At 70.1% G+C, this 114,941-nt stretch carries 96 protein-coding genes, 3 rRNA genes and 2 pseudogenes; 66 read left to right on the top strand and 35 right to left on the bottom strand.

Annotation, left to right across the window (positions count from 1 at the left end; translation table 11 throughout):
• Positions 1 to 122 precede the first annotated feature (122 nt).
• On the top strand, positions 123 to 1,910 hold the full coding sequence (locus OG524_RS15995) for a BACON domain-containing protein (protein WP_405810745.1): 1,788 nt from the start codon (positions 123 to 125) through the stop codon (positions 1,908 to 1,910).
• A gap of 148 nt (positions 1,911 to 2,058) precedes the next feature.
• On the opposite strand, the gene OG524_RS15990 is transcribed toward OG524_RS15995, so the two are convergent.
• On the bottom strand, positions 2,059 to 2,901 hold the full coding sequence (locus OG524_RS15990; RefSeq protein ID WP_405390148.1) for a hypothetical protein: 843 nt from the start codon (positions 2,899 to 2,901) through the stop codon (positions 2,059 to 2,061).
• A gap of 40 nt (positions 2,902 to 2,941) precedes the next feature.
• Here OG524_RS15990 and OG524_RS15985 point away from each other — a divergent pair, with 40 nt between their 5' ends.
• From OG524_RS15985 to ilvD, 4 genes are all read left to right on the top strand, one after another.
• A complete protein-coding gene (locus OG524_RS15985) occupies positions 2,942 to 3,889 on the top strand; it encodes a Ppx/GppA family phosphatase (RefSeq protein WP_405390149.1) in 948 nt (315 codons plus the stop codon).
• 149 nt (positions 3,890 to 4,038) lie between these two features.
• A complete protein-coding gene (locus tag OG524_RS15980) occupies positions 4,039 to 4,863 on the top strand; it encodes a sugar phosphate isomerase/epimerase family protein (RefSeq protein ID WP_405810742.1) in 825 nt (274 codons plus the stop codon).
• On the top strand, positions 4,860 to 5,510 hold the full coding sequence (locus tag OG524_RS15975) for a TetR family transcriptional regulator (protein WP_405810740.1): 651 nt from the start codon (positions 4,860 to 4,862) through the stop codon (positions 5,508 to 5,510). Before OG524_RS15980 ends, OG524_RS15975 begins: the two co-directional genes overlap by 4 nt.
• Positions 5,511 to 5,671: 161 nt before the next feature.
• On the top strand, positions 5,672 to 7,522 hold the full coding sequence (gene ilvD, locus OG524_RS15970; protein WP_405810738.1) for a dihydroxy-acid dehydratase: 1,851 nt from the start codon (positions 5,672 to 5,674) through the stop codon (positions 7,520 to 7,522).
• Between the two features lie 37 nt (positions 7,523 to 7,559).
• Here ilvD and OG524_RS15965 read toward each other — a convergent pair whose 3' ends face one another.
• Positions 7,560 to 9,716: a protein kinase domain-containing protein gene (locus OG524_RS15965; RefSeq protein ID WP_405812465.1), complete on the bottom strand. Its 2,157-nt coding sequence runs from the start codon at positions 9,714 to 9,716 to the stop codon at positions 7,560 to 7,562.
• 123 nt (positions 9,717 to 9,839) lie between these two features.
• Here OG524_RS15965 and OG524_RS15960 point away from each other — a divergent pair, with 123 nt between their 5' ends.
• The 5 genes from OG524_RS15960 (at position 9,840) to proC (ending at position 13,855) form a co-directional block, all read left to right on the top strand.
• A complete protein-coding gene (locus OG524_RS15960) occupies positions 9,840 to 10,166 on the top strand; it encodes an SH3 domain-containing protein (RefSeq protein WP_405390153.1) in 327 nt (108 codons plus the stop codon).
• Between the two features lie 33 nt (positions 10,167 to 10,199).
• A complete protein-coding gene (locus OG524_RS15955; RefSeq protein WP_405810736.1) occupies positions 10,200 to 10,748 on the top strand; it encodes a hypothetical protein in 549 nt (182 codons plus the stop codon).
• Positions 10,749 to 11,432: 684 nt separating this feature from the next.
• Complete coding sequence (locus tag OG524_RS15950) at positions 11,433 to 12,218, top strand: ABC transporter ATP-binding protein (RefSeq protein ID WP_405390155.1); 786 nt, start codon at positions 11,433 to 11,435, stop codon at positions 12,216 to 12,218.
• Positions 12,215 to 12,988, top strand: coding sequence for an ABC transporter permease (locus OG524_RS15945; protein WP_405810734.1), 774 nt, complete (start codon positions 12,215 to 12,217; stop codon positions 12,986 to 12,988). Before OG524_RS15950 ends, OG524_RS15945 begins: the two co-directional genes overlap by 4 nt.
• 15 nt (positions 12,989 to 13,003) lie before the next feature.
• Complete coding sequence (gene proC, locus OG524_RS15940) at positions 13,004 to 13,855, top strand: pyrroline-5-carboxylate reductase (protein WP_405390157.1); 852 nt, start codon at positions 13,004 to 13,006, stop codon at positions 13,853 to 13,855.
• 13 nt (positions 13,856 to 13,868) lie between these two features.
• Here the strand turns inward: proC and OG524_RS15935 are convergent, their stop codons facing one another.
• Positions 13,869 to 14,459, bottom strand: a complete 591-nt coding sequence (locus OG524_RS15935) for a cysteine hydrolase family protein (protein ID WP_405390158.1) — start codon at positions 14,457 to 14,459, stop codon at positions 13,869 to 13,871.
• A gap of 74 nt (positions 14,460 to 14,533) precedes the next feature.
• Here OG524_RS15935 and OG524_RS15930 point away from each other — a divergent pair, with 74 nt between their 5' ends.
• The 12 genes from OG524_RS15930 to OG524_RS15875 all read left to right on the top strand — a co-directional run bounded on the left by OG524_RS15930 (position 14,534) and on the right by OG524_RS15875 (position 28,226).
• Entirely contained in the window at positions 14,534 to 15,529 is a 996-nt protein-coding gene (locus OG524_RS15930) for a GlxA family transcriptional regulator (protein WP_405390159.1), read from the top strand.
• Between the two features lie 646 nt (positions 15,530 to 16,175).
• Positions 16,176 to 17,701: ribosomal RNA gene (locus OG524_RS15925) — 16S ribosomal RNA — on the top strand.
• Between the two features lie 299 nt (positions 17,702 to 18,000).
• A 23S ribosomal RNA gene (locus OG524_RS15920) occupies positions 18,001 to 21,126 on the top strand.
• 79 nt (positions 21,127 to 21,205) lie between these two features.
• Positions 21,206 to 21,322 (top strand): 5S ribosomal RNA (rrf, locus tag OG524_RS15915).
• Together the 16S, 23S and 5S rRNA genes form the textbook arrangement of a ribosomal RNA operon.
• Before the next feature lie 72 nt (positions 21,323 to 21,394).
• Positions 21,395 to 22,042 carry an HAD family hydrolase gene (locus tag OG524_RS15910; protein WP_405390160.1) on the top strand — a complete coding sequence of 216 codons (648 nt, stop codon included), beginning with the start codon at positions 21,395 to 21,397 and terminating at the stop codon, positions 22,040 to 22,042.
• A 42-nt stretch (positions 22,043 to 22,084) separates the two neighbouring features.
• A complete protein-coding gene (locus tag OG524_RS15905; RefSeq protein ID WP_405390161.1) occupies positions 22,085 to 23,305 on the top strand; it encodes an MFS transporter in 1,221 nt (406 codons plus the stop codon).
• Entirely contained in the window at positions 23,274 to 24,446 is a 1,173-nt protein-coding gene (locus OG524_RS15900) for an acetoin utilization protein AcuC (protein WP_405810730.1), read from the top strand. Before OG524_RS15905 ends, OG524_RS15900 begins: the two co-directional genes overlap by 32 nt.
• A 75-nt stretch (positions 24,447 to 24,521) precedes the next feature.
• Positions 24,522 to 25,337 (top strand): phosphatase, encoded by an 816-nt coding sequence (locus OG524_RS15895; RefSeq protein WP_405390163.1) that lies wholly within the window; start codon positions 24,522 to 24,524, stop codon positions 25,335 to 25,337.
• 128 nt (positions 25,338 to 25,465) lie between these two features.
• A complete protein-coding gene (locus OG524_RS15890) occupies positions 25,466 to 25,678 on the top strand; it encodes a helix-turn-helix domain-containing protein (protein WP_014046653.1) in 213 nt (70 codons plus the stop codon).
• A 111-nt stretch (positions 25,679 to 25,789) separates the two neighbouring features.
• Positions 25,790 to 25,888, top strand: a complete 99-nt coding sequence (locus tag OG524_RS15885) for a 30S ribosomal protein bS22 (RefSeq protein WP_003948845.1) — start codon at positions 25,790 to 25,792, stop codon at positions 25,886 to 25,888.
• A 189-nt stretch (positions 25,889 to 26,077) separates the two neighbouring features.
• A complete protein-coding gene (locus OG524_RS15880) occupies positions 26,078 to 27,160 on the top strand; it encodes an NAD-dependent epimerase/dehydratase family protein (RefSeq protein ID WP_405810728.1) in 1,083 nt (360 codons plus the stop codon).
• A 16-nt stretch (positions 27,161 to 27,176) separates the two neighbouring features.
• Complete coding sequence (locus OG524_RS15875) at positions 27,177 to 28,226, top strand: lysophospholipid acyltransferase family protein (RefSeq protein WP_405390165.1); 1,050 nt, start codon at positions 27,177 to 27,179, stop codon at positions 28,224 to 28,226.
• Between the two features lie 73 nt (positions 28,227 to 28,299).
• Here OG524_RS15875 and OG524_RS15870 read toward each other — a convergent pair whose 3' ends face one another.
• The 3 genes from OG524_RS15870 to OG524_RS15860 form a co-directional block, all read right to left on the bottom strand.
• Entirely contained in the window at positions 28,300 to 29,496 is a 1,197-nt protein-coding gene (locus tag OG524_RS15870) for a DUF5667 domain-containing protein (protein ID WP_405810726.1), read from the bottom strand.
• Positions 29,497 to 29,725: 229 nt separating this feature from the next.
• Positions 29,726 to 30,502, bottom strand: a complete 777-nt coding sequence (locus OG524_RS15865; protein WP_405390167.1) for an ECF subfamily RNA polymerase sigma factor, BldN family — start codon at positions 30,500 to 30,502, stop codon at positions 29,726 to 29,728.
• Between the two features lie 458 nt (positions 30,503 to 30,960).
• Positions 30,961 to 31,923 (bottom strand): HAD family hydrolase, encoded by a 963-nt coding sequence (locus tag OG524_RS15860; protein WP_405390168.1) that lies wholly within the window; start codon positions 31,921 to 31,923, stop codon positions 30,961 to 30,963.
• 116 nt (positions 31,924 to 32,039) lie between these two features.
• Between OG524_RS15860 and OG524_RS15855 the strand changes: the two genes are divergently transcribed.
• The 7 genes from OG524_RS15855 to OG524_RS15825 all read left to right on the top strand — a co-directional run bounded on the left by OG524_RS15855 (position 32,040) and on the right by OG524_RS15825 (position 40,053).
• A complete protein-coding gene (locus OG524_RS15855; protein ID WP_405390169.1) occupies positions 32,040 to 32,315 on the top strand; it encodes a glutaredoxin family protein in 276 nt (91 codons plus the stop codon).
• 285 nt (positions 32,316 to 32,600) lie between these two features.
• Positions 32,601 to 33,386 (top strand): redox-sensing transcriptional repressor Rex, encoded by a 786-nt coding sequence (locus tag OG524_RS15850; RefSeq protein WP_384500246.1) that lies wholly within the window; start codon positions 32,601 to 32,603, stop codon positions 33,384 to 33,386.
• Complete coding sequence (locus tag OG524_RS15845; RefSeq protein WP_405390170.1) at positions 33,383 to 34,867, top strand: glutamyl-tRNA reductase; 1,485 nt, start codon at positions 33,383 to 33,385, stop codon at positions 34,865 to 34,867. Before OG524_RS15850 ends, OG524_RS15845 begins: the two co-directional genes overlap by 4 nt.
• Positions 34,864 to 35,850, top strand: coding sequence for a hydroxymethylbilane synthase (hemC, locus tag OG524_RS15840; RefSeq protein ID WP_405390171.1), 987 nt, complete (start codon positions 34,864 to 34,866; stop codon positions 35,848 to 35,850). Before OG524_RS15845 ends, hemC begins: the two co-directional genes overlap by 4 nt.
• Entirely contained in the window at positions 35,847 to 37,514 is a 1,668-nt protein-coding gene (locus OG524_RS15835) for a uroporphyrinogen-III synthase (protein WP_405390172.1), read from the top strand. The genes hemC and OG524_RS15835 overlap by 4 nt, the downstream gene beginning before the upstream one ends.
• A gap of 117 nt (positions 37,515 to 37,631) precedes the next feature.
• Positions 37,632 to 38,627, top strand: a complete 996-nt coding sequence (gene hemB / locus OG524_RS15830; protein ID WP_405390173.1) for a porphobilinogen synthase — start codon at positions 37,632 to 37,634, stop codon at positions 38,625 to 38,627.
• A 112-nt stretch (positions 38,628 to 38,739) separates the two neighbouring features.
• A complete protein-coding gene (locus tag OG524_RS15825; protein ID WP_405390174.1) occupies positions 38,740 to 40,053 on the top strand; it encodes a hypothetical protein in 1,314 nt (437 codons plus the stop codon).
• Between the two features lie 36 nt (positions 40,054 to 40,089).
• On the opposite strand, the gene OG524_RS15820 is transcribed toward OG524_RS15825, so the two are convergent.
• The 3 genes from OG524_RS15820 to OG524_RS15810 form a co-directional block, all read right to left on the bottom strand.
• Complete coding sequence (locus tag OG524_RS15820; protein ID WP_405390175.1) at positions 40,090 to 40,323, bottom strand: hypothetical protein; 234 nt, start codon at positions 40,321 to 40,323, stop codon at positions 40,090 to 40,092.
• A 171-nt stretch (positions 40,324 to 40,494) separates the two neighbouring features.
• Positions 40,495 to 41,250 (bottom strand): DUF4253 domain-containing protein, encoded by a 756-nt coding sequence (locus OG524_RS15815; RefSeq protein ID WP_405390176.1) that lies wholly within the window; start codon positions 41,248 to 41,250, stop codon positions 40,495 to 40,497.
• 123 nt (positions 41,251 to 41,373) lie between these two features.
• Positions 41,374 to 42,078: a DUF4232 domain-containing protein gene (locus OG524_RS15810; protein ID WP_405390177.1), complete on the bottom strand. Its 705-nt coding sequence runs from the start codon at positions 42,076 to 42,078 to the stop codon at positions 41,374 to 41,376.
• 402 nt (positions 42,079 to 42,480) lie between these two features.
• Between OG524_RS15810 and OG524_RS15805 the strand changes: the two genes are divergently transcribed.
• Together OG524_RS15805 and OG524_RS15800 are read left to right on the top strand one after the other, a co-directional pair.
• Positions 42,481 to 43,830: a helix-turn-helix domain-containing protein gene (locus OG524_RS15805; protein ID WP_405810720.1), complete on the top strand. Its 1,350-nt coding sequence runs from the start codon at positions 42,481 to 42,483 to the stop codon at positions 43,828 to 43,830.
• Positions 43,831 to 43,976: 146 nt separating this feature from the next.
• Positions 43,977 to 44,395 (top strand): annotated as a pseudogene (locus OG524_RS15800) (hypothetical protein); the annotation flags it as partial.
• 80 nt (positions 44,396 to 44,475) lie between these two features.
• Here OG524_RS15800 and argS read toward each other — a convergent pair.
• Positions 44,476 to 46,248 carry an arginine--tRNA ligase gene (argS, locus tag OG524_RS15795; RefSeq protein ID WP_405390179.1) on the bottom strand — a complete coding sequence of 591 codons (1,773 nt, stop codon included), beginning with the start codon at positions 46,246 to 46,248 and terminating at the stop codon, positions 44,476 to 44,478.
• A 132-nt stretch (positions 46,249 to 46,380) separates the two neighbouring features.
• Between argS and lysS the strand changes: the two genes are divergently transcribed.
• On the top strand, positions 46,381 to 48,141 hold the full coding sequence (lysS, locus tag OG524_RS15790; RefSeq protein WP_405393178.1) for a lysine--tRNA ligase: 1,761 nt from the start codon (positions 46,381 to 46,383) through the stop codon (positions 48,139 to 48,141).
• 61 nt (positions 48,142 to 48,202) lie between these two features.
• Here the strand turns inward: lysS and OG524_RS15785 are convergent, their stop codons facing one another.
• The 3 genes from OG524_RS15785 to OG524_RS15775 form a co-directional block, all read right to left on the bottom strand.
• Entirely contained in the window at positions 48,203 to 49,666 is a 1,464-nt protein-coding gene (locus OG524_RS15785; protein ID WP_405390180.1) for a DUF2637 domain-containing protein, read from the bottom strand.
• 257 nt (positions 49,667 to 49,923) lie between these two features.
• Complete coding sequence (locus tag OG524_RS15780) at positions 49,924 to 50,745, bottom strand: DUF3558 domain-containing protein (protein ID WP_405390181.1); 822 nt, start codon at positions 50,743 to 50,745, stop codon at positions 49,924 to 49,926.
• Between the two features lie 254 nt (positions 50,746 to 50,999).
• Positions 51,000 to 51,806, bottom strand: coding sequence for a DUF3558 domain-containing protein (locus tag OG524_RS15775; RefSeq protein ID WP_405390182.1), 807 nt, complete (start codon positions 51,804 to 51,806; stop codon positions 51,000 to 51,002).
• 170 nt (positions 51,807 to 51,976) lie between these two features.
• Here OG524_RS15775 and OG524_RS15770 point away from each other — a divergent pair, with 170 nt between their 5' ends.
• Positions 51,977 to 53,170: an RtcB family protein gene (locus OG524_RS15770; protein ID WP_405390183.1), complete on the top strand. Its 1,194-nt coding sequence runs from the start codon at positions 51,977 to 51,979 to the stop codon at positions 53,168 to 53,170.
• Between the two features lie 68 nt (positions 53,171 to 53,238).
• Here the strand turns inward: OG524_RS15770 and OG524_RS15765 are convergent, their stop codons facing one another.
• Both OG524_RS15765 and OG524_RS15760 read right to left on the bottom strand, forming a co-directional pair.
• Complete coding sequence (locus OG524_RS15765) at positions 53,239 to 53,997, bottom strand: SDR family NAD(P)-dependent oxidoreductase (protein WP_405390184.1); 759 nt, start codon at positions 53,995 to 53,997, stop codon at positions 53,239 to 53,241.
• Positions 53,998 to 54,068: 71 nt separating this feature from the next.
• A pseudogene (locus OG524_RS15760) lies at positions 54,069 to 54,304 on the bottom strand (YnfA family protein); the annotation flags it as partial.
• A gap of 122 nt (positions 54,305 to 54,426) precedes the next feature.
• Here OG524_RS15760 and OG524_RS15755 point away from each other — a divergent pair.
• Positions 54,427 to 54,897 (top strand): hypothetical protein, encoded by a 471-nt coding sequence (locus OG524_RS15755; protein WP_405810716.1) that lies wholly within the window; start codon positions 54,427 to 54,429, stop codon positions 54,895 to 54,897.
• 19 nt (positions 54,898 to 54,916) lie between these two features.
• Here OG524_RS15755 and OG524_RS15750 read toward each other — a convergent pair whose 3' ends face one another.
• Both OG524_RS15750 and OG524_RS15745 read right to left on the bottom strand, forming a co-directional pair.
• The gene (locus OG524_RS15750; RefSeq protein WP_405390187.1) at positions 54,917 to 55,666 is read right to left on the bottom strand and encodes a Mut7-C RNAse domain-containing protein; all 750 of its coding nucleotides are present in this window, start codon (positions 55,664 to 55,666) and stop codon (positions 54,917 to 54,919) included.
• Positions 55,667 to 56,136: 470 nt separating this feature from the next.
• The gene (locus tag OG524_RS15745; RefSeq protein WP_405393179.1) at positions 56,137 to 56,532 is read right to left on the bottom strand and encodes a MerR family transcriptional regulator; all 396 of its coding nucleotides are present in this window, start codon (positions 56,530 to 56,532) and stop codon (positions 56,137 to 56,139) included.
• A 341-nt stretch (positions 56,533 to 56,873) separates the two neighbouring features.
• Here OG524_RS15745 and OG524_RS15740 point away from each other — a divergent pair, with 341 nt between their 5' ends.
• Positions 56,874 to 58,376: a SulP family inorganic anion transporter gene (locus OG524_RS15740; RefSeq protein ID WP_405390188.1), complete on the top strand. Its 1,503-nt coding sequence runs from the start codon at positions 56,874 to 56,876 to the stop codon at positions 58,374 to 58,376.
• Between the two features lie 191 nt (positions 58,377 to 58,567).
• Here the strand turns inward: OG524_RS15740 and OG524_RS15735 are convergent, their stop codons facing one another.
• Both OG524_RS15735 and OG524_RS15730 read right to left on the bottom strand, forming a co-directional pair.
• Positions 58,568 to 59,434 (bottom strand): GyrI-like domain-containing protein, encoded by an 867-nt coding sequence (locus OG524_RS15735; RefSeq protein ID WP_405810713.1) that lies wholly within the window; start codon positions 59,432 to 59,434, stop codon positions 58,568 to 58,570.
• 267 nt (positions 59,435 to 59,701) lie between these two features.
• Complete coding sequence (locus OG524_RS15730) at positions 59,702 to 60,286, bottom strand: hypothetical protein (RefSeq protein ID WP_405390190.1); 585 nt, start codon at positions 60,284 to 60,286, stop codon at positions 59,702 to 59,704.
• A gap of 295 nt (positions 60,287 to 60,581) precedes the next feature.
• On the opposite strand from OG524_RS15730, the gene hemL reads away from it, so the two are divergent.
• From hemL to ccsB, 7 genes are all read left to right on the top strand, one after another.
• A complete protein-coding gene (gene hemL / locus OG524_RS15725; RefSeq protein WP_405810711.1) occupies positions 60,582 to 61,889 on the top strand; it encodes a glutamate-1-semialdehyde 2,1-aminomutase in 1,308 nt (435 codons plus the stop codon).
• A complete protein-coding gene (locus tag OG524_RS15720; RefSeq protein WP_405390192.1) occupies positions 61,886 to 62,584 on the top strand; it encodes a histidine phosphatase family protein in 699 nt (232 codons plus the stop codon). Before hemL ends, OG524_RS15720 begins: the two co-directional genes overlap by 4 nt.
• Before the next feature lie 182 nt (positions 62,585 to 62,766).
• Complete coding sequence (locus OG524_RS15715) at positions 62,767 to 64,032, top strand: hypothetical protein (protein ID WP_405390193.1); 1,266 nt, start codon at positions 62,767 to 62,769, stop codon at positions 64,030 to 64,032.
• 67 nt (positions 64,033 to 64,099) lie between these two features.
• Positions 64,100 to 64,705 carry a TlpA family protein disulfide reductase gene (locus OG524_RS15710; protein ID WP_405810708.1) on the top strand — a complete coding sequence of 202 codons (606 nt, stop codon included), beginning with the start codon at positions 64,100 to 64,102 and terminating at the stop codon, positions 64,703 to 64,705.
• A 46-nt stretch (positions 64,706 to 64,751) separates the two neighbouring features.
• Positions 64,752 to 65,474, top strand: coding sequence for a cytochrome c biogenesis CcdA family protein (locus OG524_RS15705; protein ID WP_405393180.1), 723 nt, complete (start codon positions 64,752 to 64,754; stop codon positions 65,472 to 65,474).
• 4 nt (positions 65,475 to 65,478) lie between these two features.
• Positions 65,479 to 67,185 carry a cytochrome c biogenesis protein ResB gene (locus OG524_RS15700; RefSeq protein ID WP_405390195.1) on the top strand — a complete coding sequence of 569 codons (1,707 nt, stop codon included), beginning with the start codon at positions 65,479 to 65,481 and terminating at the stop codon, positions 67,183 to 67,185.
• A complete protein-coding gene (gene ccsB / locus OG524_RS15695) occupies positions 67,182 to 68,258 on the top strand; it encodes a c-type cytochrome biogenesis protein CcsB (RefSeq protein WP_405390197.1) in 1,077 nt (358 codons plus the stop codon). The genes OG524_RS15700 and ccsB overlap by 4 nt, the downstream gene beginning before the upstream one ends.
• A 51-nt stretch (positions 68,259 to 68,309) precedes the next feature.
• On the opposite strand, the gene OG524_RS15690 is transcribed toward ccsB, so the two are convergent.
• From OG524_RS15690 to OG524_RS15680, 3 genes are read right to left on the bottom strand one after another with little or no spacing between them, the layout of a single operon-like run.
• The gene (locus OG524_RS15690) at positions 68,310 to 68,798 is read right to left on the bottom strand and encodes a nucleoside deaminase (RefSeq protein ID WP_405390198.1); all 489 of its coding nucleotides are present in this window, start codon (positions 68,796 to 68,798) and stop codon (positions 68,310 to 68,312) included.
• Positions 68,795 to 70,168, bottom strand: coding sequence for an aldehyde dehydrogenase family protein (locus OG524_RS15685; protein WP_405390200.1), 1,374 nt, complete (start codon positions 70,166 to 70,168; stop codon positions 68,795 to 68,797). Before OG524_RS15685 ends, OG524_RS15690 begins: the two co-directional genes overlap by 4 nt.
• 11 nt (positions 70,169 to 70,179) lie before the next feature.
• Positions 70,180 to 70,875, bottom strand: coding sequence for a type 1 glutamine amidotransferase domain-containing protein (locus OG524_RS15680; protein WP_405390201.1), 696 nt, complete (start codon positions 70,873 to 70,875; stop codon positions 70,180 to 70,182).
• A 170-nt stretch (positions 70,876 to 71,045) separates the two neighbouring features.
• Between OG524_RS15680 and OG524_RS15675 the strand changes: the two genes are divergently transcribed.
• Positions 71,046 to 71,486 (top strand): MarR family winged helix-turn-helix transcriptional regulator, encoded by a 441-nt coding sequence (locus OG524_RS15675; RefSeq protein ID WP_405390202.1) that lies wholly within the window; start codon positions 71,046 to 71,048, stop codon positions 71,484 to 71,486.
• Between the two features lie 124 nt (positions 71,487 to 71,610).
• Here the strand turns inward: OG524_RS15675 and OG524_RS15670 are convergent, their stop codons facing one another.
• Positions 71,611 to 72,045 carry a PLD nuclease N-terminal domain-containing protein gene (locus OG524_RS15670; RefSeq protein WP_405390203.1) on the bottom strand — a complete coding sequence of 145 codons (435 nt, stop codon included), beginning with the start codon at positions 72,043 to 72,045 and terminating at the stop codon, positions 71,611 to 71,613.
• A gap of 410 nt (positions 72,046 to 72,455) precedes the next feature.
• Between OG524_RS15670 and OG524_RS15665 the strand changes: the two genes are divergently transcribed.
• Both OG524_RS15665 and mqnP read left to right on the top strand, forming a co-directional pair.
• Positions 72,456 to 73,913, top strand: coding sequence for a menaquinone biosynthesis decarboxylase (locus OG524_RS15665; protein ID WP_405390204.1), 1,458 nt, complete (start codon positions 72,456 to 72,458; stop codon positions 73,911 to 73,913).
• A complete protein-coding gene (gene mqnP / locus OG524_RS15660; RefSeq protein WP_405390205.1) occupies positions 73,910 to 74,821 on the top strand; it encodes a menaquinone biosynthesis prenyltransferase MqnP in 912 nt (303 codons plus the stop codon). The genes OG524_RS15665 and mqnP overlap by 4 nt, the downstream gene beginning before the upstream one ends.
• A gap of 142 nt (positions 74,822 to 74,963) precedes the next feature.
• Here the strand turns inward: mqnP and OG524_RS15655 are convergent, their stop codons facing one another.
• Positions 74,964 to 75,506 (bottom strand): rhomboid family intramembrane serine protease, encoded by a 543-nt coding sequence (locus OG524_RS15655; protein WP_405393181.1) that lies wholly within the window; start codon positions 75,504 to 75,506, stop codon positions 74,964 to 74,966.
• Between the two features lie 170 nt (positions 75,507 to 75,676).
• On the opposite strand from OG524_RS15655, the gene OG524_RS15650 reads away from it, so the two are divergent.
• The gene (locus OG524_RS15650; protein ID WP_405390206.1) at positions 75,677 to 76,351 is read left to right on the top strand and encodes a UbiX family flavin prenyltransferase; all 675 of its coding nucleotides are present in this window, start codon (positions 75,677 to 75,679) and stop codon (positions 76,349 to 76,351) included.
• 16 nt (positions 76,352 to 76,367) lie between these two features.
• Here OG524_RS15650 and OG524_RS15645 read toward each other — a convergent pair whose 3' ends face one another.
• Positions 76,368 to 76,514 (bottom strand): hypothetical protein, encoded by a 147-nt coding sequence (locus tag OG524_RS15645; RefSeq protein ID WP_384500314.1) that lies wholly within the window; start codon positions 76,512 to 76,514, stop codon positions 76,368 to 76,370.
• A 122-nt stretch (positions 76,515 to 76,636) separates the two neighbouring features.
• On the opposite strand from OG524_RS15645, the gene OG524_RS15640 reads away from it, so the two are divergent.
• The 6 genes from OG524_RS15640 (at position 76,637) to OG524_RS15615 (ending at position 81,461) form a co-directional block, all read left to right on the top strand.
• Positions 76,637 to 77,092, top strand: coding sequence for an Lrp/AsnC family transcriptional regulator (locus OG524_RS15640; RefSeq protein ID WP_405390207.1), 456 nt, complete (start codon positions 76,637 to 76,639; stop codon positions 77,090 to 77,092).
• A 52-nt stretch (positions 77,093 to 77,144) separates the two neighbouring features.
• Positions 77,145 to 78,308 carry an aminofutalosine synthase MqnE gene (mqnE, locus tag OG524_RS15635; protein ID WP_405393182.1) on the top strand — a complete coding sequence of 388 codons (1,164 nt, stop codon included), beginning with the start codon at positions 77,145 to 77,147 and terminating at the stop codon, positions 78,306 to 78,308.
• A gap of 112 nt (positions 78,309 to 78,420) precedes the next feature.
• Positions 78,421 to 78,996 (top strand): GNAT family N-acetyltransferase, encoded by a 576-nt coding sequence (locus tag OG524_RS15630; RefSeq protein WP_405390208.1) that lies wholly within the window; start codon positions 78,421 to 78,423, stop codon positions 78,994 to 78,996.
• A gap of 101 nt (positions 78,997 to 79,097) precedes the next feature.
• On the top strand, positions 79,098 to 79,394 hold the full coding sequence (locus OG524_RS15625) for a DUF4229 domain-containing protein (protein WP_384500320.1): 297 nt from the start codon (positions 79,098 to 79,100) through the stop codon (positions 79,392 to 79,394).
• A gap of 415 nt (positions 79,395 to 79,809) precedes the next feature.
• Complete coding sequence (locus tag OG524_RS15620) at positions 79,810 to 81,171, top strand: dicarboxylate/amino acid:cation symporter (protein ID WP_405810702.1); 1,362 nt, start codon at positions 79,810 to 79,812, stop codon at positions 81,169 to 81,171.
• Between the two features lie 89 nt (positions 81,172 to 81,260).
• Entirely contained in the window at positions 81,261 to 81,461 is a 201-nt protein-coding gene (locus tag OG524_RS15615) for a hypothetical protein (RefSeq protein ID WP_405810701.1), read from the top strand.
• A gap of 29 nt (positions 81,462 to 81,490) precedes the next feature.
• On the opposite strand, the gene OG524_RS15610 is transcribed toward OG524_RS15615, so the two are convergent.
• The gene (locus OG524_RS15610; RefSeq protein ID WP_405390211.1) at positions 81,491 to 82,693 is read right to left on the bottom strand and encodes an alpha/beta hydrolase family protein; all 1,203 of its coding nucleotides are present in this window, start codon (positions 82,691 to 82,693) and stop codon (positions 81,491 to 81,493) included.
• Positions 82,694 to 82,906: 213 nt separating this feature from the next.
• Here OG524_RS15610 and OG524_RS15605 point away from each other — a divergent pair, with 213 nt between their 5' ends.
• Positions 82,907 to 83,551: a TetR/AcrR family transcriptional regulator gene (locus tag OG524_RS15605; RefSeq protein ID WP_405390212.1), complete on the top strand. Its 645-nt coding sequence runs from the start codon at positions 82,907 to 82,909 to the stop codon at positions 83,549 to 83,551.
• A 12-nt stretch (positions 83,552 to 83,563) separates the two neighbouring features.
• Here OG524_RS15605 and OG524_RS15600 read toward each other — a convergent pair whose 3' ends face one another.
• Both OG524_RS15600 and OG524_RS15595 read right to left on the bottom strand, forming a co-directional pair.
• Positions 83,564 to 84,430: a MaoC family dehydratase gene (locus OG524_RS15600; RefSeq protein WP_405810698.1), complete on the bottom strand. Its 867-nt coding sequence runs from the start codon at positions 84,428 to 84,430 to the stop codon at positions 83,564 to 83,566.
• Between the two features lie 4 nt (positions 84,431 to 84,434).
• Complete coding sequence (locus OG524_RS15595) at positions 84,435 to 85,754, bottom strand: 3-oxoacyl-ACP reductase (protein ID WP_405390214.1); 1,320 nt, start codon at positions 85,752 to 85,754, stop codon at positions 84,435 to 84,437.
• A 75-nt stretch (positions 85,755 to 85,829) separates the two neighbouring features.
• Between OG524_RS15595 and OG524_RS15590 the strand changes: the two genes are divergently transcribed.
• The 3 genes from OG524_RS15590 to OG524_RS15580 all read left to right on the top strand — a co-directional run bounded on the left by OG524_RS15590 (position 85,830) and on the right by OG524_RS15580 (position 90,118).
• A complete protein-coding gene (locus tag OG524_RS15590; protein WP_405812464.1) occupies positions 85,830 to 87,107 on the top strand; it encodes an acetyl-CoA C-acetyltransferase in 1,278 nt (425 codons plus the stop codon).
• A gap of 111 nt (positions 87,108 to 87,218) precedes the next feature.
• Entirely contained in the window at positions 87,219 to 89,147 is a 1,929-nt protein-coding gene (locus OG524_RS15585; RefSeq protein WP_405390215.1) for an AMP-dependent synthetase/ligase, read from the top strand.
• A gap of 152 nt (positions 89,148 to 89,299) precedes the next feature.
• Positions 89,300 to 90,118 carry a M23 family metallopeptidase gene (locus tag OG524_RS15580; RefSeq protein ID WP_405390216.1) on the top strand — a complete coding sequence of 273 codons (819 nt, stop codon included), beginning with the start codon at positions 89,300 to 89,302 and terminating at the stop codon, positions 90,116 to 90,118.
• 52 nt (positions 90,119 to 90,170) lie between these two features.
• Here the strand turns inward: OG524_RS15580 and OG524_RS15575 are convergent, their stop codons facing one another.
• A complete protein-coding gene (locus tag OG524_RS15575; RefSeq protein ID WP_405390218.1) occupies positions 90,171 to 90,902 on the bottom strand; it encodes a siderophore-interacting protein in 732 nt (243 codons plus the stop codon).
• A 76-nt stretch (positions 90,903 to 90,978) separates the two neighbouring features.
• Positions 90,979 to 92,505, bottom strand: coding sequence for a CehA/McbA family metallohydrolase (locus tag OG524_RS15570; protein WP_405390219.1), 1,527 nt, complete (start codon positions 92,503 to 92,505; stop codon positions 90,979 to 90,981).
• A 201-nt stretch (positions 92,506 to 92,706) separates the two neighbouring features.
• Here OG524_RS15570 and OG524_RS15565 point away from each other — a divergent pair, with 201 nt between their 5' ends.
• Both OG524_RS15565 and OG524_RS15560 read left to right on the top strand, forming a co-directional pair.
• Positions 92,707 to 93,552, top strand: a complete 846-nt coding sequence (locus OG524_RS15565; protein WP_405390221.1) for a TIGR03619 family F420-dependent LLM class oxidoreductase — start codon at positions 92,707 to 92,709, stop codon at positions 93,550 to 93,552.
• A 154-nt stretch (positions 93,553 to 93,706) separates the two neighbouring features.
• Entirely contained in the window at positions 93,707 to 95,191 is a 1,485-nt protein-coding gene (locus OG524_RS15560) for a peptidoglycan D,D-transpeptidase FtsI family protein (RefSeq protein ID WP_405390223.1), read from the top strand.
• A gap of 174 nt (positions 95,192 to 95,365) precedes the next feature.
• On the opposite strand, the gene OG524_RS15555 is transcribed toward OG524_RS15560, so the two are convergent.
• Entirely contained in the window at positions 95,366 to 96,049 is a 684-nt protein-coding gene (locus tag OG524_RS15555) for an HAD family hydrolase (RefSeq protein WP_405393184.1), read from the bottom strand.
• A 120-nt stretch (positions 96,050 to 96,169) separates the two neighbouring features.
• On the opposite strand from OG524_RS15555, the gene OG524_RS15550 reads away from it, so the two are divergent.
• The 4 genes from OG524_RS15550 to OG524_RS15535 all read left to right on the top strand — a co-directional run bounded on the left by OG524_RS15550 (position 96,170) and on the right by OG524_RS15535 (position 102,629).
• Positions 96,170 to 98,752 carry a bifunctional FO biosynthesis protein CofGH gene (locus OG524_RS15550; protein WP_405390224.1) on the top strand — a complete coding sequence of 861 codons (2,583 nt, stop codon included), beginning with the start codon at positions 96,170 to 96,172 and terminating at the stop codon, positions 98,750 to 98,752.
• A 265-nt stretch (positions 98,753 to 99,017) separates the two neighbouring features.
• Positions 99,018 to 100,730, top strand: a complete 1,713-nt coding sequence (locus OG524_RS15545; protein ID WP_405810694.1) for a PHP domain-containing protein — start codon at positions 99,018 to 99,020, stop codon at positions 100,728 to 100,730.
• The gene (locus tag OG524_RS15540) at positions 100,727 to 101,221 is read left to right on the top strand and encodes a hypothetical protein (RefSeq protein WP_405390226.1); all 495 of its coding nucleotides are present in this window, start codon (positions 100,727 to 100,729) and stop codon (positions 101,219 to 101,221) included. Before OG524_RS15545 ends, OG524_RS15540 begins: the two co-directional genes overlap by 4 nt.
• A gap of 292 nt (positions 101,222 to 101,513) precedes the next feature.
• Positions 101,514 to 102,629 (top strand): ADP-ribosylglycohydrolase family protein, encoded by a 1,116-nt coding sequence (locus OG524_RS15535; protein WP_405390227.1) that lies wholly within the window; start codon positions 101,514 to 101,516, stop codon positions 102,627 to 102,629.
• Positions 102,630 to 102,698: 69 nt separating this feature from the next.
• On the opposite strand, the gene OG524_RS15530 is transcribed toward OG524_RS15535, so the two are convergent.
• Positions 102,699 to 104,282, bottom strand: coding sequence for a sodium:solute symporter family protein (locus OG524_RS15530; protein ID WP_405390228.1), 1,584 nt, complete (start codon positions 104,280 to 104,282; stop codon positions 102,699 to 102,701).
• A 464-nt stretch (positions 104,283 to 104,746) separates the two neighbouring features.
• Here OG524_RS15530 and OG524_RS15525 point away from each other — a divergent pair, with 464 nt between their 5' ends.
• Together OG524_RS15525 and OG524_RS15520 are read left to right on the top strand one after the other, a co-directional pair.
• The gene (locus tag OG524_RS15525) at positions 104,747 to 105,160 is read left to right on the top strand and encodes a hypothetical protein (RefSeq protein ID WP_405390229.1); all 414 of its coding nucleotides are present in this window, start codon (positions 104,747 to 104,749) and stop codon (positions 105,158 to 105,160) included.
• A complete protein-coding gene (locus tag OG524_RS15520; protein WP_405810691.1) occupies positions 105,157 to 107,520 on the top strand; it encodes a tetratricopeptide repeat protein in 2,364 nt (787 codons plus the stop codon). The genes OG524_RS15525 and OG524_RS15520 overlap by 4 nt, the downstream gene beginning before the upstream one ends.
• Positions 107,521 to 107,611: 91 nt before the next feature.
• Here OG524_RS15520 and OG524_RS15515 read toward each other — a convergent pair whose 3' ends face one another.
• The 3 genes from OG524_RS15515 to OG524_RS15505 form a co-directional block, all read right to left on the bottom strand.
• Positions 107,612 to 107,908 (bottom strand): DUF397 domain-containing protein, encoded by a 297-nt coding sequence (locus tag OG524_RS15515; protein ID WP_405390231.1) that lies wholly within the window; start codon positions 107,906 to 107,908, stop codon positions 107,612 to 107,614.
• Positions 107,909 to 108,023: 115 nt separating this feature from the next.
• Positions 108,024 to 108,881 carry a helix-turn-helix domain-containing protein gene (locus OG524_RS15510; RefSeq protein WP_405390233.1) on the bottom strand — a complete coding sequence of 286 codons (858 nt, stop codon included), beginning with the start codon at positions 108,879 to 108,881 and terminating at the stop codon, positions 108,024 to 108,026.
• A 240-nt stretch (positions 108,882 to 109,121) separates the two neighbouring features.
• Positions 109,122 to 109,841 carry a GPP34 family phosphoprotein gene (locus tag OG524_RS15505; RefSeq protein ID WP_405390235.1) on the bottom strand — a complete coding sequence of 240 codons (720 nt, stop codon included), beginning with the start codon at positions 109,839 to 109,841 and terminating at the stop codon, positions 109,122 to 109,124.
• A gap of 164 nt (positions 109,842 to 110,005) precedes the next feature.
• Here OG524_RS15505 and OG524_RS15500 point away from each other — a divergent pair, with 164 nt between their 5' ends.
• Positions 110,006 to 112,735, top strand: coding sequence for a D-alanyl-D-alanine carboxypeptidase (locus tag OG524_RS15500; RefSeq protein WP_405810688.1), 2,730 nt, complete (start codon positions 110,006 to 110,008; stop codon positions 112,733 to 112,735).
• A 226-nt stretch (positions 112,736 to 112,961) separates the two neighbouring features.
• Positions 112,962 to 114,785: an MFS transporter gene (locus OG524_RS15495; RefSeq protein ID WP_405390237.1), complete on the top strand. Its 1,824-nt coding sequence runs from the start codon at positions 112,962 to 112,964 to the stop codon at positions 114,783 to 114,785.
• The last annotated feature ends 156 nt before the right edge of the window (positions 114,786 to 114,941 follow it).

The raw sequence follows: 114,941 nt of genomic DNA, 5'->3' as shown, positions 1-114,941 counted from the left end.
GATGCGTGAGAACGATGGAATTACAGGTTCCTTGTCCTCTTTCGGGGGATACCTTCACCCGTAAGGATTAAATGTGGGAAAGGGTCACCAGGGGTGTGTGTTCGTCTGCCTACGGTCGCCACGTGACGAGCAGCAGGCTGGAGACTCCCCTACACACCACCGGCGCACACCGGGCGCACCGCCGAGCGCCCCGTCCGTCGGCGCAGCGACCGGCGGCACGTTACGAGCCGTACCTCGACGGCCTGTTCACCTACTGCCTCTCCGTCCTGTGCGACCACGAGGCGGCCGCCGAGGCGCTCGGCTCGGTCCTCGCGATCGCGGAACGGCAGGACGGCCGGTGCCCCACGGCCGAGGAGGAACGTAAATCCTGGCTGTACGCCCTGGCCAGGTGGGCCTGTCTGCGCGCACTCACGGAACAGCGGCGGGGCCGCCAGGCGCACCGCCGGACGACCGTCCCGCCGCCCCCTTCCGCGCCGGCCCCCGTCTCCGGTTCCCGCGGCACCCCGGAGGAGGCACTCGTCCCGGATCCCGCCGAGTCCCCGGCGGCCGAGGCGCGCCGGCGCGAACTCGCGCAGCTGGCCTGGCCGGAGGCCGCGGGCACCACCCCCGAGCAGCGGGAAGCGCTGGAGCTCTCCGTACGCCACCGGCTCACCCCGCGCGCCGTCGCCGCCGTCCTCGGCCTCGAACCGGGCACCGCCCGGGAACTCCTGGCCGCGGCGGCCTGCGAGGTGGAGCGCACCCGCGCCGCCCTCGCCGTCGTCGAGTCGGGCAACTGTCCCACCGTCGCCCGGCTCACCGGCACCCACCAGGTGCTGATCTCCGTGGCCCTGCGCCGGGAGCTCGTGCGCCACGTCGACGACTGCCCCCGCTGCCGCCGTGCCGCGGAGCGGGCCGGGGCCACCGGGCCGTGGCCCGGCGCGGGCGTCACCCCGGTCGCCGTACTGCCGGTGGTCGAGGCGCCGCGCCCCTCGGTGCACGTCGCCCTGGCCCATGCCAGACGGTCCCGGGCGGGCGCCCCGCGCTTCGGCCGGACCGGCTTCCCGCTGGACCCGAAGGACCATGCCGCGCGCCGGGACCGGCTGCGCGCACGGGTGGTGACGACGACGGTCGTGGCCACCGTCGTCGCCGCCCCCGTGATCGCCCTGTGGGCCGCCTACCGGGGCGCGCCGCTGACCGGTGAGGGCCGGGACGGCTCCTCCGTCACGGCGACGGAGGTGGAGGAGGAGTCCGGGCTCGCCGGAGACCCGAACGGCCCCTACGAGAACGCGGGCAACGCCCGCCCCGACCGGGACGGCCGCTTCACGGACGCCGCGCGGAGACCGGACGTCTCGGCCGAGGTCGTCAGTGCCGGGGGCGGCCCGCACGCCTCCGACGCGATCCGGATCGTGGCCCGCTCGTCCGGCGGCCGTACGACGATCACGCTGACGGCGCGTGGCGAAGCCGCCGCCTGGTCGGCCCGGGTGAACGCGCCCTGGCTGCATCTCAGCCGTTCGTCCGGCACGCTCGCCGCCGGACGGAGCGTCACCGTCCAGGTGCTCGTGAACGAGGCGGCCGAACCGGACGGCCCCTGGAGCGCGCGGGTCCTGTTCGCCCCGTCGGGCTCGGCGGTCGCGATCACCGGGTACGGCGCCGCGGCCCCGCCGTCCGCAGGCCCGGATCCCGTGCCGGAGCCGTCGTCGGGCTCCCCCGGCCCTTCGCCGTCCTCCCCGCCCCCGTCGCCCGACCCGACCCCGGATCCCACGCCGGACCCGACGCCCTCCACGCCGGACCCGACGCCCTCCCCGACGGACCCGTCGGGCTCGCCCGATCCCACGCCGTCGCCGACCGAGGGGTCCCCGACGCCCGCGCCGTCCGATCCGACGGAGGGGCCGGGCGAACCGTCGCCGGAGTCCTCGGCTGACGCACGGTGAAACGGCGGCCCGGCGCACGGCGGAACGTTTGTCCACCACGCGCCGGGCCGCCGACACGGGGGGCCGCAGTCACACCGGCCGCCTTCGCAGCAGGCCGCCGTCACTCCTCGCGGCTGTCACTCCACGCCGCTGTCGTGACCGGCCGGGATCAGGACGTCGGATCGGCCGGGTGCGGTGCCATCGGCAGCAGCGACGCCAGCCGCTGCTCGCACAGCTCGACCAGCCGGTCGTACGCCTCCTTGCCCATCAGCTCGGTGAGCTCGGGGCGGTAGGTCACGTAGACCGGGTCCCCGGCCCCGTGCGCGGAAGTCGCCGACGTACACCACCAGTGCAGGTCGTGACCGCCCGGACCCCAGCCCCGGCGGTCGTACTCCCCGATCGAGACCTGGAGCACGCGCGTGTCGTCGGGGCGGTCGATCCAGTCGTACGTACGCCGGACCGGCAGCTGCCAGCACACGTCGGGCTTCGTCTCCAGCGGCTCCTTGCCCTCCCGCAGGGCCAGGATGTGCAGCGAGCAGCCGGCGCCGCCCTCGAAGCCGGGACGGTTCTGGAAGATGCAGGAGCCCTCCCAGCGCCGCGTCTGGCGTTCGCCGTCCTCGTCGACGCCGACCCAGCCCGTCTTCGTGCCGACGTCGTGGAACTGCCACAGGTCCGGGGTGAGGCGTGCGACGTGCCCCGCCACCCGCTTCTCGTCGTCCTTGTCGGAGAAGTGCGCACCCAGGGTGCAGCACCCGTCGTCCGCACGGCCCGCCTGGATGCCCTGGCAGCCGCTGCCGAAGATGCAGGTCCACCTGGACGTGAGCCACGTCAGATCGCAGCGGAAGACCTGCTCGTCGTCGGCGGGGTCGGGGAATTCGACCCAGGCCCGCGCGAAGTCGAGCCCCTTCTCGTCGGGCCGCTCGGGCCCCTTTGATTCCGGCTGCTGCATCTCCTGCTTCGTTTTCTGCTTCTTCGTGACTTTGTCCGGCTTCGCCTTTTTCGTCTTTGGCACGCGCCAAGAGTAAGTCCGCAGCGGCAGTAGCGTTCCGGGTATGAGACTCGGAGTCCTCGACGTGGGGTCGAACACGGTTCATCTGCTGGTGGTCGACGCGCATCCCGGCGCCTGTCCGCTGCCCGCGCACTCGCACAAGGCGGAGCTTCGGCTGGCCGAACTCCTCGACCCGGAAGGGGCGATCGGCCCCGCGGGGGTCGACCGCCTCGTGTCGACGATCACCGACGCGCTCCGGGCCGCCGAGGACAAGGGCTGCGAGGACGTGCTGGCCTTCGCCACCTCCGCCGTGCGCGAGGCGACCAACGCGGACGAGGTGCTGTCCCGTGTACGGGACGAGACGGGCGTCGCCCTCGCCGTCCTCAGCGGCGAGGAGGAGGCCCGGCTCACCTTCCTGGCCGCCCGCCGCTGGTTCGGCTGGTCGGCGGGGAAGCTGCTGGTCCTGGACATCGGCGGCGGGTCGCTGGAGGTCGGATACGGGCTGGACGAGGAACCGGACGCCGCCGTGTCGCTGCCGCTCGGTGCCGGGCGCCTCACCGCGAGCTGGCTGCCCGGTGACACGGCGGACCCCACGGCCGTACGGGCGCTGCGCCGCCACGTCCGCGCCTGCATCGCCCGGACCGTCGGCGACTTCACCCGGCTCGGGCCGCCCGACCACGTCGTCGGGACCTCCAAGACCTTCAAGCAGCTCGCCAGGATCGCGGGCGCCCCGCGCTCCGCCGAAGGCCTGTACGTGCAGCGTGTCCTCACCCGTAAGGCCCTGGAGGAGTGGGTGCCGAAGCTGTCGGTGATGACCGTCGGGCAGCGGGGGGACCTGCCGGGGGTCACCGAGGGGCGCGCCGCGCAGCTCCTCGCGGGGGCGCTGGTCGCCGAGGCGGCGATGGACCTGTTCGGGGTCGAGGAGCTGGAGATCTGCCCCTGGGCACTGCGCGAGGGAGTCATCCTGCGCCGCCTGGACCATCTCCCGGCGCAGCAGTCCGCCCTCACCTGACCGCTCCCGGCGGGACGGCGGGCTCACCACCCGACGGCTTCCGGCGGGACGGCCGGCCCTCACCTGACCGCCGTGCCGCCCGCCATGGCCCTTCTCACTTTCAGCCGGGGTCCCTCGGCGACGCGTACCACTGCCCGTACCCTGTCCACGTGGCAGATCCAGTGGTGCGCATCCCGGATGCGAAGGTCGCCCTGTCGACGGCCTCCGTCTATCCGGAGTCGACGGCGACGGCCTTCGAGATCGCCGCACGCCTGGGTTACGACGGCGTCGAGGTCATGGTCTGGACCGACCCCGTCAGTCAGGACATCGAGGCGCTGAAGCGGCTTTCGGACTATCACGGGGTGCCGATCCTCGCCGTGCACGCACCGTGTCTGCTGATCACGCAGCGGGTCTGGTCCACCGACCCGTGGGTGAAGCTCCAGCGGGCCAGGGCGGCGGCGGAGAAACTCGGCGCGTCGACCGTGGTCGTCCACCCGCCGTTCCGTTGGCAGCGCAACTACGCGCGTGACTTCGTCACCGGAATCTGGCGCATGGCGGACGAGACCGACGTGCGCTTCGCCGTCGAGAACATGTACCCCTGGCGCTACCGGGACCGCGAGATGCTCGCGTACGCCCCCGACTGGGACGTCACCCGGCACGACTACCGGCACTTCACCGTGGACCTCTCGCACACCGCGACCGCGCGCACCGACAGCATGGCGATGGTGGACCGGATGGGCGACCGGCTCGCCCACGTCCACCTCGCCGACGGCAAGGGCTCCAACAAGGACGAGCACCTGGTGCCGGGCCGGGGCGACCAGCCCTGCGCGGAGCTGCTGGAGCGGCTGGCCCGTACGGCGTTCGACGGCCATGTGGTCATCGAGGTCAACACGCGCCGCGCCATGTCATCGGCCGAACGCGAGGCCGACCTCGCGGAGGCACTCGCCTTCACCCGGCTCCACCTGGCGTCCTCGGCACAGGCCCCCCGCTCATGACGTCCGACGGCCCGGAGGGCCGGGCCCCGCGGCGCCGGGGGCGCCCCTCCCGCGCGGAGAAGAGCACCGGCCCCGACGCCAGGACCCGGATCCTCGCGGCGGCCCGTGCGGAATTCGCCGGGCGCGGCTACGACAAGACGTCGATCCGCGGCATCGCCAAGGAGGCCGGCGTCGACGCGGCCCTGGTCCATCACTACTTCGGTACGAAGGACGAGATGTTCGCGGCGGCCGTCGAGGTCTCCTTCGAGCCCGCGCTCGTCATCCCGGAGATCCTCGGCGGCCCCGCCGAGGACATGGGGGAGCGGCTGGCCCGCTACTTCATCGGCGTGTGGGAGAACCCGGCCACCCGGGCGCCCCTGGTCGCGATCCTGCGCTCCGCTCTCACCCACGAGGCGGCGGCGAAGGTGCTGCGCGGTTTCGTGCTGCGGCGGCTGCTGGAGCGGATCGCGGCGGACCTGGACGTGCCCGACCCGACGTTCCGCGCCGAGCTGGCGGCCTCGCACATGATCGGGATCGCGATCCTCCGGTACGTGATCCAGGCGGAGCCCCTGGCGTCGGCGGACCCGGAGAAGATCATCGCCATGGTGGCCCCGACGCTCCAGCGGTACCTCACGGAGAAGGACGTCCCGGAGGCCCGGCCGCTCTGAGGCCCGGCCGCTCCGAGGCCCGAGCCCGCCGTGGCCCGGCCGCTCCGAGGCCGGGGCCCGGGACACTGGGCATCGTGTCCCGAAATCCGGACACATTGTCCAGATCCTGGAGCGAGGCGTACGCTCGGAGACAGTCTTTTCTGTCGAAGGAGCGAGCGACGATGCCCCAGCTGAGGTCCCGCACTGTCACCCACGGCCGCAACATGGCGGGCGCCCGCGCCCTTATGCGCGCGTCCGGCGTAGCCAGTGAGGACATCGGTAAGCCGATCATCGCGGTAGCCAACTCCTTCACCGAGTTCGTCCCGGGCCACACCCACCTCGCCCCGGTCGGCCGGATCGTCTCCGAGGCGATCAAGGCGGCGGGCGCGGTGCCCCGCGAGTTCAACACGATCGCGGTGGACGACGGCATCGCGATGGGCCACGGCGGCATGCTCTACAGCCTGCCCTCCCGCGACCTCATCGCGGACAGCGTCGAGTACATGGTCGAGGCCCACTGCGCCGACGCCCTGATCTGCATCTCCAACTGCGACAAGATCACCCCCGGCATGCTGATGGCGGCACTCCGCCTCAACATCCCCACGATCTTCGTCTCCGGCGGCCCGATGGAGGCCGGCAAGGCCACTCTCGTCGACGGCACGGTCCGCAGCCTCGACCTGGTCGACGCGATCTCCGACGCGGTGAACGACAAGATCTCGGACGAGGACATCCTCCGTATCGAGGAGAACGCCTGTCCGACCTGTGGCAGTTGCTCCGGCATGTTCACCGCCAACTCGATGAACTGTCTCGCCGAGGCGATCGGCCTGGCCCTGCCCGGCAACGGCTCGGTCCTCGCCACGCACACCGCCCGCAAGGCGCTGTACGAGGACGCCGGCCGCACGATCGTCGAGATCACCGAGCGCTACTACGAGCAGGACGACGAGACGGTCCTCCCCCGGAACATCGCCTCGCGGGCCGCCTTCGAGAACGCCATGGCCCTGGACATCGCCATGGGCGGCTCCACCAACACGATCCTGCACCTGCTGGCCGCCGCCCAGGAGGCCGAGCTCGACTTCGGCCTCCCGGAGATGGACGCGATCTCACGCCGCGTCCCCTGCCTCTCGAAGGTCGCGCCGAACGTCGCGCCCGGCGGCACGTACTACATGGAGGACATCCACCGGGCCGGCGGCATCCCCGCCATCCTCGGTGAGCTCTACCGTGGCGGCCTCCTCAACGAGGACGTCCACTCCGTCCACTCCGACTCCCTCGCGGACTGGCTGAAGTCCTGGGACGTGCGGGGCGGCTCCCCGTCCCCCGACGCGATCGAGCTGTGGCACGCGGCCCCCGGCTGCGTCCGCTCCGCGACCGCCTTCTCGCAGTCCGAGCGCTGGGACACCCTCGACCTCGACGCCGAGGGCGGCTGCATCCGCTCGGTGGAGCACGCGTACTCCAAGGACGGCGGCCTCGCGGTCCTCAAGGGCAACCTCGCGGTCGACGGCTGCGTCGTCAAGACGGCCGGTGTGGACGAATCGATCTGGACCTTCGAGGGCCCGGCCGTGGTCTGCGAGTCGCAGGACGACGCGGTGGACAAGATCCTCCGTAAGGAGATCACGCACGGCGACGTCGTCGTGATCCGCTACGAGGGCCCGCGCGGCGGCCCCGGCATGCAGGAGATGCTCTACCCGACGTCGTTCCTGAAGGGCCGCGGCCTCGGCAAGAGCTGTGCCCTCGTCACCGACGGCCGTTTCTCCGGCGGTACGTCGGGCCTGTCGATCGGCCACGCGTCTCCGGAAGCGGCGTCCGGCGGCACGATCGCGCTGGTCGAGGACGGTGACCGGATCCGGATCGACATCCCGAACCGTTCGATCGAGCTCCTCGTCCCCGACGCCGAGCTCGCCGCCCGCCGCGAGGCGCTGAACGGCGTGTACGCGCCGAAGAACCGCGACCGCAAGGTCTCGGCGGCCCTGCGCGCCTACGCCGCGATGGCGACGAGCGCGGACCGCGGCGCGGTCCGCGACGTCTCCAAGCTCGGCTGACACCCCGACGGTCCCGTCCGGCCCCGTCCCTGGTCACTCACCAGCGGGCGGGGTCGTCCGCGTCCACGGCGAAGACGGACCCGTCCGGGGCCGTTCCGACGACGCTCCGGCCGAGGACCACGGGAGCGGGCAGGGCGGAGGCGTGGCTGAGCTTCCCCGCCTTCAGCCGCGGACGCGTCTGGCCGAGCAGCGTCCCGTTCTCCGTGTCGACGGCCAGCAGCCGCCCGTCGGCCGCCGAGAAGTACAGGCGGTTCCCCGCCCCGAGGACCGGCGCGGAGGTCAGGCCCACGGCCGTCTCCAGCCGCCAGCGTTCGGCCTTCGCGGCGCCCGGACGGACATCGACGGCCAGCAGCGCACCACCGCGTTCCAGCAGGTAGGCGGTGCCCGAGGCCACCACGACCTCCGGCCCGTTCATCCGGAAGGGCAGCCGTAGGGGCGTCGCGCTCCGCAGCACCGGGTCGTAGCGGACCAGCCCGGTGGTCTGGGCGTTCGCGTCCATCGAGGTCAGCAGGAGCGCCCCGCCGGCGGTTCCGGCCGGGGTGAGTATCCCGTCCAGCCGGCGCTGCCATGCCGTGCCGCCGGTCCGGGCCGCGACCGCCGTGACGAGGGTGGTGGTCCCGTTCGCGGAGTGCTCGAAGGCGTAGGCGAGCCCCGTCCCGCCGTCGTACAGCGCGTAGCCGGGCTGCCGGTGACCGGGGACGGCGTGCCGCCAGCGCGACGTACCGGTCTCCGCGTCGAGCCCCTGCGCGGTGCCGTCCCGCCCGACCATCAGCAGCGTTTCACCTGCGGGGAAGGGGACGTCCAGATACGCGGTGAGGCTTCTCTTCCACAGCGGTGCGGCCCGGCCCGGGGCGTACGCCCGGAGCGTGCCGCCCGGCTCGGCGGTGTGCACCCTGCCGTCGGGCGTCGCCCCCAACTCGGGGGCCTCCGGCGAGGTGTCCGGGTGCGACCAGACCACCCGGCCGTCCGACGGATCCAGCCGTGCCGTGCCGAACCCGGCCGCCACGCAGTACAGCGCCGTACCTCCCGGGGCGCACGACGGCGTCGAACCATTCGGCGACCGCAGTGCCGTCTGCCAGGGGCCGAAGGCCGCCCGCGGCTCCTTCTTGCCGACGGGGCCCGGATCCGGTGCCCCGGAGCCGGCGAAGGCCCCGGCCGCCCACACACATCCGGCGACCAGCGCGAGGACCGCCGCGGCGACCGCGAGCCGGCGCACCGTACGCCGCCGGCCGCCCCCGGTCCCGGACGGCAGCCCGTCCGCCACCCGCACGTGCGTCGTCCCGTCCGCCGCGTCGCCGGCCACCGAGGGCTCGACGACAGCCGACGCGACCGGCCGCCGCTGCGCCGGGATGAACGCGGTCGCCTCGTACGACGGTGGGTGCAGCGCCGCCATGATCTCGTCCGGGGTGGGACGTGCCGCCGGGTCCTTCGCCAGGCAGCGCGCGACCAGCGGCGCGAGCCCCTCGGGCACCCCGGTCAGATCGGCCTCGTCGTGCACCACCTGGTAGGCCACGATGTACGGGCTGTCCGAGTCGAAGGGCCCCCGGCCGGTCGCCGCGTGGACCAGCACCGCGCCCAGCGCGAAGACGTCCGCGGCGGGCCCGACCTCCCGGGGCCGCTGGAACTGCTCCGGTGCCATGTAGGGCGGCGAGCCGATCAGCTTGCCCGTCTCGGTGCGCAGATCGCTGTCGTACGGCCGGGATATCCCGAAGTCGATGACCTTGGGCCCGGAGTCGGGAAGCAGCACGTTGCTCGGCTTGAGATCCCGGTGGATGACACCGGCCCGGTGGATGTCCCGCAGCGCCTCTGCGAGGCCGGCCGTCAGCCTGCGCAGCTCGGCGGGGCTCATCGGCCCGTTCCGCTTCACCTGCGCGGACAGCGTCGGACCGGGCACGTACAGGGTGGCCATCCAAGGCAGCGCTGCGGTCGGATCGGCGTCCACGACCGGTGCGGTGAACGCGCCGCTGACCCGCCGGGCAGCCGCCACCTCCTGCCGGAAACGCGCCCTGAACTCAGGGTCCGCCGCATGCTGACGGTGCACCACCTTGACCGCGAGCTGCAGCCCGGAGGGCGACCGGGCCAGGTGCACCACACCCATGCCGCCCGCTCCGAGACATGCCTCCAGCCGGTACTGCCCTGCGTACTCAGGATGCTCCGCTTCCGGATGTGATCCGGTCCCTCGCAGCGGCGGCATCGCCCACCCCCGTGTGTTCGTGCGCAAGCGCGACGCACGGAGCCTAGTCGATGGTGCGTGCGAGGAGCGTGGGGCTTGTTAGCCTGCGCGTCGTACGCATCGCTTTCAACGGGGGAGGCCCACATGGGCGTTGGAGAGAACACCGCCACGACGGACGGCACGGCGGCGGAGGACCAGGGGGTGACGGCACTCGCGGCGGACGTCGCCCTGTATCCGATCGCTCCCGGATACCGCGTCAACGTCCGCAAGGGACCGGGCACGAAGTACGGGATCGTCCGGACGCTGCCGTACGGGATGAGCGTCCCGGTCTACTGCCAGAAGCCGGGGGAGTGGATCGCCGGTCCTTACGGCACGTCGAACCTCTGGGACAACATCGCCAGCGGTGAGTTCGTGTCCGACGCCTATGTCCACACGGGCAGTGACGGGTACATCGCCCCGCGCTGCGACTGACCCGTACGGTGCCCGCCCGGGGATAATCGATTCGTGAGCGAGAACAGCGAATCATCCGGCACGTCCCTCGGCAGCACATCGCCCGGCGGCACCGCGCCGGGGCCGCAGCCCGAACCCCTCCGTTTCTTCGGTACGACCTGGGTCGACCACGACGGGGGCTACGGGCTGCGGCGCGCCGGGGTCAGCGTCGGCTCGCTCGCGGCGGCCGTGGCCGCGTGCCTGGTGTTCCGCTTCGCCTACCAGGGCCTGGAGATCGCCGAGGTCGGCAGCCTCGTCGGCATGCTCGTCGTGCTGATGTTCGCGATCTGCAGCGCCATCGCGTTCCGCAGGACATGGGAGGGGTTTCGCCGCCGGCCCTCGGATCCGTCCCGCGAGGACAGCCTGCGGGGCCTGAAGTCGATCGGCTTCATCGGTTCGCTCCTCGCCTACTTCTTCCGCTCCCTGATCGAGGCGCCGGGCGAGAAGCTGCGGCGCACGGAGTACGAGGCCGCCCTCGCCCGGTACGTGAAGCGCCGCTCGACCCGCACCGGCAACCCGGCGGCCCGCAAGGGCGGCAAGGGGAAGCGCCCCGGGCGCAGATAGCACCGCCGCAGGTCGGCACGGTACCGGCTCCCTGAGCCTGCCGTGCCGACCGTGCCTGCCGTGCCGACCGTGCCTGCCGTGCCGACCGTGCCTGCCGTGCCGACCGTGCCTGCCGTGCCGACCGTGCCTGCCGTGCCGACCGTGCCTGCCGTGCCGACCGTGCCTGCCGTGCCGACCGTGCCTGCCGTGCCGACCGTGCCTGCCGTGCCGACCGTGCCTGCCGTGCCGACCCGCGCCGACCGCGCCTCCTGTGCCTCGGCCGCCCGGTGCGGCGTACGCGTGGTCGGTGTGCCGCAGCCCGGCCGGCTCCAGGCCCACCCACCGGTCGTACGGCGGGACGCCCAGGGCGTCCAGCGGCTCTGGCAGGCGCAGGACCGTGGCGTTGCCCGCCACCCGTACCCACTGGCCTCCGCCACCTCCACTCCCAGCACCACGGCCGCACGGCGATGTCCGAACGGGAGTGAGCCCGTACCCCGGCGTGCACGAGCACGCCCGTCGGCGCCGCCACCGGAATCACTCCGCGCTTCGTCGGCAGGGTGGCGACCGACAGCAGCCGTACCCCGTGCGGGACGGGCCCGCCGCCTTGGTCCTGGCCCCCGTTGTCCATTCCGCTCACGCCCCGGGCCGGGCGCGGAATCACCGATCCCTTGACGAGGGACCTCCGGCAGGATCAATATTCATCACATGATGAATTCCCAAGGCGCTCCACCGGCAAGGGCCGTCGAGGCCCGCGCCCTCACCGTCGTACGCGGCGACCGCACCGTCCTGCACGGCCTCGACCTCACCGTCGGGACGGGCAGGATCACCGGCCTGCTCGGCCCCTCCGGCTGCGGCAAGTCCACGCTCATGCGGGCCGTCGTCGGCACCCAGGCCAAGGTCGGCGGAACCCTCGACGTCCTCGGCCTCCCCGCGGGCCACCCGGCCCTGCGCCCCCGCGTCGGCTACGTCACCCAGGCCCCGTCGGTCTACTCCGACCTCACCGTCCGCCAGAACCTCGACTACTTCGCGGCCGTGCTCCGGCCAGGCCGCGCCCACCGCGAGGAGCGGGGGGACACCGTCACCCGCGCCATCCAGGACGTCGACCTCGCGGGCCGCGCCGACGCCCTCGCCGGAAACCTCTCCGGCGGCCAGCTCAGCCGCGTCTCGCTCGCCGTCGCCCTGCTCGGCACACCGGAACTCCTCGTACTCGACGAGCCGACCGTCGGTCTCGACCCCGTCCTGCGCCGTGACCTGTGGAACCTCTTCCACACTCTCGCCGCCGAGCGAGGCACCACGATCCTCGTCTCCTCCCACGTCATGGACGAGGCCGAGCGCTGCCACCAGTTGCTGCTCATGCGCGAAGGAGTCGTCCTCGCGGCCGACACCCCCGATGCCCTGCGCACCCGCACCGGATCGGCCACCGTCGAGGAGGCCTTCCTCCACCTCGTCGACGAGGCAGCCGCCACCAGCCGCCGGGAGGCGACCCGATGAACACCGCAGCCACCACGCCGGCCCCACGCCCCTTGAGCCCCGCCCGCACCATGGGCACCGCTGCCCGTGTCCTGCGCCAGCTCCGCCACGACCCCCGCACCATCGCGCTGCTGCTGGTCGTCCCGGTCCTGATGATCACGCTCCTGCGCTACGTGTTCGACGCCGACCCACGGACCTTCGACGCCATCGGCGCCTCACTGCTCGGCATCTTCCCGCTGATCACGATGTTCCTGGTGACCTCGATCGCCACTCTCCGCGAACGCACCTCGGGCACCCTCGAACGCCTGCTCGCCATGCCTCTCGGCAAGGGCGACCTGATCGCCGGGTACGCGCTCGCCTTCGGCACCGTCGCGGTCGCCCAGTCCGTCCTGGCCACCGCACTCTCCGTATGGGTGCTCGGCCTGGACGTCGTCGGATCACCCTGGCTGCTGCTCCTGGTCGCCCTGCTCGACGCTCTGCTCGGCACGGCACTCGGACTGTTCGTCTCGGCCTTCGCCGCCTCCGAATTCCAGGCGGTGCAGTTCATGCCGGCCGTGATCTTCCCGCAACTGCTGCTGTGCGGACTGTTCACCCCGCGCGACCAGATGCACCCCGTCCTCGAAGCCGTCTCCAACGTCATGCCGATGTCGTACGCCGTCGACGGGATGAACCAGGTCCTCACCCACACGGACATCACCGCCGACTTCTACCGCGACATCCTGATCGTCGCGGGCTGCGCCCTGCTCGTCCTCTGCCTCGGCGCCGCCACCCTCCGCCGCCGCACCACCTGACGGCGCGGTGCGAGGATGGCGCCAACGACGCGTACCGCCACCCGGAGGGTGAACCGCATGACCCAGACAGTCGCAGTCCTCGGTACAGGAAAGATCGGCGAGGCCCTGCTCAGCGGCATGATCCGGGCCGGCTGGCGCGCCCAGGACCTGCTCGTGACGACCCGCCGTTCCGAACGCGCCGAGGAGCTCCGCACCCGCTACGGCGTCGAGTCCGTCACCAACGCCGAGGCGGCCAGGAGCGCGGACATCCTCATCCTCGCGGTCAAGCCCCAGGACATGGGCAAGCTCCTCGACGAACTCGCTCCGCACGTCACCGCCGACCGGCTCGTCATCAGCGCCGCCGCCGGCATCCCGACCGCGTTCATCGAGGAGCGCCTCGCCGAGGGCACCCCCGTCGTCCGCGTCATGCCGAACACGCCCGTCGTCGTGGACGAGGGAATGTCCGTCATCTCCGCGGGCAGCCACGCCACCCCCGAACACCTCGGTCACGCCGAGACGATCTTCGGCGGCGTCGGCAAGACCCTCCGCGTCCCGGAGTCGCAGCAGGACGCGGCCACCGCGCTCTCCGGCTCCGGGCCCGCGTACTTCTACTTCCTCGTCGAGGCCATGACGGACGCGGGCATCCTGCTCGGCCTGCCCCGCGCCCAGGCCCACGACCTGATCGTCCAGGCCGCCATCGGCGCGGCGATCATGCTCCGGGACAGCGGCGAACACCCCGTCAAGCTCCGCGAGGCCGTCACCAGCCCGGCCGGCACGACCATCAGCGCCATCCGCGAGCTGGAGAACCACGGCGTACGCGCCGCGCTCATCGCCGCCCTCGAAGCGGCCCGCGACCGCAGCCGCGAGCTGGCCTCCGGCAACGGCTGACCGTCCCGCCGTCTCACCGCCGCTCCACCGCGGCGACCAGCTCCGCACTGCGCACCACGCTCGCGAACCCACCGCCGTGCAACGTCACGGCGGTGGCCCGCGCCACTTCGTCCGCGCTCAGCCGCCAGCCCCACGGGCCCTCCTGGTCGAAGGTGTACGTCGCGTCGAACGCGAAGAACACCTCGTACCCGAGATTCCCGCCCATGCGCGCCGTCGTCTCCGCGCACATATTGGTCTGGATCCCGGCCACCACGATCTGCCGTACACCGGCCTCCTTGAGCCAGGCGTCCAGATCGGGCGTTCCGTAGAAGGCGGAGTTCACCGACTTCGTCAGGAACAGCTCCGGGCCGCGGCCCTTTCCGCGCCGCTCCTCGACGTACTCCTTGAAGCCGTTCCCCGAATATCCCGCACGCAGGGGTGAATCCGGCTTGAGCGAGTCGTGCCGGACGAATACGACGGGCCGGCCGCCCGCCTGCCAGGCGTCGATGAGCCCGGCGATGTTCCGATCGGCGTCCGCGTTGTTCCGCGGCCCCCAGTAGGCGTCCTCCTCGAATCCCTGCTGTACGTCCACGACGACCAGTGCTGCGTTCTCCGCGATCTCCATGCCCCTCAGCCTCCCTCCCGGGACGGCTGTGTCCCATAGGCCGGAAAGTCATCGACCGATGCTTTACTGCCACCATGACCGTGTCGCCGCACAGCAGCCCGTCCCGCATAGCCCTGGTCGCGTTCCCCGGGGTCCGCGCGTTCGACGTCTCGGTCATCACGGAGGTCTGGGGAGTGGATCGCACCGACCGGGACGTCCCCGCCTTCGACCTGCGGCGCACCGCCGCCGATCCCGCACCCATTCCGCTTCGCGGCGGACTGTCACTCACCCCGGACCGCACACTCGCCTGGCTGTCACGCGCCGACCTCATCGTGGTCCCGGGCCTCGACGACCATCTGACGCCCGCCCCGGAACCGGTACTCGAAGCCCTACGCCGCGCCCACCGCCGCGGTACTCCGCTCGCCGCGCTCTGCGGGGGCGCCTTCACCCTGGCCCAGGCGGGACTCCTGGACGGCCGCCGCGCCGTCACCCACTGGAATCTCACCGAGCTCCTCAGCACCCACCATCCCCGGGTGACCGTGGTGCCCGACGCCCTCTTCCTCCAGGACGACAACATCTGGACCTCGGCGGGTACGGCGGCCGGCATCGATCTCTGCCTCCACCTCGTGCGTACGGCGCACGGCGCGGAGACGGCGGCGACGATCGCCCGCTCGATGGTGACGGCTCCGTTCCGTACCGGGACCCAGGCCCAGTTCATCGAGCACCCCACCCCGCAGTCCGACCGGGATGCGGACACCCTCGCGGCGGTACGCGCCCACGCGCTGGCCCATCTGGCGGAACCGCACACGGTGGCCGGCCTCGCCGCCCGCGCGGGCATGTCGGCGCGGACCTTCGCACGCCATTTCCAGGCCACCACGGGGACGACGCCACTGCGCTGGCTGATCGCCCGGCGCATCGCCGCAGCCCAGAAGCTCCTGGAGCGGACCGACCTGCCCCTCCCGGAGGTAGCCCGGCGCACGGGCTTCGGCAGCGAGATCACCATGCGCCAGCACTTCGCCGCACACCTCGCTACCAGCCCGCGCGACTACCGGCTGGCGTTCCACGACGCAGGCGGGCAGGCCGGAGGTTGACAGCGCCCGCACGCGTCCGTAGTGTGCTCCGAGTTGTCCGACGTGAGTGCCGATCTCGGTCGGTCCCCGGACAGCCATTCCGCAGTAACCACTCGAAACGCGCGACATCGGTCGCATGTTTTTCTGTGCGCATGTGCGAAATGAGGAATCAGCGTTCGAAGGACCCCGATTAGCGTCGGGGCTGGGGATTCCGCTAAAGTCTCACTCGTCGGAACGGCCCAACAACCGGGAAGACGAACCCCCGCTGACTGGGAATCAGGCCCGAAAGGATCTGATAGAGTCGGACTCGCCGGAAAGGGAAACGTGAAAGCGAAGAACTGGAAAGCGAAACCCGCTTCGACCGGGAATCGGACAGGAAAGAGTCTGATAGAGTCGGAAACGCAAGAACGAAGGGAAGCGCCCGGAGGGCCCCGGTGAAACGGGACCGAAGGAAGCGTCCGTTCCTTGAGAACTCAACAGCGTGCCAAAAGTCAACGCCAGATATGTTGATACCCCGGCCTGCTTCGGCAGGTTGGTGGTTCCTTTGAAAAGTCCTGCCGGTCCTTCGGGTCTGGTAGGCAACAACAGTGAGGACGCTGTGAACGACCGGTCTTATTCCGACCTGGTCGTTCCGCTCTCGTGTTGTGATCCCGATTACGGGAAAACATTCACGGAGAGTTTGATCCTGGCTCAGGACGAACGCTGGCGGCGTGCTTAACACATGCAAGTCGAACGATGAAGCCTTTCGGGGTGGATTAGTGGCGAACGGGTGAGTAACACGTGGGCAATCTGCCCTTCACTCTGGGACAAGCCCTGGAAACGGGGTCTAATACCGGATAACACTCTGTCCCTCATGGGGTGGAGTTAAAAGCTCCGGCGGTGAAGGATGAGCCCGCGGCCTATCAGCTTGTTGGTGGGGTAATGGCCTACCAAGGCGACGACGGGTAGCCGGCCTGAGAGGGCGACCGGCCACACTGGGACTGAGACACGGCCCAGACTCCTACGGGAGGCAGCAGTGGGGAATATTGCACAATGGGCGAAAGCCTGATGCAGCGACGCCGCGTGAGGGATGACGGCCTTCGGGTTGTAAACCTCTTTCAGCAGGGAAGAAGCGAAAGTGACGGTACCTGCAGAAGAAGCGCCGGCTAACTACGTGCCAGCAGCCGCGGTAATACGTAGGGCGCAAGCGTTGTCCGGAATTATTGGGCGTAAAGAGCTCGTAGGCGGCTTGTCGCGTCGGATGTGAAAGCTCGGGGCTTAACCCCGAGTCTGCATTCGATACGGGCTAGCTAGAGTGTGGTAGGGGAGATCGGAATTCCTGGTGTAGCGGTGAAATGCGCAGATATCAGGAGGAACACCGGTGGCGAAGGCGGATCTCTGGGCCATTACTGACGCTGAGGAGCGAAAGCGTGGGGAGCGAACAGGATTAGATACCCTGGTAGTCCACGCCGTAAACGTTGGGAACTAGGTGTTGGCGACATTCCACGTCGTCGGTGCCGCAGCTAACGCATTAAGTTCCCCGCCTGGGGAGTACGGCCGCAAGGCTAAAACTCAAAGGAATTGACGGGGGCCCGCACAAGCAGCGGAGCATGTGGCTTAATTCGACGCAACGCGAAGAACCTTACCAAGGCTTGACATATACCGGAAAGCATCAGAGATGGTGCCCCCCTTGTGGTCGGTATACAGGTGGTGCATGGCTGTCGTCAGCTCGTGTCGTGAGATGTTGGGTTAAGTCCCGCAACGAGCGCAACCCTTGTTCTGTGTTGCCAGCATGCCCTTCGGGGTGATGGGGACTCACAGGAGACTGCCGGGGTCAACTCGGAGGAAGGTGGGGACGACGTCAAGTCATCATGCCCCTTATGTCTTGGGCTGCACACGTGCTACAATGGCCGGTACAATGAGCTGCGATGCCGCGAGGCGGAGCGAATCTCAAAAAGCCGGTCTCAGTTCGGATTGGGGTCTGCAACTCGACCCCATGAAGTCGGAGTTGCTAGTAATCGCAGATCAGCATTGCTGCGGTGAATACGTTCCCGGGCCTTGTACACACCGCCCGTCACGTCACGAAAGTCGGTAACACCCGAAGCCGGTGGCCCAACCCCTTGTGGGAGGGAGCTGTCGAAGGTGGGACTGGCGATTGGGACGAAGTCGTAACAAGGTAGCCGTACCGGAAGGTGCGGCTGGATCACCTCCTTTCTAAGGAGCATCTAGATTCCGCAAGGAGTCCAGAGACCATTACGTCGGCAAATGTTCGACGGTGGTTGCTCATGGGTGGAACGTTGACTATTCGGCACGACAGGTTGTTTTCGTGAGTACTGCTTCGGCGTGGAAAGTGAAGGGGATCGGTCGGGTCGGGCACGCTGTTGGGTATCTGAAGGTGCGGGCTTTTTTAGTCTGGATCTTCGGTTGCCGGCCCCAGTGCACTCACCTGTAAGGGTGGGGTGATGGGTGGCTGGTCGTTGTTTGAGAACTGCACAGTGGACGCGAGCATCTGTGGCCAAGTTTTTAAGGGCGCACGGTGGATGCCTTGGCACCAGGAACCGATGAAGGACGTGGGAGGCCACGATAGTCCCCGGGGAGCTGTCAACCAAGCTTTGATCCGGGGGTTTCCGAATGGGGAAACCCGGCAGTCGTCATGGGCTGTCACCCGCTGCTGAACACATAGGCAGTGTGGAGGGAACGCGGGGAAGTGAAACATCTCAGTACCCGCAGGAAGAGAAAACAACCGTGATTCCGGGAGTAGTGGCGAGCGAAACTGGATGAGGCCAAACCGTATGTGTGTGATACCCGGCAGGGGTTGCGCATACGGGGTTGTGGGATCTCTCTTTCATAGTCTGCCGGCTGTGAGACGAGTCAGAAACCGTTGGTGTAGGCGAAGGACATGCGAAAGGTCCGGCGTAGAGGGTAAGACCCCCGTAGCTGAAACATCAACGGCTCGTTTGAGAGACACCCAAGTAGCACGGGGCCCGAGAAATCCCGTGTGAATCTGGCGGGACCACCCGCTAAGCCTAAATATTCCCTGGTGACCGATAGCGGATAGTACCGTGAGGGAATGGTGAAAAGTACCGCGGGAGCGGAGTGAAATAGTACCTGAAACCGTGTGCCTACAAGCCGTGGGAGCGTCGCTGTATGTGCTTGCATATGCAGTCGTGACTGCGTGCCTTTTGAAGAATGAGCCTGCGAGTTAGCGGTGTGTAGCGAGGTTAACCCGTGTGGGGAAGCCGTAGCGAAAGCGAGTCCGAATAGGGCGATTGAGTTGCACGCTCTAGACCCGAAGCGGAGTGATCTAGCCATGGGCAGGTTGAAGCGGAGGTAAGACTTCGTGGAGGACCGAACCCACCAGGGTTGAAAACCTGGGGGATGACCTGTGGTTAGGGGTGAAAGGCCAATCAAACTCCGTGATAGCTGGTTCTCCCCGAAATGCATTTAGGTGCAGCGTCGTGTGTTTCTTGCCGGAGGTAGAGCACTGGATAGGCGATGGGCCCTACCGGGTTACTGACCTTAGCCAAACTCCGAATGCCGGTAAGTGAGAGCACGGCAGTGAGACTGTGGGGGATAAGCTCCATGGTCGAGAGGGAAACAGCCCAGAGCATCGACTAAGGCCCCTAAGCGTACGCTAAGTGGGAAAGGATGTGGAGTCGCAGAGACAACCAGGAGGTTGGCTTAGAAGCAGCCACCCTTGAAAGAGTGCGTAATAGCTCACTGGTCAAGTGATTCCGCGCCGACAATGTAGCGGGGCTCAAGCGTACCGCCGAAGTCGTGTCATTCATACACATATCCCCAACGGGAGTATGGATGGGTAGGGGAGCGTCGTGTGCCGGGTGAAGCAGCCGCGGAAGCGAGTTGTGGACGGTTCACGAGTGAGAATGCAGGCATGAGTAGCGATACACACGTGAGAAACGTGTGCGCCGATTGACTAAGGGTTCCTGGGTCAAGCTGATCTGCCCAGGGTAAGTCGGGACCTAAGGCGAGGCCGACAGGCGTAGTCGATGGACAACCGGTTGATATTCCGGTACCCGCTTTGAAACGCCCAATACTGAATCAGGCGATGCTAAGTCCGTGAAGCCGGCCCGATCTCTTCGGAGTTGAGGGTAGTGGTGGAGCCGATGAACCAGACTTGTATTAGGTAAGCGATGGGGTGACGCAGGAAGGTAGTCCAGCCCGGGCGGTGGTAGTTCCCGGGGTAAGGGTGTAGGCCGTGTGGTAGGTAAATCCGTCACACGTTAAGGCTGAGACCTGATGCCGAGCCGATTGTGGTGAAGTGGATGATCCTATGCTGTCGAGAAAAGCCTCTAGCGAGTTTCATGGCGGCCCGTACCCTAAACCGACTCAGGTAGTCAGGTAGAGAATACCGAGGCGTTCGGGTGAACTATGGTTAAGGAACTCGGCAAAATGCCCCCGTAACTTCGGGAGAAGGGGGGCCATCACTGGTGATTGGATTTACTCCATGAGCTGGGGGTGGCCGCAGAGACCAGCGAGAAGCGACTGTTTACTAAAAACACAGGTCCGTGCGAAGCCGTAAGGCGATGTATACGGACTGACGCCTGCCCGGTGCTGGAACGTTAAGGGGACCGGTTAGTGCACTTTCGGGTGTGCGAAGCTGAGAACTTAAGCGCCAGTAAACGGCGGTGGTAACTATAACCATCCTAAGGTAGCGAAATTCCTTGTCGGGTAAGTTCCGACCTGCACGAATGGCGTAACGACTTCTCGACTGTCTCAACCATAGGCCCGGTGAAATTGCACTACGAGTAAAGATGCTCGTTTCGCGCAGCAGGACGGAAAGACCCCGGGACCTTTACTATAGTTTGATATTGGTGTTCGGTTCGGCTTGTGTAGGATAGGTGGGAGACTTTGAAGCGGCCACGCCAGTGGTTGTGGAGTCGTCGTTGAAATACCACTCTGGTCGTGCTGGATGTCTAACCTGGGTCCGTGATCCGGATCAGGGACAGTGTCTGATGGGTAGTTTAACTGGGGCGGTTGCCTCCTAAAGAGTAACGGAGGCGCCCAAAGGTTCCCTCAGCCTGGTTGGCAATCAGGTGTTGAGTGTAAGTGCACAAGGGAGCTTGACTGTGAGACCGACGGGTCGAGCAGGGACGAAAGTCGGGACTAGTGATCCGGCAGTGGCTTGTGGAAGCGCTGTCGCTCAACGGATAAAAGGTACCCCGGGGATAACAGGCTGATCTTCCCCAAGAGTCCATATCGACGGGATGGTTTGGCACCTCGATGTCGGCTCGTCGCATCCTGGGGCTGGAGTCGGTCCCAAGGGTTGGGCTGTTCGCCCATTAAAGCGGTACGCGAGCTGGGTTTAGAACGTCGTGAGACAGTTCGGTCCCTATCCGCTGTGCGCGTAGGAATATTGAGAAGGGCTGTCCCTAGTACGAGAGGACCGGGACGGACGAACCTCTGGTGTGCCAGTTGTCCTGCCAAGGGCATGGCTGGTTGGCTACGTTCGGAAAGGATAACCGCTGAAAGCATCTAAGCGGGAAGCCTGCTTCGAGATGAGTATTCCCACCACCTTGAGTGGTTAAGGCTCCCAGTAGACGACTGGGTTGATAGGCCAGATGTGGAAGCCCGGTAACGGGTGGAGCTGACTGGTACTAATAGGCCGAGGGCTTGTCCTCAGTTGCTCGCGTCCACTGTGTTAGTTCTGAAATAACGAACGGCTGTGTTTATGTCCGGTGTTGGTTAATTTCATAGTGTTTCGGTGGTCATTGCGTTAGGGAAACGCCCGGTTACATTCCGAACCCGGAAGCTAAGCCTTTCAGCGCCGATGGTACTGCAGGGGGGACCCTGTGGGAGAGTAGGACGCCGCCGAACAATTATTCCGGGAAAGCCCCGTGCCCTTGTGGCACGGGGCTTTTCTGCGTTCTGAGCGTCTAGGGTCGGACCATGCGCTACGAACTGGTCATCTTCGACAACGATGGTGTGCTCGTCGACAGTGAGCCGATCTCCAACACCGTCCTCGCCGGCTACCTCACCGAGCTCGGCCACCCCACCTCGTACGAGGAGTCCCTCCGCGACTACATGGGGGCAGCCGTCCACCGCATCCACGACCTCGTGGAGGAGCGGACCGGCCAGAAACTCCCCGCGGACTTCGACGAGGAGCTCCACCGGCGGACCCTCACAGCGTTCCAGCAGGAGCAACTGGCCGCGGTGGAAGGGGTGGACGAGCTGCTGGGCGAGCTCGTCGCCGACGGGATCGCGTACTGCGTGGCCTCGTCCGGAAGCCACCAGAAGATCGCGGCCGGGCACCGGAACACCGGGCTCGACCAGTGGTTCGAGGAGGAATGGATCTTCAGCTCCGAGGACGTCGGGCGGGGAAAGCCGGCCCCGGACCTGTTCCTCCACGCCGCCGAACGGATGGGCGTCGCCCCCGAACGGTGTGTCGTCATCGAGGACAGCCCGCTCGGCGTCGAAGCGGCCCGCGCCGCCGGGATGGACGTGTACGGATTCACCTCGATGATGCCGGCGGACCGGCTCACCGGCGTCACCGGGCACTTCTCCGACATGTCGCAGCTCCCCAAACTGCTGGCCTGATCGATCTACCCAGGGGTAGCTCCTGGCTCTACGCTCGCGGCCATGACGGATGCGCGGTTGCGGTACGGCAGAGCCTCACTGGCCCTCAGCTTCCTGGTGCAAGGGGTGACCTTCGCCCTGCTCGTGACGCGCATCCCCGCCATTCAGGACCGGTACGGGATATCCGACGGGCTGCTGCCCGCCTTCCTGGCCGCTGTGCCTGTCCTGGCGGGGGTCGCCAGTGTGGCCACCGAGAAGGTGGTCGCGCGGGTGCGGCCCGGGACGGTGCTCCGGTGGGCGCAGCCCGTAGTGCTGCTGGCGCTGCTCGGTGTCGGCGCGGGCAGCGAGGTGTGGCAGGTCGCTCTCGCGCTCGGTGCCTTCGGCCTGGGCGTCGGTGCGCTGGACGCCTCCATGAACATGATGGGCGTCAGCCTGCAGCGGGCCTACGGCCGCAGCATCATGCTCGGGTTCCACGCCGCGTTCAGCCTGGGCGGTATCGCCGGGGCGTCGCTGGCCTGGGCGGGAGCGCACTGGGACCTGTCGCTGTTCGTGTCCTATCTGCCGGTCGTGGCCGTCCTGCTGCCCGTGGCCCTCGTCGGGAGCCGGTGGTACGCGGACGGGAGGACCGGGGCCGGTGCGACGGCGAAGGCCGGCGGGGAAGGCACGGCGCCCGGCACCGGTGCGTCCGTGCCGTTCAAGCTGCTGATGCCGCTCTGCCTGGTGATGGCGTTCGCCTATATAGGGGACTCGACGGTCTCGAACTGGAGCGCGAAGTATCTGCAGGACGTGCTGGGCGGGTCGGAGCAGCTGGCGACCGTTCCGTACAACGTCTACATGGTGACCACCCTGCTGGGGCGGGCCGTCGGGGACCTCGGGGTGCGGAGGTTCGGGGCGGTGGCCGTCGTGCGGGGCGGGAGTGTGCTGGCCGCGGCTGGCTTCGGGGTGGTGGCCGCGGCGCCGGGGGCCTGGTGGGGGATGCTCGGGTTCACCCTGCTGGGGCTGGGGCTCTGTGTGATCGTGCCGCAGACGTTCGCCGCCGCCGGCCGGATGTTCCCCGGGGCGAGCGATGTGGCCGTGGCCCGGCTGAACGTCTTCAACTACGTGGGGTTCCTCGTCGGGTCGCCGCTCGTGGGGGCGCTCGGGGACGCCTGGAGCTACCGGGGCGCGATGCTCGTCCCGATGGTGCTTGTTCTTGCGACGCTGGTGTGCGCCCGGTCGTTCGGCCCGGAGCCCGCCCGATACGGTGTCGGGCATGAGCGGGCGCGCGCGGCTGATGTGGGATGACGCAGTAACGGGATACGACTTCGGAGCCAGTCATCCCATGGACCCGGTCAGGCTTGCCCTGACGATGGGGCTGGTGCGGGCCTTCGGGCTCGACGGGGCGGTGGACGTACGGTCGGCGAAGGCCGCCGGGCAGTCCACGCTGCGGCTGGTGCACCGGGAGGACTACGTGGCGGCCGTAAGGGCCGCGTCCGCGGACCCCCGGGCCGCCGACCAGGCGTACGGCATCGGGACCGTCGACGATCCCGCGTTCGCCGGCATGCACGAGGCGTCCGCGCTCATCGCGGGGCTGTCCGTGGGGGCCGCCGAGGCCGTGTGGCGCGGGGAGGCCGCGCACGCCGTGAACTTCACCGGCGGGCTGCACCACGCGATGCCCGGAGGCGCCGCCGGCTTCTGCGTCTACAACGACCCGGCGCTCGCCATCGCCCGGCTCCTGGAGCTGGGGGCCGAGCGCGTCGCGTACGTCGATGTGGACGTGCACCACGGGGACGGGGTGCAGGCGGCGTTCTGGGAGGACCCACGGGTGCTGACCGTGTCGCTGCACGAGCATCCGCGCACCCTGTTCCCGCAGACCGGATGGCCCGAGGAGACCGGTGCCGGTGCCGGCGAGGGCAGTGCGGTGAACGTGGCGCTGCCGGCCGGTACGGGGGACGCGGGGTGGCTGCGGGCGTTCCACGCCGTGGTCCCGGAGCTCCTGGCCGACTTCCGGCCGCAGGTGCTGGTCACGCAGCACGGGGCCGATACCCACTTCGAGGACCCGCTGGCCCATCTCGCTGTGTCGCTGGACGCGCAGCGGGCGGTCATGGCGTCGTGCCACGAGCTCGCCCACGAGTACGTGGAGGGCGGTCGGTGGGTGGCGCTGGGCGGCGGCGGTTACGCGGTGGTCGACGTGGTGCCGCGCTCCTGGACTCATCTGGTGGGGATCGCGGCCCACGCACCGGTGGCCCCGGAGTCGGTGGTCCCGTCGTCGTGGCGGGACGAGGTCTACGCCCGGACACGGCAGTTGGGCCCGGCACGGATGACGGACGGACGTACGCCGTCGTGGAAGTCGTGGGAGGGCGGGTACGACCCGGCGGACCGGCTGGACCAGGCGGTGCTGGCGGCCAGGCGGGCGGCGTTCCCGCTGCGGGGGCTGCTGGCCTGAGCGAGGGTTACGCCAACGGTGGGCGAAATCCGGGTTCCGGTCCCAGGACGGTCCCGGTGCGGGAGCATCGGGAGGGTGTTGAGCACCGGAGCGCTGCGCGCTCATCTGCTGGCGGCCCGGCTGGCCGGACCCGTGGCCACACCGCGGGAGACCAGCCTGCGGAGTTACCGGCTCTTCGCCGCGAGAGATCCGCGCGTGCTGCTGGGCCTCGACCCCGAACAGCCCTGGGGGGAGCGTGATCTGCTGCGCCTGATGGCTGACAAATGCGGGGTGTCGGACGATCCTGGTCATGTGTCAGGTCCGGATGTGATCGATCCGGAGCGAACCCTGGCAGGTCTGTGCGCGTTCGCGGAACGCCTCGCGGGTGCCGCCGAAAGAAGGGCTCCGGTTCTGTTCGGGACCGGTCATCCGCATCGGCTGCTCGGGTTCTACGCCGGGCTGGCAGACGCCATGTCGGCGGCCGGGTGCGCGGTGCTCACCCCCGCGCAGGGCCGATGTGTCGACATAACGACCCGGTTCGGCGTACGTACGTACCATCTCGACTACGTACGACGGGTCGCGCTGGTGCGCGAACCGGGCGTGCGGGCTCCCGGGAGTGAGCCCGGCGCGCACACCCACTCGCCGCTGCCGGTTCGGGCTGTTCTGGAGGGGGCCGCAGAGGCCGGAGGGGTGCTGCCGGAGCTGGTGATCGGGGACCACGGATGGGTCTGCGGGGCAGGTCAGCTGGGCATCGAGGCCATCGGCCTGGCCGACACGGACGATCCCGCGCTGTTCGTGGGCGAGGCCGAGGGGCTGGTGTCCGTCGCCGTTCCGCTTGATGACGCGGTGCGGTCCGATCACTACCGGCCGCTTACTCGGTATGTACTCAATCGGGCGTGTCTGTCACAGTAGGCGGCCGATCGTCTCACCTCTTCCCCACTCGCATCACCCGCCCCTAATCTGGGGAGTGAGCGCACAACGACGAAGAGTCACCGGAGGGGAAGCCGGTGCGCGTCTCGTGCGGAAGGTACAGGTGGGTCATGGCTGCTGGCAGCGAGAGGCCTCTCAACGAGGTCAAATTTCTGACCGTGGCGGAAGTCGCCTCGGTCATGAGGGTGTCGAAGATGACCGTGTACCGCTTGGTGCACAGTGGTCATCTGCCGGCGATCAGGGTGGGAAGGTCCTTCCGGGTCCCGGAGCAAGCGGTTCACGAGTATCTCCGCGAGTCCTTCGTGGGGGTGGAGTCGGCCTGACGTTTGCCCTCGGATTACGCCCCTCACCCAGTGGCGGGTAGGCTAGGCCGACGTAGGTCGTGTGGGCCCAGACGCCCCGCACCAGTGAAGAAGAAGTGAGCGAGGGTAGTCGTGGGCTCTGTCATTAAGAAGCGGCGCAAGCGGATGGCCAAGAAGAAGCACCGCAAGCTGCTCAAGCGCACGCGCGTTCAGCGTCGCAACAAGAAGTAGGCGAACGCAGTTCGTGCATCCGAAGCCCTCCCGCCAGACCCGGCGGGAGGGCTTCGGTGTGTCCGGCTTCGCCCTTTCCGGCCATCGGTTCGGTAAAGCACGCCATGGGGTCATCACAGGGCAACATCCAGGGACTACGGTGACGGCCAGGGGAAGACCCCGCTCGACGAACGACGGAAGGCGCTGATCTTGGGAAAGATCGTGCTCGTCACAGGCGCGGCCCGGCAGCTCGGCGGTCGCTTCGTGCGCCGCGTCCAGCGCGATCCCGGTGTCGACCGGGTGATCGCCGTCGACGCGGTCGCGCCCGCCCACCAGCTGGGGGACGCCGTCTTCGTGCCGGCGGACATCAGGCAGCCCGCGATCGCCAGGGTCCTCGCCGAGCACTCCGTCGACACGGTCGTCCACCTGGACGTCTCCGGCAAGGCGCTCGGCGCCGGCGGCCGGACGACGGTCAAGGAGACCAACGTCATCGGCACGATGCAACTGCTCGGCGCCTGCCAGAAGTCCCCGACCGTCCAGCGGCTCGTGATCAAGTCCAGTACGAGCGTGTACGGCTCCGCGCCCCGCGACCCCGCGGTCTTCACCGAGACGACCCCGCCCAAGTCCCTGCCCAGCGGCGGCTTCGCCAAGGACGCGGTGGAGGTCGAGGGGTACGTACGCGGCTTCGCGCGCCGCAGGCCGGACGTGGCCGTGTGCGTGCTGCGGTTCGCGAACATCCTGGGCCCGGAGCCCGATTCGCCGCTCGCCGACTACCTGTCCCTGCCGGTCCTGCCGACGGTCTTCGGCTACGACCCCAGACTGCAGTTCGTCCACGAGGACGACGTCGTCGACGTCCTGGAGATCGCCGCCAGGGAACCGCGGCGAGGCACGCTGAACAGCGGCACCTTCAACATCGCGGGAGACGGCGTCCTGCTGCTCTCGCAGTGCTCGCGGAGGCTGGGCCGGCCGACCGTCCCGGTGCTGCTGCCCGCCGTCACCTGGGTGGGCTCGGCCCTCCGTACGATCGGCATGACCGACTTCTCGCCGGAACAGATCCGGCTGCTCACCCACGGCAGGGTCGTCTCGACCGTGCAGATGCGCGAGACACTGGGATTCCGGCCGCAGTTCACCACGGCCGAGACCTTCGAGGAGTTCGTGAAGGCGAGAGGGCCGGGGCTGCTGCCGCCGGAGACCGTGAGCCGGGCGATCGGCCGGGTGGCGGAACTGCCGCTCGCCGGGGGCCCCGGCCGTGGCCGGACCGGTACGACACATACGACTGACGGCGCCAGGTAGAGGAGCGCGACCGACGATGGCGGACGCCAAGGTGATCCCGTTCGACGACGACCGTCCGCGCTCCGGCGCGGCGCGGCGCAGAGGCGTGCTGCCGGGCGGCGGCCGGGGCCAGGTGCCCGCAGCGGCCGGCAAGGCGCCCGTGAGCGCCCTCCCGGGCGGGCAGGTGCCCCTGGAGGCGGCCCAGGAGGCCACGCCGCCCCAGGAGCCGCAGGAGGATTCCGGGGGCGGTGGCTGGGACCGGAGGATCGCGGGCGGGCTCGCGTTCCTGCGGCGCCGGGTCACGGGCGACTACGACGTCGACGAGTTCGGCTACGACAAGGAGCTGACCGACCAGGTCCTCATGTCGCTGCTGCGCCCGCTCGCGGACAAGTACTTCCGGGTCGAGGTGAAGGGCATCGAGAACATCCCGTCCGACGGCGGGGCGCTCATCGTCGCCAACCACTCCGGGACCCTCCCGCTCGACGGGCTGATGCTCCAGGTCGCGGTGCACGACAACCACCCGGCCGAGCGCCATCTGCGGCTGCTCGCGGCCGATCTGGTCTTCATGCTCCCGGTGGTCAACGAGCTGGCCAGGAAGGCCGGACACACACTGGCGTGCGCCGAGGACGCCGAGCGGCTGTTGCAGCGCGGCGAGGTCGTCGGCGTGATGCCGGAGGGCTTCAAGGGCATCGGCAAGCCGTTCGGCGAGCGGTACAAACTGCAGCGCTTCGGGCGGGGCGGGTTCGTGTCGACGGCGCTGCGGGCCGGGGTGCCGATCGTGCCGTGCTCGATCGTGGGCGCCGAGGAGATCTACCCGATGATCGGCAACTCGAAGACACTGGCGCGGGTCCTGGGCATCCCGTACTTCCCGATCACGCCGACGTTCCCGTGGCTGGGCCCGCTGGGCGCGGTGCCGCTCCCGACGAAGTGGACCATCCAGTTCGGGGAGCCGATCCCGACGGACGGGTACCCGCCGGAGGCGGCGGAGGACCCGATGCTGATGTTCAACCTGACGGACCAGGTGCGGGAGCAGATCCAGCACACGCTGTACAAGCTGCTGGTGCAGCGCCGGTCGGTCTTCTTCTGACCCTCTGAGCCCCGATCAGGCACGTGAAGAGGGGGCCGTCCGAACACGACGGCCCCCTCTTCACGTGCTTCGGCTACGGCTCCACGTCCTCGCTGTCGATGCCGAGGCCGGGAAGCAGCCCGGGAAGCAGCGGAGGCAGGGTCACGTCCGGCGCCGGGGACACGCCCGGGGTGCCGCCGCCCGGGGCGGACGGCGTGGTGCCGTTCGTCGGGAGGCCGTCCAGCAGGCCGTCCGTACCGCCGCCGAGGAGGCCGTCGGCCGTGCTGCTGGACGATGACGGCTCCGGCGAGGTGCTGTCGTCCGGGCCGGAGCCCGGAGCCTGCGACGCCGAGGGCGCCGCCTCGTCCGTACCGGAAGGGCCGTTGTCCTCGTGGGCGGAGCGGGACCGCTTCGCGTCCCCGCCGGTGCCCGGGGTGCGGGGGAACAGGGACTGCAGCGGGGCGACCTCCTGGTCCATGGCGTCGAAGACGGAACTGACCTTGTCACCGATGTCGGTCAGCTGGACGGGCAGCCGGTCCCGCAGGCTGCTCCAGCTCGCGCGGTGCGAGCGCGAGAAGGAGTCCAGAGTCCGGATCGGCCCCAGGGAGCCGTCCCGCTGATAGGCGGCGTGGAGCAGGCGGTGGCCCTCGGTGGCGTCGTGCGTCATGCCGTTGAGTGCGCGCCTGACCTCGCCGAGCGACTCGTGGTCGAGCTCGCCGGCGCGGTCCCGCTCCATCAGGCGACGGGCCTCGCTGAGCCGGGTCGACGCCTGGTCGAGGTAGACCTCGCCCCGGTCGGCATCGCCGTCGGCCATGCCGAGGTTGATGTCCTCCATGCCGCGCTTGAGCCCGTACAGGGAATCACCCGGCAGGGCGTCGGAACTGGCAGCGGCCACTCCGCCGAAGGCTCCCGCGGCCACACCGACCGTGAGTCCGCCCGCGGTGAGGCCCTTCGCCCAGCGGGAGCGTGGGCGCAATTTCCGGAGCGGGGAGGCCCGGTGGGCCCCCTTGCTCCGTTGTTCGGGCACCGTAGGGCCCGTGGACACACCGCCTTCGGCGAACAGGGTCTCCATGGCCGCGACGAGCTGCGCTCGTTGCACCACTTTGACCTCGGGATCCAATTGCGGCCTCGGTAGCTCACCGAGGCCGTTCGCCAGGGCCAACAGCGTTCCGTGGTCGGCCTGTTCGGCCGGTTCCTCGGGCTGTACGGCCGCCGCACCCTGGGGCGACTGCTCCTCCAGGGCCTGGGCGAAGGCGTTCGCCCGCCGGTGTGCCGAAACGTTTGCGATCACTGGCGGCACCTCCTCTCGTCATGACGGTCGACTCCCCTGAGGGTCCGGAAGGTTGCCCACCGGACGCGTTTCCACACGATCGAGCGAGTGTGAATGCGGTCAGGTGGGGCGACAGGGGGCCTGCATCCGGCACAACGAGTGGCGCGGCAGTTGGGTTACGGACGACCGATGATCCGACAGTGTGTCACGAACACGTCACGAACGGTGACATCGGTGGGCGGTGGGGGCGTCAGCGGGCGTCGTCGGGCAGGAGCCGGGCGAGCGTCCGGACGGCGCGGTACTGCAAGGTCTTGATCGCGCCCTCGTTCTTGCCCATGACGCGGGCGGTCTCGGCGACCGAGAGGCCCTGCAGGAATCTCAGGGTGACGCACTCCTGCTGTTGTGGATTGAGCCGGCGCACGGCCTGGAGGAGCGCGGCGTTGGAGAGGGACTCCAGGACGGAGTCCTCGGGACTGCGCGCGACCTCGTTGGCGTCGAGCATCTCGCCGGTGGTCACTTCCAGTCGGAAGCGACTGGACTTGAAGTGGTCGGCGACCAGATTCCGGGCGATGGTGACCAGCCAGGCGCCGAAGTCGCGGCCCTGCCAGGTGAAGGTGGAGATGCGGCGGAGCGCACGGAGGAAGGTCTCGCTGGTGAGGTCCTCCGCTGTCGCCTTCCCTCCCACGCGGTAGTAGATGTACCGGTACACGGTGTCGCTGTACTGGTCGTACAGGCGGCCGAAGGCCTCGGCCTCACCGGCTTGTGCGCGCTCGACGAGATCCATCATGCGCGCGCTGTCGCTGTCGGCTGTCGGCCGGCGAACGGCTGACGTGGTCGTGGCGCTGCGGCTGCTGCGTCTTCCGACCGCCGCGCCGCGTTCGGCCAGCGCATAGCAAGGGCCGGCAGGTACAGGGGTGGCAAATGCGGGTACGGCGTACGCGGTGGGGACGAAGCCGCGCAAGTGGTCGAGGACCGTTGCGCGCAGCGTAGCCAGGCCCGAGGTGTCAACCCCGACGTGTGGGTACACGGGACTCCCAGAGGCAGAGCTTCCATCACGTGCAGTTCGAAGACCGTCACTCGTGGTAGCGGGTAACGGGTTCCTGATGCGTCTGAGGAGAATAACGCTTCGTACAGGCGGTGCTACACCCAGTTGCTCAAATCACCGATTACGTCGCTTCCATAACCTCTAAGTGACGGTTCGGGTGGCATATCGTGATCGTTTATTGATCGAATTACTTCGTGATCTGCCTGCAGGGGCGACGGGTTGTGCTCGCCGGTACGCAACGCGACTGGCCGGAGCGATGGGTGGCCGCGGCGGCCGGGCCGTCCCGATCGGCGGTACGTCCTCGGGCGTGGCCCGGGAGGTGTCCGGCCCCTCCGGGCTGGGGGCGTACGGGCCGGAGCGGGTGGTGGACGCGCGCGTCGGGCGGCACGGCACACGGCTGCCCGACGCGCCGGGGAGGCCCGTGCGGGGTCGCCGCGGGGTCAGCGGCGGCGGCGGTGGAGGGCGACCGCCGCGGCGGTGCCGCCGGCCAGAGCCCCGACTCCGGCCGCGGCCGGGATGCCGACCTTGGCCGCCTTGCGGCCGGTGCGGTAGTCGCGCAGCCGCCAGTCCAGGGCGCGGGCGTGCTTGCGCAGCTTGGTGTCCGGGTTGATCGCGTACGGGTGGCCGACCAGGGACAGCATCGGGATGTCGTTGTGCGAGTCGCTGTACGCCGCGCAGCGCTCCAGGTCGAGGCCCTCCGCCGCCGCCAGCGCGCGTACCGCCTCGGCCTTCGCCGGGCCGTGCAGGGGTTCGCCGACCAGGCGGCCGGTGTAGACGCCGTCGACCGACTCGGCGACCGTGCCCAGCGCGCCGGTCAGGCCCAGGCGTCGGGCGATGATCGTGGCGGTCTCCACCGGTGCGGCGGTGACCAGCCAGACCTTCTGGCCCGCGTCGAGGTGGGCCTGCGCCAGGGCGCGGGTGCCGGGCCAGATGCGGTCGGCCATGTACTCGTCGTAGATCTCCTCGCCGATGGACATCAGCTCGGAGACACGGTGGCCCTTGACGATGGACAGAGCGCTGTCGCGGGCGTCCTGCATGTGTTCGGGATCCTCGACACCGGCCAGCCGGAACCACGCCTGCTGCCAGGCGAACCGGGTCAGCTCGCGGCGCTGGAAGAACTTCCGCTTGTACAGGCCCCGGCCGAAGTGGAAGATCGCGGCGCCCTGCATCACGGTGTTGTCGAGGTCGAAGAAGGCGGCGGCCCGGTCGTCCCCCGCCACGGGGAACGCGGGCTCCCCGGCCTCCTCGGCCGCGGTCAGCAGCTCCGCGGCGTCGGCGGGAAGAGAGGACTCGTCGGCGGGAAGCGCCGACTTCCGCGCGGCCTCGGCGGCGGCCTCGCCTGCCAGCACGCTCCGTGCTGTCGCGGGGCGCCTACGGGGTGTGAGCCATCCAGGAGCGGCCATGCCGTAACCATAGCGATTCTGTTCGGCCGTTCCCGACCGGGCGGGATGCGTCGGTGTGAACTCTCCGGGACCGGCGTGTTAATCGGGTGACTCCGCGAGAGGCGCAGAATGAGGGTATGAGTGCCTTGCTGCGTCGTGCGAAGAAGAAGCCCGCCGACCGGGTGGTGACCCTCGTGGGGAAGCCCGGCTGCCACCTGTGCGACGACGCCAGGCAGGTGGTGCGCGCGGTCTGCGAGGAGGCCGGCGCGTCCTGGGTGGAGAAGGACATCACGCGGGACGAGGAGCTGTACAAGGAGTACTGGGAGCAGATCCCGGTGGTCCTGATCGATGACGAACAGCACACGTTCTGGCGGGTGGACCCGGCGAGGCTGCGTACGGCTCTGGGTACGTGAGGGGGCTTACTTGGTGAAACCCGGTTAACATCGTGGGCGTTTTGAGTGGTCTCGGGGGCGTGGACATGAGGAGAGTGTGCCGCTGTGCCCCTTTCGGGCCTGCAACGGGCCTATGCGGTCCCGGGTTCCGGGATCCCGCATGGAATATGCGTGACCCCGGTCACTTTGACCAGACAAAACGGACACTATCTTTGTGCACGCGTTCACAAAGACATAGCCTGCTGTCGACGGGGCGGTCCTTGGACATACGGCCGCCTGCAGCCCCGCTCATCCCGCAGGAGCACCGTGGCAACTGGCCGAACTCACCGACCGGCGACCCGTAGCCGAGGAATTCCCGAGGCCACCGTCGCCCGGCTTCCGCTGTATCTACGCGCACTGACGGCGCTCTCCGAGCGTTCGGTTCCCACGGTCTCCTCCGAGGAACTCGCCGCCGCGGCGGGGGTCAACTCCGCGAAGCTGCGCAAGGACTTCAGCTACCTGGGTTCCTACGGCACGCGTGGTGTCGGGTACGACGTCGAATATCTCGTCTACCAGATCTCCCGCGAACTCGGCCTCACCCAGGACTGGCCGGTCGCCATCGTCGGCATCGGTAACCTCGGCGCCGCGCTCGCCAACTACGGCGGCTTCGCCTCCCGTGGTTTCCGGGTCGCCGCCCTGATCGACGCGGACCCCGCCATGGCGGGTACGCCCGTCGCCGGGATCGCCGTCCAGCACACCGACGACCTGGACCGGATCATCAGCGACAACGGTGTGTCCATCGGCGTCATCACCACCCCGCCCGGAGCGGCCCAGCAGGTCTGCGACCGGCTCGTGGCCGCCGGTGTGACCTCCATCCTGAACTTCGCCCCGACGGTGCTCTCCGTGCCCGACGGTGTGGACGTGCGCAAGGTCGACCTCTCCATCGAGCTCCAGATCCTCGCCTTCCACGAGCAGCGCAAGGCCGGCGAGGAAGCCGCAGCCGACGGCACCGCGGTCGAGGACCCCGACGAGGACCAGGCGCCGCCCATGCGCGCCACCCCCGTGAACCGGAAGGGACCCGACGGGGACATGCCCGCCGTGATGCCGGCATGAGCCTCCTGGTCGTAGGACTGAGCCACCGCAGCGCCCCCGTCTCCGTGCTGGAGCGGGCGTCGCTGGCGCCCGAGACCCAGACGAAGCTGCTGCAGGACACCCTCGCCGCGGAACCCGCGACCGAGGGCGCCGTGCTGGCCACCTGCAACCGCATCGAGCTGTACGCGGACGTGGACAAGTTCCACGCGGGTGTCGCCGAGCTCTCCACGCTGCTCGCGCAGCACAGCGGGGTCGGCCTGGACGAGCTCACCCCCTATCTCTACGTGCACTACGAGGACCGCGCCGTCCACCACCTCTTCTCGGTGGCCTGTGGACTGGACTCGATGGTCGTGGGCGAGGGCCAGATCCTCGGCCAGATCAAGGACGCGCTCGCGCTGGGGCAGGACCTGCATACCGCCGGACGCCTGCTGAACGACCTCTTCCAGCAGTCCCTGCGGGTCGGCAAGCGCGCCCACAGCGAGACCGGGATCGACCGGGCCGGGCAGTCGCTCGTCACCTTCGGCCTCGAGCAGCTCGCCGACGGCACCGAGGTCACCGGGTGGGCCGCGGGCAAGCGTGCCCTGGTGATCGGCGCGGGCTCGATGTCCTCGCTCGCCGCCGCCACGCTGGCCCGTGCCGGGGTCGCCGAGATCGTCGTCGCCAACCGGACCCGGGCCCGTGCCGACCGGCTCGCCGAGATCCTCGGCCAGGGCGGCCAGGTCACGGCCCGCGCGGTGGACATGGCCGCCGTGGCGGACGAACTGACACGTGCAGACGTCGTCGTCTCCTGTACCGGCGCCACCGGGCTCGTCCTTACCGCGGAGGCCGTCGCCGAGGCGCTCGGCGTCGACTTCGACATCGCGGAGAAGCCGTCCACGGCTCCCGCCGCCGCGTCCGACCCGCTGGACCAGCACGCCGCGTGGGTGGAGAACGGTTCCGCCACCGCGGCCTCGCAGGCAGCGGTGCGCGTGCCCGCGCAGGCCCGCTCCCGTGGCCCCGCCCGGCTCCACCTGCTCGACCTCGCCATGCCCCGCGACATCGACGGAGCGGCCCACCGCATCGACGGTGTGCGCCTCGTCGACATCGAGTCGCTGGCCGAGGCGTCCGCGGACGCCCCGATGGCCGCCGATGTGGACCAGGTGCGCACCCTCGTCGCGGACGAGGTCGCCGCCTTCGGCGCCGCCCAGCGTGCCGCCCACATCACGCCGACCGTCGTCGCCCTGCGCACCATGGCCGCCGATGTGGTGGCCGGCGAGATCGCGCGGCTCGACGGACGCCTCCCCGACCTGGACGAGAAACAGCGCGCCGAGATCACGCAGACCGTGCGCCGCGTCGTCGACAAGCTCCTGCACGCGCCCACCGTGCGGGTCAAGCAGCTCGCCAGCGAGCCCGGCGGCGCCGGGTACGCGGACGCGCTGCGGGAACTCTTCGACCTCGACCCGCAGACGGTGGCCGCCGTCTCCCGGGCAGACCTGAACGACCCGAATAGAGGGCGGTCATGACCGACAACTCACCCCTGGGCGGGGAGACCACGAAGCCGCTCAGGCTCGGCACCCGGCGCAGCAAGCTGGCCATGGCGCAGTCCGGCATGGTCGCCGACGCGGTCCGTGAGGTGACCGGGCGCGCCGTCGAGCTCGTCGAGATCACCACGTACGGGGACGTCTCCCGGGAGCAGCTCTCACAGATCGGCGGGACCGGCGTGTTCGTCGCCGCGCTGCGCGAGGCGCTGCTGAGCGGCGAGGTGGACTTCGCGGTCCACTCGCTCAAGGACCTTCCGACCGCACAGCCGGAGGGCCTCGTCCTGGCCGCCGTACCGGAGCGCGAGGACCCGCGCGACGTACTGGTGGCCCGGGACGGGCTGACCTTCGAACAGCTTCCGTCCGGCGCCCGTATAGGCACCGGTTCGGCGCGCCGCATGGCGCAGCTCAACTCGTACGCCCGGTCGCACGGACTCGACATGGAGACCGTGCCGATCCGGGGCAACGTCGATACCCGTATCGGTTTCGTACGGAGCGGCGAGCTGGACGCGGTGGTACTCGCCGCCGCCGGGCTCAGCCGTCTTGGCCGGACCGGTGAAGTGACCGATTTCCTGTCGGTCGACACCGTCCTGCCTGCTCCCGGCCAGGGAGCACTGGCGATCGAGTGCGCTGCGACCAGCGCCGACCTCGCCGCAGCTCTCGCCGAGCTCGACGACCCGTACACCCGGGTCGCCGTGACCGCCGAGCGCGCCCTGCTCGCCGCTCTGGAGGCCGGCTGCTCCGCACCTGTGGGTGCGCTGGCCGACCTCCTGGCCGACGGTCAGACTGTCAACGAACTGCGCCTGCGCGGTGTCGTCGGTTCCACCGACGGCACTTCCCTGGTGCAGCTGTCCATCACCGGTCCCGTTCCCACGTCGCACGACGACGCGGTGGCCCTCGGACGCGAGCTCGCGTCCGAGATGCTCGCCAAGGGTGCGGCCGGTCTTATGGGGGAGCGAGCACTTTGAGCCCCACCGGCCCCGTCGTATCCGACTTCCCTGTCCTGTCCTCAGGGCACGTCACCTTCCTCGGCGCCGGTCCCGGCGACCCGGGACTGCTGACTCTGCGCGCTGTCGAGGCGCTCGCGAGCGCGGACGTTCTTGTGGCCGAGCCCGACGTTCTCGACGTCGTCCGCTGCCATGCGCGGGCAGGGGTAAGCACGCCTGAGATGACGGTTGTTGACGTGTCGTCAACAGCCGCCGGAGTACCCGTTCTCAGGGACGCCGCCAATCTTGTCATGGAGGCAGCGAAGGGTGGCAGGCGGGTGGTCCGTGCCGTCACGGGGGACCCCGGTCTGGACGGCGACACGGGCGCGGAGATGCTCGCCTGCGCCGCCGCCGGTGTGCCCTTCGAAGTAGTCCCCGGCATCGCGAACGCCGTCGGTGTACCGGCGTACGCCGGTGTGCCGCTGCGTGACGCGCAGGGCGCCGATGTGCGCTTCGTCGACGCGCGTACCGCCTCGGACCGCTGCTGGGCGGAGGTCGGCGCGAGCGACGCGACGGCCGTCGTGTCCACGTCGCTCGACTCGGTGGCCGCGGCCGCCGGGGAGCTGGTCTCGGCGGGCCGCAAGCCCGACACCCCGCTGACGGTGACGATCGCGGGTACGACGACGCGCCAGCGCACCTGGACGGCGACCCTCGGGACGATCGCCCAGGTCCTGAAGCAGGCCAAGGTCCTCCCGTCGCCGGACGGGCACCGGTCCGTCATAGCCGTGGTCGGGGAGCGCAGCTCTGCCGCCCAGCGTGACCAGCTGTCGTGGTTCGAGTCCAAGCCGCTGTTCGGCTGGAAGGTGCTCGTGCCGCGTACGAAGGAGCAGGCGGCGTCGCTCTCCGACCAGCTGCGTTCCTACGGTGCGGTGCCGCACGAGGTCCCGACGATCGCCGTCGAGCCGCCGCGGACGCCCCAGCAGATGGAGCGGGCGGTCAAGGGCCTGGTCACGGGCCGGTACGAGTGGATCGCCTTCACCTCGGTGAACGCGGTCAAGGCCGTGCGGGAGAAGTTCGAGGAGTACGGGCTCGACGCCCGTGCCTTCGCCGGGATCAAGGTCGCGGCCGTCGGTGAGCAGACGGCCGCCGCGCTGATCGACTTCGGTGTGAAGCCGGATCTCGTGCCGTCCGGTGAGCAGTCCGCCGCCGGTCTGCTGGAGGACTGGCCGCCGTACGACCCGGTCTTCGACCCGATCGACCGGGTGTTCCTGCCGCGTGCGGACATCGCCACGGAGACCCTGGTGGCCGGGCTCATCGAGCTCGGCTGGGAGGTCGACGACGTCACCGCGTACCGCACGGTCCGCGCCTCGCCGCCGCCCGCCGACACCCGTGAGGCGATCAAGGGCGGCGGTTTCGACGCGGTGCTCTTCACCTCGTCCTCGACCGTCCGCAACCTGGTCGGTATCGCGGGCAAGCCGCACAACGTCACGGTGATCGCGTGTATCGGTCCCGCCACGGCGAAGACCGCCGAGGAGCACGGCCTGCGGGTCGACGTCCTGTCCCCCGAGCCGTCGGTCCACAAGCTGGCCCAGGCGCTGGCGGACTTCGGCGCGCAGCGCCGGGACGCGGCGAAGGAGGCCGGTGACCCGGTGACCCGGCCGAGCGAGCGGCGTCCGGGTGCGAGACGGCGCCGGTCGACGACCTGACGGTCGGTACGGATGTGTGGGGCCCGGCCGCTTCTTCGTGAAGCGGCCGGGCCCCGCTTCCTTTTTCCGGCCCGGGTGTCGGTAAATCGGTGATGTGTGCGGGTCTAGTCTCGAAGGATGACTGTGTACGGAAACTTCCCCGGCTCGCGGCCCCGGCGGCTGCGGACGACGCCCGTCATGCGGCGCATGGTCGCCGAGACGCGGCTCGACCCCGCGAATCTGGTCCTGCCCGCGTTCGTGCGTGAGGGCATCGACGCCCCGGTCGCCATCTCGGCGATGCCCGGTGTGCAGCAGCACACCCTGGACACCCTGCGGAAGGCCGCGGTCGACGCGGTCGCGGCCGGGGTCTCCGGGATCATGCTCTTCGGTGTCCCGTCGGACGAGAAGAAGGACGCCCGGGGCACGGCGGGCACCGACCCGGACGGCATCCTCCAGGTCGCGCTGCGGGCGGTACGGGAGGAGGTGGGCGACGACCTCGTGATCATGTCCGACCTGTGCCTGGACGAGTACACCGACCACGGCCACTGCGGGGTGCTGACCGAGGACGGCCGCGTCGACAACGACGCCACGCTGGAGCGGTACGCCGAGATGGCCCAGGTGCAGGCCGACGCGGGCGCCCATGCGGTGGGCCCCAGCGGCATGATGGACGGCCAGGTCGGGGTGATCCGCGACGCGCTGGACCAGGCCGGGCACGAGGACGTGTCGATCCTCGCGTACACCGCGAAGTACTCCTCCGCGTTCTACGGTCCGTTCCGTGAGGCGGTGGGCTCCTCGCTCAGGGGCGACCGCAAGACGTACCAGCAGGACCCGGCGAACATCCGCGAGTCGATGCGTGAACTGGCGCTCGACCTGGAGGAGGGCGCCGACATGGTCATGGTCAAGCCCGCCGGACCGTACCTGGACATCCTGGCCAAGGTCGCCGCGTCGGTGGACGTGCCGGTCGCGGCGTACCAGATCAGCGGTGAGTACGCGATGATCGAGGCCGCCGCGGAGAAGGGCTGGATCGACCGGGACGCGGCGATCCTGGAGAGTCTGACGGGCATCCGGCGGGCCGGAGCGCAGATCATCCTGACGTACTGGGCGACGGAGGTCGCGCGGCGGCTGGGGCGCTGAGGCCCTGACGACCGTACCGGCCGCGTCGGACGGGCACCCCTCCTGTCCCGCGGCCGGCCACCGGTGATCAATTCGATTGAACGCGGCCCCGCTTGCGGCGAAGATCGTCCGCATGTTCTCACGCAGGAATCGCCGTTCCCCGTCCCCCGAACTGTCCGCGGCCTGGGACCGTCTCGGCGAAGGTGACGTCCCGGGCGCGCTGCGGGAGCTGCGGGCGGTTCCGGAGGCTCCGCGCGCACAGGTCGCGGCCGTCGTCGCCCGGGCCGCGGAGGCGGCGGGGTTCGACGACCTGAGGAAGGCCGCCGAGGCGTTGGCCGCACACCCCGACCGGGTGCGGCCGCTCTACGACTACGGCTACGCCTGTGTGGAGCGAGGGGTGTCCTACCTGGCGATACCCGCCCTGCGTGAGGCGGTGCGCCTGCAGCCGGGTTCCGCGGGGGTGCTGCGCGAGCTGGTTTCCGCGTACGAGGGCGAGGGGCGCCACCGGGAGGCCGCCGATGCCCTGCTGGGACACGAGGACGGTCTCGCCGACTGGCCCGACCGCTACCTCCTCGTCCACAACGCCGTCCTGGCGGGAGACCTGGAACTGGCCCGCCGTCATCACACCGGCCTGACCGCCCCCGACCCCACATGGCTGGGGGCACGGGACCGGCAGAACCGGGTCCTGGAACGGGCGTCGAGCGCCGGGCGGGTGAGCCCACTGGACCACCTCGATCTGCGGGGCTGGCAGTACGTCATGGGCGGCACCCTGCTGGGTACGCTCTCCCCGCACGGCTTCGACGCCGGGATGACCGGCCGGTACGCCTGGTTCCAGGACTCCCACGACCAGTGCCTGCAGGGACTGTCGCGGCTCCGGGCGGTGCTGGAGGCCACCGGGGCGCACCCGCGTTCGGTGTCCCTCCTGCCGGACCGGGGGAGCCGGATCCTGGGCCTGGCCGCCGCAGAGGTGCTGGGCCTCCCCTCGGTGCCCTTCGACGCCGACCGCGAGGACACCGTCGTGATCGCCTACGACCTGGACGACACCGCGCGCACCGCTCAGGGTCCCGAACTGCTCGGGCAGCTCCTGCGCCGGGTGCCGGGCCAGGTGCTGCACGAGCACGCGAGCTGCTGGACCGACCCGCCGGTCGTCGCCGCCGACAGCGTCACGCTGCTCCACCAGTCGGTCGTGCCCCCGTGGGGCGAGATCCTCCGGCAGGGCGCCGACGGCGGCATGGAGCGCGGGGCGGCCGACGAGCGGCCGGAGGCGGAGATCGCCGCGGACATCATGGGCGCCGACCCGGTACCGGACGAGGGGGACGGGCAGTCGCCCGCCGACCCCCTCGACGTGCTCACGGACTTCGCCTCGGCGGTACGCGGCACCTGGCTCCGGGGCGACCGGGCCCGGCTGCGTTCCCCGGGGCCGGTGGCGAGTTCGCGTTTCCTCTGAGGGGCCGGGCGGTCGAAGCGCCCTGACCCGCCCCGCTCAGGGCCGGTCGACGAGGCCCATGAACGCGACGGACGCGCACAGCACGAAACCGGGCGCGGCCCACGCGAGCAACAGACGGGCCGGGTCCCGCCGTTGACGCCACGGCAGCACCCAGCTCGCCACCAGCACGACCAGTGACAGCAGCAGGCCGACGCAGAGGACGCCCCAGCCCGCTTCGAACGAGTCGGTGGAGCGGTCGGCGGCGGCACCGTTGCAGGAGTCGCAGGCCATGGGGGAGAGCGCACCGAAGAACAGGGCCGCGCCCGCTGCCGGGAAGGGTGACGAGCGTCGAGAGCAGCGGTGCGATCCAGGCGTGCGGGCTACGGGAATCGAGCAGGGCAAGTCGTCGGGCATGTGTACGAGTCAACCGGGGTGGCCGGCCGGGCACATGAGCGCTCCTGCTCAGTCCCACCAGAACGACCACGTCTCCTGACCCAGGAGGTGCTTCTCCGCATAGACGTCCAGGCCGTCCCCGGGGGCCGCGTGGATGTTGTCCGGGCAGAACGCGAAGTGCTCGGCGGCCAGGGCCCGCGCCTCCGCCAGGGTGGTGGGAGGCCGTCCCACGGACACAGTCAGGGTGTCGAAGCCGAGCGCCACGACCCGGATGTCGAAGCGGTCCTCCCAGGAGCGCAGCACCGTACAGAGCCGGGCCACGTCGTTCTCGTAGTTGAGCGGGCCCGACCAGCCGATCGCCGCCGGGATGTCCGCGCTGCGCCGGGCGGGCACGAGCGCCGTCCGCGCGCCCTCCGTGAGCTGGTCGGCTATCTCCGCGGCGAGCTCGTCCGGGGTCTCGGACGAGCTCGCGGACGGGGTGGGCGCCAGGCCGGGCCACTCGGCCGCGTCCTCCAGCTCGTCGGGGGCGTAGTCCCCCCAGTACTCGGCGAGGACGTCCTCCGCGTCGTGGTCACCCGGATACGAGGTCTCGCCCGGGTTGAGGTCCCACTCCTCGGGCCACTGGTCACGCCGCCCGCCGTCCACCAGCACCGGGAGCAGGCCGAGCGGCCGCCCGGTCGCCCGCAGCCGGGCCCAGTCTCCCGGCTGCGCCGGCTCGTCGGCGTACCAGAGCAGAGGCTCGTGCCACGGCTCATCGTTAGTGGTGTCCACCAACGTGCCCGGCGGAAGGTCCAACAGCGGCAGGGGATTAGGAAGCGCAACCATGCCCCCGACTCTAGAACCCCCCACTGACACACACCCCCCTGATCGTGAGTGTGAGGCAAGGGACGGGAATGCGGGCGATATGCCCGAATTCCCTGTCCCTTGCCTCACATTGAACGGTGGGTGTCAGTACGTGAGGGCGTCGGTCATGTCCGTCTGCCAGTAGGTGACCGTGAGGGTGCTGTCCACGTAGACGGGCTTGGTGAGCGGGACGGTCGTCGACGGGCCGCTGGAGCCGGAGCCTTCGCGGCCCTGGAAGCTGACGGTCAGGTCCTTGGTGGAGTAGCCGTTCGTGCCGCTGCCGTCGGCGGAGGAGGTCATGACGGCGGCGTAGGCGGACTGGCCGGGGTTGAGGGTGACGACGGCCTGCGGCTTGCTCTCCTCGAAGACCTGGGGGGCCGACTGCGCCTCGCCGAACTTGAGGAACGGGTAGGAGTAGGCGTTGCACGCCCTGGAGCCGGAGTTGGTCACGGTGAGCAGCATGTGGTTGACGGGCCGGGGCACGGCCGTGAGCGTCACCTTGGTGTTCCCGCCGTCGCACGCGAGGGTGACGGGGCCGTTGTCGGTGCCGGTGTCCTTCGGCTTCTGCGCGGCGGGCTCGGCGGTCGAACCCGAGCCCGGAGCGGAGCCCTTGGGGTCCTTCCCCTGGCCGTCCGTGGGTGCCTTCGTGCTGTCCGCCGGCTGCTCGGACGGGGCGGCGGGTGCCGGGGTGGAGGCGCCCGCAGCCGCCGAGCCGTCCTCCTGGCAGGCGGTCAGGGTGAGCGCGGTCAGGAGGGCGGCGGTGCCGAGGACGGAAGTGCGGGCGACGCGGCGGAAGTGACGGTTACGCATGAGGTGGTTCTCCCCGTTCGGAAAGGCGTTCAGAAGGTCTTCGGAAGATCAGTCGTGCTCGGGGCGCCGCGTTGGCGCGCCGGGTGGTGCTCGGTGTACTGGACAATGACGAGTGGTCAGAGGTGACACAGGAGGGTGATGAAGGTCGCCGTGGAAGCGATCAGCACTCCTGTGGCGACGGCGTCCGTGAGGCTCAGTTCGAAGCGGGTACGCACTGCGTCTCCCGAGGTGGACGAAGGCTGCGTTCAGCGGTGTGTCCACATCTTGTGCGGCGGCGGATTCCGGTGGCAACGGCTGCCGGGTGACACGGGACGCCGGAACGGTTGAATGCCCCCTGACCTGGGGAAACATGCCCTCCCTGGAACGCTTTCCCGGGATGGATCAAAGGGAGGAACGGTCGGGGTGGGTACGGAGATCCAGGACTTCGCGGCAGAGCTCAGTGGGCTCAAGGAGCGTTCCGGGCTGAGTTACGGAGTGCTTGCCCGGAAGCTGCACATGAGTACGTCGACCGTCCACCGGTACTGCAACGGCGACGCGGTTCCGCACGACTACGCGCCCGTCGAGCGCTTCGCCCGGGTGTGCGGGGCGTCGGCGGACGAGTTGGTCGGGCTGCACCGGAAGTGGATCCTCGCCGACGAGGCGAAGCGGCGGGGGGCGCGGAAGCCTGAGGTGACCGTCGCGGCGGATCCCGGGCGATCGGTTCCGGCGGGGGACGGGGCCCCGGAACCCCAGCCGGAGCCCCGGACGACTCCGGAGCCGGAGCCGGGAGGCGCGGACGTTACGCCGCTTGAGGTGGCCGGTCCTACCGCCGGTGGGCTCGCTGCCCCGCGGCGGCCCTCCCGGCGGTTGCGCGTCCTGCTCGCCGCGGCGGCCGTCGTCGCGCTCACCGTGCCCGGCGCCCTGGCCGTCCGTGGCCTCACGGACGACGACGGGTCCGGCGGCGGACGTGCCGACGCGGCCACCGGAACGGCCGCGTCGAGCGTGAGCCCGAGTCCTCGCCCGAGCAGCGGCAGCCCATCCGCGAAGCCGAGCCGGTCGGCCTCCCCGTCGGCCGGCGGCAGCGCCACCGCCGAGCCCTCCGCCACCGCGGGCGCACCGGCACGGCAGGGCGGCGGGGCGGACGACCGGGGCACCCCCGTGAGTGCCGTCATCAGCTCGTACAACTGGGAGGCACCGTGCGGGCAGTACTACCTGCTCGACGGCGAGCCCGGCACCGTGCCGCCGCCGCCGACCGATCCTCAGGAAAGCCGCGGTTGGGCGAAGGCGCTCGGCGGTGTGGACGGGGGCGACATGATGCTCGAACTCACCCTCCAGGGGGCGTCGCGGGAAGCGGTCGTGCTCAAGGGGCTGCACGTGCGGGTCGTGTCGCGTGAACCGGCGCTCGCCTGGGCCGCGTACTCGATGGGGGAGGGCTGCGGGAGCGGTATCACCCCGCAGTCCTTCGACATCGACCTGGACGACGGCCAGCCCCACACGCAGCCGGTCGCGGGGCAGGGCGGCGGTGCCGTCGTCCCGGCCAAGGACTTCCCGTACCGGGTGAGTTCCACCGACGTGGAGGTGTTCAACCTCGACGCGCACGTGGAGGGACACGACGTGACCTGGTACCTGGAGCTGGAGTGGAGCAGCGGCGACCGGAGCGGGACCCTGCGCGTCGACGACGACGGCGAGCCGTTCCGTACGAGCAGCATCTCGGGGAGGCCGCAGTACCTCTACTGGAGGGACAGGGCGGAGTGGGTGGAAGCCGAGTACTGACCGGGCGGGAGGCGCGATCGTGCCGGTGGCGCGCGGTCCGGCCGGCTTCGGCCGGAAGGACGTGCGGGCCCTGTTCCGGGTGTGGCCGGCCCGGCCGGGGGCGTACGGGCCTTCACCTGCGGTCCGTCGGGTGAAGGGAGCACGCCATGAGCGAGGCAGTCCAGGCATCACCGGAAGCGCCCGCGGTGGTCACGGAGCCGTGCCCGATCTGCAGTTGCTGATCCAGCTGCTGGACAGAGAGCTGCGGTCGAGCCTGCCGATCACCCTCACCCTCACCGGCGGTGTGCTGCACGGAGACGTGATCGGTCACGAGGCGTGGAAGGCCGACTGGGCGAGGAGTCTGCGCCAGGTCGAGGGCGAGGGCGCCAACCTGATCGCGGAGTTCCCCGAGACGGTGGACCAGGGGATCCGGGAACTGGTCGCGGGTGAGGGCGCGGGGCAGCTGCCGCGCTGGATCCATCTCAGGGACGTCACACTCGTCCTCGGCGGTGCGGGCGCCCTGCATCTGCCGCTGTGGCGGGGCCGGCTGGCCGACGTGTCGGGATGGGCGCCGGGACGGCCGCAACGAGACGGGGCGGTGTGCAGGAACGCGGAGGCCCGGCACTCCGTGAAGGGGTGCCGGGCCTTTGGTCCGCCGCGACGCGGTCAGAGGCGCTCGGGCGTCCTGATGCCGAGGAGCGCCATGCCCTGGTGCAGGGTGCGGGCGGTGAGCTCGACGAGGAACAGCCGGTTCTCGACGACCTCCGCCGGGTTCTCGTCGCTGAGCACCTGGCACTGGTCGTAGAACGTGGTGAGGTGCGAGGCGAGCTGGTAGAGGTACGCGGCCAGCTTGTGCGGCTCGTACGCCGACGCCACCTCGGCCAGGACCTCGCCGAACTGGTCCAGGTGCAGACCCAGCGCACGCTCGGCCGCAGCCAGCTCCAGCTCCGGGTGCGCGGCCGGCTTCGCGTCCCCGGCCTTGCGCAGGATGGAACGGATACGGGCGTACGCGTACTGGAGGTACACCGACGTGTCGCCGTGCAGCGACACCATCTGGTCCAGGTCGAACTTGTAGTCCCGGACCGCCGAGGTCGACAGGTCCGCGTACTTCACGGCGCCGACGCCGACGTACCGGCCGTTCTCGACGATCTCGTCCTCGGACAGGCCCACCTTCGCGGCCTTCTCCCGGACGACCGCGGTGGCCCGCTCGACGGCCTCGTCCAGCAGGTCCTCCAGCCGGACCGTCACACCCTCACGGGTCTTGAACGGCTTGCCGTCCTTGCCCAGGATCGTGCCGAACGCCAGCTGGTGGGCCTTGACGTCCTCGTTGAGCCAGCCCGCCCGGCGGGCCGTCTCGAAGACCATCTTGAAGTGCAGGGACTGCCGGACGTCGACCACGTAGACCAGGGAGTCGGCCTTGAGGTCCTGGACCCGGTCGCGGATCGCGGAGAGGTCCGTCGCCGCGTAGCCGTAGCCGCCGTTCGTCTTCTTGACGATCAGCGGGACCGGGTTGCCGTCCGGGCCCTTCACGTCGTCGAAGAACACGCACAGCGCACCCTCGGAGCGGACGGCCACACCCGTCTCCTCCAGGATCCGGCAGGTCTCCTCCAGCATGTCGTTGTAGCCCGACTCGCCGACGATGTCGGCGTCGCGGACCTCCACGTCGAGCTTGTCGAAGACCGAGTAGAAGTAGACCTTCGACTCGTCGACGAAGCCCTGCCAGAGCGCCAGCGTCTCCGGGTCACCGGCCTGGAGGGCCACCACCCGGTCCCGGGCGCGGGCCTTGAACTCCTCGTCGGCGTCGAAGAGGACCCGCGAGGCCTTGTAGACGCGGTTCAGGGACGACATCGCGGCCTCGCCGTCGGCCGCCCCGCCCTCCTGGTGGCCCAGGGCGCCCGGGTGCTCGATCAGGTACTGGATGAGCATGCCGAACTGCGTGCCCCAGTCGCCGATGTGGTGGCGCCGGATCACGTTCTCGCCGGTGAATTCCAGGATCTGCACCATGGCGTCGCCGATGACCGCCGACCGCAGGTGGCCGACGTGCATCTCCTTCGCCACGTTCGGCTGGGCGTAGTCGATGACCGTCGTGCCCGCGGCGGCGTTCACCGGGACGCCGAGCCGGTCGCCGTCCGCGGCGCGCGCGGCGAGGGTCTCGACGATCGCCCGGTCGGTGAGCGTCACGTTCAGGAAGCCGGGGCCGGAGACCTCGATGTCCTTGATCAGGTCACCCGTCGGAAGGGCGGCCGTGACCTGGGCCGCCAGCTCGCGCGGGTTGCCCTTGAGCTTCTTGGCGAGCGCGAGGATGCCGTTGGCCTGGAAGTCGGCCCGGTCACTTCGGCGCAGCAGCGGGTCCGCGGTGCCGGCATCCGGCAGAGCTGCCGTCAGGGCGTCCGCCAGCTGCTGCTGGAGCGTGGAAGCGAGGGAAGGGACCGAAGCCATGAGCCGGCTGCCGTTTCCGTAGGAGACAAGGGATCGCCCAAGTATCCCACGGGCCGCAAAGCCGTTTTCGCGCTGCGGTCGGTACCTGGGAGAATGGATCCCGCCCCTATGAGTCCTACACGAGAGAAGGACGTGCCGACCGTGGCTTCGAGTCAGAGCAGCACCGAGACCGACTGGGTCTCCCGCTTCGCGGACGATGTCATCGCCGAATCGGAGCGACGTGCGCCTGGCAAACCGGTCGTCGTCGCGTCCGGCCTTTCCCCGTCGGGCCCGATCCACCTGGGCAACCTCCGCGAGGTCATGACCCCGCACCTCGTCGCCGACGAGATCCGCCGCCGCGGGTACACCGTGCGCCACCTGATCTCCTGGGACGACTACGACCGCTACCGCAAGGTCCCGAACGGCGTCGCGGGCGTCGACGGGTCGTGGGCCGAGCACATCGGCAAGCCGCTGACCTCGGTGCCCGCCCCGGCCGGGTCCGCGTACCCGAACTGGGCGGAACACTTCAAGGCCGCGATGACCCAGGCGCTGGACGAGCTCGGCGTGGAGTACGACGGGATCAGCCAGACCGAGCAGTACCTGGCGGGGACGTACCGCGAGCAGATCCTGCACGCGATGCGGCACCGCGCCGACATCGACGCCGTCCTGGACCGCTACCGCACCAAGAAGGACGGCGTCGCGGGCGCCAAGGGCGGTAGGAAGCCGCAGCAGAAGAAGGTCGACGAGGCCGAGCTGGAGGCCGCCGAGGGCTCCGGCGCGGCGGACGAGGACGACGGCAGCGGCAGCACCGCCGGCTACTTCCCGTACAAGCCCTACTGCGGCAACTGCGAGAAGGACCTCACCGTCGTCACGTCCTACGACGACGACTCGACCGAGCTGAACTACACCTGTTCGGCCTGCGGGTTCGCCGAAACGGTCCGCCTCGGTGAGTTCAACCGCGGCAAGCTCGTCTGGAAGGTCGACTGGCCGATGCGCTGGGCCTACGAGGGCGTGATCTTCGAGCCCAGCGGTGTGGACCACTCCTCGCCCGGCTCCTCCTTCGTCGTCGGCGGCCAGATCGTGCGCGAGGTCTTCGACGGCGTCCAGCCGATCGGACCGATGTACGCGTTCGTCGGGATCTCCGGCATGGCGAAGATGTCCTCCAGCAAGGGCGGTGTGCCGACCCCGGCCGACGCGCTGAAGATCATGGAGGCGCCGCTGCTGCGCTGGCTGTACGCGCGCCGCAGGCCCAACCAGTCCTTCAAGATCGCCTTCGACCAGGAGATCCAGCGGCTGTACGACGAGTGGGACTCGCTGGCCCGCAAGGTCGCCGACGGTTCGGTGCTGCCCGCCGACGCCGCCGCCTACGCGCGGGCCGTCGGCACGGCCGCGGGGGAGCTGCCCAGCACCCCGCGCCCGCTCCCGTACCGCACGCTCGCCTCGGTCGCCGACATCACGGCGGGCGCCGAGGACCAGACGCTGCGCATCCTGACCGAGCTCGACCCTTCGAGCCCTCTGACCTCGCTCGACGAGGCACGGCCCCGGCTCGACCGTGCCGAGAACTGGATCACCAGCCAGGTCCCGGCCGAGGCCCGCACCATCGTCCGCGACGAGCCGGACAAGGAGCTCCTCGGCTCCCTGGACGAGAAGGGCCGCGAGTCGCTGCGGCTGCTGCTGGAAGGGCTCGACTCGCACTGGTCGCTGGACGGGCTGACCACGCTCGTCTACGGCGTGCCGAAGGTGATGGAGGGGCTGGAGCCGGACGCCAAGCCGACGCCGGAGCTGAAGGCGTCCCAGCGGTCCTTCTTCGCGCTGCTCTACCGGCTGCTGGTCAGCCGGGACACCGGGCCGCGGCTGCCCACGCTGCTGCTCGCCGTGGGCGTGGACCGGGTGCGCAGGCTCCTCGGCGCGTAGTCCCGACAGCGAAACGACCGGGCGGGCCGCTGAGCGGCCCGCCCGGTCGTGTGCGTGGGGGTCACGCGATGTGTTCGGCGGACATCTCGTTGTCGAAGCGCTGCCTGAACCCCGGCAGCAGTCGCCGCAGGAGCGGACCGCTGCGGGGGTGGCGGACGTCGTGGCCGTCGGCGAGGTGGATGTCGAGCACCGCGACGCTGGGGTAGTTCTGGTGCTCCTGCGTGTACTCGGCGAACACCTTGTAGGCGATCTCACCGAACTCGGCCTCGGCCTCGGCCCACTCGGCCTCTTTCTGCGCGTCACGAGGCGGCTGCGGGTCCTGGCCCTGGTCCTGCGGGGCCTGCTGGGTCTGCTCCTGCGGAGCCCGCACGTCCGGCTGTTGCTGCTGCGGGGCCTGCGGCTGCTGCTCCTGCTTGCGCAGCGGGTCCTGCCGCTCCGGGTGCGGGGCGGGCTGCGGTTCGCCGTTACGGGGGTGCGGGAACGCGCCGATCGTGCCCACGTTGCCGAGCGGGCGGGTCCGGCCGCCGGGACCGGACGGGATCATCACCGGAGTGGGTTCCAGGCCCTCGACGTACGTGGGGTTGTACGCGCTCTCGTACGCGTCCTCAGGAACCTGCGGTGCCGCGAACCAGGGGCTGTCGTGGGAGCCGGGGCCTTCCTGCGGCCAGTCGTCCGGGTCCGCCGACGGGTGCTGCTGGTGCCCGTGTCGCTGCTGTGCCTGCGGCCCCTGGTACGGGGGCCCTGCGGGGTTCTGCCGGCCCTGCTGCGGGGCGTACGGGAGTTGGGGGTGCTGGGGCTCGCCCTCGACGGCCGAGGGGGCGGGCGGCAGCAGTGCCGGTTCGATGCCCGCGGCGGCGAGGCCGGCCGGGGCGGTCTCGGCGAGTGGTACGCCGTACTTCGCCAGGCGCAGCGGCATCAGGGACTCGATGGGTGCCTTGCGGCGCCAGCTGCGGCCGAACCGGGCCTGCAGGCGGGCCTGGTAGATCAGCCGGTCCTGTTCGAGCTTGATGACCTGTTCGTAACTGCGCAGCTCCCACAGCTTCATGCGGCGCCACAGCTTGAACGTGGGGACGGGGGAGAGCAGCCAGCGGGTGAGGCGGACGCCCTCCATGTGCTTGTCGGCCGTGATGTCCGCGATCCGGCCGACGGCGTGCCGGGCGGCCTCGACGGAGACGACGAACAGGATCGGGATCACCGCGTGCATGCCGGTGCCCAGCGGGTCGGGCCAGGCGGCGGCGCCGTTGAAGGCGATGGTGGCCGCGGTCAGCAGCCAGGCCGTCTGACGCAGCAGCGGGAACGGGATCCGCATCCAGGTCAGCAGCAGGTCCAGCGCGAGCAGGACGCAGATCCCCGCGTCGATGCCGATCGGGAAGACCAGGGAGAACCGGCCGAATCCCTTCTCCTCCGCGAGTTCGCGGACGGCTGCGTACGACCCCGCGAAGCCGATCGCGGCGATGAGCACCGCACCGGCGACGACGACCCCGATGAGTATTCGGTGCGTGCGTGTCAGCTGCATTGCGGCCACCCGCGTTCCCCTCCCTGCTCGGTCTGTTGCGAGCGACAGCCTGGCACATGTGTACGAGCGGGTGCGGGCCGGTACGGGCAGAGGCCGTCCGACGCCCGCCGTGGCACGGCGACTTCCGTTCCGCCGATGGAGCATTCCCGCACTGTTCGCGGGCCGTTTCCCGGATCCCCGGCACCCTTGCCGGTGCCGGTGCGAAGGAGCGCACCCGCCGGCCCGATTCGCCCGGCGGGTGCGCTCCTTCGCGCCGTGGGGTGTCGCTACGACTTGCGGGAAGCCTTGGCGGTCGTCTTGGGGGACGTCTTGCCGGAGGCCTTCGCGGACGGTGTGGCGGATGCCTTGGCCGACGGCTTGGCCGAGGGCTTCTCCGCGGTGGCGTTGTCGCCGTCGACCGAGGCGACGGCTTCCTTGGCGGCCTTCTCGGCGCCCTTGAGGATGTCGGCCGCGGAGGGGGTCTTGGCTCCCGCGTAGCCGGCGCCGTTGTAGGTGAGCGTGACGACGACGTTGCCCGTACGGGCGACGACCGTCGCGTACTTGAAGTCCTCGCTCGTCTTGGTGAGGTCGTAGGTGACGGTGGTGGCCTGCTCACCGATTCCGTCGGCCGGTGCGGCCGCGGCCTTCTTGGCACCCTCGGTCGCCTGCGCCTTGGCGACCTGCTTGGTGTACTCGTCCGTGGCCCGCTCGGCTCCGCTGCCCAGGGCCTGGTCGGAGTCGAAGCGGAGGAAGCCGACGTCGAGCCAGCGGTACTGGGAACCCTTGACGCCGTTGTCGTCCAGGCCGTTCCAGGAGCAACTGCTGCGGGTCTCCGTGTTGCTGGACTTGCCCGCGGTGCCGGACTTGACCTTGCTCTCGGGGACCAGGGACTCGATCGTCTTCTTCGCGATCGACTTGCAGGTGTCGGCGGGCAGCGCGTCGAACTTCGCGGGCTCGACGGTCGGCTCCGTCTTCTTCTCGCTGGGCGCGGCGGACGAGTCCGAGCCCTTCTTGTCGCCGGAGTCCGACGAGCAGCCGGCGACGACGAGCATCACCGGAACGGCGGCGCAGGCGAGTATGCGGGACAGTCGCGGGGCTGATCGGTGCATGGTTCCTTCACTCGGACGGCACGGCGGTCTCGGTCGTGCGGGCGGACCGCTGTGCGGCGGGCGGTGCTGTACGTCGGTCGGGCGGCGGTGCTGTACGTCGGTCGGGCTGTGCGGCGGGCGGCCGGATCGGCCGGTCCGCCGGGCAGGCCCGGCGCTTCGGAGGGCCACGGTACGACGGACGGCGGCCGGACGCCGCCTCGGTCGCGGGCCCCGGGGTGCGGGGCGGCCCCTCGGCGGAGGCCCGCCGGCGGGGGCTACTCGCTGAGGGTCTCGGCCAGCTTCCGGGCCAGGGCCTGCGCCTTCTCCTGCAGTTCCTGGCTGTCGGGCACCTCGGTGACGCGGGCGGGCTGCTCGGTGTACTGGACGGTCACGATGACGTTCGATGTGCGGAATACCACGCTCACGGTGCGGTGCTGGGCGGTGGATCCCGCCCGGGTGAGGGCGTCGTCCAGGAACGCGGCGTCCCCCAGGCCCTCCAGCAGCCGGGGCCGGAGCTCCTCGGAGGTGCTTGCGGACGGGCTCGCCGAGGGGGAGCCGGACGCGGTTTTGCCCGGGGACCCGGAGGGGGAGCCGCTGGGCGTCGGGCCGGGGGAGCCGGCGACGGTGCTGCTGGGCGTCGCGCCGGTCGCCCCGGGGGCCAGGCCGGCGGCGTCCTCCTTCTTGGCGTACACCTCGTCGGCGCGGTCGTCGTCGCTCACCGAGGGGTCGTACGACACGACGCGCTCGAAGTCGATGGAGAGGTTCCGGGACGCGTCCGGGGCGGTCGAGCTCCAGCGGCAGCCGACCTTGCGGTCGGTGTCGTAGGTGACGGTGGCCGTGCCCTCGTACACCTTCTCCTGCTGCTTCTCGGGCAGCTCGGCGGCGCCGGGCAGCAGGTCCTTGAGCGTCGAACCCGGCACGGCGCGGCAGGATTCGGGCAGCGTCCGGTACTTGCCGGGCGGTGCGGCCGAGACCGTCGGGCTGCCGGGCTTGCTGTCGGCGGCGGGGTCGTCGGCGTCGGAGCCGGCGCTGCAGCCGGCGACGAGCGCTGCGAGGAGCGCGACGCCGGGTACGTACGCCATGTGTCGCACGGTCCCAGACTCCCTTCGGTACGAAAACAGGTTGCCGCTCGATGGCGGCCGATGGACACAATGTGTATCGCACGCGCCGCTGTGAATGCCGGTCGGCAGACCTATATGCCGGCCTCGGCACCGGTTTTGCGCTTTCAGTCTTTTCGGGGGATAGAGGGGTTATGTCGTATGTAGAGGTGCCGGGCGCGCAGGTTCCGATCCGGATGTGGGCGGACCCGGCTTCGGTCGAGGACGTCGCGATGCAGCAGCTGCGGAACGTGTCGACGCTGCCCTGGATCAAGGGTCTGGCCGTCATGCCGGACGTCCATTTCGGCAAGGGCGCGACCGTCGGTTCGGTGATCGCCATGCACGGGGCGGTGTGCCCGGCCGCGGTGGGCGTGGACATCGGCTGCGGGATGTCGGCGGTGAAGACGTCGCTGACGGCCAACGACCTTCCGGGCGATCTGTCGCGTCTCCGGTCGAAGATCGAGCAGGCCATTCCGGTGGGCCGCGGCATGCACGACAGCATCGTGGACCCGGGAAAGCTGCACGGATTCCCGACCTCGGGCTGGGACGACTTCTGGACGCGGTTCGACGGGATCGCCGATGCGGTCAAATTCCGGCAGGAGCGTGCCACGAAGCAGATGGGAACGCTCGGATCGGGCAATCACTTCATCGAGTTCTGTCTCGACGAAGTGGGCGCGGTGTGGCTGATGCTGCACTCCGGTTCCCGGAACATCGGCAAGGAACTCGCGGACTTCCACATCGGGCAGGCCCAGAAGCTCCCGCACAACCAGGGACTCGTCGACCGTGACCTCGCGGTCTTCGTCGCGGACACCCCGCAGATGGCCGCGTACCGCAACGACCTGTTCTGGGCGCAGGAGTACGCGAAGTACAACCGCTCGATCATGATGGGTCTCTTCCAGGACGTGGTCCGGAAGGAATTCAAGAAGGCCAGGGTCACCTTCGAGCCGGTCATCTCCTGCCACCACAACTACGTGGCGGAGGAGCGGTACGAGGGCATGGACCTGCTGGTCACCCGGAAGGGCGCGATCCGGGCCGGTTCCGGGGAGTTCGGAATCATCCCCGGGTCGATGGGCACCGGTTCGTACATCGTGAAGGGCCTGGGGAACGAGAAGTCGTTCAACTCGGCCTCGCACGGGGCGGGGCGGCGGATGAGCCGGAACGCCGCGAAGCGGAAGTTCTCGACGCGGGACCTGGAGGACCAGACGCGGGGCGTGGAGTGCCGTAAGGACTCCGGTGTCGTGGACGAGATCCCGGCCGCGTACAAGCCGATCGAGCAGGTCATCGAGCAGCAGCGGGACCTGGTCGAGGTCGTCGCGAAGCTCAAGCAGGTCGTGTGCGTGAAGGGCTGAGGCCCGGCACCCCGCGTGAGGAGAAGCCCCGGACCGGCCGCGGTCCGGGGCTTCTCCTCTGCTGCCGGTCACAGCGTGCGGTGCACCTTGGAGTTGGAGGCCTGGGCGCGGGGGCGGACCACCAGGAGGTCGATGTTGACGTGGCTGGGACGGGTGACGGCCCAGGTGATCGTGTCGGCCACGTCGTCCGCCGTGAGCGGGGCGTCGACGCCCGCGTAGACCTTCGCGGCCTTCTCGGTGTCGCCCCGGAAGCGGGTCGTGGCGAACTCCTCGGTCTTGACCATGCCGGGCGCGACCTCGATGACCCGGACCGGCGTGCCGACGATCTCCAGGCGGAGGGTCTCGGCCAGGACGTGCTCGCCGTGCTTGGCCGCGACATAACCGCCGCCCCCCTCGTACGAGGAGAGCGCCGCGGTCGAGGACAGGATCACGATCGTGCCGTCGCCGCTCGCGGTGAGGGCGGGCAGCAGGGCCTGGGTGACGTTGAGGGTGCCGATGACGTTCGTCTCGTACATCTGGCGCCAGTCGGCCGGGTCGCCCGTCGCGACGGGGTCGGCGCCCAGCGCCCCGCCCGCGTTGTTGACGAGGACGGCCAGGGAGCTGAACGCGGTGGCGAACTCGTCCACGGCCGCCCGGTCGGTGACGTCCAGGGCGTAGGCCGTCGCCTGGTGGCCCGCCTCGGTGAGCTCGGCGGCGAGGGCCTCGATGCGGTCCTTTCGGCGGGCGGTGAGCACCACGCGGTGCCCGGCGGCGGCCAGCTGCCGGGCGGTCGCGGCACCGATGCCGCTGCTCGCACCGGTGATGACGGCGATGGGGGTGGCGGCCATGGTGAACTCCTCGGACAACTGGTCGGGTACGGGCCAAGGATAGGCAGGCCGTCCGTGCGCGGATCTCGGTGGCCGCGGGGTGCGTACATGATCACGGCGTGCCGCCAGGCAGATCAGCGCCCCGTCACGTCCCAGCGGTCCGGGCGGTGGCCTCCCCCGCTGCCTCCAGGGCGTGGGGGACCCGGACCGTGCCCCAGGCGATCGACCCGGCGACGAGCACCCCGCCGTACGCGGCGAGGATCCGGCCGAAGCCGCCGTCCGGCTGGAGCGTGGCCACGAAGCCGTACGCGCCCGGGGCGATGACGCCCGTGCGCCGGTGCGTGGGCCGTGCGGGTGGGGGACGGGCGGCGAACCGGTCCTTAAACAGGGACGATTGGCCCTTATGGGTATGTTCGGCGCATGCGACTGACGCGTAGAACAGTGCGGAGCATGTCCGCGGCGACGGCGATGGCGGCGGCTGTGGTGCTGGGGCCGTGGCTGTCCGCCGTGGCCGAACCGGCGCCCCGGGGTCTCGCACCGGAGGCCGACGTGACCCACCACGGACACGTCTCGCTCCAGGACGGGCGGCTCGGAGTCCTGCTGAACCGCGGGAACCGCGGGCCGTCGCCGCTCACGGACATGACCGTACGGCTGCGCTTCTCCGTCCCGCTCGCGGCCCGGCAGCAGCTGCCCCAGGGCTGCCTGCGCAGCGGTGGCCGGACGGTGCTGTGCGGGACCGGACCGCTGCGTGTGGACGGTGAGGTGCGGCGCACCGCGGTCGGCGTACGGCTGACGGGCCGGCCCGCCGAGGTGGTCGTGCGGGTGGACACGGTGTGGAACGGCGGCGCGAGCGACCGCGACCGGCACAACGACACGCACGAGGTGCTGACCCTCTCCACCGGCGACCCGTACGTGTTCTGAGGGGCCGCCGTCCGGTGTGTCAGGTGGTCGGGGCGCCGCTGCCCGCCCCGCCGAACTCGCGCACCGCGTCCGCGACGACGGCCTCCAGGCCCGCGTGGTGGGCGCCCCGCCAGTACACCCGCTCGCAGGCCGTGCACCGCGCGAACACGTCGTACGACTGCTGGGTGCCCTTCTCCAGCCGGGCGCTCACGGACTCCTTGTCGGCCTCCGCGAGCTCCCCGTTGCACGCGGTGCACCGGGTCCACGGTGCGAGCACCGGGGCGAACCGGCCCAGGACGTCACGGAGCTGCTCCTCGGGGCGGTCGCTGTAGACGTACGCCCCCGCCCAGATCTCCCGGCGCCTGAGCAGCCCCCGGTCCCGGGAGAGCAGCACCCGCCGCTGCGCCGCGGACAGGGCCGCCAGCGCCGGGTCCCCGATGTCCTCGCTCTCGTACGCCGCGTCCACGCCCAGCAGCCGCAACCGGCGGGCGAGCGTGCCCAGATGGACGTCGAGGAGGAAGCGCAGTGGCGCGCCGGGAACCTGCTGGGGGCGCCGCACGGCCCGCACCTCGACCAGCTCGCCCGCGCCGGGGATGTGCGACACGGGCACGGGCGTGCCGTCGACGAGCAGCTGTCCGGCCTCGGTGAGCGGGACGCCGAGGGACTCCACGACGTGTCCCAGGGTCGACGAGCCGTCGGTGACGACGGCGGTCCGCCCCAGGCGGCGCTCGTGGGCGACGAAGAGCCGGAGTTCCGGAGCTACTTCGAGGGTGATCTCAGGTCCGTTCACCTGGTCAGGATGCCATTGCGCGGGGTGCGGCAGCGAGAGGGTTCCGGGAGGTGGCGGCGCGTTCAGCGGGGCGCGAACGCTGTCAGGGGCGTCCGGTGCGGCGGTGGAGCCCCCGGCCGGGTGCGTCCGGTCGCTCCGGGGTCGGCGGCCGGCGGGGCTCCGGGAGGGTGCCGGAGGGTGAGCCGGACCCGCGTACGCGCAGAAGCGCCGCCGTAGTGGGTGCGTCGACCGCCTGCCGGTGCGGGCAGGTGACCCGCGCCGGCTCCCGGTCCGTGCCTACGAGGCCGCCGGGCGTCGTCGCACGCTCGCCCTGCGGGACCGGGGTCCAGGCCCGCCGGTCACCCCCCGGACGGGCCCGGACCGCCTGCCGGTGCGGGCAGGTGACCCGCGCCGGCTCCCGGTCCGTGCCTACGAGGCCACCGGGCGTCGTCGCACGCTCGCCCTGCGGGACCGGGGTCCAGGCCCGCCGGTCACCCCCCGGACGGGCCCTTCCGCTCCAGGCGGGTGCGGAGCGTCCCGGCGAACTCCTCGGCCCGCGCCAGCTGGGTCCGCAACTTGAGCACCTGCTCGGACGCGGCCCGTTCGTAGGCGCGCACCCGCTCCAGGAGCGCGTCGCGCTCCTCCGGCGCGGCTTCCCCGCCGTGGTCGAGGTGGTCGATCGCTTCCAGCAGGTCCCGCATCTCCTCCAGGGTGAAGCCGAGCGGCTTCATCCGGCGGATGACCATCAGCCGGTCGACATCGGCCTCGGTGTAGAGGCGGAACCCGCCCCGGGACCTGGCCGAGGGGACCACGAGACCCGACTCCTCGTAGTGCCGGATCGTGCGCAGCGACAGCTCGGTCCGTGTGGCGACCTCGCCGATCTGCATGTGCCCGCTGCTCACAGGGTGCCCTTCCCGCCTCTCGCCGTGGCCACGAACGGACGGCGATTCCATCTCTACCCTAACGTTAGGGTAGAGTTGCTCGGTGCCCGTGCACCATGGCCGGACCGACGACGCCTCCGGCGCCCTCCCGATCCCGGTGGGTGTGCGTGACGGCGACGCCCGGCCGTGGCGGTACGCCGCCCCGGCGGCAGCCACCCGCGCTGCCTGCCCCCGAAGCTTCCGTCCGCCGTCGCGGACGATCCGCGGGACGCCGCCCCGGCTCCCGCGGTCCCCGCACGCCCCACTGTGCCGCCGGGTGTGCCCGAGTCCGACAGGTCCTGCTCCCCTTGTCCTCTTCCGTACTGTCCCCGGTCGGCCGGTTCCCCGGCCGGCGTCCGTCCTGGCTGTCCCCGAAGGTCTTCCGGACCGAGGCCCTGGCCGGACTCGTCGTGGGCCTGGCGCTGATTCCCGAGGCGATCTCGTTCTCGATCATCGCCGGGGTCGATCCGGCGGTCGGCCTGTTCGCGTCGTTCACCATGGCCGTCGTCATCTCCTTCGTCGGCGGCAGGCCCGCGATGATCTCCGCGGCCACCGGTGCGGTGGCCCTGGTCATCGCCCCGCTCAACCGGGAGCACGGCTTCGGATATCTGGTCGCGGGCGTCATCCTCGGAGGGATCTTCCAGATCGTCCTCGGGGCGCTCGGCGTCGCCAGGCTGATGCGGTTCGTGCCCCGCAGCGTGATGGTCGGTTTCGTCAACTCGCTGGCGATCCTGGTCTTCCTGGGCCAGGTCTCCGAGATCAGCGACGTGCCCTGGGCCGTGTATCCGCTGGTCGTCGGTGGGCTGGCGCTGATGGTGTTCTTCCCGAGGGTCACCAGGGCGGTCCCGGCCCCGCTGGTCTCCATCGTCATCCTCACCATGATCACCGTCGCCGCCGGCATCGCCGTACCGACGGTCGGCGACAAGGGCGAGCTGCCCTCGTCCCTCCCCGTGCCCGGACTGCCGGACGTGCCCTTCACCCTGGACACGCTGACGACCATCGCGCCCTACGCGCTCGCGATGGCGCTGGTCGGGCTGATGGAGTCGCTGATGACGGCCAAGCTGGTCGACGAGATCACCGACACCCACTCCAGCAAGACCCGCGAGTCCATCGGCCAGGGCATCGCCAACATCGTGACCGGGTTCTTCGGCGGCATGGGCGGCTGCGCGATGATCGGCCAGACGATGATCAACGTACGGGTCTCCGGCGCCCGTACCCGGCTGTCCACCTTCCTCGCCGGGACGTTTCTGATGGTGCTGTGCATCGTCTTCGGGCCGGTCGTCTCCGACATCCCGATGGCGGCCCTCGTCGCGGTCATGATCATGGTGTGCTTCGCGACCTTCGACTGGCACTCCATCGCGCCCAGGACCCTCCGGCGGATGCCCGCGGGCGAGATCACGGTCATGGTCGTCACCGTCGTCTGCGTGGTCGCCACCGAGAACCTCGCCGTCGGTGTGGTCGTCGGCTCGATCACCGCGATGGTCATCTTCGCCAAGCGGGTCGCCCACTTCGCGGACGTCACCGCGGTCACCGATCCCGACGGCAGCCGGGTCGTCTACTCCGTCACCGGCGAGCTGTTCTTCGCCTCGTCCAACGACCTCGTCGGCCGGTTCGCCTACGCGACCGACCCCGACCGGGTCGTCGTCGACCTGTCCGCCGCGCACATCTGGGACGCCTCCTCGGTCGCGACGCTGGACGCGATCACGACCCGGTACGAGCAGCGCGGGAAACAGGTGGAGATCGTCGGGCTGAACGAGCAGAGCGCCCGTATCCACGGCTCGCTCAGCGGCGAACTCACCGGCAGCCACTGAACGGCAGCCATTGAACTACGGCCGCTGAACTGCGGCCACCGAACGGCGATCGCTGAACTACGGCCACCGAACGGCAGCCACCCGACGGCACCGTGGGCACGCGGTCCGGGCGGGACCGCGTGCCCAAGGGCCGCCGGCCGGTCAGGGCGGGACCCGCCGTCGTCACGGCCGGTGTCCCGCCCCGCGCGCGCTCAGACGGTGGTGCGCTCCACCGGGATCCACAGTTCCGCGTCCGCGTGTGCCCCGTCCTGCGACGGTCGGGTCCGCAGGATCTCGGGGCCCGGCCGGCTCCGGTAGGGATTGGACGGGAACCACTGAGTGAAGACGTCCCGCCACAGGTACTGGAGCGTCTGCGGGAACGGCCCCGAGCTCTCGAACACCGCCCATGTGCCGGCCGGGACGTTGAGCGCGTCCATGTCCGCGGGCACCGCGGCGCCGGTCACCACACCGTAGTAGTAGTCGAGTCCGGTACCCTCGGCGCGGCTTTCGTCCAGATCGTCACTGACCGAGACGATCCCCTCCGGCTCCTGGTCGGACAGATCCTCGATACGCTGCCGGGTCTCCTGGCCGAGTCCCCGGATGAAGGCGACGATGGCCGGATTCATCCCCTCGTGCACGAGCGGGACACGTGCCTTCCTGCCGACGATCCGGAACGCGTCCTTCTCCACGACCCTGTACCGCATGCTGCTGCTCCCTTCGACGACGAGGCGGAAGGACATCCGGGGCTGGGACCGCAGAGACGCACCTGACCGCCTGGCCTCACCGGGCCCGACCCCGTGCATGGCGCGGAACGCACGCGCGAAAGCCTCGCCCGAGCCGTAGCCGCACCGCACCGCGATCTCCAGCAGCGTCCGCTCCCCGGCCAGCACCTCGGCACCCGCGACCGTCAGCCGCCTGCGCCGGACGTACTCCGACAGCGGCATCCCCGCGAGTGCGGAGAACAGCCGGCGGAAGTGGTACTCCGAGGTCATCCCGATGCGCGCCAGGTCGGACACCTCGACCGGCCGGTCGAGGTGCCGCTCGATGTGTTCCATGGCCTGATTCAGCCGCTCCAGCATCCGGGCCTCCTTCCCTTTCGGGCCCCACGCTAGGAAGGCACGGCCCCGCGGCACCCGACATCCTGTGCCCGGTCCGGTCGGGTGCGACAGGCGTGGTCATCCCGCCGCGGAACGGTGCGGATCAAGGGCGGGCACGCGTCGGAGGAGCGGCGGGCGGGCCCGGCAGGCGTACGCCGGGCGGACGCACGGCGCGCCCGGGACGCGCGCCCGTGCCGGGCAGTCCTTCCGGAGGGTCGTCCCTGCTGTTTTCGCCGATTGAACCGCAGGTCAGGGCCATACCAGGCAGTACGCCTGGTGTCCGGCGTCGTGCAGCCGGTAGGAGAAGTCCTGCCACTCGTGGAGCAGCTGGTAGACGTTGAACGCGTCGCGTGGGCCGCCGCGGTCCGGGACCGTGGACCAGATGAAGGCCGCCGCGCCGACCGACTCCTCGCCGACGTCCCGCAGCGGGTCGACGACCGTCATCGGAAGCTTGACCACCGCGTAGTCGGGGTGGAGCACGACCAGCTCCAGCGGGGGGACCTTGTTCAGGGGTATGCCCTGTATGCCGGTGAGGACCATGGCCGCCACGGTCTCCGGCTTGATCTTGCTGAACATGCCGCCCATGCCCAGCTCGTCGCCGCCCAGCTCCTCGGGACGCATGGAAATGGGCACACGTGCGGCAGTGGCCCCGTCGGGGGCACCGAAGTACTTGTAGGTCACCCCCACCCGTCCACTGCTCCTGCTCCCGTGACCTTCGGCGCTACCCGCCTGGGCCTTCCGTACGCGCTCGGCCTCGCGCCGGTGCCGACCTCGCCGGGCAGGCTCGGGCCCCAGGTCGTCGGTCCCTTCGCCCACTCCGCCACCGCGATGCATATCTCATCCACCCGACTACTTCTTAGGAGACACAGCCCCGCCGCGCAACCCGATCATCGTGTCAGTGACCTCCCCCACGAGCGTGCGGTGAAACACCTGTCCGCAAGACCGTCGGCGCCTCTGACACCATGGCATGTGTGAGCTTTCCCTATGACGCCCCAGTTTCGCAGACGCGAGGGGACTGACGCCCTTTCGTTGTACGAGCCTCATACGGGCAGCGTGCGCTCCCTGCTCACCGGTGGCCGAGAATTTCGGCCAGGCCCCCGAATCCCCCGAATCGCAGATCAGGACCAAAGTGGCGTATTCATACGAAGCCCCAGTTTCGCAGACGCTTTTCGACCGTGCGTCCCTCGTGACGCCCGGCGGCGTGAACTCCCCCGTGCGTGCCTTCCGGGCCGTGGGCGGTACGCCCCGGTTCATGGTGTCCGGTACGGGTCCGTACCTCACCGACGCCGACGGCCGTGAGTATGTCGACCTCGTGTGTTCGTGGGGGCCGATGATCCTCGGCCACGCGCACCCCGAGGTCATCTCGGCCGTTCAGGACGCGGTGGCCCGGGGGACCTCCTTCGGTACGCCGGGTGAGGGCGAGGTCGCGCTCGCCGAGGAGATCGTGGCCCGCATCGCGCCTGTGGAGCAGGTGCGGCTGGTGTCGTCCGGCACCGAGGCGACCATGTCCGCGATCCGGCTCGCCCGTGGCTTCACGGGGCGTGCCAAGGTCGTGAAGTTCGCCGGGTGCTACCACGGGCACGTCGACGCGCTGCTGGCAGCCGCCGGCTCCGGTGTCGCCACCTTCGGCCTCCCCGACACGCCCGGCGTCACCGGCGCCCAGGCCGGCGACACGATCGTGCTGCCGTACAACGACCTGGAGGCCGTGCGCGCCGCGTTCGCCGCGCAGCCGGGCGAGATCGCGTGTGTGATCACCGAGGCGTCGCCGGGCAACATGGGCGTCGTCCCGCCGCTGGACGGCTTCAACGCCGGACTGAAGGAGATCTGCGCGGCCGAGGGCGCGCTGTACATCTCCGACGAGGTGATGACCGGCTTCCGTACGTCCAAGGCCGGCTGGTACGGCATCGACGGGGTGCGCCCCGACCTGATGACGTTCGGCAAGGTGATGGGCGGCGGCTTCCCGGCCGCGGCCTTCGGCGGCCGTGCCGATGTGATGGCACACCTGGCCCCCGCCGGTCCCGTCTACCAGGCGGGCACCCTCTCCGGTAACCCGGTCGCCACCGCCGCCGGACTCGCCCAGCTGCGGCTGCTCGACGACGCGGCGTACGCGAAGGTCGACGCGGTCTCCGCGGAGCTGCGGACCCTCGTGGGCGAGGCGTTCACCAAGGAGGGCGTCGCACACACGGTGTCGGCGGCGAGCAACATGTTCTCCGTCTTCTTCACCGACGGGCCCGTCCGGAACTACGAGGACGCGAAGAAGCAGGAAGCCTTCCGCTTCACCGCGTTCTTCCACTCGATGCTGGAGCAGGGCGTCTACCTGCCGCCGTCCGCCTTCGAGTCCTGGTTCGTCTCGACGGCCCACGACGAGCGTGCGGTCGAGCGGATCGCCGCGGCGCTGCCCGCCGCGGCACGCGCGGCATCGGAGGCCACCGCATGAGCGGGACGAACGGGGGCGGCGGCAAGGACATCACCGTGGTCCACCTGGTGCGCCACGGCGAGGTCCACAACCCGGAGGGCGTGCTCTACGGGCGCCGCCCCGGCTACAGCCTCTCCGACCTCGGCCGGCGGATGGCCGACAAGGTCGCCGAGCACCTGGAGAAGCGCGACATCACCTATGTGGTGGCCTCCCCGCTGGAGCGCGCCCAGGAGACGGCCGCCCCGGTCGCCACGTCGCACGGCCTGGACCTGGCCACCGACGCGCGCCTCATCGAGGCCGCCAACGTCTTCGAGGGCAAGACCTTCGGGGTCGGTGACGGTGCGCTGCGCAAGCCGGACAACTGGAAGCACCTCACCAATCCGTTCAAGCCGTCCTGGGGCGAGCCGTACGTCGAGCAGGTCGTGCGGATGATGAGCGCCCTGGACGCGGCACGCGACGCGGCCCGCGGGCACGAGGCGGTCTGCGTCAGTCATCAGCTGCCGATCTGGATCGTGCGGAGCTTCGTGGAGCGGCGCCGGCTGTGGCACGACCCGCGCAAGCGGCAGTGCACGCTGGCCTCGCTGACCAGCTTCACGTACGAGGGCGACAAGATCGTGTCCGTCGGGTACAGCGAGCCGGCCAGGGACCTCGTGCCCGCGCATCTGCTCGCGGGGGCGAAGCCGGTCAAGGGGAAGTCCAAGGCGTTCGGCGCGTAGCCGTCCGCCGTCCGTACGCCGCCCTCGGCACCCCGTACGGGCGCTCCGTGTGCAGCGCCTGTAAGGGTCTGGTCACGTAACAATTTTTGTGATTATCGGCGGAACCATCGTGTTGCTTTCCTCATCTAAGCCATCGCCAGTTTGTATGGCAAAGAGGTAAAACGACCGCAGATGGGGATGCTATGCCTGATATCGAACGAAGGGGACTGCTCGGAGCGGGACTCGGGGCCGCAGCCGCACTCACGATGACCGGCTGTGGCCCTTTCGGCTCTTCGGGCGGCGGGCATTCCGGCGCCGACAGGAGTTCCAAGGGCGACAAGGGCGACAAGGGAACGCACGGGAACGCCGGGGGATCTCCCAAGAAGAACGTCAGGCTCATCGGTGACGGTTCCACGGCGGACACCGGAAAGCAGCCGAATCAGCCCGCTGCCCCCGTTCCGCTCGAACCCGGCCAGACGCCGCCGCAGTTCGTGATCTTTTCCTGGGACGGGGCAGGCGAGGTCGGCAACGGTCTCTTCCCGCGTTTCCTCGAACTCGCCCGGGAACACGACGCGGCGATGACCTTCTTCCTCTCCGGGCTGTACGTGCTGCCCGAGTCGAAGAAGTCCCTGTACCGCCCGCCGGGCAACCCCAGGGGTGCCTCCGACATCGGCTACCTGACCGACGACCACGTCAAGCAGACCCTGAAGTACGTCGGTGAGGCCTGGCTCGACGGGCACGAGATCGGCACACACTTCAACGGGCATTTCTGCGGCGGTTCGGGATCCGTCGGCAACTGGTCACCCGCGCAATGGCAGAGCGAAATCGACCAGGCGATCTCCTTTGTCACCGAATGGCGGACGAACACCGGCTGGAACGGCCTCGATCCACTGCCGTTCGACTACCGCAAGGAACTCGTCGGCGCCCGTACGCCCTGTCTGCTCGGCCAGGACAATCTCCTGCCGACGGCGAAACAGCTGGGCTGGCGCTACGACGCGAGCTCACCCGGCGGCCGGCAGATGTGGCCGGAGAAGCGCCAGGGAATCTGGGATCTCCCGCTGCAGGGTGTGCCGTTCCCCGGTCACACCTTCGAAGTCCTCTCCATGGACTACAACATCCTCGCCAACCAGTCGAAGAATTCGACCAACGGCATGCCCTCGCGCTATCCCGGCTGGCGCACCCAGGCCACCGGTGCCTATGTCGCCGGTTTCGAGCGCGCCTACGAGACGAATCGCGCGCCTTTCTACATCGGCAACCACTTCGAGGAGTGGAACGGCGGTATCTATATGGACGCCGTCGAGGAAGTGATCAAAAAGATCGCGGGCAAGCCGGATGTGCGGCTCGTCTCCTTCCGGCAGTTCGTCGACTGGCTCGACGTGCAGGATCCGGCGGTGCTCGCGAAGCTTCGGACCCTGGAGGTCGGGCAGTCGCCGGACGGCGGCTGGAACACCTTCTTCAAACAGGCTTGACAAGGGGCTTTACGGGCATCGAGGGGGGTGCGGGAGATCCCTGGAACTGCCATGCGAAACTTTTCACATGAGCTCTGGCCGCGCACCCCGACGCCGCTTCACCCTGCTCGCCGCCACAGCGGTGGCAGGTGCCCTGACCCTGTCCGCGTGCAGCGGTGACGGCAGCAAGGCCGGCGGCGGCGGCAACACGAACTTCGTCACCGGCGGCGGCGGGATCTCCACCGTGGCCAAGGCGGACCGCACGGATGCGCCGAAGCTCGACGGCACGACCCTGGACGGCAAGGCGCTCGACGTCACCGACTACAAGGGCAAGGTCGTCGTCCTGAACTTCTGGGGATCGTGGTGCGGCCCCTGCCGCGCCGAGGCCAAGCACTTCCAGAAGGTGTCGCAGGAGACCGCGGACCAGGGCGTCCAGTTCGTCGGTGTCAACACCCGGGACCCCCGGAAGACCCTCGCGACCAACTTCGAGGAGGACTTCGGGGTCACCTATCCGAGCCTCTACGACCCGACCGGGAAGCTGCTCCTGCGCTTCCCGAAGGGCACGCTGAACCCGAAGGCCATCCCGTCGACCGTCGTCGTCGACCGGGACGGGAAGCTCGCCGCCCGCTCGCTGGCCGCCCTCGACGCGACGACGCTCCGCGAGATGATCGACCCGCTGATCGCGGAGAAGTGATCCAGTGCTCCAGCTGGCCGCGGTATCCGGATACAACGACACCGTGATGGGCGGCGCCCTGCTCGTGGCGCTGCCCATCGCACTGCTCGGCGGACTCGTCTCCTTCTTCTCGCCGTGCGTCCTGCCGCTGGTGCCCGGCTACCTCAGCTACGTCACCGGTGTCAGCGGCGCCGATCTGGCCGAGGCCCGGCGGGGCAGGACCGTCGCCGGAGCCTCGCTCTTCGTGCTCGGCTTCACCGTCGTGTTCGTCTCCGGCGGCGCGCTCTTCGGCTACTTCGGCCAGACCCTCCAGGGCTACAGCGGGATGCTCTCCAAGGTCCTCGGCGTGCTGATGATCCTCATGGGGATCTTCTTCATGGGCCTGATGCCCTGGATGACGCAACGCGAATTCCGCATCCACAAGAGGCCGGTGACCGGGCTGGCGGGCGCACCGCTGCTCGGTGCGCTCTTCGGGATCGGCTGGACGCCGTGCCTCGGCCCGACGCTCGCCTCCGTCAACGCGCTCGCGTTCGAGCAGGCGACCGCGGGGCGCGGGGCGGTCCTGTCCGTGGCGTACTGCCTCGGGCTCGGCGTCCCCTTCGTCCTGGCTGCGCTCGCCTTCCGCCGGGCGCTCGGCGCGTTCGGCTGGGTCAAGCGCCACTACGCATGGGTCATGCGCATCGGCGGCGGCATGATGATCGCGACCGGGATACTCCTGCTGACGGGCATCTGGGACATGCTCATCCAGGAGATGCAGGTCTGGTCCAACGGCTTCACTGTGGGGATCTGAGTCCATGAGCAACACGAACACCACGGACGAGCGTGACCTCGGCGAGGCCGGAGCCCAGCTCTCCACCGCCCCGCGTGAGGAGCCCACGTTCTCGTCCTCCGTACCCGCACCCGCGATGGGCGTCGTCGGATGGACCCGCTGGTTCTGGCGGCAGCTCACCTCGATGCGGGTCGCGCTGATCCTGCTCTTCCTGCTGTCGCTCGGCGCCATCCCCGGCTCGCTGATCCCGCAGAACAGCGTGGACGAACTGAAGGTGCAGACCTTCAAGGAGGCCCACACCACCGTCACCCCGATCTACGAGAAGCTGCAGCTCTTCGACGTCTACAGCTCGGTGTGGTTCTCCGCGATCTACATCCTGCTGTTCGTGTCCCTGATCGGCTGCATCGTCCCGCGCACCGGCCAGTTCGTCGGGCAGCTGCGCGGCCGGCCGCCCGGCGCCCCGAAGAAGCTGGACCGGCTGCCCGCGTACACCACCTGGCGCACCGACGCCGAACCCGAGCAGGTCCGTGAGGCCGCGCTCGCCGTCCTGCGCGAGCGGCGTTTCCGCTCGCACGAGGTGGACGACGCGGTGGCCGCCGAGAAGGGCTATCTGCGCGAGGCCGGGAACCTGATGTTCCACATCGCGCTGATCGTCATGCTGGTGTCCTTCGCCGGCGGGCAGCTCTTCAAGTCCGAGGGCGGCAAGCTGGTCGTCGAGGGCGACGGCTTCTCCAACACCCTCACCCAGTACGACGACTTCAAGTCCGGCTCGCTCTTCGACACCGGCGACCTCGCCCCGTTCAGCTTCACCCTGGACGACTTCATCGGCACGTACGAGCGCAGCGGCCCCCAGCGCGGCACGCCCCGGACCTACGAGGCCCGGGTGACGTACTCCGCGGGCGCGGACGGCGCACCGGAGAAGCGGATCATCAAGGTCAACGAGCCGCTCGTCGTCGACGGCACGAAGGTCTACCTCAACGCGCACGGCTACGCCCCCGTCATCTCCGTCAAGGACGGCAAGGGCAAGGAGATCTACCGGACCGCCGTACCCCTGCTGCCCATCGACAACAACGTCACCTCCACCGGTGCGATCAAGGTGATGGACGGCTACAAGGGGGCCGACGGCAAGAAGACCCAGCTCGGCTTCCAGGCGTTCTTCGTCCCGACGTTCGCCGGTGACGGCAAGGGCACGATGTTCTCGCAGTTCCCCGGCGCCGACTATCCGGTGCTCGCGCTCAACGGCTACTACGGCAGCCTGGGCGTCGACTCCGGCCTGCCGCAGAACGTGTACCAGCTGGACACGTCCAAGATGAAGGAATTCAAGGACGCCAACGGGGACAAGCTCAAGCAGCGCATGCGCCCCGGCGAGACCATGAAGCTCCCGGACGGTGCGGGCTCGGTCACCTTCGAGGGCGTCGAGGAGTGGGCCAGCTTCCAGATCTCGCGCCAGCCCGCCAGCGGCTGGGCCCTCACCGGCTCCGTCGCCGCCGTCATCGGCCTCGCCGGATCGCTCTTCATCCAGCGCCGCCGGGTGTGGGTGCGGGCCGTACGGGGCGCGGACGGCGTCACCGTCGTCGAGATGGCCGGCCTCGGCCGCAGCGAGTCCACGAAGCTCCCCGAGGAGCTGGCCGATCTCGCGGGCGCGCTCCACACCGTGACGCCCACCGCGTCCTCCACCGGATCCGCGCCCGGACAACCTTCCGAAGAACCTGCCGAAGGGGCTGAGAAGTGAATCTCGCCGCCGCAACCAACGAGAGTCTCGCGAACATCAGCAACACGCTGATCTACTCGTCGATGGCCGTCTACATGCTGGCCTTCTTCGCGCACATCGCGGAGTGGGTGTTCGGCAGCCGCAGCAAGGTCGGCCGGACCGCGGCCGCGCTGACCGGATCGGCCGCCGCCGGTTCCGCGGTGAACACCACGCAGCGAAGCGGCGGCACCGCGGTCCTGGACCGCCCGAAGGTCGTTACCCGTGCCGCGACCGGGACCCGGGACGTCCCGGACGGCCCCGGCGCGGCGGGCGGCACCGTCAAGGGCGACCTGTGGGGGCGGATCGCGGTCTCCCTGACCGTCGTGGCCTTCGCCGTCGAGGCCGGCGGCGTCGTCGCCCGCGCCCTGTCGGTGCAGCGTGCCCCCTGGGGCAACATGTACGAGTTCTCGATCACCTTCTCCACGGTGGCCGTCGGTGCCTACCTCGTCCTCCTGGCGCTGAAGAAGAACGTCCGCTGGATCGGCCTGATGCTGGTCACCACGGTCCTGCTGGACCTGGGCATCGCCACCACCTGGCTCTACACCGACAGCGCCCAGCTGGTGCCCGCGCTGCACTCGTACTGGCTGTGGATCCACGTCTCCACCGCCATCTTCTGCGGTGCCGTCTTCTACCTCGGCGCGGTCGGGACCCTGCTCTACCTGTTCCGTGACCGCTACGAGAACAAGCTGGCCAACGGCGGGAACCCGGGCGCCTTCGCCCGGTCGGTCCTGGAGCGGCTGCCCGCCGCGTCGACCCTCGACAAGTTCTCGTACCGCATCAACGCGGCCGTCTTCCCGCTGTGGACGTTCACGATCATCGCGGGCGCGATCTGGGCGGGCGACGCCTGGGGCCGCTACTGGGGCTGGGACCCCAAGGAGGTCTGGTCCTTCATCACCTGGGTCGCGTACGCGTGCTACCTGCACGCCCGCGCCACGGCCGGCTGGAAGGGCCGCAAGGCCGCCTACCTGGCGCTGATCGCCTTCGGCTGCTGGCTCTTCAACTACTACGGCGTGAACATCTTCGTCACCGGCAAGCACTCCTACGCCGGGGTCTGAGCACAGCACGAGGAGAGGGGCGCGGTCCGTGGACGCGGACCGCGCCCTTCGTCATTCCCCGGTGGAGGCGCCCGAGCCGCCGGAACCGCCGGAATCCGCGCCGATGTCCTCGTTCCACAGGTCCGGGCGGTCGCGGACGAAGGCGCGCATCAGCGCGGTGCACCGCGGGTCGTCGAGCAGCACGATCTCCACCCCGTGCCCGGCCAGCCAGTCGTGGCCGCCGTGGAAGGTCTCCGCCTCACCGATCACCACCCGGGAGATCCCGAACTGCCGGACCAGCCCGCTGCAGTACCAGCAGGGCGAGAGCGTGGTCACCATCGTCGTGCCCCGGTACGAGCGTTGCCGGCCCGCCGCCCTGAACGCCGCCGTCTCCGCGTGCAGGGACGGATCACCGTCCTGGACACGGCGGTTGCGGCCCCGGCCGAGCAGGGTGCCGTCCGCCCCGTACAGGGCGGCGCCGACCGGGACGCCGCCCTCGCCGAAGCCCTCCCTGGCTTCGGCGAGCGCGACCGCGAGCCACGTGGCGTACGGCGGGGTCACCGGGTCAGCGGGGTGTCCAGGACCGCCTTGCGGTGGCTGAACGTCTCCAGCGAGTACCGGCCGTGGTAGTTGCCCATGCCGCTCTCGCCGACCCCGCCGAACGGCAGGTCGGACACGGTCAGATGGGCCAGCGGCAGGCCCACACCCACCCCGCCCGACGAGGTCTCGGCCAGCAGCCGCTCCCGTACGGCGGGGGACTGCGTGAAGGCGTACAGCGCCAGCGGCTTGTCCCGGTCGTTGATGAAGCCGATGGCCTCGTCCAGACCGTCGACCGTCACGATCGGCAGCACGGGGCCGAAGATCTCCTCGCGCATCACGGGGGCGTCCGGCGCCACATCGGCCAGCACGGTCGGCGCGATGTACCTGGCGGACCGGTCATGGCCGCCGCCCGTGACCGTACGGCCGGAGTCCAGGAGCCCCACCAGCCGGTCGAAGTGGCGCCCGTTCACGATCCGCCCGTACTCCGGGTGCGCCGAGGCGTCCTGCCCGTACAGCCCCTCGACCGCCGTCGCGAGCGCGTCGGCGAGGGCGGGCGCGGTCTCCGGGTCGGTCAGGACGTAGTCCGGGGCGACGCACGTCTGGCCCGCGTTGAGGAACTTTCCCGCGGCGAGCCGGGCGGCCACCGTCGGCAGATCCGTGTCACGGTCGACGAACACCGGTGACTTGCCGCCCAGTTCGAGGGTGACCGGAGTGAGGTGGCGGGCGGCGGCGGTCATGACGATCCGGCCGACCGTGCCGTTGCCGGTGTAGAAGATGTGGTCGAAGCGCTCGGCGAGCAGCGCGGTGGTCTCCGGGATCGCGCCCTGCACCACGGCGACCGCGTCCGTGTCCAGGTAGCGCGGCAGCAGCCGGGCCACGGCGGCCGAGGTCGCGGGCGCCAGCTCGCTGGGCTTGGCGACCACGGCGTTGCCCGCGGCCAGCGCACCGACGACGGGTGCGAGCAGCAGTTGCACCGGGTAGTTCCACGGCGCGATGACGAGGACGACGCCGAGCGGGTCCTGCACGGTGTGCGCGGACGCCCCGGCGAGAGCCGCCGGTACGGGGGCGGGCTCGGGGCGCAGCCAGTCCTCCAGCCGCTCCAGGGTGTGGTCGATCTCGCGGACGGTGAAGTCGATCTCCGTCCGGTAGGCCTCCTTGCGGCTCTTGCCGAGGTCGGCCCGGAGGGCTTCGGCCAGCTCGTCACCGGCCTCGGTCAGCAGGGCGCGCAGCCGCGTCAGCTGGGCGGTGCGCCAGTCGAGGCCCTTGGTGCGTCCGGTGCGGAAGGTGGCCCGGAGGCGGGCGACGACCTCGGCCGCAGTCTCCGCCGTCCCGGCGGTCTCCACGGTCCTCCCGGCGGTTTTCACGGTCCTGGCCACGGTTTCCGCGGTCATGGCGGCGCTCATCACAGGGCCGCCAGGATCTCGCGGGCCAGCCGCTCGGAGGAGGCGGGGTTCTGACCGGTGTGCAGATTGCGGTCGTGCACGGTGTGGGGCCCCCAGGGGTCCCCGGCGGAGTAGTCGGCGCCGAGCTCCACGAGCCGGTTCTCCAGCAGCCAGGGGGCCTTGGCGGCCAGACCGGCCTGGGTCTCCTCCGTGTTGCTGAATCCGGTCAGGCGGTAGCCGGCGAAGGGCCAGCTGCCGTCCTCGCGGCGGGCGGCCAGCAGCGCGGCGGGGGCGTGGCACAGAATGCCCAGGTGCGCGCCGGAGTCCAGGGCCGCGGTGAGGAGCCGGCCGGACACCTCGCTGACGGCCAGGTCCTCCATGGGGCCGTGGCCGCCGGGGTAGAAGACCACGTCGTACGAGGTGGGGACGACGTCATCGAGCCGGGCGGGGATGCGGAGCGTCTCGTCGATCGACGCGAGGTAGGAGGCGACGGCGTCGGCCTGCTCCTGGCCCCCGTTGGCCTCTGCTGCGAGGCTGGCGGCGTCCACGGTGGGGGCCACGCCGCCCGGGGTGGCGACGGTGATGTCGAATCCGGCCAGGGTGAAGACGCGGTGCGGAGCGGCGAGCTCCTCGGCCCAGAAGCCGGTGGGGTGGGTGGTGCCGTCGTTGAGGGTCCAGTGGTCGGCACCGGTGAGGACGAAGAGTACGGAGGGCATGGGGGGCTCCCTACGAGACGCGAGATGCTGGCGGTGAGCGAAGCTTGATATAATCAAGCAATATTGTTCATGTAACTGCCAAAAGTTGAGCATGTCAAATTAATGCGGTGTGTGGCGGATACTGTTCCGGGCCTCCGGGCCACGCGTACCGATCGAAGGATGACCGAACCATGACGACGGAACCGGCACCCCGCGCCGTCCCTACTCCGGACGAACTCCTGGAACCCCTCGCGGTCGTCGTCCGCGGCCACCACGACGACCTCACGGCCGTCGCCGCCCGCCACGGCCTCAGCACCTCGCAGGCGAGGGCGCTGATCGCCCTCAACGAGCCCATGCCCATGAGTGCGCTGGCCCATCACCTGGTGTGCGACGCGTCCAACGCCACCGGCCTCATCGGCCGTATGGAGGCCCGGGGCCTGGTCACCCGCACCCCGTCCGCCGAGGACCGCCGCTCCAAGGTCGCCGCCCGGACGGCTGACGGCACCGAGCTGGCTCGCCGCATCCGTGCCGAGATGCGCGTCGTGCACGGCGCTCTGGAGGCGCTCACCCCGCAGGAGCGCACGGCGCTGCTGCCCCTGCTCAACCGGCTGGGGCAGCTGCTTTCGTCATGAGCCTGCGGGCTCCTTCACGAGAAGGAGCGCACGGGGGTACTTCACGAGAAGGAGCGCACGCGGGTCCGTCACTGTGAGGAGCGCACGCCGGGTCCGCAACCGTGAGGAGCGCACGCCGGGTCCCTCACGAGGAGGCGTCCCCGGATCCCGCCCCGCCCTCGCGGCGCTTGATCTCCTCCTCGCGGCGGCGCAGGTCCGCCTCCCAGTCCTTGAGTTCCGCCTCGTCCTTCTCGCCCTCGGCGGCTTCGGCCTTCTCGGTCTTCTCGTCGGCCTTCTCGTCCTTCAGCGACTTGAGGAAGTCCGGATTGTCGTCCGGCGCCACCCACGTGGTGCGGCGGTTGCGGTGCCACTCGGAGGGCGTACCGCCCCCGCCCCGGTTGGCCCGGGTCTTGCCCGCGGCGAGCCAGACGATCGGGCCGACGATCCAGAACAGCAGGATGATGAAGACCCAGGCCACCTTCGGCAGGTGCTTGACCTCGTCCTCCGGGGTGTTCAGGCAGTCGATGAACGCGTAGATCGTCAGCGCCAGCGGCAGAAGGTAGATCAAGGCCCTGAGCATCGTGGAAGGTCCCCCCGAGAAGAGGTGAGGGGGCGCACTGTCCCGCCCCGGTGACGGGCCCAGGGTAGCTGTTGTCGGTTACGGCCCACCGCGAGCAGGTGGGAGCTGGCGGCGAGCAGATCGGGGCGGCAGCCGGCGCGGAAGCGAACATGCGCGAGTCGACGAGTGACTCGCCGGTGTGCTGTTCGGTTGCCTTGAGCAAGGACCAGGCGGACGCAGACGTCGTCGGGGCGAAGACCACACTGGCCGCCGGGCATGGCGGTTACGGGACGTGGAGCCCTCCAGGTGTCGGCCGGGGCAGCGAAGCGTCAACCAGGCCACCGGGTTCCCGGAGTGCAACCGCAGCAGCCGATGGCTGAGGTGGGGGAGCCCTGGCAGGCTTTGCCAGGGAGGATGCCAAACTGGACGGCATGGCTTACGACGATCTTCGCTCCCTGCTCCGGGCTCTGGAGCGCGAGGGCGATCTCAAGCGCATCAAGGCCGAGGTCGACCCGTATCTGGAGGTCGGCGAGATCGTCGACCGGGTGAACAAGGCGGGTGGGCCCGCCCTGCTCTTCGAGAACGTCAAGGGGGCGTCCATGCCCCTGGCCATGAATGTCTTCGGGACGGACAGACGGCTGCTCAAGGCGCTCGGGCTGAAGTCCTACGCCGAGATCAGCGACAAGATCGGCGGGCTCCTCAAGCCGGAGCTTCCGCAGGGCTTCGTCGGGATCCGTGAGGCGTTCGGGAAGCTCGGCGCGGTGACGCACCTGCCGCCGAAGAAGGTGAAGAGCGAGAGCGCCCCCGTCCAGGAGGTCGTCCTGACCGGCGACGACGTGGACCTGGAGCAGCTGCCCGCGCTCTTCACCTGGCCCGAGGACGGCGGCTCCTTCTTCAACCTGGGCCTCACGCACACCAAGGACCCCGAGACCGGCATCCGCAATCTGGGGCTCTACCGCCTCCAGCGCCACGACAAGCGCACCATCGGGATGCACTGGCAGATCCACAAGGACAGCCGGAACCACTACCAGGTCGCGGCCCGGCGCGGCGAGCGGCTGCCCGTCGCCATCGCGTTCGGCGCGCCGCCCGCGGTGACGTACGCCTCCACGGCGCCGCTGCCCGGGGACATCGACGAGTACCTCTTCGCCGGCTTCATCCAGGGCAAGCGGATCGAGATGGTCGACTGCAAGACCGTCCCGCTGCAGGTCCCGGCGCAGGCCGAGGTCGTCATCGAGGGCTGGCTGGAGCCGGGCGAGATGCTGCCCGAGGGCCCGTTCGGCGACCACACCGGTTTCTACACACCGCAGGAACCGTTCCCCGCGCTGACGATCGACTGCGTGACCATGCGCAAGCGCCCGCTGCTGCAGTCCATCGTGGTGGGCCGGCCGCCGACCGAGGACGGCCCGCTGGGGCGGGCCACCGAGCGGTTCTTCCTGCCGCTGCTCAAGATCATCATCCCGGACATCGTCGACTACCACCTGCCCGAGGCGGGCGGCTTCCACAACTGCGCGATCATCTCGATCGACAAGAAGTACCCGAAGCACGCCCAGAAGGTGATGAGTGCCGTCTGGGGCGCGCACATGATGTCGCTGACCAAGCTGATCGTGGTCGTGGACGGCGACTGCGACGTCCACGACCTGCACGAGGTCGCCTGGCGGGCGCTCGGCAACACCGACTACGCCCGCGACCTGCTGCTCACCGAAGGGCCGGTCGACCATCTCGACCACGCCTCGTACCAGCAGTTCTGGGGCGGCAAGGCGGGCATCGACGCGACGCGGAAGCTGCCCGAGGAGGGCTACACCCGGGACGGGGGCTGGCCCGAGATGGTCGAGTCCGACCCGGACACGGCGGCGAAGGTCGACCGCCGCTGGAAGGAGTACGGCCTGTGAGCGCCTCAGCCTCCGCCGCCGCCGTACCGCAGCCGCGCAGCAAGCCCCGCGCGTTCCTGCGGCTGGTGATGATCGAGCACTCGGTCTTCGCGCTGCCCTTCGCGTACATCGCCGCGCTGACCGCGATGTTCCAGCTGGACAAGGACATCCACTGGGGCACGCTGCTGCTCGTGACCGTCGCCATGGTCGGGCTGCGTACGTTCGCGATGGCCGCCAACCGGATCATCGACCGGGAGGTCGACGCCCGTAACCCGCGTACGGCGGGTCGCGAGCTGGTCACCGGGGCGGTGTCGGTCAGGTCGGCCTGGACGGGCGCGATCATCGCCGTCGTGGTGTTCCTCGGGGCCGCCGCCCTGCTGAACCCGCTCTGTCTGATCCTGGCTCCGGTCGCCGTCGTACCGATGGTCGTCTACCCGTACGGCAAGCGGTTCACGAACTTCCCGCACGCGATCCTGGGCCTCGCCCAGGCCATCGGGCCGATCGGCGCCTGGCTGGCGGTGACCGGCAGCTGGTCCTGGGACGCGGTCGTCCTGGGGCTCGCCGTCGGGATCTGGATCGGCGGCTTCGACCTGATCTTCGCCTGCCAGGACGTGCAGGCCGACCGGGCCCACGGGGTGCTCTCCTTCCCGGCGCGCTTCGGTATCCCCGCGGCGCTGTGGGGCGCGCGGGTCTGCCACGCGGTGACGACCGGACTGCTCGTGTGGTTCGGCCTGGCGACGGACGCGGGTCTTTTCTACTGGATCGGCATGGTGATCGTCGCCGTGGCCTTCGTCTACGAGCACCGGGTCGTGCGACCGCACGACCTGTCCCGGCTGAACCGGGCGTTCTTCTCCGTCAACGGCTTCATCGGGATCGCGCTGTTCGCCTGTGCGCTGCTCGACCTGCTGGTGCGCGGCCTTACGCCGTGATCCTTACGCCGTGATCCTTACGCCGTGATCCTTACGCCGTGATCCTTACGCCGTGATCCTTACGCCGTGATCCTCACGCCGTGATCCTCACGCCGTGATCCTCACGCCGTGATCCTCACGCCGTGACCTTCAGGCCTGGCCCTCACACCGTGACGGCACCGGCCGGCCGGCGGGGGCGGCGGAGGACGAAGGCCGCCGCCACCCCGCCTATGAGGCCGAAGAGGTGGCCCTGCCAGCTGATGCCGGAGTCGGTCGGCAGGACGCCCCAGAGCAGTGAGCCGTAGACGGCGGCGATGACCACGCCGACCACGATGTCGAGCGGACGCCCGTCCACGAACCCGCGGACCAGCAGATAGCCGAAGAGGCCGAAGACCACTCCGGACGCGCCGAGCGTGACCGTGTCCGGCGGCGCGGTGAGCCAGACGCCGAGGCCGCCCGTGACGATCACCACGAGGACCACGGCGGCGAACCTGCGTATCCCGGCGAGCGCGGCGATGAATCCGAGGACCAGCAGCGGGACGCTGTTGGAGGCCACGTGCTCCCAGCCGCTGTGCAGGAACGCGGCGGGCACCACGTCGAGGAGCTCGGAGGGCTCGCGGGGGCTGATGCCGTAGGTGTCCAGGGAGTGGCCGGTCATCGTGTCGATGCCTTCCAGCAGCCACAGCAGCGCGATCCAGGCCGACATGACCGCACCGGCCGTGACGGCTCGTGCGGTGGCGGTCGTGGTGGTGTGTGTGCGCACGGGTGCCCCCTGTCCATGGCTGTTCCCTCGTCTGTCGCAACGTACGGAGCACCTGGCTCGGTTCCTGAAGACCGGTGCCGGATAGGCTCGGTGGTGTGGAATCCGGGAGTTCAGTGAGTCAGCAGCAGCGCAGGCCTTGGATTGTCGGGGTGTCGGGCGCATCGGGTACCCCGTTCGCGGCCTCGGTCCTTCGGGGGCTGCTGGCCGCGGGGGAGAGCGTCGACCTGGTGGTGAGCCGCGCCTCGCGGCTGACGCTGCTGGACGAGACGGGGATCGCCTTCCGTGACGCGCACTGGCGCGAGGACCTGCGCACGTGGCTGGCCCGGGGGGCGGACGGCAAGCCGGACACCTTCGCGGTGGGCGACGACGGGCTCGGCCGGGTGCGGCACTGGGCGGCCGGCGACCTGGCGGCGGGGCCGTCCTCGGGTTCGTACCCGGCGAAGGGGATGCTGATCGTCCCGGCGTCGACGGCCTGTGTGGCCGGGGTGGCGCTCGGACTCTCGAAGGACCTGCTGCAACGGGCCGCGAGCGTGACGCTCAAGGAGCGGCGGAAGCTGGTCGTCGCCGTGCGCGAGACGCCGCTCGGCGGCCAGACGCTGAAGCAGATGGTGGCGCTCGACGAGGCGGGCGCCGTGGTGCTGCCCGCCTCTCCGGCGTTCTACGCGGGGGCGACGCACATCCAGGATCTGGTGGACTTCGTCGCCGGGCGGGTGCTGGACGCGGCAGGTGTGCCGCACCAGCTGTACCGCCGGTGGGAAGGGGAGCTCGGTGGCGGCTCCCGTGTATGAGGGGTGGTCCGGCCGGTCAGCGCTTCTTGGCCGCGCGCGGGGCGCGGGCCTTGTCGACGCGGTGGGCCGCGGCCGGCTGGTGGGCACGCGAGCGGTTGGCCAGGTCCTGCAGCTCGCGCATCCGGGCGTAGGCCATCTCGATCGTGTACACGGTGAAGTTCACTCCTGAAGATTCGAAAGCTTTTCTTGGATGATCTGAAAGATTCGCAGGGCGTGAACCCTGTTATGCCTTAGATTCTACACGTAAACTCGCGGTACTGCTGAACAATGGAAGGTTTCAGTCATATGGACGCGGTGGACAGGCAGCTCATCCAGGCCCTCAGAGAGAACGGCAGGGCCTCGTACGCCGAGCTCGGACGGCTCGTCGGGCTCTCCGGGCCCAGCGTCACCGACCGCATCAACCGGCTGGAAACCGCCGGTGTCATCACCGGCTACCGCGCGACCGTCGACGCCGCGTCCCTGGGGCTCGGCGTCACCGCGCTGATCGGTATCTCGCTCTCCGACGCCGCCGACCACGAGGACGTGGCGCACCGGCTGAAGGACCTGGCGGAGATCGAGGACTGCTGGTTCATCGCCGGTGACGACTCGTTCATGCTCAAGGTCCGGGTCGGTGACGTGGACGGTCTGGAGAGGACGATCCGCAGGCTCAGCGGCACGAAGGGGGTCTCCCGGACCCGCACCACGGTCGTGCTCTCGACCAAGTGGGAGAACCGGGTCGGGGAACTTCCGGACGAGGCATAGGCGTACGGTTGGCTGCCGGAGTCTGTTACGTAGAGATATGAGAGGGGCACTGGTGGACGCGGGACTCAAGCGCGAGCTGGAGGAGAAGGTCCGGGCCGGTGAGCGGCTGACCCGCGAGGACGGGATCGCGCTCTACGAGTCCGACGACCTGGCCTGGCTCGGTGGGCTGGCCCACGAGGTGCGTACGAGGAAGAACGGCGACGTCGTCCACTTCAACGTCAACCGTCACCTCAACATGACCAACGTGTGCACGGCGTCCTGCGCCTACTGCTCGTTCCAGCGCAAGCCGGGCGAGAAGGACGCGTACACGATGCGCATCGAGGAGGCCGTCCGTCTCGCCAAGGCGATGCAGGGCGAGAGCCTCACCGAGCTGCACATCGTCAACGGGCTGCACCCGACCCTCCCGTGGCGCTACTACCCCCGCTCGCTCAGCGCGCTCAAGGAGGCGCTGCCCGAGGTGGCGCTCAAGGCGTTCACGGCGACGGAGATCCACCACTTCGAGACGATCTCCGGGCTCTCGGCCTCCGAGATCCTCGACGAGCTGATCGACGCCGGTCTGGAGTCCCTGACCGGCGGCGGCGCGGAGATCTTCGACTGGGAGGTCCGCCAGCACATCGTCGACCACAACACCCACTGGGAGGACTGGTCGCGCATCCACCGTCTGGCGCACGAGAAGGGGCTCAAGACCCCGGCGACGATGCTGTACGGGCACATCGAGGAGCCCCGTCACCGCGTCGACCACGTGCTGCGCCTGCGTGAGATGCAGGACGAGACCGGCGGCTTCCAGGTCTTCATCCCGCTGCGCTACCAGCACGACTTCGTGGACATGAAGGACGGCAAGGTCCGCAACACGCTCCAGGCCCGGACGTCGATGGCGACCGGCGCGGAGGCGCTCAAGACCTTCGCCGTCTCGCGGCTGCTCTTCGACAACGTCCCGCACGTCAAGGTGTTCTGGGTGATGCACGGCGTGCAGACCGCCCAGCTCGCGCTCCAGCACGGTGCGGACGACATGGACGGCTCGGTCGTCGAGTACAAGATCACGCACGACGCGGACGACTACGGCACGCCGAACAAGCTCGGCCGTGAGGATCTGCTGGACCTGATCCGGGACGCGGGCTTCCGGCCCGTGGAACGCAACACCCGGTACGAGATCCTGCGCGAATACCCGGGACCGGACGCGGAGCGGCGTGAGTCGCCGCAGCCGATGCGCGTCTGAGTCACCCCCGACCGACGCCGCGCGACAGCCCCGGCCAGCCGTCCACGGCCGGGGCCTTCTCGCGTTCTGGACATGGTTTGAGGGCGCGGATCGTAATAGTTAATCTGCGCGTATGGCACTTACATTCGAGGTGGATCCCTCGTTCGACCGCGCACTGCGGGACGACATCACCGCCCTCTGGGTCGACGTCACCAACGCCGGCGGAGCCGTCGGCCTCGTGCCGCCGGTCACCGCCGGGGACGTCCGGCCGGAGCTGGTCACGCACCTCTCCGGGATGGTCGACGGCCGGACCCGGCTGGTCGTCGGCCGCGACGAGGACGGCGCGGTGGCCGCCACCGCCTTCCTCACCCTCAACACCCACCGGCTGATGCGCCACTGGCTCCGGCTCTACACGGTGATGGTCCACCCGCGCCACCAGGGCAAGGGCTACGGGCGTGAACTGATGGCCGCCGCCGCGGACGCGGCCTGCGGCATCCACGGCATCGACGCCATCCGGCTCACCTGCCGGGGCGGCACCGGGGCCGACCGCTTCTACGCCTCCTGCGGATACAAGGAGGTGGGCCGGGTCCCGAACGCCATCCGGGTCGCCGACGACGACTACCGCGACGACATCATCATGCTGCTCCCGCTCTTCCCGCAGGAGGCCCCGGAGGTGGGCGCGACGCTCCGGGGGAACCCTGAGAAGTGATCGGATTTCGGGGCATGCTTCACTGGTCGGGCGGAACCACAGACTGAACGACCGCACACCGAACAACCGCAGGAACGTCGGACGTAGAGAGAAGGCCAGCCGTGTCCGCTGCCAAGCCGAGCGCAACAATCCGGTACACCGCGATGCGCCTGCTGATTTTCGTCGGCTGCTTCTTCGTCTCCGGCGTGGCGGTCCACTTCGGTGTCCTGCCCGCGGGGGTCGGCGGCTCCAACGCCGTCTGGGTCGTCCTGCTCGGCCTGCTGCTCTCCGCGCCGCTCAGCTTCATCCTGCTGCGCAAGCAGCGCGACGAGATGTCCGAGCAGCTCATCTCCACGGTCGACCGGACCAAGGCCAGGCTCGAGGCGAACCGCACGCGCGAGGACAGCGTCACCCGATAAGGGCCGCGTAAGGTTCCTCACACCCAGCACCCCGTACGCACGAAGACCCCGGACCGGAGCGACGCGCTCCAGTGCCGGGGTTTCGGCGTTCTGAGGGGTGCCGGCCGGCCGTCCGGCGCCCCTCGCAGGCCGCCTGTTGATCAAAGCGGAGCTTTGAGGTCCTCAAAGTTCAAGTGTTAACGTGTTCGTCATGAACGCAGCAGCGCGCCCCCGCCACGCCATGAGCGCCCCGCTCGTGGTGCGCCTGCACGTCGATCTCTGCCGCTGTATGTCCGCGGTCTGTTGCCGCGACGTCTGAACCGGCATCATGCAGCGGCGCCGCCCTTGACGCGGGCGCCGCACCCCCGTCCCCCGCTCGACCGCACGACCGTACGCCTGTCCTCGTACGTTCCGATGCGTCCCGTCTGGAGTGCCCGTGTCCGCGAATTCCGCGCCCCCCACCACGACCGACGCCGGAAAGCCTTCCGGCTCCGGCTTCCGCATACCCCGCGTCCCGTTCTGGGCCCAGATCGTCGCCGGTCTGGTCCTCGGTGTCCTGCTCGGCTGGCTCGCCCGCAGCCAGGACGTCGACTGGCTCTACACCACGCTCGACCAGGTCGGCCACATCTTCGTCCAGCTGCTGAAGCTGGCCGTCGCGCCCCTCGTCTTCTTCGCGATCCTGGTGTCGATCACCAACCTGCGCAAGGTCAACAACGCGGCCAGGCTGGCCACCCGCACCCTGCTCTGGTTCATGATCACGTCGCTGGTCGCGGTCGCGATCGGTCTCGCGATCGGCCTGGTGACCAACCCGGGCGCCGGTACCGGTCTCACCCCGAAGGACGGCAAGCTCCCCGAGGGCAAGGGCTCCTGGCTCGACTTCCTGACCGGCATCATCCCGGACAACGTGATCACGCCGTTCACCGAGCTGAACGTCCTGCAGATCGTCTTCATGGCCGCCGTCGCCGGTGTCGCCGCGCTCCAGCTCGGTGAGAAGGCCAAGCCCATCCTCACGCTCAGCGAGTCGATCCTGGAGCTCCTCCAGAAGGCCCTGTGGTGGGTCATCCGCCTCGCCCCGATCGGCACCGTCGGCCTCATCGGCTACGCGATCGCGGACTACGGCTGGGACCTGATCGGCAAGTACGCCACGTTCACCGCCGACGTCTACATCGGCTGCGCCCTGGTGATGTTCGGCGTCTACCCGCTGCTGCTCGCCACCGTCGCCAAGGTCAGCCCGCTCCAGTTCTTCAAGGGCGCCTGGCCCGCGATCCAGCTCGCCTTCGTCTCCCGTTCCTCGGTCGGCACGATGCCCGTCACCCAGAAGGTCACCGAGCGTCTCGGCGTCCCGAAGGAATACGCGTCCTTCGCCGTCCCGTTCGGCGCCACCACGAAGATGGACGGCTGCGCCGCGATCTACCCGGCGCTGGCGGCGATCTTCATCGCGCAGATCTTCGACGTGCAGCTGGGCATCGGCGACTACCTGCTGATCGCGTTCGTCTCGGTCATCGGCTCGGCGGCCACCGCCGGTCTCACCGGTGCGACGGTCATGCTGACCCTCACCCTGTCGACGCTGGGCCTCCCGCTGGAGGGTGTCGGCCTGCTGATGGCCATCGACCCGATCCTGGACATGATGCGCACCGCCACGAACGTGGCCGGCCAGGCGCTCGTGCCGGTGATCGTCGCGGCCCGCGAGAAGATCCTCGACCACGACGCGTACAACTCGGCGTCGGCCTCCCCGGTCGACGAGATCGAGGTCGAGGTCCAGGACGCGAAGCCGCCGGGCGTGCCCGTCCCCGCGTGATGTCACCCGGTTCGTGAAAAGGACGTGCCCTGCACCCCCGGACGGGGGGTGCAGGGCACGTCCGGTTCGCGGCAGGGGACGATTGCCTCATGCGCCTGGTGAAGCTTTCGGTCGGAGACGAAGTCAGCCACGAGGGTTTCGGAAGAGGAACGGTGATCTCGGTGTCGGGTGACGGGACGTCGGCCAAGGCGACCGTCGACTTCGACGGGACCGGGCAGAAGAGACTGCTCCTGCGGTACGCGCCCATCCACAGGATCCAGGGTGCGTCCCGGCGCTCCCCGGCCCCTTAGGGAGCCGGGGCGCTCCTGTGTCGCCGGGGTCAGGGCTGCTGGAAGACGACCTCGGGGTTGCCCGGTGTCGGGCCGTCCAGGAGTGGCTGGTGCCGGCCGTACAGGTGCTGGTCGAGGAAGGCGGCGACGTAGTCACGGGTGATCCGGACCTGTCGTTCGGTGGAGATCGTGACCGAGGGGTCCAGCGTCACCTCCATCCGGTCCTCCAGGACGGGTACGTCCGTGAAGCTGGAATGGCCGGAGCCCTCGACACCGATCCAGCGCCTCCAGCCGTCCAGCCGCTCCCAGCCCTGGTCCCAGGACTCGTCCTCGCCGCCGGGGGAGTGGAAGGACGTGGTGCCCAGCATCATGAAGGGGCGCTCGCCGAGACCGGAAGCGGGAACGCGTTCCTTGAACGTGCCGTCCATGTTGACCCCCGCGTCGAAGCGCGGGTCGGCGAGCATCGCGGAGGCGGCCGCACTGCCCCCGATGGAGTGGCCGGCCACGGCGACCCGGGCCCCGTCGATCATGCGGGAGTGCTTCCAGGCGGGACGGTGGCCCGTCAGCCGGTCGAGTACGAAGGAGAGGTCGGCGGCCCGTCCGGTGGAGAGGAGCCTGCCCAGTTCCTCCTGGGCCTCCTCGGAAGGCGCGGACGCTATCTTCTCGCAGGCCACGCAGGTCAGGAGCCGGCCGTCGGGCAGCTCGGTCCCGACGGACTCGTAGGCATGGTCGACGCTCGCCACCACGTAACCGCGGCTTGCCAGGTCCTCCGCGAGTGAGGTGACCGTCGCCCGGGGATTGCCGAATCCGGGGGAGAGCAGCACCAGAGGGAACCGCCGGGGTGCCGTCCGGGCGCCGGTGCGGGCGTGGGTGCCGAGCTCGCTGAGCGCCGTCGGCCGCACGGGGACTTCCAGACCGATGTTCGCCAGCACCAGCCGGGCTTCGCCGGTGGTCATGTACGGGGCGGTGGCGCCCGGCCGTCCGGGGCGGGCGGGGTAGTACAGGGACACCATCAGCTCGCGGTCCCCGGCTTCGGGCACCCAGGGGTCGGTGCGGCTGTGGTCGGTGAGGTGCAGGACCTCGGTGCCGACGGCGTACGGGCCGGTCGGGCGGGGCAGTTCGAGCGTGGCGGCGGATGTGGCAGGGGTGGGTGCGGGGCCGGACAGGGCGTGGGCGGTGACGGCGGGCGTGGTCAGCAGGGCCAGCGCGGTGAGGGCGACGACGGCCGTTCTTCTGCGGAGTCTGATCGTCATGCCAGGGACACTAGGCGGAGGTATCGGACGAAAGCATCGGACCAAGGTGTGATTCCGCGGGGTACCTGGGGCGTACGGGGCACCCCGTCGGGGGAGGGTGGACGACTACCGGTCATCGTGGCCGGGCCGCGCCCCTTCCGTACGACGGGGGCGGGAGCCGCGCCGTACTCTTACCGAGAGGTAGGGCAGTGGGGGCGGGGAGGGGAGTTGGACATGAGTGCAGTGAAGAGCAAACGGATGCCACGCGCGGTGCGCGAGCAGCAGATGATGGACGCGGCGGTGCGGACCTTCGGGCAGCGCGGATACCGCGCCGCCTCGATGGACGAGATCGCCGAGTCGGCCGGAGTCTCCAAGCCGTTGGTCTACCTGTATCTGAATTCCAAGGAGGAACTCTTCACCGCGTGCATCCGCCGTGAGGCGAAGTCGCTGGTGGAGGCGGTGCAGGCCGGAGTGGAGCCGGGGCTGCCCGCGGACCGGCAACTGTGGTCCGGGCTACGGGCGTTCTTCACGCACACCGCGGAGAACCCGGACGGCTGGGCCGTGCTGCACCAGCAGGCGCCCTCACAGGGGGAGCCGTTCGTCAGCGAGGTCGCGGTGCTGCGGGAGGAGATCATTGCGTTCGTGACGGGTCTGATCGGGGCCGCGGCGCGTGAGGCGCACCATGATCCCGCGCTGCCCGACCGTGATGTGGCCGGGCTCGCGCAGGCGCTGGTGGGTGCCGCGGAGGCGCTCGCCGGATGGGCGAACGTCACTCCGGGCGTCTCGGCCAAGGAGGCCGCGGGCACCCTGATGAACTTCTCCTGGGCGGGCCTGGAGAACCTCATGCACGGCCGCGGCTGGCAGTCCCGGGGGGAGTGACCCGGCGGGCTGTCAGCCGGCCTCCCGGGTGATGCTGCCGGTGAGGTGGACGCGGTCGGTGCCGCGGACCTCGAAGGCGGAACCCGCCGCGGCGTACGTCACGGTGGCCGGCAGCAGGACGGGAGCCCTGAAGTCGGCCCGTAGGGAACGGATCCGGCCGTCGGTCCCCTCAGCTCCCCCCGCACCGGCTTTCGCTGCCGCTTCGGCTTCCGCTTCCGCTTCCGCGAGGCAGCGGGCGACGGTCCACATGCCGTGGGCGATGTGCCGGGGGAAGCCGAACAGCCGTGCCGTCAGCGGGTGCAGGTGGATGGGGTTCCGGTCGCCCGACGCGGCCCCGTACCGCCGCCCGAGGTCGCCGGGCAGCCGCCACTCCGCCACGGCGGGGAGGTCCGTCGGAGCCGCCGCGTGCGGAGAGGCGGCGGAGGTGGTCGTGTGCCGGGACAGGTAGCCGCTGCGGGACTCCCAGACCAGGTCCCCCGCCAGCCGTGCCTCGGTCACCATCGTGACCTCCGTGCCCCGCCGATGGGGCGTCAGCTCTTCGGCGTACACGCTCAGTTCGAGCGCGTCCGTCGGGCGCGGGGTGCGGTGGGCGGTGATCTCGATCCAGGTGTGGACCAGCCCCAGCACCGGTAGCGGGAAGGCCCGCCCCGTCATGACGCGCATGGCCAGGGGGAAGCCCAGGACGTGCGGGTAGGTGAGCGGCAGCGCGTCCGGCTCGGTGAAGCCGCAGATCCTGCGGTAGGCGGCGAGGGGGCCGGGGGCGACGCGGCCGGGCGGCAGCGCCGTGCGGCCGGTGGGCAGTGTGGCGCCGGGGCGCCCCGGTCGCTTGAACGGGGAGGTGACGGCCCCGCGTACGAGGGACACGCTCAGGCCGGCCATGGGATCAGGCCCCCAGCAGGCTCTGGCCGCAGACCCGCACGACCTGGCCGTTGACGGCACTCGACGCGGGCTGGGCGAACCAGGCGGTGGTCTCGGCGACGTCGATCGGGAGCCCGCCCTGGGACAGCGAGTTCATCCGGCGGCCGGCCTCCCGGATGAAGAGCGGCACGGCGGCCGTCATCTTCGTCTCGATGAAGCCGGGCGCGACCGCGTTGACGGTGACGTCGTGGTCGGCGGCGGCGCGCGGGGCGAGGGAGCGGACCAGTCCGATGATGCCCGCCTTGCTCGCCGCGTAGTTGGTCTGGCCGTTGTTGCCGGCGATCCCCGCGATGGACGCGGTGGCGACGATTCGGCCACCCCGGTTGACCGAGCCCGCGTCGAGGAGGGCGTCCGTGGTGCGCAGGACGCTGTCCAGGTTGACCTCGATGACCGAGGCCCAGCGGTCGGCGGGCATGTTGGCGAGCCGCCGGTCCCGGGTGATGCCCGCGTTGTGGACGAGGACGTCGAGGCCGTCGGGGACCGACTCGGCGATCCGGGCGGCGGCGTCGGGCGCGGTGATGTCCAGCGGCAGGGCGGTGGCGCCGAGCCGGTCCGCGGTGCGGATCAGCTCCTCCTCGGCCTGCGGGACGTCCAGGCAGATCACCCGGGCGCCGTCGCGCGCCAGCACGGAGGCGACCGACGCGCCGATGCCACGGGCCGCGCCGGTGACCAGCGCGGTGCGCCCGGCCAGCGGTGCCAGCCAGTCGGCCACCGGGCCGGGGGCGGCCGCGGTGAGCTCGATGACCTGGCCGCTGACGTACGCGGACCGGGGGGACAGCAGGAAGCGGAGCGTGGACTCGGCGGAGGCGGCGGCCCCCGGGGCGATGCGCAGCAGCTGCGCGGTGGCACCCCTGCCGATCTCCTTGCCGAGCGAGCGGACGAATCCTTCGAGGGCCTGCTGGGCGGCCGCCTGGTGGTGGTCGTCGGGGGACGGTGGTGTGCCGAGGACGACGACACGGCCGCCGGTCGCCAGGGACCGTACGACGGGGTGGAGTGCGGCGTGCAGGTCCCCGAGCCCGGCGGCCGTGGTGATTCCGGTCGCGTCAACGACGATGCCCGCCGGGCGTCCGGCGTGCTCGGTGACCTTCAGGCCGGTGGCCGCGAGGACCGGTTCGAGCGTGCCCTTCAGGGCCGACCCGCCCGCTGTGAGGTGCAGCAACGGCCCGTCGAGGGCCGGTGTGCCCACTGTCCAGCGGCGCAGTCGCTCGGGCTGCGGGAGCCCGAGCCTGCGGGTCAGAAAGCGGCCGGGTGCTGTGCCGGTGAGGTGCAGATAGCGGTCGGCCATTGTCCAGACTCCCTGCTCATCGTAGATTTACTCCTGAGTAATGTTACTCAAGAGTCAGGAGCTGGTCGAGATGAGCTGGTCGAGTTGATTCCCCTCGGACTTCCGCAGCCCCGCCGCGTCGCCGTTCTCGGCGGCAGCCGCATCCCGTTCGCACGCTCCGACGGCCCGTACGCGCGTGCCTCCAACCAGGAGATGCTCAGCGCCGCGCTGGACGGGCTCGTCGAGCGGTTCGGCCTGGGCGGACGGCAGGTGGGCGAGTTCGTCGCGGGCGCGGTCCTCAAGCACAGCCGGGACTTCAATCTGGCCCGCGAGACCGTCCTCGGCTCCGCCCTCGACCCCCGCACCCCGGCGTACGACATCCAGCAGGCGTGCGGGACCGGACTGCAGGCCGTCGTCGCGGCTGCCAACAAGATCGCGCTCGGCGCCGTCGACTCCGCGATCGCGGGCGGTGCGGACACCACGAGCGACGCCCCCCTCGGCGTCAACGACCAGCTGCGCAGGATCCTGCTGGACGCGCGCCGCGCGAAGTCCACGGGCGGCCGGCTCAAGGCCCTGGCGGGCGTACGCCCCCGCCACCTCGTCCCGGACATCCCGCGCAACGCCGAACCCCGCACCGGCCTCTCGATGGGCGAGCATGCCGCGGTCACCGCCCGGAAGTGGGGCGTCCCCCGCGCGGACCAGGACCTGCTGGCGGCCACCAGCCACCAGCGGCTCGCCGCGGCCTACGAGCGGGGCTTCCTGGACGACCTCGTCGTCCCGTACCTCGGCCTGGACCGCGACCAGAATCTGCGGCCCGGCTCCACCGTGGAGAAACTCGCCACGCTGAAGCCGGTGTTCGGTGCCGATCACCCCGACGCGACGATGACGGCGGGCAATTCGACCCCCCTCACGGACGGTGCGGCCACCGTGCTGCTGGCGAGCGAGGAGTGGGCCGAGGCCCATGGCCTGGAGCCGCTGGCCTACCTGTCGCTGTACGAGACGGCGGCCGTGGACCACGTGGACGGCGAGGACGGGCTGCTGATGGCGCCCGCGTACGCCGTCCCGCGCATGCTGGAGCGCGCCGGGCTCACCATCGAGGACTTCGACCTCTTCGAGATCCACGAGGCCTTCGCCTCCCAGGTCCTCGCCACGCTGGCCTCCTGGGAGAGACGGGGCCTGGCACCCGTCGCCAGGGACAAGCTGAATGTGGTCGGATCGTCCCTCGCCACGGGCCATCCGTTCGCCGCGACCGGAGCCCGGATCGTGGCGACCCTGGCCAAGCTCCTCGCGGAACGGGACGCACCCGGCCGGGGCCTCATCTCGGTCTGCGCCGCGGGCGGCCAGGGGGTGACGGCGATCCTGGAGCGCCCCTGACCCCGAGCCCCCACAGCTCGCACGTGTACGACCCCGCCGCACCCAGTAGCCCGTACGGCGCCGGAACCCAGGGACGGGCCCGGCGCCGGCCCCCATGTCGAGGAGCCGCTCGTGTCCACGCCCCCATCCGCCGCCACGCCCGCCACGCCCGCCGTGCCCGCCGTGCCTGTCCTGGTCGAGCCGACCAAGGTCAGGGCGGCCGACGGCACGGTACGGGAGGTCTCCGTACCGCTGTTCGCGCCCACGGTCCGGCGCGGATCGCTCGCCGAGATCCCCTTCGACAACGCCGCCGAGGCGCCGGACGAGCCCGTCCTCAGCCGCAAGCAGGCCGACGACAGCTGGCAGGACGTGACCGCGGCCGACTTCGCCGCCGAGGTCCAGGCCGTCGCCAAGGGCCTGATCGCGGAAGGCCTCCAGGCCGGCGACCGGCTCGCGATCATGGCCCGTACGACCTACGAGTGGACGCTGCTCGACTTCGCGTCCTGGGCGGCCGGGCTGGTCACCGTGCCGATCTACCCCACCTCGTCCGCCTTCCAGGCCCGCTGGATCCTCCAGGACTCGGGGGCCGTCGCCTGCGCCGTCGAGACGAAGGAGCAGGGCCGGCTGATCAGCCAGGAGCGCCAGCAGCTCGGCGACCTCGCCCATCTCTGGCAGTTCGACACGGGCGCCGTGGGCCGGCTGAAGAAGCTCGGCAGGGAGATCCCGGACGCGGTCGTCGCCGCCCGCCGCGCCACGCTGGAGCCGCACAGCCCCGCCACCCTCATCTACACCTCGGGCACCACAGGCCGCCCCAAGGGCTGTGTCCTGAGCCACGGGAACTTCTTCGCCGAGGTCGACAACGCCATCGAGCTGCTCCACCCGGTCTTCAAGTCGGTCTCCAAGTACCCCGCGTCCACCCTGCTGTTCCTGCCCCTCTCGCACGTCTTCGGCCGGATGGTCGCGATCGGCTGCATGCGCGCCCGGGTCCGGCTCGGGCACGCGCCGTCCATCCGGACGGAGGACCTGCTCGCGGACCTGGCGGGGTTCAAGCCGTCGTTCCTGCTGGCCATCCCGTACGTCCTGGAGAAGGTCTACAACACCGGCCGGGCCACCGCCGAGAACATGGGCCGCGCCTCGTCCTTCGACCGGGCTGCCCGGATCGCGCAGCGCTACGGCGAGGCGGTCGAGGCGCAGCAGCACGGTACCGGACCCGGTCCGGGCCTCGGGCTGCGCGCGGCGCGCGCCCTCTACGACCCCCTGGTCTACCGGCGCATCCGGGCCGCGCTGGGCGGTCACGTCCGGTACGCGATCTGCGGCGGCTCCCCGCTGGGGCACCGGCTCGCCGCCTTCTACGCGGGCGCGGGCATCCAGATCTTCGAGGGCTACGGCCTGACGGAGACCACCGCCGCCGCCACGGTCACCCCGCCCCTCAAGCCCCGGCTGGGCACGGTGGGCTGGCCCCTGCCCGGCACCTTTGTACGGATCGCGGACGACGGGGAGGTCCTGCTCGGCGGCGGACAGGTGTTCCAGGGCTACTGGGACACCGAGCAGGGCAGGGCGGTTCCGTACCTGGAGGACAACTGGTTCCCCACCGGAGACCTGGGCGCGCTGGACGAGGACGGCTACCTCACGATCACCGGCCGCAAGAAGGACATCATCATCACGTCCGGCGGCAAGAACGTCACCCCGGCCCCGCTGGAGGACTGGCTGCGCGCCCATCCGCTGGTCGGGCAGTGCATGGTGGTCGGCGACAACCGGTCGTTCGTCAGCGCCCTGATCACCCTGGAGCCGGACGGTCTCGCGCACTGGCGCCGGATGCGGAAGAAGGAGGGCGTCCCGCTGCGTGAACTCGTCGAGGACGAGGAGCTGCGTACGGCGCTGCAGCGGGCGGTCGACGAGGCCAACCGGCTGGTCTCGCGCGCGGAGTCCATCCGCAGGTTCACGGTCCTGCCGGTGGAGTTCACCGAGCAGAGCGGGCATCTGACCCCCTCGCTGAAGCTGAAGCGGGACGCCATCGCGCGGGACTTCGACGCGCAGATCGAGGAGATCTACCGCAAGTAGTGGCGGCGACGGGCGTGAGGGCTGGCCCGGCCGGGCCAGCCCTCCTGTTCCGTGGGTCTACTGGTGAGGCGTGAATTCCGGCACTCTGGGGTCCGTTCAGCACGGATCGATGCCCGTATCCCGCACCCCCGCACCCCACTCCCGGAGGAACCATGCGCTCGATACGTATCGCGCTGCTGGGGCTGATCGCCCTGGTGGCGGGCCTGCTCACCGCGACCCCGGCGGCAGCGGCACCGAACTTCAAGGCCCCTTACCCCTGCGGCCAGCAGTGGACGTACAGCCACCACTCGGCCGAGGTCAGACAGGCCCTCGACTTCGTCCGTACCGACGGCGGATCCACCGCGGGATCCCCCGTCCTCGCCTCCTCGGGCGGCACCGCCTACCGCTACTCGCAGCCGAGCGGCGCGGGCAACTACATCGCCGTCGACCACGGGGGCGGCTGGCAGACCTACTACTTCCACCTGGCCTCCTACTCCGTGGCCAACGGCGCCCAGGTGTCCCAGGGCCAGCAGATCGGCGTGACCGGCTCCACGGGCAACAGCTCCGGCGCCCACATCCACTACGAGCAGCTCTACAACGGCGTCGGCCAGAGCATCGCGATCAACGGTCAGTCACTCGCCCCGTACCCGGGCTCGTACTACGGCAAGTACCTGACCAGCGACAACGGTTGCGGCGGCGGTACCTCGAAGTACTGGGTCGACACCTTCGCCGCCGCGACGGGCTACGCGGCGGCGAACACCGCCGACGCGCAGGGCGTGCTGAACGCCGGCACCAACTACGTGTACTGCAAGGTGTGGGGCGCCCAGGTCGGCTCCGGCAGCAGCTACAACCACTGGTGGCTGAGGACGGACCTGGACACCGTCTACGCGGGCAAGAACGGACGCGGGGCGTACGTGTCCGCGTACTACCTCTCCCGCTGGGGCAACGACGAGGCCCGCGACAACAACGGCGCGGTCATCCCGAACTGCTGAGCGCACGACCGGCCCCGCACGACCGGCACTGCGGTGCCGGTCGTGCGGACCGTCAGCTCGCGCGCCAGTAGCCCAGCGCGTCGACCCGGTCCTTGGGGACGGCCAGCTCCTTGCGGGCGAACGCTCCCAGGGTCCGGGTCGTCGACGTGTCGCAGGCGATCCAGACGTACACGTCCGAGGTGTCGGCGCCGAGCAGGTCGGGCAGGGCGGCCTTCACCTCGGCGACCAGGTGCGCGCCCGCGTCGCGGCGCGGGACCGTGCGCAGGGTGTGGTGCGCCGGGTGCAGACGGAAGGGAAGCTCCTCGTCCGAGGTGTGCGTCGTCTCGAACCAGATCGTCGCCGGGGTCCCCGGGACCGCGTCCAGCAGGGAGTTGATCGCGGGCAGCGAGGCCGTGTCGCCGATCACGAAGAGCCGTGCCGGCGCGGGCTCGGGCAGCGTGAAGCCGGTGCCCTGGAGCGTCGCGTCGATCGTGTCGCCGACCTGTGCCGTACGGGCCCAGGCGCTCGCCGCCCCGTCGTGGAGGGCGAATTCCAGACTGAACGTCCCGGCGGCCGGGTCCGGGTCGACCAGGGTGTAGGCGCGCTGGTGCGGCCTGCCGCCCTGCTCGAACCAGATCCTGACCCACATCGTCGGATGCGCGCCGCCGGTCGCGGCGAGGAGTCCGCCGTCGGTCACACTCACCCGCCGGAAGTTCTCGGTGACCTGCTCGACGCCGGTGACGGTGAAGGTGAAGTCCCGTCCCCGCATGAGCTTGAGGACGACGCCCTCCCAGCCGTGACCCATGACTGTTCCCCCCGACCCCGGAAATTATTGAGGTTAGGCTAACCTAAATCTCATGGTGGTGGGGGTGGTCGGCCCGTCATCCCGAGGCAGCGCTCCCACTCCCGAGGAACAGCGGGTTGGTGAGGGCCGCCAGGGCGCCCGGCAGCCCCGGGACCGACGCCGGGTGCCGGACCTCGGCCCGCACATAGGCGGCGTACGCCGGGGTGGTCCGCCACTCCACCGTGCCCTCCCCGGACGCGGGGAGCGCGGCCGTGTGCAGCGTGCCCTGGTCGGTGACGAAGTGCGCGGTGCACCCGGGGGCCCCGCCGACCTCCAGCCGCACGGTGACGGGTGTGTCCGGGCCGGCCGGGAGCCGTTCCCCGATCCCGGCGTGCAGACCGCGTCCGCCCGTGGCACCGAAGGCGAGCGTGACGGCGGACGACTCGGCGAGATACGAGCGGCCCGCCCGGATGCCGTCGGTGATCGCCTCGCGGGACAGCTCACGGGCCAGGACGACGGTCTGCGGGAGCCCCACCTTGTCCGGCTCCCGGTGCGCGTCGCTGCTTCCCACGGCCGGGATCCACGGCTTCGACGAACGGGTGGCCGCGACGAGGGAGTTGTCCCACTCGGCGAGGGCGATCTCGTCCTCCGGCGTGTACGGGCCGTTCCACACCTCCACCGCGTCCGCCTCGCCGTAGCCGAACTTCCAGTGGCAGCCGATGCAGGTGGCGTGCGGGTGCGCGGGCACGACCAGCCCGCCGGCCCGCCGCACGGCCTTCGCGAAGTGCCCGAAGCGGTTGTCTCGGGCCCGGTAGCGCCAGTCGACGAAGGTGCCGGGGTCGGTGGCGACCGCGACGACGTGTCCGTTGCGGGTGGTGACCTCCTCACCCGTCAGGATCAGCAGGTCGTCACCCCACAGTCCCTGCCAGGCGCTGTGCGCGGAGTGGGTGTTGTGCTCGCTGCTGTTGATGAAGTCGAGCCCGGCGGCGCGCGCGGCGGCGGCGATCTCCGCCGGGGTGCGCCTGCCGTCGGAGTGGACGGAGTGCAGATGGCAGTCGCCCCGGTACCAGGCCCGGCCGCGCCCCTTGGCGCGCTCCGGCGGATACACGGGCTCCGGTGTGGCCGCGGACGCGCCGAAGCGCAGGGCCACCGTCACCTCGTACGGCAGCCCGTCGGGCGCCACGGTGTACGGTCCGAGCGCGATGTGCCAGGTCCCGGGGCGTACGGGGCCGGGGAGATAGCCGGGAGTCGCCTCGTCCGCCCGGATGAAGAAGGTGCTCCGTGCCCCGCCGGACCAGCCGCGGAAGCCCCGCCCGCCGAGTTCCGTGCCGCGCTCGTCGAAGATGCCGATGTCGAGGGCGTTGCCCTGGGTGCCGGCCGGTACGGGAGTCCGCTCGTACGTGTAGGAGACGGTGATCTCCCGCACACCGCGCGGGACCTCGACGGGCAGGTAGACGAAGTCGGGCGAACCGGCGGGCAGCGTGCCGCGCACCGTCCGCTCCGTGTACTCCCCGGCCCCGTCCCCCTCCCGGGGAGCGGCGCCGGCGAAGCTCACCGGTCCCAGCGTCAGTGCGGTGGCGGCGGTGGTGAGAAGAAGGCCGCGTCTGGCGATCGATCCGGTCATACGAGTGGCTCCCCAGGGTGTCGTGAGTGACGAGGGCGACGTACGCGCACTCTGGTGTCCGGCGGTGAACTGCCGGGAAACACCGCGGGAGTTACGGCCGAAACGGAGCCACGTGCACCCCCGGACGGGCCGAACGCCCCGCAGCGGGCACCGCACGGCATACGTTGGGGTCGTCACGGACGACGACGGAGGTGTCCTCGCATGCGGATCGCCACAACGATCTTCCTCACCGATGAGACGATCACGCCGGTACGACTGGCCCGCGAGCTGGAGCAGCGGGGATTCGCCGGGCTGTACCTGCCCGAGCACACCCACATCCCGGTGAGCAGGGACACCCCCTACCCGGCGGGCGGCGAGCTGCCGCCCGAGTACGGCCGGACCCTCGACCCCTTCGTCGCCCTGGGGCAGGCCTCGGCGGTCACCGAGCGGCTGGCGCTCGGCACCGGCATCACGCTGGTCGCCCAGCACGACCCCGTCGACCTGGCGAAGCAGGCCGCCACGCTCGACCACCTCTCCGGCGGCCGCTTCACGCTCGGCGTCGGCTTCGGCTGGAACGTGGAGGAGGCCGCGGACCACGGGGTCCACTGGCCGACCCGGCGGGCACTGGTCCGCGACCGGATGGCGCTGATGCGCGCCCTGTGGGCGGACGGACCGACGGCGTACGAGGGCGAGTTCGGCTCGGTGCGGGCGAGTCACGCCTACCCCAAGCCGGTGCGGGAGCCGCGCGGGCCGGTGATCGGGCCGCGCACCCTGGTCGGCGGGGCCGCGGGGCCGAAGCTGTTCACGCAGATCGCCGAGACCGCGGACGGCTGGCTGCCGATCGGCGGGCGTGGTCTGACGGAGTCCGTACCGGCGCTGCGTGCCGCCTGGGACAAGGCCGGGCGTGACCCGGAACACCTCCAGGTGGTGCCGTACGCCGTCATCCCCAGCCCGGGCAAGCTGGCGCACTACGCGGACCTGGGCATCGAGGAAGCCGTCCTGCAGCTGCCCCCGGCGGGGGAGGCGGAGGTGCTGCGGGCCCTGGACGCGTACGCGGCGTATCTGTGACCGGGGCGGCCCGTTTGGCGCCGTGCGGTGGCCGAGACCGACCGGCGGCGGTCTCGGGTGCAACCATCAAGGCTAAAATTGCATCCTTCACCTCCGGACATCGATGGTGCGGCCCGTGTGCGTGTGTGCTCGGCTGCCGGGGAGCAGGAGCGCGATGAACAGGCCGTTGCGGCACATAGCCATTTTCTGCGGGCTGCTGATGCTGGCTCTGCTGATACGGACCAACTGGCTCCAGTTCGCCCAGAGCGAGGAGCTTTCCAGCCACGAGCACAACCGCAGGGTCAAGATCACCCAGTTCGCGACCCCGCGCGGTGACATCATCGTGGGCGGCAAGGCGATCACCGGGTCGAAGGCGGTCGAGGGGACCGACTTCAAGTACCAGCGCACCTTCAAGCAGGGCCCGATGTACGCGCCGGTCACCGGCTACGCCTCCCAGGCGCAGGGCATGTCGCTCCTGGAGAAGACGTACGACAGCATCCTCAGCGGCCAGGACGAGCAATTCGCCTTCCGGCACGCCAAGGACATCCTCACGGGTGAGCCGCGGCGCGGCGGCGATGTGATCACGACCATCGACCCGAAGGCGCAGGAGGCGGCCTACAAGGGCCTGACCGACCTCGACGCGCGGGGTGCGGTCGTCGCGCTCGACCCGGCGACGGGCAAGGTACTCGCGCTGGTGTCGACACCGTCGTACGACCCCTCGGTCTTCGCCGGCAACTCCTTCAAGGAGGGCGACAAGTTCCAGGCGCTGATCGACGAGAAGAGCAAGCCGCTGGCCAACCGCCCGCTGCGTGAGACCTTCCCGCCCGGCTCCACCTTCAAGATCCTCACCGCGGCGGCGGCCCTGGAGCACGGCGTCATCACGGACGTCAACGCGCCGACCGACGCGGTCTCCCCGTACCCGCTGCCGCTCTCCACGAAGAAGATCGGCAGCGAGGCGGGCGACGGGGTCTGCAACAAGGCCTCGCTCAAGACGGCCATGCAGTACTCCTGCAACAACGTCTTCCTCGACGCGGCGTCCAAGCTCGGCGACGACAAGATGCGTGAGACGGCCGAGAAGTTCGGTTTCAACGCGGACATCTACTCCGAGGACTTCGGCGACATGCTCGCCACGAAGAGCCTCTACCCGGAGGAGCTCGACAAGCCCGGCACCGCCCTGACGGGCATGGGCCAGGGCAGCCTCACGAGCACCCCGATGCAGATGGCGATGGTGACGGCAGCCCTCGCCAACGGCGGCAGGATGATGCAGCCCTACATCGTCGACAAGCTCCAGGGACCGGACCTGTCCACCCTGGAGGAGCACCAGCCGAAGCTGAAGAACCAGGCCGTCTCCGAGGAGACGGCGAAGAAGGTCCAGGAAATGATGGAGTTCACCGCCAAGGAGGGCAGCGCGCAGAAGGCGCTGATCGACGGCATCACGGTGGGCGGCAAGACGGGTACGGCGCAGCGCGGCGACGACGTGACCAAGGAGGTGCCGTACGGCTGGTTCGTCTCGTACGGCAAGAAGGCCGACGGTCAGGCCGTGGCGGTCGCTGTGTTCATCGACCCGACGGCGATGGACATCTCCCGCTCGGACATCTCCGGCGGTGGCCTGGGTGCTCCGATCGCCAAGAGCGTGATGCAGGCGGTGCTGGGCAAGTAACGCCGCGGACGGACACGCGCACGGGCCGGGCTCTCCACCCCTGATGGAGAGCCCGGCCCGTTCTCGCAGGAGAACCGGGCGGTGGGACCGGTATCAGGACCGGATCAGCGCCTGATCTCCTTGATCTTGAGCATTCGCGTGATGACCGGCGGGGCCCGTATCGGCGGCCCGCCCTCACGCCCTGGAAGGGACCGACCGGATGGTGGGGCGGGGCCGGTCCGCCTTGATCAGCAGGGCCGGCAGATCCGTCAGCGCGTCGATGCGCCAGTCCGCCGTGTCCGTCACGTCCGGGTGGTCCGCCCACCAGTGCCCGTACGCCCCCCGGCGGAGGTGGGCCGCCTGCAGCCCGGAGGACTTCGCCGGGAACAGGTCCTCGGCCGGATGGTCGCCCACGTACAGGGTGGCGTGCGGGGCCGCTTCCGAGACCTCCAGTACCCGCCGGAAGAACTCCGGGTGCGGCTTCGCCACACCCCACTCCTCCGACGTGACGACCAGGTCCGCCGGCAGGTCCAGGGCCCGCAGGAGCTCCCCGGCCCGCACCGTCCGGTTCCCCGCGACCACGACTCGCAGGCCGAGTGCGCGCAGCTCCGCCAGGGCGGGGCGGACGTCGGGGTAGAGGTCCCGCTCGTCCAGGTGCTCGCCGCGCCCGGCCGCCGCACGGGCGTGGTACGCCTCGTCGACGTCCATGTCGGGGCGCAGGATGCGCAGCGCGTCCGCGGCGTCGCGGCCCTGGACGACCGCGGCGCCGACGAGGGCGCTGACGGTGTGCGGCGGGACTCCGAGCCAGTCGGCCCAGGAGGCCCAGTGGCGGTCGTCGCGGACGAGGGTTTCGCCGATGTCGAAGACGATCGTTTCCATCACCTCTCCGAGCCTACGGGGCATGAGGGACATAACGGCCAAGGCGCCAGGGGGGCCGGGGCGGTTACGCCGGACAGAGGCCCTGGTCCGGGCAGGGTGTCCCGCTCGTATGCTCGGTTCATGACCGATCCTCAGCGCGGACGTCCCACGACCAACGCCATGCGGCGCGCCCTCCGACGGGCCCGCGACGGCGTCGCCCTCGATGTGGCCGAGGCCGCCGTACTGCTCCAGGCGCGGGGGGACGATCTGACGGATCTGGCCGCGTCCGCCGCCCGGGTGCGCGACGCCGGGCTCGACGCGGCGGGCCGTCCGGGAGTGATCACGTACTCCCGCAAGGTCTTCATCCCGCTGACCCGGCTCTGCCGCGACACCTGCCACTACTGCACCTTCGTCACCGTGCCCGGGAAGCTCAGGCGGGCGGGCCACGGGATGTTCCTGTCGCCGGACGAGGTCCTCGACATCGCCCGCAAGGGTGCGGAACTGGGCTGCAAGGAAGCCCTGTTCACGCTCGGCGACCGGCCGGAGGACCGCTGGCCCGAGGCGCGGGAGTGGCTGGAGGCCGAGGGGTACGACGACACCCTGGCGTACGTACGCGCCATGGCGATCCGGGTGCTGGAGGAGACCGGGCTGCTGCCCCACCTCAACCCCGGGGTGCTGACCTGGACCGATCTGCAGCGGCTCAAGCCCGTAGCGCCGTCCATGGGCATGATGCTGGAGACGACGGCGACCCGGCTCTGGTCCGAGAAGGGCGGCCCGCACCACGGGTCCCCCGACAAGGAGCCCGCCGTCCGGCTGCGGGTGCTGGAGGACGCCGGACGGTCCAACGTCCCGTTCACCACCGGCATCCTGATCGGCATCGGCGAGACGTACGAGGAGCGCGCCGACTCCCTGTTCGAGATGCGCAAGACCGCCCGCGCCTATCACGGCGTCCAGGAGGTCATCGTCCAGAACTTCCGCGCCAAGCCGGACACGGCGATGCGCGGGATGCCGGACGCGGAACTGGAGGAGCTGGCAGCCGCGATCGCCGTGGCCCGCCACATCCTGGGCCCCTCCGCCCGTATCCAGGCCCCGCCGAACCTCGTCGACGCCGAGTACGCGCTGCTGATCGGCGCGGGCATCGACGACTGGGGCGGCGTGTCACCGCTCACGCCCGACCATGTGAACCCCGAGCGCCCCTGGCCGCACATCGACGAACTCGCCGCCCGTACGGCCGAGTCCGGATTCCAGTTGCGTGAACGCCTCACCATCTACCCGGAGTTCATCCGGCGCGGCGAGCCCTGGCTCGACCCCCGGCTCCTCCCGCACGTGCGGGCGCTCGCCGACCCGGAGACCGGCCTCGCGAAGGAGGACGCGATTCCCGTCGGCCTGCCCTGGCAGGAGCCCGACGAGGGGTTCAACGCCTCCGGCCGCACCGACCTGCACCGCACCATCGACACCGAGGGCCGTACCGGCGACCGGCGCGACGACTTCGACGAGGTGTACGGGGACTGGGAGGCGCTCCGCGAGGCCGCCGCCCCCGGCATGGTCCCGTCCCGCATCGACGCCGACGTACGTCAGGCGCTGAGTCAGGCCGCCGACGACCCGACGAAGCTCACCGACGGCCAGGCCCTCGCGCTGCTCCACGCGGACGGGCCGGCGCTGGACGAGCTGTGCCGGATCGCGGACGCCCTGCGCCGGGACGTGGTCGGTGACGACGTCACCTACATCGTCACCAGGAACATCAACTTCACCAACGTCTGCTACACCGGCTGCCGCTTCTGCGCCTTCGCCCAGCGGCGCACGGACGCCGACGCGTACACCCTGTCCCTGGACCAGGTCGCCGACCGTGCCGCGCAGGCCTGGGACGTCGGCGCCGTCGAGGTCTGCATGCAGGGCGGCATCCACCCGGACCTGCCCGGCACCGCGTACTTCGACATCGCGCGCGCGGTGAAGGAACGCGTCCCCGGTATGCACGTCCACGCGTTCTCGCCGATGGAGGTCGTCAACGGCGCGACCCGCACGGGGATGTCCGTCCGCGACTGGCTGACCGCCGCCAAGGAGGCCGGTCTCGACTCGATCCCCGGCACCGCCGCCGAGATCCTCGACGACGAGGTCCGCTGGGTCCTCACCAAGGGCAAGCTGCCGACCGCCACCTGGCTGGAGGTCATCAGGACCGCCCATGAGGTCGGGCTGCGGTCCTCGTCGACCATGATGTACGGGCACGTCGACCAGCCCCGGCACTGGCTCGGCCACCTCAGGACGCTGGCCCGCCTCCAGCAGGAGACCGGCGGCCTGACCGAATTCGTGACGCTGCCCTTCATCCACACCAACGCCCCGGTCTACCTGGCCGGGATCGCCCGCCCCGGTCCCACCGACCGTGACAACCGGGCAGTCACGGCGATGGCCCGGCTGCTCCTCCACCCGCACATCACCAACATCCAGACCAGCTGGGTGAAGCTCGGTACGGAGGGCGCGGCCGAGATGCTGCGCTCGGGGGCCAACGACCTCGGCGGGACGCTGATGGAGGAGACCATCTCCCGGATGGCGGGCTCCGGCTACGGCTCGTACCGGTCCGTCCAGGACCTGGTGGCCATCGCCGAGCTCGCGGGCCGGCCGGCGAAACCGCGTACGACGCTGTACGGCGAGGTGCCCGAGGAGCGCGTCACGGCAGCCGCGGCGTCGGACGGCCACCTGCCGGAACTGCTGCCGGTGCTGCCGAGCTGAGGCTCCGCGGCAGACGCTCGGGCCGGCGGGCCGTGCCCCAAGAGGACACGGCCCGCCGGCCCGAGCGCACGAGGGACGCCACGGATACTGCTCGGTGCCACCTCAACTGGGCGTACGGTAACGGCAGTTGCGATGGCGAAAAGTGCCGGTCCGAGTCGTCATGTCCGTGATACCCCGTGATCAGCCTATGGTTGTTCAACGTTCACCTTTTGAGTCGATTCTCCTCACGCGGTCGCAGTGGCGCCGCAGGACCGAGGAGACCGGCATGGGACACGGGCACGGACACGGGCACGGACACGGGCACCACCACCATCACGACCACAGCCACGAGGCAGGTCCGGAACTGCCCGCCGCGTTCGACACCTCCGTGCCCGACGAGGCACTGACCCCCGAGCAGCAGTCCCGCCGCACCCTGCTGCGGCGCGCGGGCCTGCTGGGTGCGGGCCTGGCCGCCGGCGGCATCCTCACCCAGGGCGGCACGACCCCCGCGTACGCCGCCGAGGGGCGCCGGAAGAGCAGCGGCTTCCTGTGGCTGGCCGGTGACCACCACGTCCACACCCAGTACAGCAACGACGGCAAGTACCGGGTCACCGACCAGGTCCGCCAGGGTGCCCGGCACGGCCTCGACTGGATGGTCATCACCGACCACGGCAACGAGACGCACGCCAAGATCGGCGTGGAGAAGGTCAACCCGGACATCAAGGAGGCCCGGGAGGCGTACGCGGACACGCTCGTCTTCCAGGGCCTGGAGTGGAACATCCCGGCCGCCGAGCACGGCACCGTCTTCGTCCACCCGGGCAAGAACGAGGTCTCCGTCCTCAAGCAGTTCGAGCTGTCCTACGACGGCGGCGTGCGGAAGGCGACGGACTCGACGCCCGCGAACGAGGCACTCGCCGTCGCGGGCCTCAACTTCCTCGCCGAGCAGGTCCAGCGCCGCAAGGTCAAGGACATCCTGATGCTGGCGAACCACCCCGCCCGCAAGGGCATCGACTCGCCGCACGAGATCCGCGCCTGGCGCGACGCCACCTCCGCCCGCCACCAGATCGCCGTGGGCATGGAGGGCGCACCGGGCCACCAGGCCGCCGGTATCGAGCAGTCCACCGGCATGGGCCGCGCCCGTGGCCTCTACGACGGCAGCCCCGGCGCCAACTCCTTCGCCGGATACCCCCTGGAGAGCTACCGCACCTGGGGCGGCTTCGACTGGATGACCGCCACCGTCGGAGGCCTGTGGGACAGCCTCCTCGCCGAGGGCAAGCCCTGGTGGATCACCGCCAACTCCGACTCCCACAACGTGTACGCCGACACCGCGAAGCGCGGCGGCCCTGACAGCGACTACCTCACCAACGGCAAGCACACCGATCCCGTCTACCGCGGCGGGATCGACCTCACCGAGGGCGACTACTGGCCCGGCCAGTACAGCCGCACCCACGTCGGAGCCGACGGATTCAACTACGCCGCCGTCATGGACGGCATCCGCGCCGGCCGTGTCTGGGTCGACCACGGCCGGCTCGTCGGCGGGCTCGACGTCCGGGTCTCGGGCGGCAGCCGATGGGCCACGCTCGGCGGCGCGCTGCACGTCAAGAAGGGCACGAAGGTGACGCTCACCGTCGACATCGCTCTTGCCGGAGCCACGAACTGGGCCGGCTTCGTCCCCGAGCTGGCCCGGGTCGACGTCATCCAGGGCGATGTCACGGGCACGGTCTCCGACAAGGACACCTTCACCGCACCGACGGCGAAGGTGGTGAAGTCGTACGAGGTCGGGAAGTCCACCGGACGGGTCCGGCTCACGTACGAACTCGGCCGCGTCGACCGCCCGCTGTACGTCCGCCTGCGTGGCACCGACGGAAACCGGTCCGCGACGGGACTGCGGGGAGCCGCGGTAGACCCCGCGGGCCCGGCCGTCGACGTCGTCGGCGACGCGGACCCGTGGAACGACCTGTGGTTCTACTCCAACCCCGTGTGGGTCCTGCCTTCGTGAACACCTTCTGGATCGACACCGGTACGGCGACCCTGAGCGACGCGGACCGGCTCCTGACGTCACTGGCGGCCGGCCTCGGCCTCACCGAGGACGCGTTCGGCTGCACCCACCTCGTACGCGGCGACCGGCCACGGGTCGTGCTCTCGTTCACGGTGGCCTCGGCGGAGCCGGCCCGCCGGCTCGCGGCGGACGGGTACGAGGTGACGGCCGGAACACCGGACGAGGCGGGCCGGGCCGTCCTCTTCCCCGGTGCGTCCTCCCTCACCGGCACGCTGACCGTCGGGGAACTCCTCCGGACCTCCGCGATCGACCGGGTCACGGTGCTCGGATCGTCCGGTGAACCCGCCCCCGACCAGCGGCTCATGACGCGCGATCACGTCCGGCCGGTCCGGCAGGCGGGCGAACTGGTCCTCACCGCCATGCCGGCCGCGGGAGGTGTACTGGTCCCATTCGAGGAGCCGGACCCCACCCCCTGCTGCGCCGGCCACTGACCGCGCGATCCGGACCGGAATCACCTTCGGTAATCCCGCCCGCGCAAACACCCCCCGAATCCTTCCCGAAACCTCCTCCGAAACGATCTGCGGAACGAACTCCGAAACGATCTTCGGAATCCCGCACCGGAATCCGGCCGGGAAACCCCATCCAGGAAAACCGTGAGGAATGCCGTTCAAAAGTGCTCCCAAGTGCGACTCCGTACATAACGTTCCACCCCTGAATCGGCTCTTCCCGTTCGATTACAGTGCTTGCGCAGTCGCAAGCCGGTGAACGAACGGAAGGGGCACGGTGAGCACAGGGACCACGGCTGTCTGGGGCCGTGCCGCGCAACAGGACTTCCGTAGCCGGGTGCGGGGCTCCCTGCTCGGCGGCGCCATCGGTGACGCGCTCGGGGCGGGGGTCGCCGGATTCACCCTGGAGGCGATCCGCGCCGCCCACGGGGGGGACGGCGTCGTCGACTTCGTACCCGTCAACGGCAGGCGCGGCACCGTCACCGCCGTCACGCAGCTCACCCTCTTCACCGTCGACGGGCTGATACGGGCGCAGGTCCGCCGCGACACCGGCGCCTGGCACCCGCCCACCGACGTGTACCGCGCCCATCTGCGCTGGGCGGCCACCCAGAGCGCCTGGGGGCCCGACGAACGCCGCAAGGACAACGGCTGGCTGGCCGGGGAGGAGTGGCTGTACACCCGCCGCGCCCCCACCAGGGAATGCCTCGTGGGCTTCGGCGACACCACGATGGGCACCCTCGCCGGGCCCAGGAACCCCGCGGCGCGGGACTCGGCCGCGCTCACCCGCTCCGCGCCGTTCGGGCTGCTCGTCGGCTGGGAGCCGGCGCTCGTCCTCCAGCTGGCCGTCGAGTGCGCCGCCCACACCCACGGCCATGCCACCGCCCAACTGGCTGCCGGAGCCCTTGCCGTCATGGTGCACGGGCTGGCCCGCGGTGAGACCCTCGACGGCGCCGTACAGCACGCGCTCGCCCTGCTCGCCGAACGCCCGGGCAACGAGCAGGTCACCGAAGCGCTCCGCCAGGCCCTCGGCTCCGTACGCCAGGGCATCCCCGGCCCCGCCCTCATCGAGGCGCTCGGCGACACCGACTCCGCGGAGGAGGTCCTCGCCGTGGCCCTGTACTGCGCGCTGGTCGGCGAGGACGTACGGCACGGGCTGCGCCTCGCGGTGAACCACTCGGGGCCGTCCGCGGCCACCGGAGCCGTCTGCGGGGCCCTCCTCGGGGCCCTGCACGGCGAGACGGCCCTGCCTCCGGCCTGGCTGGCCGAGCTGGAGGGCCGCTCGACCGTCCTCGAGCTCTCCGACGACTTCGCCATGGAGATGACCCAGGGACCGGCCCTGCACAGCCCCACCGCCGTCGCCCCCGGCTGGCTGGCCCGCTACCCCCGGGGCTGAGCCGGAACACAGAGGTGGGCGGGCGCCGCCGCGCCCGCCCACCACGGCCGGTCCCTCCGCACGCGCGGGTCAGTCCTTCACCCCCTCGGGCACCACCGTGCCGTCCGGGCCCGTCTGCTGCGCCGGGACGGCCGCCGCGGTCGTCCCGCCCGCCGGGCCCCCGTCATCCGAATTGATCAAGTCGATGAGCGCGTCCCGCTCCGGGGTGTCCTCCGGCTTGATGAACCCGATCACGATGTAGAGCACCAGTGAGATCGCCAGCGGCAACGCCACCTGGTACTGCAGTGCGACGTCCGTCTTCACCGATCCGTCGAAGTTGTAGTTGGTGAGGTAGAACGCGAGCAGACCCGCCGCCCAGCTGGTGAGCGCCGCCGTCGGCCCCGACCTGCGGAACCTGCGCAGCAGACCCAGCATGAACGGGATCGCGATCGGACCCATGAGCCCGGCCACCCACTTGATGACCACCGAGATGATGTCCTTGAACGTCGGCGAGTTGATCTGGGTCGCCAGTGCCATGGACAGACCGAGGAACGCGAGCGTGGACAGGCGGGCGGCCATGAGCCCGCTGCGGTTGCTCCAGGTGCGGGCCGCCTTGGAGAAGACCGGCGCGATGTCCCGGGTGAAGACCGCCGAGATGGCGTTGGCGTCGGAGGAGCACATGGCCATCGTGTGCGAGAAGAACCCGACGACGACCAGACCCAGCAGTCCGTGCGGCAGCAGCTGCTCGGTCATCAGGGCGTAACTGTCCGACGCGTCGGGCTTCTTGGCCTCCACGAGCAGCGGAGCCACCCACATCGGGAAGAAGAGCACGACCGGCCAGACCAGCCACAGAACGGCGGACAGCCGGGCCGAGCGCGTCGCGGAGCGCGCGGAGTCCGTGGCCATGTAGCGCTGGGCCTGGTTCCACATGCCGCCGTTGTACTCGAAGGTCTTGATGAAGAGGTACGCCAGCAGGAAGGTCACCGTGTACGGGCCCGCCGTCGGGTCCGTGTGACCCTCGGGCAGCTTGTCCCAGACCGTCCACAGCGAACTGAAGCCGCCCAGCTTGCTCATGACGATCACCAGCATGGCCAGACCGGCGAACAGCTGGATGATGAACTGTCCGAGCTCGGTGAGCGCATCGGCCCACAGCCCGCCGACGGTGCAGTAGACGGCCGTGATGGCGCCGGTGACGAAGATGCCCTGGGTGAGGGAGATGCCCGTGAAGACGGAGAGCAGCGTGGCGATGGCCGCCCACTTGGCGCCCACGTCCACGATCTTCAGCAGCAGCCCGGACCAGGCCAGGGCCTGCTGGGTCTGGATGTTGTAGCGGTTCTTCAGGTACTCGAGCGGCGAGGCGACGTGCAGGCGCGAGCGCAGCCGGTTGAGCCGGGGGGCGAAGAGCTTCGCGCCGATGCCGATGCCGATGGCGATCGGCAGCGACCAGGTCACGAAGGACGTGACGCCGTACTGGTACGCGATACCGGCGTAGCCGGTGAACATCACCGCGCTGTAGCCGGACATGTGGTGCGAGATGCCCGACAGCCACCACGGCATCTTGCCGCCGGCCGTGAAGAAGTCGCTGACGTTGTCCACGCGTTTGTGCGACCAGAGTCCGATCGCGACCATCACACCGAAGTAGCCGATGAGCACGGCCCAGTCGAGACTGTTCATGTGCCCCCTCCAGGGGTCCGCCTTGTGAACGGGAAGCACTTCGTCAGTACGGCCGTTCAGCGGTTCCCCCGTGCGGGAACGGGGGACTTGGGGGATTGAACCGCCTGTTCGGCCCCTCGGTCAAGACATCCACGGTCAAGGATATGAACGCAGATCAGTAAGGCGAACGATTTTGCCTGTTCTTGACCTAGCGGGGCGTTGTCGTGAACGTGACCACGGCCACACGATGAGCGGGCACTTCGTCAGGCTGTGCGGAGATCGAAGCAACACCGACATCAGGAACGCCCGAGCACGCAGAACGGCCGCACGGGATGCGGGTCCCGTGCGGCCGGAAGAAGGAGGGGAGCTGGGCGAATCGAACGGGCCGGTCGACGCGCGTTCCACCTGACAGCGGTAATCCGTCGCACATAGGCTGGTCGTCCTGTCCAGGTGCCGAACGGGCGCCGACGTAGTGGGGGGCGTGGATGGACGCACAGTTGATCGAGTTGGCTCGGGCCGCAGGAGCCACCGTGGTCACGCTCATGGCCACCGACGCGTGGGAGAGGACCCGGGACGGCATGGTCTCGCTGTGGCAACGGGCCAGCCCCTCGCGCGCCGAAGGTGTCCAGGACGAGTTGGAAGCGGCTCGCGACGATCTCCTCACCGCCAGGGAGACCGGCGACGAGTTGACCGAGCAGGAACTTCGCGACGCGTGGACAGGCCGCGTGCGACGTCTGCTCACCGAAAGGCCGGACGTCGCGTCGGACCTGCGCCGGATCCTGGTGGAGCTCGACCCCGAAGTGAACGACGCGCCGCCGACCGTACAGATGCGCGCGGAGGCATCCGGTAGTGGCCGTGTCTACCAGGCCGGGCGTGACCAGCACATCAACGAGCGGTGAGCGGGACCGAGCCGGGCGCGGAGCACCTGGTGCAGGGCAGGGCATCGGGGCAGGGCCGCGTCTACCAGACGTCCGGCGACCAGTACGTCACCGAGAACCACTACCACCACGCGCCTGACCCGAGTTCATCCCTCTTCGGGCCGTCCGTGCAGCGCACGGTGGTGCAGGCGCAACCCGGTCATTCGTTTGACTGGCCCGCACCGGATTCCGTACGCACACCACTCGTAGGCCGTACTCCGCGGATTCTCAGGGACCGCACCGCCCTGATGAGCAGGCTGACGGAAGCTGTCCATCACCGGGGCGGGGGAATCCATGTTCTCTACGGAATGGGCGGCTGCGGCAAGACCGCTGTGGCTCAGACGCTCTTCAACGAGGTCGCCGGTCAAGGTGGGCGCATAGGGCTGTGGGTCAACGCCTCCGAGCGGGCCACACTACGCGCGGGAATGCTTGCCGTGGCCGCCGATCGTGGTGCGGAGACTTCCGAGCTCGCCGCTGCGTACGGCGGGCGCCGTGCGGCAGCCGATCTCGTGTGGCATTACCTGAACTGTTCGGCACAGCCCTGGTTCCTGGTTCTGGACAACGCGGATGATCCGGCGGCTCTTGAAGAGGGCGCGTGGCTCAGGTCCAGCCCTCAAGGAACTGTCGTCGTGACCACCCGCGCAGCCGGCTCACGTGTGTGGAGTGGGGCGGAACTGCACCAGGTGGGTGTACTTCCGCTGGAAGACGCCGCATTGGTGCTGCATGACCTCGCTCCCGACGCGGGTACTCCGCATGAGGCGGAAATCGTGGCCAGAAGGCTCGAATGCCTTCCACTCGCGCTGACTTTGGCCGGATCGTTCCTGTCCCGTCAACTTCTGGAGAGCTGGTCCATGAGCGACTACCGGCGACACCTCGACGAGAATCCCACCGAACTGATCGACCGGGGTGCGGCACCGGGAAGTTCGGCGGGGAATGCCAGGCAACTCGTCGGCCGCACATGGGAGATCTCTCTCAGGGCCTTGGTTGAGAACGGCATTCCCGAGTGCGAGTCACTGCTCCGCCTGCTCTCCTGCTGGAGCTCCGACCCGGTTCCGCTGTCGCTGTTGCGCCCCCTGTCCGTGGGTGCGGTCGACCTCGGTGCCGTGGAGCCCCCGCTGCCCGGCGGCCGGGTCGAGACTGCTCTCCGAGGCCTGCTGGATCACTCCATGATCTCGCTCGTCGACTCCGAGGAGAGCGGCGAAGTCGTGCGATGCGTCAAGACGCACGGGGTCCTGCTCGACAGTGTCGCGACCTCGGTGCCGAACGATCAGAAGCCGCTCCTGGTCGAGGGAGCGGCACGCCTGCTCGCGGTGGAGATCCCCGCCGAGGTGGGCGGGGGGCTGGCGGAAGGCCGAGTCCGGAGACTGGTTCCGCACGTGATGAACCTGCTTCGACTGGTGGCGGATCGCGACACCGGAATCAGCGTGGTCCGGGTCGCGAATCTGCTGGCCCAGCACGTTTTTGCCAGCGGGGACTATCAGGCTTCCCTGCATATGGCTCAGGCCGCCGCGACGGTGGCGGAGACGCATCTGGGGACGGATCATCCGCTCACCCTCGGCGCCGGCCACGACGCGGCCCTGGCTCTCTTCAGGCTGGGGCGGTTCGAGGAGTCCGAGGCAATGCACCGGAAGGTCCTGGACGGCCGGGAGAGGGTCTTCGGCGAAGAACACCCGGAAACGCTGCAGAGCTTCCTTTCCTTTCACGAGCCACTTGGTCAACTGGGGCGTGTCGAAGAATGCGTCGCGTCTCTGAGGAAGGCTCAGGAAGTTCGAGGCCGGGTTCTCGGTGAGAATCATCCGGACACTCTCCATGCCCGGGCCCTGCTCATCGAATACTTGGCGGTTGCCGGTGAAGTCGAAGAATTCGACCGTGTCGGCCCGGAAATCGTTTCCCTCTGTGAGGAGTTCCTCGGGAATGACTCCTTGGCCACCGTCACGAGTCGCCATAACTTCGCCTTCGGCCTCTATCGCTTCGGCAGGTACGAACAGGCGGAACCCGTCGCGCGAAGGGCACTGTCGGACCGGCGGCGCGTACATGGCGCCGAGCATGCGCTGGCACTCTCGGCCACGATCCTCCTGAGCTGGATCCTGGCCGAGCGCGGTGCGCTGGAGGAATCGATCTCGCTCGCAAGGCTTGCGGTGGACGGGCAGGAACGGGCTCTTGGGCCTGAGCATCCCTACCTGCTCACGAACCGGGCGGGGCTGGCCGCTTCGCTGGCGGCCGCCGGCCACGTGGCCGAAGCTCAGGCGCTCGCGCGCCTGAACCTGCCGCTGTGTGAGCGCGTGCTGGGTTCGGACGACCCTGTCACGGCGAAGACCCGCAGCCTGTCGGCTGCTCCCTGAGTGAGCGGCAACCCTCTCGGCCAGGACGGCGGACCAGTCGAGAGGGTGTGGCTGGGCGGCTCGTGTGGGTCGGCCGGCCTTTCGATCGGCTTCAGCGCTGCGAGGTCCGGCTGACGTCCGAAAGGAATACCGACCAGGAGTCGGCCGCGAAGCCGAGGATTCCGGTGTGCGGATCCTTCGAATCGCGCACCGCCACGGCATTGTGTCCGGCCGTCTTGACCTCGACGCAATCCCCATTGACGGCGGAATATGAGGACTTGGTCCATTCAGACAGCTTGTCGTGCTTGAACAGCATGGTGACTCCGATGATCGGGGCAGTCGTCGGGCGTTGCGTGCCCAGTCGCTGCGAGTCGGCGACTTCATGGTCGACGCTACGCTGCGACATCATCGAAGGTGAGTGACCTTCACTCCTTTGGATGAAATATTCCTTTGGGGGCTTCCTGGATGGGGTCGTGTAGGCGTATATTGCCGCCCTTCTTGGCGGGTTGAGCCGGGGTAATTGATTAGGGGCGGCAGTTGTCGGCTGCCGCGAGGATGAACTCGCGTGACTGCTCCGCGCTCAGGGCCTTGGCCCGGAGGTGTTCGTACATCACGGCGTAACTCTGGACGTCGTTGGCCTTTTCCAGGTACAGGTCGCTCGTGACGCCCTCAAGGTAGACGACGCTGGCGTCCATCGTCTCCTGGAACTCGAGGATGGCGAACTTTCCGTACATGCCGGGATGTGCGCCCACGTCGTACGGCAGCACCTGAAGTGTCACGTGCGGCAGTTCGCTCAGCTCGGCCAGGTGGAGCAATTGGGCATTCATCGTCTGCGGGTCGCCGACGATACGGCGCAGCAGCGCTTCGTCGATCACCGCCCAGAAGCGCAGCGGATTGACGGGATCGGTAAGGCGGTCCTGGCGCTTCAGGCGGATCTGGATGCGCTTGTCGATCTCGCTGGGTGTGGCCTCGGGCCACATTCCCTCGATGACCGCCTGCGCGTACTCGCGTGTCTGCAGCAACCCGGGAACGATCAGCGACTCATAGACGCGGAGCGAGGCGGCATCCGTCTCCAGGCCGATGTAGACGCTGTACGGGATGTCGCCGAAGGCGTGCCACCAGCCCTGCTGGCGGGAGTCCTTGGCCATCTGCATCAGCGAGTCGACGATCCGGTGGTCCTCGACGTCGTAGACCCCGCAGAGGTCGCGCACGTCGCGCTGGCTGATGGAGCGGCGGCCGTTCTCCAGACGGCTGATCTTCGACTGCGAGACCAGCAGTCGCTCCGCCACCTCCTCGGCCGTCATGCCCTTGATCTCGCGGAGGCGGCGCAGTTCCTGGCCCAGCCGGCGTCGCCTGACAGTGGGATTGACGTTGGTCGGCACGGGAACGGCACCTCCGGCTATGCAGCTGTTGTAGCTGTGCGTATCTGCTTGCTCAGCAGATTGCCACCCGGGGCCCCGGCCGCGCTGGGAAATGGCCACACGCAATCGACGGCACGCAAGAGCGCGGGGCAGCCGGTGGATCCGGCTGCCCCGCGCCTGGTGCGGCTCCCGAACCGGGTCATGGGGACGACGGTGCGGCGGTGTTCGGTGCTCCGCGCAACTGTCCGCGCGGTCGTGCGGTCAGTGGACGGAGGTGTGCGCCATGCTGCCGCTACGCGCTTGGGCTTGCGGCTGCAACGGCACGCCTGCCGTCTGCTGATTACGGCGTGGCTGGACGGCCACGCCGTTCTGGACGTCCATGACGGCATGCGCCACGAGACCGCCCATCGGGTCGTGTCTGATCAGGTCCCGGAGCCGGGAGCGCGATGAGCGCCCCTCGTTCCCGGGGTACAGGTGCTTGCCGAGTCCGACCGCGTGGGCCAGTGCGGCGAGCGCCGCGGTCCGCGGGTCCGGCGGTACGCCGGTGCGGATCGCACTGTCCAGCCGGGCTCTGATGTCCCGGCTGATTGCCGTGTCCGTCGCCTGGTAGCGAGTCGTCGGCAGCACTCCGCACATCTGGCCCGCCACGGCATGCACCATGCCGCACCGCTCCAGATGAGCGAGGTAGATCTGGCGAAGTCCCAATCGGGGCCCGCCAATCCAGTGGACGGCCCGAACCGGGCTGCCGCGACGGCGCAGCAGTTCCAGTGCGGAGTCCAGAGTCGGATCTCCTGTCGGCCGTGGCATCACCACGGCGATACGATCCCCGTCAGGGGCTATCCGTCCTGCCAGAGCCAGCTCCACTAGCTGTGCCCCGGCCAGGCCGAGGTCGAGCGACTGCGGCTGCGCTGTGGTACCCGTGGTCGGGTCCAGAGCGAGCAACAGAAGCTCCTCCGGAATTGTTCTGCGGCTCCTGCCCATCCATGCCTCCCCGCGTGGATGAATGACAGGGTGACCCCTCTCACATTGGTCTGTCGAGGGTGCCTGGGTGCTTTGTGAGGGAACCGTTAGGTATGTCGTTCTCGTCTAGCAGCCCGGCCAAGGGTTCACACAGGACACTGGTAGATGGTTCGGACAGTGCGGGCATGTCCCCGCGGCGCATGAAGGAGGCATCGGTGGCGGGCGAGTCCCCCGACAAGTCGGAGCAGCGGAAGTCGTCGGGGACGGCTGAGGAACGCGATCCGCGTTTCGCCGTGTTCCGCGAACCGGTCGCCGCGGCGGGCACCGGAAGCACGACGGGCAGGACGACGGACACCGTGACGGACACCGCGACGGCGGTCTTCCGTTCGCCGTACTCCGCGGACACGGCCGACGGCCCGGACGAGGTGTCGTCGGACGCTCCCGAGGGCGGGTCCGAGGACACCGGAAGCGAAACGGGCACGGACCGGGCCGAGGCCGCCGCCGCGTCGGGCAGCGAGCCGGAGGGCCCCGAAGCCTCTACGGAGGGCTCAGAGGCCCCTCAGGAGGGCTCCGCGGGCCGTGGGGCGGCCGAGGGACCCGCTGGGGCCACCGAGGCGGACGAGGCGACGAGGAGCGAGGCCGTGACGCCCGCGCCGGACGTACCGTCCACCGCCGAGTCTGCCGTCGAGCCCGAGCCCGAGCCCGACTCTGACTCCGGATCCCGGGCGCGGCCGGACACCGGGACGGCTTCGGGGACCACCACAGGGTCGGGCGACGCCTCGGGCTCCGGGGCTGACGCCGAGTCCGAAGAGGGCTCCGGCACCGAACCCGTCGACGTGACCGCTTCCGGTTCCGCCGCCGAGGACGAGCCCGACGACGCTCCTGAGGCCGGTACGGCCCCGGACGCCGCAGCCGGTACGCAGGCCGAGGACGGCGCACAGGACGAGCCCGGCGACGAGCCGCGGACGGACGGTGACGCCGGGACCGGCACGCCGTCCGAGTCCCGTGACCAGGCCGAGCCTGCCGAGGACGCCGACGAGCACCCCGAGCCTGCCGAGGACGCCGACGAGCACCCCGAGGCCGATGAGCAGGCCGACCAGGCAGCCCCGGCAGGCAAGGCATCCGATGCCGCCGAGACCGCCGACGCGAAGGCCGCCGACGAGCCCGCGGACAGCGAGCCCGCTTCCGCCGACTCCTCCGAAGCGCCCCGGGTGCCGAAGTCCCGTACGGAGACTCCCACCACCGGGGCCGCCCCCGAGCCCGCTCCCGAGGACTCGAAGCCCGCAGGGGACGAGCGAGGAGTCGATCAGCCGACCACCGCCTTCAAGGCGCTGCGGCCGAAGCAGGTCGACCACCCGACCACCGCGCTGAAGCTCCCCCCGCGGTCCGACCTCGACGCCAAGTCCGAACCGAAGCCCACCCCCGAGACCCCCGCCGAGCGGACCAGCAAGTTCGTACCGTTGCGGGCGGACGACATACGGCCCGGTGCGGTCGGCGGGCCTCCGGTCGGTCCGACGGTCACCCCGGACGTCACGGCGAAGCCGGACACCCCCAAGGCGTCCCCGATGCCCGCGTACCCCGTGGCCGGACTCGTCGAGGCCGAGCGGACCCGGCAGCAGCCCATGCCGCCCAAGCCGCCGCTCGACCTGCTCGCCGAGCTGACGAACACCCCGCCGCCCCCGCAGACCCCGGTCCGCACGGTGTTCAGGCGGATCAAGATCTGGACGCCTCTGGTGCTCCTCCTGGTGGTCGTCTTTGCGATCGCACAGGCGATGCGTCCGCTTCCCGAGCCCACGCTGGCGCTCTCTGTCGCCTCCACGTACACCTTCGACGGCGAGAAGCTCGACATGCCGTGGCCCGCGGAGGGCCAGGGCGCCGTCGAGGTCGAGGGCGTCGGCACCATCGGCACGTACGGCACGGAGAAGTCCGCGCCGATCGCGAGCGTCGCGAAGATCATGACCGCGTACGTGATCCTCCAGGGCCACCCGATCACCGGCAGGCAGGACGGTGAGGAGATCGTGGTCGACGAGACGGCGGGCGAGGAGGCCGACCGTCCCGACGAGTCGACGGCCCCGATCGAGGAGGGGCAGAAGTACACGCAGCGTCAGATGCTCCAGCTCCTGATGATCCCTTCGGGGAACAACGTGGCCCGGCTGCTGGCCCGTTGGGACGCCACGACCGTGGACGCCTTCGTCGGGAAGATGAACGCGGCGGCCAAGGACCTCGGGATGACGAAGTCCGTGTACACGGACCCGAGCGGTCTCGAGTCCTCCACCCGGTCCACGCCCGCGGACCAGCTGAAGCTGGCCAAGGCGGTCATGCAGAACGATGTCTTCCGCGAGATCGTGAACATGCCCCAGGCGGACATCCCCGGCATCGGCAAGACGATCTACAACAACAACGTGATCCTCCTGGAGCCCGGGGTGAGCGGAATCAAGACCGGCTCCTCCACCCCGGCCGGCGGCAACCTGGTCTGGACGGCCGACACCGTCATCGACGGAAAGAGCCGTCGGATCATCGGGGCGGTGATGGGCGCCGACCTGGACGGAACCCTCGACGCCAAGCTGCAGCGGGCCATACAGAACAGCCTCAAGCTGATCCAGGCCGCCCAGAAGGGCGTCGAATCCGCCACCGTCGTCAAGAAGGGCCAGGTCGTCGGGTACGTCGACAACGGGCTCGGCGGCCGCACCCCGGTGGTCTCCACCAAGGACCTGAAGGCGGTCGGCTGGGGCGGGCTCGAGGTCGAGCTCGACCTCGGCGACGGCGGGGAGCCGCTCCAGCACGCGGCGAAGGCCGGCACGGTCGTGGGCGAGGTGACGGTCGGCACCGGCACCGGAAAGGTGTCCGCTCCCGTCGCCCTGCAGAGTGAGATGACGGAACCGGCCTTCGGCGACAGGCTGACCCGCATCACCTGACCCGCACCTCCGACCGGGCCCTGCCGCGTCCGGTCGGCCGGTACGGTTCCGCGCCCCCGCACCGTGGGCGCGGAACCGTCCGCCGGGGGGCAGCGCGGAGAAAAACGTGCGTGCTAGCGTCCGAAAGCAACGGAAGGCCGTCGGGGCGCGTCCTCCCGCATACGGATGAGGCCTGTGCGGTACATCGACGGTTCGGCAGGCGCGGGCAAGGACGGGGAGAGTCGCAGTGACCACCGCTGAGCCGACACGGGCGAACGACAGCGTGACGTCCACGAGTGTGCCCGTCCGCATCCCGGCCCAGGCCGACGGCGGCAGGGACGGGACGGGCCGGCCCCCGAGGCGCCGGCTGTGGCGCCATCCGGTGGTGCTGACGACCGCGGTCGCCGCGGCCGTGCACCTGTTCTGGTTCTTCTTCCTCGCGAACAGCGGCGGCGACATCGCCGCCCAGGACGCCTGGGCCGAGTTCGTCGGCCGGCACCCCGGTACCGCGTACAACCTCGCCTGGTACGGGGGCATGCACCCCGTCTCGTACAGCGTGGTGTCGCCCTATCTGATGTCCCTGCTCGGCGTCCGTACGACGATGATGATCGTCGGTACGGTGTCGTCGGCGCTCACCGCGCTGATCCTGGTCCGGGTGCCCACCGTCCGTAACCCTCTGGCGTGCTCGCTCGCCGGGGCCTTCGCGTACCTGTGCAACGCCCTGTCCGGGCGGGTGACGTTCGGGCTCGGCATGATGTTCGCGCTGGGGGCGGTCGCGGCCGTCTTCTGCTGGCCGTACCGGTGGCGGTACAGGCGGTGGGCGAAGGCCGTCGTCGCCGCGCCGCTCGCCGCACTGGCGACGGCGGGCAGCCCGGTCGCCGGGCTCTTCCTCGGCGTGGTCGCCGCGGCGCTCTTCCTGAACAAACGGCGCCCCGGGGCGTACGCGATCGGCCTGCCCCCCGTCGTGGTCGTGGTGCTGTCCGCGTGGCTGTTCCCCTTCTCGGGTACGCAGCCGATGTCGCTCGGGACGCTGTCCCTGCCGTTCGTCTTCTCCGTCCTGGTGTTCGTCCTCGTACCCCGGGACTGGTACACCGTGCGCACGGCCGCCGCGGTGTACGGCGTCGGGACGCTGCTGACGTACGTGATCGACTCGCAGATCGGCTCGAACGTGTCGCGCATGGCGATGCTGTTCGCCGGGGTCGTGCTGCTCGCCGCGCTCCCGTACACGACGCCGAGCACCCGCCGCTGGTACGCGCTGGTCATCGCCTTCGCCGGGCTGAACTTCTGGATCGGCTTCAAGGGCGTCGACGACATCGTCCGTACCGCGCCCACCGCATCCTGGAACCGTGAGCTGGCCCCCCTCGTCAACCAGCTGCAGAAGGCCGGGGCGGAACGGGGCCGGGTCGAGGTGGTACCCGCCAGCAGTCACCGGGAGGCCTCGGCGCTCGCCGGGTACGTCAACCTGGCGCGCGGCTGGAACCGGCAGGCCGACATGAAGCGCAACCCGCTCTTCTACGACGACACCCTGAACCCCGTGAACTACCGGGAGTGGCTCGACCGCTGGGCCGTGCACTACGTGGTGCTGCCGAAGGGCAAGCCGGACTCCAGCGGGGCGGTTCGGGAGGCGGAGCTCGTCGAGAAGGGCCAGCCGTATCTGAGGCCGGTCTGGAGCGACGCCAACTGGAAGCTGTTCCGGGTCCTGGACCCGGTGCCGCTCGCCGATCCGCCGGCGACGGTCGAGCGGGCCGGTGACGACGAGCTGACGATCCGGGTGCGGTCGGCGGGCCGGGTGCTGATCCGGATTCCGTACTCGCGCTGGCTCGCCGTCGTGGACGACAAGGGCGAGAGTGTGGAGCGGCCGCAGGAGACGGAGGCCTCCAAGAAGCGCTCGGAGGAGGACGGGGACGCCCCCAAGGACTTCACCAACGCGCACGGCTGCCTGATCAAGGTGGAGGAGGACCCGGACGGTGACGAGTGGACCGAGCTGCTCGCACCGCGGCCGGGTGTCTACCGGCTGGCCGCGCCCTACCAACTGCAGCCGGGCACACCGTGCCCGGAGGAACTGCGCTGACGGACTGTGCTGACAGGCTGCGTTGACGGAATGCGCCGACGGGATCCTGACCGGCGGTCCGTCGGGCAAATAGTGCGGGAACTCTCCCGATGGGCGCCGGGCACTGGCAGGGTGTGCTGCCATGAGGTGCCAACATTGCGACGGCGAACACGTGGG

It is taken from the genome of Streptomyces sp. NBC_01520, assembly GCF_045040375.1.
Lineage (GTDB): Bacteria > Actinomycetota > Actinomycetes > Streptomycetales > Streptomycetaceae > Streptomyces.
Note: the sequence above shows the minus strand (reverse complement) of the source record. Positions and strands in the feature narration are given on the sequence as shown.

Excerpts from the sequence above, each read along its gene's own strand:
- OG524_RS15575 (WP_405390218.1), bottom strand. The coding sequence starts at position 90,902 with ATGGGTCACGGCTGGGAGGGCGTCGTCCTCAAGCTCATGCGGGGACGG.
- OG524_RS15965 (WP_405812465.1), bottom strand. The coding sequence starts at position 9,716 with ATGCCGCCGCTGCGAGGGACCGGATCACATCCGGAAGCGGAGCATCCT.
- OG524_RS15500 (WP_405810688.1), top strand. The coding sequence starts at position 110,006 with ATGTCCCCGCGGCGCATGAAGGAGGCATCGGTGGCGGGCGAGTCCCCC.
- OG524_RS15525 (WP_405390229.1), top strand. The coding sequence starts at position 104,747 with ATGGACGCACAGTTGATCGAGTTGGCTCGGGCCGCAGGAGCCACCGTG.
- OG524_RS15820 (WP_405390175.1), bottom strand. The coding sequence starts at position 40,323 with ATGGCCTGCGACTCCTGCAACGGTGCCGCCGCCGACCGCTCCACCGAC.
- hemB (WP_405390173.1), top strand. The coding sequence starts at position 37,632 with ATGACTGTGTACGGAAACTTCCCCGGCTCGCGGCCCCGGCGGCTGCGG.
- OG524_RS15930 (WP_405390159.1), top strand. The coding sequence starts at position 14,534 with ATGACCGTGTCGCCGCACAGCAGCCCGTCCCGCATAGCCCTGGTCGCG.
- OG524_RS15745 (WP_405393179.1), bottom strand. The coding sequence starts at position 56,532 with ATGCAGATCGGCGAGGTCGCCACACGGACCGAGCTGTCGCTGCGCACG.
- OG524_RS15530 (WP_405390228.1), bottom strand. The coding sequence starts at position 104,282 with ATGAACAGTCTCGACTGGGCCGTGCTCATCGGCTACTTCGGTGTGATG.
- OG524_RS15845 (WP_405390170.1), top strand. The coding sequence starts at position 33,383 with ATGAGCCTCCTGGTCGTAGGACTGAGCCACCGCAGCGCCCCCGTCTCC.
- OG524_RS15810 (WP_405390177.1), bottom strand. The coding sequence starts at position 42,078 with ATGCGTAACCGTCACTTCCGCCGCGTCGCCCGCACTTCCGTCCTCGGC.
- OG524_RS15730 (WP_405390190.1), bottom strand. The coding sequence starts at position 60,286 with ATGCATCGCGGTGGCGGAGTGGGCGAAGGGACCGACGACCTGGGGCCC.
- OG524_RS15975 (WP_405810740.1), top strand. The coding sequence starts at position 4,860 with ATGACGTCCGACGGCCCGGAGGGCCGGGCCCCGCGGCGCCGGGGGCGC.
- OG524_RS15670 (WP_405390203.1), bottom strand. The coding sequence starts at position 72,045 with ATGCTCAGGGCCTTGATCTACCTTCTGCCGCTGGCGCTGACGATCTAC.
- OG524_RS15595 (WP_405390214.1), bottom strand. The coding sequence starts at position 85,754 with ATGGCCGACCGCTATCTGCACCTCACCGGCACAGCACCCGGCCGCTTT.
- OG524_RS15655 (WP_405393181.1), bottom strand. The coding sequence starts at position 75,506 with ATGTCGGCCTGGATCGCGCTGCTGTGGCTGCTGGAAGGCATCGACACG.
- OG524_RS15945 (WP_405810734.1), top strand. The coding sequence starts at position 12,215 with ATGAACACCGCAGCCACCACGCCGGCCCCACGCCCCTTGAGCCCCGCC.
- OG524_RS15570 (WP_405390219.1), bottom strand. The coding sequence starts at position 92,505 with ATGACCGGATCGATCGCCAGACGCGGCCTTCTTCTCACCACCGCCGCC.
- OG524_RS15705 (WP_405393180.1), top strand. The coding sequence starts at position 64,752 with ATGGGCGGCGCCCTGCTCGTGGCGCTGCCCATCGCACTGCTCGGCGGA.
- ilvD (WP_405810738.1), top strand. The coding sequence starts at position 5,672 with ATGCCCCAGCTGAGGTCCCGCACTGTCACCCACGGCCGCAACATGGCG.
- OG524_RS15780 (WP_405390181.1), bottom strand. The coding sequence starts at position 50,745 with ATGCACCGATCAGCCCCGCGACTGTCCCGCATACTCGCCTGCGCCGCC.
- OG524_RS15685 (WP_405390200.1), bottom strand. The coding sequence starts at position 70,168 with ATGACCGCGGAAACCGTGGCCAGGACCGTGAAAACCGCCGGGAGGACC.
- OG524_RS15710 (WP_405810708.1), top strand. The coding sequence starts at position 64,100 with ATGAGCTCTGGCCGCGCACCCCGACGCCGCTTCACCCTGCTCGCCGCC.
- OG524_RS15680 (WP_405390201.1), bottom strand. The coding sequence starts at position 70,875 with ATGCCCTCCGTACTCTTCGTCCTCACCGGTGCCGACCACTGGACCCTC.
- hemC (WP_405390171.1), top strand. The coding sequence starts at position 34,864 with ATGACCGACAACTCACCCCTGGGCGGGGAGACCACGAAGCCGCTCAGG.
- OG524_RS15675 (WP_405390202.1), top strand. The coding sequence starts at position 71,046 with ATGACGACGGAACCGGCACCCCGCGCCGTCCCTACTCCGGACGAACTC.
- OG524_RS15545 (WP_405810694.1), top strand. The coding sequence starts at position 99,018 with ATGGGACACGGGCACGGACACGGGCACGGACACGGGCACCACCACCAT.
- OG524_RS15580 (WP_405390216.1), top strand. The coding sequence starts at position 89,300 with ATGCGCTCGATACGTATCGCGCTGCTGGGGCTGATCGCCCTGGTGGCG.
- OG524_RS15855 (WP_405390169.1), top strand. The coding sequence starts at position 32,040 with ATGAGTGCCTTGCTGCGTCGTGCGAAGAAGAAGCCCGCCGACCGGGTG.
- OG524_RS15700 (WP_405390195.1), top strand. The coding sequence starts at position 65,479 with ATGAGCAACACGAACACCACGGACGAGCGTGACCTCGGCGAGGCCGGA.
- OG524_RS15815 (WP_405390176.1), bottom strand. The coding sequence starts at position 41,250 with ATGGTTGCGCTTCCTAATCCCCTGCCGCTGTTGGACCTTCCGCCGGGC.
- OG524_RS15515 (WP_405390231.1), bottom strand. The coding sequence starts at position 107,908 with ATGATGTCGCAGCGTAGCGTCGACCATGAAGTCGCCGACTCGCAGCGA.
- OG524_RS15960 (WP_405390153.1), top strand. The coding sequence starts at position 9,840 with ATGGGCGTTGGAGAGAACACCGCCACGACGGACGGCACGGCGGCGGAG.
- OG524_RS15875 (WP_405390165.1), top strand. The coding sequence starts at position 27,177 with ATGGCGGACGCCAAGGTGATCCCGTTCGACGACGACCGTCCGCGCTCC.
- OG524_RS15900 (WP_405810730.1), top strand. The coding sequence starts at position 23,274 with ATGAGCGGGCGCGCGCGGCTGATGTGGGATGACGCAGTAACGGGATAC.
- OG524_RS15715 (WP_405390193.1), top strand. The coding sequence starts at position 62,767 with ATGCCTGATATCGAACGAAGGGGACTGCTCGGAGCGGGACTCGGGGCC.
- OG524_RS15890 (WP_014046653.1), top strand. The coding sequence starts at position 25,466 with ATGGCTGCTGGCAGCGAGAGGCCTCTCAACGAGGTCAAATTTCTGACC.
- OG524_RS15755 (WP_405810716.1), top strand. The coding sequence starts at position 54,427 with ATGTCCGCGGCGACGGCGATGGCGGCGGCTGTGGTGCTGGGGCCGTGG.
- OG524_RS15560 (WP_405390223.1), top strand. The coding sequence starts at position 93,707 with ATGAACAGGCCGTTGCGGCACATAGCCATTTTCTGCGGGCTGCTGATG.
- OG524_RS15665 (WP_405390204.1), top strand. The coding sequence starts at position 72,456 with ATGGCTTACGACGATCTTCGCTCCCTGCTCCGGGCTCTGGAGCGCGAG.
- OG524_RS15600 (WP_405810698.1), bottom strand. The coding sequence starts at position 84,430 with ATGGCCGGCCTGAGCGTGTCCCTCGTACGCGGGGCCGTCACCTCCCCG.
- OG524_RS15605 (WP_405390212.1), top strand. The coding sequence starts at position 82,907 with ATGAGTGCAGTGAAGAGCAAACGGATGCCACGCGCGGTGCGCGAGCAG.
- OG524_RS15825 (WP_405390174.1), top strand. The coding sequence starts at position 38,740 with ATGTTCTCACGCAGGAATCGCCGTTCCCCGTCCCCCGAACTGTCCGCG.
- OG524_RS15505 (WP_405390235.1), bottom strand. The coding sequence starts at position 109,841 with ATGGGCAGGAGCCGCAGAACAATTCCGGAGGAGCTTCTGTTGCTCGCT.
- OG524_RS15775 (WP_405390182.1), bottom strand. The coding sequence starts at position 51,806 with ATGGCGTACGTACCCGGCGTCGCGCTCCTCGCAGCGCTCGTCGCCGGC.
- OG524_RS15985 (WP_405390149.1), top strand. The coding sequence starts at position 2,942 with ATGAGACTCGGAGTCCTCGACGTGGGGTCGAACACGGTTCATCTGCTG.
- OG524_RS15720 (WP_405390192.1), top strand. The coding sequence starts at position 61,886 with ATGAGCGGGACGAACGGGGGCGGCGGCAAGGACATCACCGTGGTCCAC.
- OG524_RS15905 (WP_405390161.1), top strand. The coding sequence starts at position 22,085 with ATGACGGATGCGCGGTTGCGGTACGGCAGAGCCTCACTGGCCCTCAGC.
- OG524_RS15565 (WP_405390221.1), top strand. The coding sequence starts at position 92,707 with ATGCGGATCGCCACAACGATCTTCCTCACCGATGAGACGATCACGCCG.
- OG524_RS15950 (WP_405390155.1), top strand. The coding sequence starts at position 11,433 with ATGATGAATTCCCAAGGCGCTCCACCGGCAAGGGCCGTCGAGGCCCGC.
- argS (WP_405390179.1), bottom strand. The coding sequence starts at position 46,248 with ATGGCTTCGGTCCCTTCCCTCGCTTCCACGCTCCAGCAGCAGCTGGCG.
- OG524_RS15555 (WP_405393184.1), bottom strand. The coding sequence starts at position 96,049 with ATGGAAACGATCGTCTTCGACATCGGCGAAACCCTCGTCCGCGACGAC.
- proC (WP_405390157.1), top strand. The coding sequence starts at position 13,004 with ATGGCGCCAACGACGCGTACCGCCACCCGGAGGGTGAACCGCATGACC.
- OG524_RS15735 (WP_405810713.1), bottom strand. The coding sequence starts at position 59,434 with ATGCTGGAGCGGCTGAATCAGGCCATGGAACACATCGAGCGGCACCTC.
- OG524_RS15550 (WP_405390224.1), top strand. The coding sequence starts at position 96,170 with ATGACCGATCCTCAGCGCGGACGTCCCACGACCAACGCCATGCGGCGC.
- OG524_RS15765 (WP_405390184.1), bottom strand. The coding sequence starts at position 53,997 with ATGGCCGCCACCCCCATCGCCGTCATCACCGGTGCGAGCAGCGGCATC.
- OG524_RS15640 (WP_405390207.1), top strand. The coding sequence starts at position 76,637 with ATGGACGCGGTGGACAGGCAGCTCATCCAGGCCCTCAGAGAGAACGGC.
- OG524_RS15610 (WP_405390211.1), bottom strand. The coding sequence starts at position 82,693 with ATGACGATCAGACTCCGCAGAAGAACGGCCGTCGTCGCCCTCACCGCG.
- OG524_RS15770 (WP_405390183.1), top strand. The coding sequence starts at position 51,977 with ATGTCGTATGTAGAGGTGCCGGGCGCGCAGGTTCCGATCCGGATGTGG.
- OG524_RS15630 (WP_405390208.1), top strand. The coding sequence starts at position 78,421 with ATGGCACTTACATTCGAGGTGGATCCCTCGTTCGACCGCGCACTGCGG.
- OG524_RS15910 (WP_405390160.1), top strand. The coding sequence starts at position 21,395 with ATGCGCTACGAACTGGTCATCTTCGACAACGATGGTGTGCTCGTCGAC.
- OG524_RS15935 (WP_405390158.1), bottom strand. The coding sequence starts at position 14,459 with ATGGAGATCGCGGAGAACGCAGCACTGGTCGTCGTGGACGTACAGCAG.
- OG524_RS15615 (WP_405810701.1), top strand. The coding sequence starts at position 81,261 with ATGCGCCTGGTGAAGCTTTCGGTCGGAGACGAAGTCAGCCACGAGGGT.
- OG524_RS15860 (WP_405390168.1), bottom strand. The coding sequence starts at position 31,923 with ATGGCCGCTCCTGGATGGCTCACACCCCGTAGGCGCCCCGCGACAGCA.